The following is a 112,260-nucleotide window of genomic DNA, read 5'->3' as shown; positions in this document are numbered from 1 at the left end:
CGCGCGTCGAGGTACATGTGCTGGGCGCCGAGCTCCTGCATGCGCCGCATGATGCCCTTGGCGACGATGTCGCGCGGGGCGAGCTCGGCGAGCTCGTGCGCGCCGACCATGAAGCGGTGGCCATGGGCGTCGACGAGGTGGGCGCCCTCGCCGCGCACGGCCTCCGACACGAGCGGCTGCTGCCCCTCGGCGTCCGGGCCGAGCCACAGCACGGTGGGGTGGAACTGGACGAACTCCAGGTCGGAGACCTCGGCGCCGGCCCGCAGGGCGAGGGCGACGCCGTCGCCGGTGGAGACGGCCGGGTTCGTGGTCGCGGAGAAGACCTGGCCCATGCCGCCGGTCGCGAGGACGACGGCGCGGGCCCGTACGGCGCCGACGCCGTCGCGCTCGCCCTCGCCCATGACGTGCAGGGTGACGCCGGCGGCCCGGCCCTCCGCGTCCTTGAGGAGGTCGAGGACGAGGGCGTGCTCGATGGTCTCGATGCCCGCCGCGCGGACGGCGTCGACGAGGGCGCGGGAGATCTCGGCGCCGGTCGCGTCACCACCCGCGTGGGCGATGCGGCGGCGGTGGTGACCGCCCTCACGGGTGAGCAGGACGGCGCCGGTCACGGCGTCGGTGTCGAACCGCGCGCCCGTGGCGATGAGCCGGCGCACCGCGTCCGGGCCCTCGGTGACCAGGGTCCGCACGGCCTCGTCGTCGCAGAGGCCCGCGCCGGCGACGAGCGTGTCCTCCAGGTGCTGCTCGGGGGTGTCGCCCTCGCCGAGCGCGGCCGCTATCCCGCCCTGGGCCCAGCGGGTGGAGCCGTCGTCCAGGAGCGCCTTGGTGACGACGGTGACGTGCGCGCCGGCGGCCGCGCAGCGCAGGGCGACGGTGAGCCCGGCGACGCCGGAGCCCACGACGACGACGTCCGCGTCGACGGACCAGCCGGGGCGGGGTGCGTGGAGCCGTATGCCGGTCATCGCTGCGCTCCCGTGGCCGGCCCGACGGTCAGGGGGGCGTTGTCGATCAGGCGGGTGGTGCCGACCTTGGCGGCGACGGCGAGGACGGCTTCGCCCGTGAAGCCGTCGGGGACGTCGGTGAAGTCGGCGGGGTCGACGAGGGCGGCGTAGTCGAGGTGCAGCGGGGGGTCGAGCCGTGCCGCCTCGTCCAGGACGGCGCGGGCGGCGGCCAGGGCGGCCGGCGCCGCGGCCTTCTCCTTCCCGGCCGCGGCCAGGGCGCGGGACAGGGCGAGGGCGGTCCGCCGCTCGTCGGCGGACAGATAGCGGTTGCGGCTGGAGAGGGCGAGGCCGTCGGCCTCCCGTACGGTCGGCACGCCCACGATCTCCGTACGGAAGTTGAGGTCGCGCACCATGCGGCGGATCAGGGCGAGCTGCTGGGCGTCCTTCTGGCCGAAGAACGCCAGGTCGGGGCGGGTGAGGTGGAGCAGCTTGGCCACGACCGTGAGCATGCCGTCGAAGTGCCCGGGGCGGGAGGCGCCTTCCAGGCGCTCGCCCATGGGGCCTGCGGTGAGGCGCACCTGGGGCTCTCCGCCCGGGTACACCTCCTCGGCGGAGGGGGCGAAGACGGCGTCCGCGCCCGACGCCTCGGCGATCTTGAGGTCGGCGTCCAGCGTGCGCGGATAGCGGTCCAGGTCCTCGCCCGCGCCGAACTGCAGGGGGTTGACGAAGACCGTGGCGATCACGAGGCCCTTGCGGCCGACGCGCTCGCGCGCGGCGCGTATGAGCGTGGCGTGGCCCTCGTGGAGCGCGCCCATGGTCATCACGACCGCGGTGCGGCCGGGGACCGCGTGGTGGTCGAGGAGGTGGTCGAGGTCCTCGACTGCGGGTACGAGCTCGAAGGCGGGCTCGCGGTCCCGGTCCTTCAGCCACTCGGCAAGGGTCACGGCCGTCCTCCGTCGGACAGTACGCCGAGCAGGTCCTCGGCCAGTTCGGGCTTGAGCAGGCCGGCCGCGAGGGCGCGGTCGGCGGTCGTACGGGCCATCGCCAGATAGCCGGCGACGGCCTGGGGCGCGTGGGTGCGCAGCTCGGCGACGTGCGCGGCGACCGTGCCGGCGTCGCCGCGGGCCACGGGGCCGGTCAGGGCCGCGTCGCCGCTGCGCAGGACGTTGTCGAGCGCGGCGCCGAGGAGCGGGCCGAGCATGCGGTCGGGAGCCGCGACGCCGGCGGTCCGCAGCAGGTCCATGGCCTGGGCGACCAGGGTGACCAGGTGGTTCGCGCCGAGGGCGAGGGCCGCGTGGTAGAGCGGGCGGGCCTCTTCCGCTATCCACTCGGGCTCGCCGCCCATCTCGATGACCAGGGCCTCCGCGGCGAGCCGCAGCTCCTCGGGCGCGGTGACGCCGAAGGAGCAGCCGGCGAGGCGGTCGACGTCGACCGGGGTGCCGGTGAAGGTCATGGCGGGGTGCAGGGCGAGGGGGAGGGCCCCGGCGCGGCGGGCGGGGTCGAGGACGGCCGTGCCGTGCCGGCCCGAGGTGTGCACGAGGAGCTGGCCCGGGCGCACGGCGCCCGTCTCGGCGAGGCCGCTGACCAGGCCCGGCAGGGCGTCGTCGGGCACGGTGAGCAGGACCAGCTCGGCGCGCGCGAGGACCTCGGCGGGCGGGACGAGCGGGACCTCGGGCAGCAGGGCCGCGGCCCGGCGCACCGAGGCGTCGGAGACTCCGGAGACGGCGACCGGGCGGTGCCCGGCGAGCCGGAGCGCGGCGGCGAGCGCCGGGCCGACGCGGCCCGCGCCGACGACGCCGACGGTGAGCCGGGCGGGGCGGTCCTGGGGGCTCGGGTGCTCCGGGAGGGTGTGTGCGTTCACGCGGCGATGGCCTTCCGTTCCAGTCCGCGGGGGGTACCGGACGATTCATTCGTCATGCTACGTGAGGCGCGAGAGGCCGTCCCCGACCGTCCCCAGCCTTGTGGATAACGCCGGGCACGGGAATAACCCGACCACACGTTCGAGTGATCAGTTGCCGGAAGACCGACGATCGCTGATGGCCGGGTCTAGCCTGAAGACCTCAGGTGGAGGGAGGCGCACCGTGACCGCACTGGACGATCGGCCGCACACGGGTGAGCAAATGCTGACGGAACAGTTCGAGGCCCTCGCCGAGGCGGCCATGCGCGAGGCCGAGGGGCTGCGTATGGAATTCATCGGCGGAAAGATGGGGGTCAAGGCCGTGCCCGATGGGCTCCACGAGACGATCACGATGTGGCTCGTCCGGCAGTGCCTGCAGCACCAGCCCTCCCTGGATCTTCATACCGGACAGGGCCTCAAGATCGAGACCTACCGCAAGGGGCGCGCCCGCCCCGACGGGACCCTCGCCCCCACAGGCCATTTCGTCCAGGCCGGGGAGTGGGCCGAGCCCGACGGCGTGCTTATGACCGTCGAGGTCACTTCGCACGACTACGACACGAACAGGCGCGACCGCGTCGAGAAGCCGCGCGCCTATGCCGAGAGCGGCATCCCCGTGTACTTGCTCGTCGACCGGGACGCCGGCGAGGTCACCGTGTACAGCGAACCCGTAGAGGGCACCTACCAGGAACGCCACACCGCTGCCTTCGGCAAGAGCATCGAGCTGCCCGCGCCGGTGGGGTTCACTCTCGATACCGAGCCCCTCAGGGCGTGGAGCGCTGCCCGGGAGAGCGCCGGGTAGTCCGGTCTGCGGCGCCTCGTCCGGCGCCACCGGTACGGGGGCAACGTCTTCCAGCAGTGGCCGGCGGCGCTCGCGGCCCTGGCCGGGCTGGACCACGAGCTGCCGCGGCTCCCGTCGTACGTGGCACACGCCAAGGTCGTGGCGCGGGCCCTGGAGGACGCCTTCCGCTCCGCCGGTGTGCCGTGGTTCCGGATGAACCCGCCCGTGCCGCACACCCACCAGTTCCAGGTGTGGCTGCCGTATCCGGCCGAGGCGCTGGACGAGGCGTCCGTGTCGTTCGCGGAGGAGACGCGCACCACGGTGTTCGGGGTCTGGACGCCGTCCCCGGTGCCGGGCGTCTCGTTCACCGAGGTCACCGTCGGCGCGTCAGCACTCGGCTGGACGGCCGCAGACGTCCGGGACGCGGCGGGTGGGGTCCTGCGCCGGATACGGGCGGACGGCAGCCGGGCGGAGCGCTGACGGGCGGAGCGCTGACGGGCGCCGCGAGCCGCGGAGCAGGAGGGAGCGGAGCAGTGCCGCCCGGCGGGCGCGGCGAGCCGCGACCCGCTCGTCGACGACGCCCTGGAAGGCGCGCCAGGTGCGGAAGGAGCGGAAGGCCTCCACGTCCCCGGTGCCGGGGGCGGGCGGGGCCGGCTGGTCGAGCTGGGCGGCGCGGTAGAGGTCGAGCATGTGCTGCTGAGCTGCGTTCATGTCCTCAACGGTGCGCCGGTGGGCGCTGACCTGCCGCGTCAATTGACGAGAGCCGTCAAATGACGGCCGGACCCTCGCGGGGGCGGGCACGATGGGCACATGAGCGTGGAGATCAACATCGCCGGGCTGCCGCACGAGCGCATCGTTTTCAACCCGTCGCCGCTGGCGGAGCTCGGTTCGATGCTGCACGTCCTGTCCGAGCCCGGCCACCACCCCGGGCTGCACGGCTGGGCCACGGCGACCGCCTCCGGGCTCCGGCCGGACCTCGCCGACCGGCTCACCGAGGCCGACTTCCTGTGGCGCTCGGCCCGCTCCGACCTGCTGCTGCCCGCCGCGCCCCGGGCCACGCTCGCCGAAGAGCTCGACGACCTCGACCGCATGGACGACGAGAAGTTCGTGGCCGCGGCCTTCGAGGTCACCTGCAGCTCCCAGCCCGTCCCCTCCCCGCTGGTGGACGCCGGGCAGCGGGCGCGGGTGCGCGAGCTGTCCGCCGCCCGGGGCCCGCGGCAGGCGCAGTTCACCGACCGCATGCTGGAGAACCCGGGCGCGCTGCGCGCCTGGCTGCGCAGGCTCCTGGAGGACTGCGAGGAGGCGTTCTTCGCCGACAACTGGCAGCGCGTGCGGGTGCAGCTCGCCGCGGACGCCCGCCACAAGGCGGACCTGCTGCGGCGCAAGGGGCTCGCCGAAGCCATGGCCGCGGTCTCCCCGGCCGTCTCCGTCGGCGCGGACGGCGCCCGGATCGTCTTCGACAAGCTGCAGGACGGGCGGGCGACGGCTTACGCGGACGGTCTGACGTTCATCCCGACCGCCTTCGGGTGGCCGCACCTCATCGTGCTGAACCGGTCCGGCTGGCAGCCGATGGTGCAGTACCCCGTGGCCGCGCCCGAGCTCCCCAAGGGCCCGGCCCTGCAGCTGATGCAGAAGCGGCTGGAAGCGCTCGCGCACCCCGTCCGGATGCGGCTGTGCCGCACGCTGTCCCGCGGCCCGCACACGACCAGCGAGCTGGCCACCGTCTTCGGCCTGACGGCGCCCGAGGTGTCCCGGCACATAGCCGTGCTGAAGAAGGCGGGCCTGCTGTCCACGCGCCGCCGCGGCCGGTACGTCCTCCACCAGCTGGACCTGCCGGTGGTGGCCCGCCTGGGCAGCGACTTCCTGGAAACGGTGCTGAGGTAGGACCTGGGGGTCGCGCACCCCCGTGAGCCCGCGGCGCGGGGCATGGGTGCCCGCACCCATGAACCCGACCGGCTGTGCCGTGGCCGGCTCGGCACCGGCAATGGGCCGGCCAAGGCCGCCGGCCCAGGAATGGGCGCCCGTACCCATGAATCCGCCGCGACGGCGCCCGTCCCCCACGAGCGTGACCGGCGGTGCCGTACGCACGTCAGGCCGGCTCGGCACCGCCGGGCACCTTGCAGGTGGCTGAACGACGCCGCGGCGGAAGAGGGTTGCCGGACCGGCAATGGGCCCCCGCGGCGGAAGTGGCCCCCCGGAGAGGCCCCCGCGGTCAGCGGACCCCGTACACCCGGCCCGTCTGGGCGCCCTCGATCGCGCGGACGTACGCCGTCGCCACCCGGGACGCCGGGACCGCTTCCATGCCGGGGAAGAACGGGGCGTAGCCGGGGAGGGACTCCTCGACCACGGTCGGGCTGACCGCGTTGATCCGCTGCGGCGCGATCTCGATCGCGGCGGCCCGTACGAACGCCTCCACCGCCCCGTTCGCCGCGGAAGCCGCCGCCCCCGCCACGATCGGCTCGTCCGTGAGCACCCCGCTGATCAGCGTGAACGAACCGGTGGCGGCCACGTGCCCCGTCCCCTGCCGCACCAGCTCCACCTGGCTGAGCAGCTTGCCGCGCAGCGTCGCCGCGAAGTCGTCCGCCGTCAGCTCGCCCAGCGGCTTGAAGACCGCGTCACCGGCCGCGACCGCCACCGCGTCGAGCCCTCCCACCTGCCCGTACAGCCGCCCGACCGCCTCCGGGTCGGTGACGTCGCAGATCATGTCCCCGGCGCTGCGCCCCACGCCGATCACCTCGTGGCCCCGCGCGGCCAGCGCCTTCCGCACCGCGCCGCCCAGCGTCCCGCCCGCGCCCACCAGAAGGATCCTCATCGTCCACCGTCCCCACATTGGAATACCGGAATATCCGCAATCGCTTGCGGAACCGACGTTACGGAGCCTCCCCCGCCCCCCGGAAATGCCTTCTGCGCAGCAGCTATGCTTCCCGCGCATGGATGTGGAACTGCGTCACCTCAAGGCTTTGGCCGCCATCGCCGACGAGGGCACCGTCACCGCCGCGGCGGCCCGGCTGCACGTCACGCAGCCCGCCCTCTCCCGGACGCTCGCCCAGCTGGAGGCCCGCGTCGGCGTGCGGCTCGTCGACCGCTCGTCGCGCCACCTGGACCTCACCCCGTCCGGGGTCACCCTGCTCGGGCACGGCCGGGCGATCCTGGCGCACCTCGACGCCGCGCTCGCGGACACCAGGGCCGTCTCCCGCCCCCTCCGCCTGGGCTACACCTGCGCGGTCCTGGGGCAGCAGACCGTTCCCCTGCTGCGCTCGTGGCGCCGCTCGCACCCGCACGTGCCCCTCGAAGTGGTCCGCCAGGACAACCGCACCGCGGGCCTGGCCACCGGCGACTCCGACGTCGCCGTGCTCCGCACCCGCCCCCGTGACCCGCGCATCCGCACCGAGGCCCTCTACACCGAGGACCGCATCGCCGCCCTCCCGGACGACCACCCGCTCGCCGGCCGGCCCCGGGTGCGCCTCGCCGAGCTCACCGAGGGCCCGGACCTGCCCCTCGCGATGTGGCCGGAGACGGGCACCGGCTCGCCGGACCTGTGGCCCCCGGCGCAGCGCCCGTCCCGCACCGTCGAGGTGCACAACGTCGACGAGTGGCTGAACCTCATCGCCACGGGCGACGCGTTCGGCCTCGCGGCGGCGGGCACCGGGGAGAGCCACGGCCACCCCGGCGTCCGCTTCGTCCCGGTCGAAGACGCGCCCGCCGCGACGGTGTACCTCGCGAGCCCCGCGCACCCCACGCACCCCCGCACGGAGGAGTTCCTCGCAGCCGTGCGGGAGGCCGTCAGCGTCTAGGGCCTGCTGCCGTGCCCGGTGCCTACTGCTGCGCCGCCCCGCCCCCGGCCCGTACGAGCCCGCTCTCGTAGGCGAGCACCACGACCTGCACGCGGTCCCGCAGCCCCAGCTTGGTGAGGATGCGTCCCACGTGCGTCTTGACGGTGGCTTCGGACAGCACCAGCCGCGCCGCGATCTCCCCGTTGGACAGGCCCTGCGCGACGAGCAGCATGACCTCGCGCTCGCGCTCGGTGAGCCGCCCCAGCTCCGCGGTGGCCGGTTCGTTGCTCGTGCTGGGCAGCATGGGGGTGAAACGATCCAGCAGCCGCCGCGTCGTGCTCGGCGCGACCACCGCGTCCCCGCTGTGCACGGCCCGGATCGCCCCCAGCAGTTCGGCGGGCGGCACATCCTTGAGCATGAAGCCGCTCGCGCCGACCTTCAGCGCCGAGAACGCGTACTCGTCCAGGTCGAACGTGGTCAGGATGAGCACCTTCGGCGCCCCGTCCTGCGCGCAGATGCGCCGCGTCGCCTCCACGCCGTCCAGCCGGGGCATGCGGACGTCCATGAGGACGACGTCCACGTCCGTGCCGGCCAGCACCTCCAGGGCCTCCGCGCCGTCCCCGGCCTCGGCGACGACCTCCATGTCGGGCTGGGCGGCCAGCACCATGCGGAAGCCGGTGCGCAGCAGCACCTGGTCGTCCACGAGCATCACGCGGATGGACATGCGGATGTCCCTTTCCTCGATACGAGCGATACGAGCGATACGAGCTTTGATACGAGCGACATGAGCATTCCAGCAGCAAGCGTCAACAACATCAGCGTCAGCGGCCGCCCGGCTTCACCGGCAGCAGCACGCTGATCCGGAAGCCGCCGCCCGGCCGCGGCCCCGCGTCCAGCGTGCCCCCGACCATGCCGACGCGCTCGCGCATGCCGATCAGACCGTGGCCCATGCCGTCCGCGCCGCCCGATTCGTACAGCTCGTGCTGCGCGCCCCGGCCGTCGTCCTCGACGAGCAGGCCGAGCCCGTCGTCGAAGTAGGTGAGGCGGACGCTCGCGCCGGCCTCCGGGCCGCCGTGCTTGCGCGTGTTGGTCAGGGCTTCCTGCACGATGCGGTACGCGGTGAGCTCCACACCGCTCGGCAGCGGCCGCGGCGCGCCCTCCACCTCGTACTGCACGGGCAGGCCCGCTCCCCGCACCTGCTCGACCAGGTCGCCGATCTGCTCGACGTCGGGCTGCGGCACGTAGTCCCCGCCCTCGGTCGTGCCCTCCTCGGTGCGCAGGACGCCCAGCAGGCGGCGCATCTCGGCGAGCGCCTGGCGGCCCGTTCCGGAGATCGTCTCCAGGGCCTGCTTGGCCTGCTCGGGCGAGGCGTCGAGGACGTACGCGGCGCCGTCGGCCTGGACGACCATCACCGAGACGTTGTGCGCGACGACGTCGTGCAGCTCGCGGGCGATGCGCGCCCGCTCGGCGGTCACGGCCATCCGGGCCTGCTGCTCGCGGTCCTTCTCCAGGCGGGCCGCGCGCTCCTCCAGCTGGGCCCAGTAGGCGCGGCGAGTGCGCATGGAGTCGCCGAGCACCCAGGCGAGGACGAAGGGGGCGGTGAGGAAGGCGAGGGTGATGAGCGTCTGGCCGGGCCCGTGGCCGACGAGCGGCCAGCGGATCAGGAAGAGCACCGGTGCGGCCAGCCCGCCGGCCAGGGCCACCCTCGACGCCCAGCGGACGTGGCCGGAGGCGACGGTGTAGACGATCGCGAACATCGCGATGTCGGCGACGCTGCCCTGCACGTCGGCCGCGATCTGGGCCAGGCCGCTCGCGATCGCGAGGAACAGCATGGGGACGGGCGCGCGGCGGCGCAGGGCGATCACCAGGCTGAGGGCCACCACCACGCCGACGTGCACGGTCCTCTGGACCGCCGACGTGCCGTGTTCTTCGGCGGCGGCCAGCAGGCTGATCCCGAACAGCAGCAGAGCCCAGAAGCTGTCCACTCCGGTCGGGTGCCTGCGGAGAAAGTCGTAGAGGCGGTGCACGTCACCCAGCGTAGGCATGCCGGGTACGTGCCGGGGTCAGCCCGGCGATCGATCCGGTGACACTCCTTCTACTCCGCAAGGTGGAGGCGGCGTGCCCACGAAGGGCGCATAGCGTGTGCGTATGGCAAGCGGAACGAGAACATGGAGCGCCGCGACCGAGACCGCGCTCTACGGCCCGGGCGGCTTCTACCGGCGCCCCGAGGGCCCCGCCGGGCACTTCCGCACCTCCGTGCACGCCTCGCCGCTGTACGCCGGTGCCGTCGCCGAGCTGCTGTGCCGGGTCGACAAGGCGCTCGGGCACCCGGCCGAGCTCGCGTTCACGGACGTCGGCGCCGGGCGCGGCGAGCTGCTCACCGGCGTCCTCGCGCAGCTGCCGGCGGACGTGGCCGCGCGGCTGCGCCCGTACGCCGTCGAGCGCGCCGCCCGCCCGGCCGGGCTGGACGGGCGCATCACCTGGGTGGGTGACGTCCCGGAAGGCGTCGAGGGCCTGCTGTTCGCCAACGAGTGGCTCGACAACGTGCCCGTGGACGTCGCCGAGACGGACGCGGAGGGCGTCGCGCGCCAGGTGCTCGTCCAGGAGGACGGCGAGGAGCTGCTCGGGGAGCCGGTCGCGGGCGAGGACGCCGCGTGGCTCGCCCGCTGGTGGCCCGTCGAGGGCGCGCCGCCCGGCACCCGCGCCGAGATCGGCCGGCCCCGCGACGCCGCCTGGGCGCGGGCCGTGGGCAGCCTGCGCGCGGGGCTCGCCGTGGCCGTCGACTACGCCCACGAGCGCGCCGGCCGTCCGCCGTTCGGCACGCTGACCGGCTTCCGCGAGGGCCGCGAGGTGCGGCCGGTGCCGGACGGCTCGTGCGACATCACCGCGCACGTCGCCATGGACGCCTGCGCGCGGCCCGGCAGCACCGTGCTGACCCAGCGCGAGGCGCTGCGGGCGCTCGGCGTGGACGGCGGACGCCCGCCGCTGTCGCTCGCGTCGGCCGATCCCGCCGCCTACGTCCGGGCGCTGGGGCGGGCGGGGGAGGCCGCCGAGCTCACCTCGCCGGCCGGGCTCGGGGCCTTCGGCTGGCTGGTGCACCCGGTGGGCGAGGCCTGCCGGGGGCTGCTCCCGGACGCCCCGGAGCGGGCCTGCGGCGGCTCCCCGGACCGGCCCGGCCCGGAAGGCTGACAGACTTGTCCCCATGACCCCCATGACGGAGACGACAGTCGGCATCGGCGGTGCGGCGGAGAGCACCGACATGGTGCTCAACATCGGACCCCAGCACCCGTCCACGCACGGCGTGCTGCGCCTGCGGCTCGTCCTCGACGGCGAGCGGGTCCGGGAGGCCGAGCCGATCGTCGGCTACATGCACCGCGGCGCGGAGAAGCTGTTCGAGGCCCGCGACTACCGGCAGATCATCGTGCTCGCCAACCGCCACGACTGGCTGTCGGCGTTCTCCAACGAGCTGGGCGTCGTCCTGGCCGTGGAGCGGATGCTCGGCATGGAGGTCCCCGAGCGCGCCGTGTGGACCCGCACGCTCCTCGCCGAGCTGAACCGGGTCCTCAACCACCTGATGTTCCTCGGCTCCTACCCCCTGGAGCTCGGCGGCATCACCCCCGTCTTCCACGCCTTCCACGAGCGCGAGGAGCTCCAGACGGTGATGGAGGAGGTCTCCGGCGGCCGGATGCACTACATGTTCAACCGCGTCGGCGGTCTCAAGGAGGACCTGCCGGCCGGCTGGCTCGGCAGGGCCCGGCACGCCGTGGCCCAGGTCCGCTCCCGGATGGACGTCTACGACCGGCTCGTCCTCGGCAACGAGATCTTCCGGGGCCGCACGCGCGGCGTCGGCGTCCTCGCGCCGGAGACGGTGCACGCGTACGGGGTGAGCGGCCCGATCGCCCGCGCGTCCGGCGTCGACTTCGACCTGCGGCGCGACGAGCCGTACCTCGCCTACGGGGAGCTGCAGGACGTGCTCAAGGTCGTCACCCGCGAGGACGGCGACTGCCTGGCCCGCTTCGAGTGCCTGCTGGAGCAGACGCACAACGCGCTGGAGCTCGCGGAGGCCTGCCTCGACCGGATCGCCGACCTGCCGCCGGGGCCGATCAACCAGCGGCTGCCGAAGGTGCTGAAGGCCCCCGAGGGCGCCACGTACGCGTGGACCGAGAACCCGCTCGGCCTCAACGGCTACTACCTGGTCTCGAAGGGCGAGAAGACCCCGTACCGGCTGAAGCTGCGCTCCGCCTCCTTCAACAACATCCAGGCCCTGACCGAGCTGCTGCCGGGGACGCTGGTCGCCGACATGGTGGCGATCCTGGGGTCGCTGTTCTTCGTCGTGGGCGACATCGACAAGTAGGGCACATCGAAAGCAGGGCACGGCGGTACGCAGGCCGTGCAGAAAACGAAACCCCCGGCGGGAACCCCGCCGGGGGTTTCGTTTCTGCAGGCCGGGCCCGCGCGACGCCTAGGACACGGCGGTACGCAGCTCGGCCACGTCTATCTGCTCGGTCTCGTCGTGCGCGGTCAGGTCGATGACGTCGTCCCCGGCCGGCGCGCCGTCCGCTTCCTCCTTGGCCTTCGCCTCGGCCTCCGCTTCGGCCTCGGCGAGCGCCTCCTCGCCGACGACGTCCGCGAGGTCCGTCTCCTCGACGGGGCGCTGCGCCGGGGCGGGGCGCTGGGTGCCGAAGAAGTCGAAGCCGCCCGTGGTGCGGGAGGCGGGGCGCTGGGCGGCCGGGGCCTGCGGCAGGGCGGGCTTCGCGGCGGCGGGGGCCTGCCGGCCCTCGGCGGGCGCGGGCAGGGTGCCGGAGGCTGCCGGGACGGCGGGGGCGCTGGAAGCGGGCCCCTTGACAGCCTTGAGGCCGTCGGCCGCACCGGGCGCGGCACCGTCGGCCTTCTGCCCGCCGGCGGCCCGGCCCGGGGCCTCCGGCCGCGGCCCGGGCACGGCCTTGGGCACCGCCTGAGGCGTCGTCACGGGCTTACGGGGCTCCGCCGCGGCGGCGGGCTCGCCGCCGGCGAGGCCGCGCAGCACCTCCGCGGCCTTGCGGAACGCGGCGGGGTCGACGGCCGGGCCGGGCACCGTGAGCGGGGCACCGGACTCCAGCGCAGGCGCGCCGGCACGGGCGACGCGGCGGCCCTCCAGCGCGCTGGCCCGCCCGGTCTCGGCGGTGGCGTAGCGGCGCAGCAGGTCGGCGTGCTCGGTGCGGAGACGGGCCAGCTCGGCGCGCTTGCCGCGCAGCTTGGACTCCAGCCGGGCCTTGGCCGCCCGGGTGTCCTCCAGATCCGTCTCGAGCTCGGCTATGCGCTCCTCGGTCTTCCACTCGTCGCGCGTGCGGGCGGCGGTGAGCTGGGCGACCTGTTTCCCGGCGGTGCGGTCCCAACGGCGCATCAGCACGGCGCCGACCACCGCGGCGGCGGCAGCCGCCGCGGCGAGGCCCCGGATGACGACCGTTTCACCTACCACCCAAGCACCGGCGGCGCAGGCGACCGATGTCGCGGCGACCGCCGATGGGGGAAGGAGCCTGTGCAGGGATGGCGAATGGCGGTGGCGTCCTCGTGGCATGGCCTGAAACTTACCGTGCGTCGCCTCGGGAGTGTGACTCCACCACGAAACTCTTCCCTTGATCTTACTTGTCCCCTACACCTCTCACTTCGTCAGCAGCCCCTTCTCCTTGAGGTACTGCGCGGCGACATCGGCGGGCTTGAGCCGCTGCGCATCCACCTTCTTGTTGAGTTCGGTGAGGTCTTCCGTGGTCAGCACCCTGGTGAGCTTCGCGAGGGCGTCCGCGACCTTCTGCGAACCCGCCTTCTGTGCATTCACCACGGGCAGGACGTTGTCCGAGTTCTGGAGCTTCTTGTCGTCCTTGAGCAGGACCAGTCCGAACTGTTCGAGCGTGGCGTCCGTGGTCGTGGTCAGGAGCAGCTGGGCCTTGTCGTCCTTGACCGCCTGCTTGGCCTGGACGCTGCCCACCTCCAGCGGGGCGATGCCCGTGACGCGGATGCCGTACGTCTTCTCCAGACCGGGCTGGCAGAAGGGCCGCTGCGGGCATTCGTCACCCGCCGCGAGCTTGACCTCCTGACCCGACTTTCCCAGGTCGGAAAGCGTCTTGAGCTGGTGTTTCCCCGCGAACTCCGCGGTGACCGCGAAGGCGTTCTGATCGACCGCGCGGCCGGGGTCGAGCACCTTCAGTCCACGCGGCTCCGCGAGTTTCCGCAGGGCCTTCACCGTGGCGTCGGCATCGGCGGACGCGACGGCGGGAGCGTCCTTGCCGTTCTGCTTCTTGTTCAGGAATTCGGCGAGCGTCGCCGCATACTCCGGGACGACGTCGATCCGGCCCTTCTCCAGCTCCGGTTCATAGAGCTCGCGAGCCTCGGTGGTCTTGATCGTCGGGGAATATCCGGCGTCCTTCAGCAGGCCCGCGTATATCTCGGCGAGCACTCTGGACTCCGTGAACCCGGCCGAGCCGATGACCAGCGCGTTCTCCCCCGGTTTCGCCGAGCCGCCGCCTCCTCCCCCGGACTTTTCCAGGCTGTCGCCGCCGCACGCGGCGAGACCGGCCGTCAGGACGGCGACGGCGGCCGTCGCCAGCAGGGCGCGGGGGGTCCGTGCCCGGCGCGGGGTGCTGCTCATGGGGAACTCCTTCGGTTCCGGCGGCCGCTCTCCGGCCGCCGTCGGTTCGCTGACCGGCGCCGCGCCTACCCCGGCACCGGCCCCGTACGCCGCCGCACCGGGTCGAACAGCCGCTCCGCCACCATCAGCACGCCCTCGACGAGCAGCGCGAGCGCCGCCACCAGCACGGCGCCGGCCACCACCTGGGCGGTGTCGGTGAGGCGGAAGCCCGCCGTGATGATGCGGCCCAGGCCGCCGCCACCGGGCAGGGCGGCGAGCGTGGTCGTGGCCACGACCTGCACGGCAGCGGTCCGCACGCCCGTCACGATCAGCGGGAACGCCAGCGGGAGCTCCACACGCGCTATGAGCTGACGGCCCGTCATTCCCATGCCGCGGGCCGCCTCGACCACATCGCGGTCCACCTCGCGCATGCCCACGTAGGCGTTGGTCAGCAGCGGGGGTATCGCGAACAGCACCAGCGCGATGACGGTCGGCCAGGAGCCGTGCGTGCCCAGCGGACTGAGCAGCAACAGCACCAGCACCGCGAACGTCGGCACGGCACGGCCCGCGTTGGAGATGTTGACCGCGAGGGCGCCGCCCTTGCCCAGATGGCCCAGCAGCACGGCCACCGGCAGCGCTATCGCGCAGGAGATCGCCAGGCACACCACCGTCAGGAAGAGGTGCTCACCGAGCCGGTGCCACACGCCGTCCGTGCCCGACCAGTGCGCGCCGGTGGCCAGCCACGACCACGTGCGCTCCACGACGCCCATCAGAGTGCCCCCTCGGCCGCCGGCCGCACCGCGGACTTCCCGGCCTTGCGCCGCGCCGTCCTTCCCGCTCGCGTCCACGGCGTCAGCAGCCGCTGGACGAGCAGCAGGAGCAGATCCGCGGCGACGGCCAGCGCGACGCACAGCACCGACGCGGTGAGCACCTGCGCCTTGAAATAGCTGTGCATGCCGTCGTAGACGAGATTGCCCAGGCCGCCGTAGTGCAGGATCGCGCCGACCGTGGTGAGCGAGATCGTGGACACCGTGGTGATCCGCAGACCCGCCATCAGGGCGGGCAGCGCCAGCGGCAGTTCCACGCCGAAGAGCAGGCGCACCGGGCCGTAGCCCATGCCGCGCGCGGCCTCCCTCGCCTCCTCCGGCACCGCCGCGAGCCCCGCGAGGATGTTCCGCACGAGGATCGTCAGCGAATACAGCACGAGGCCCGTGACCACCACCGCCACCGACAGCCCGAAGAACGGCACCAGCAGCGAGAACATCGCCAGCGACGGCACCGTGTAGAGCACGGTGGTCAGGCCGAGGACCGGGCCCGCCGCGGCGCGCCACCTGCGGGCCAGCAGCGCGAGCGGGAAGGCCACGAGCAGCCCTATGGCCACCGACGCGAGCGTGATGCCGACGTGCTGGAGCGTGGCGTCCGTCAACTCCTGGCCCCGGGTCCGCAGATACTCTCCGCAGATCCAGTCATTGCTGATCAGGCAGGACTGCCCCGCCATGCGCGCCCACCTCCCCCTGGCCGTACGACCCACGGTTTGCCGGTCGCCATCGACCCTAACCCGGGGCACTGACATTCGAGCCGGCCGCCACACAAAGGCAACAATGTCCCCAGCGAGTACGGCCGGAAGTACGGCCAGAATGGGGAACCATGATCCGCTTTGAGCACGTCACCAAGCGCTACGCCGACGGCACGACCGCCGTGGACGACCTGTCCTTCGAAGTGGCGGAGGGCGAGCTCATCACGCTCGTGGGGCCCTCGGGCTGCGGCAAGACCACCACGATGAAGATGGTCAACCGGCTCATCGAGCCCACGTCGGGCCGGATCCTCCTCGACGGCGAGGACATCGCCGGTGTCGACCCCGTCGAACTGCGGCGCCGCATCGGCTACGTCATCCAGCAGGTCGGGCTCTTCCCGCACAAGACCGTGCTGGAGAACACGGCGACCGTCCCCCACCTGCTGGGCTGGCAGCGCAAGAAGGCCCGGGACCGGGCCGCCGAGCTCCTCGACCTCGTCGGGCTCGACCCGGCCGTCCACGGCTCCCGCTACCCCCACCAGCTCTCCGGCGGGCAGCGGCAGCGGGTCGGGGTCGCCCGGGCCCTCGCCGCCGACCCGCCCGTCCTGCTCATGGACGAGCCGTTCGGGGCGGTCGACCCCGTGGTGCGGGAGCGGCTCCAGAACGAGTTCCTGCGGCTGCAGTCGCAGGTGCGCAAGACGGTGCTGTTCGTCACGCACGACATGGAGGAAGCCGTGCGGCTCGGCGACCGCATCGCCGTCTACGGGCACGGCCGCATCGAGCAGTTCGACGCGCCCGCCACGGTGCTGGGCGCACCCGCCACGCCGTACGTCGCCGACTTCGTCGGGGCCGACCGGGGTCTCAAGCGGCTCTCCGTCACCCCCATCGAAGAAGGCGACCTCGAACAGCCGCCGGTCGTGCGGCTGGACGACCCGGCCGCCACGGCCGCCGCCGCCCTCGCCGCGGACGGCGCCCGCTGGGCCGTGGTCCTCGGCGACGCCGGGCGGCTGCACGGCTGGGTCTCGGCGGAGGCCCTCGCGAGCGGCGGCACGGTACGGGACCGGGCCCGCCGCATGGACGCGTGGCTCCCCGTCGGCGCCTCCCTCAAGCAGGCCTTCAGCACGATGCTGCAGCACGACGCGGGCTGGATCGCCGTCCTCGACGGCGACGCGACGGACCGTTTCGTCGGCGTCCTGACTCCGGCGAGGCTGCACGAGGCGCTGCGACGCTCGATCGATGCGGATTCGCGGGGCGGGGCCCGCAGTGAGGTGAACCTGGAGAGCATCCCGGGGGCGTAGCCCCGGCGGCGGTGTCCGGCGGTGCCGTACCGGCCTGAGGCGCGCACGGCACCGCCGGGCTCCGCCATCGTGGTCGCGCGCCGCCGCGGCGGATCCAAGGGTGCGGGTGCCCTTTCAACCCCTGGCCGGAGGCCGCGCGGCACCGCCGGGCCGCGCCATCGTGGTTATGCGCCGCCGCGGCGGATCCAAGGGCGCAGGCACCCTTTCACCCCCTGGCCGGAGGCCACAGGGTGCGGGCATCCCTACCCACGGCCGAAGGCCACAGAGGGCGCGGGCGCCCTTTCAATCCCTGGCCGGAGGCCGCACGGCACCGCCGGGCCGCGCCATCGTGGTCGCGCGCCGCCGCGGCGGATCCAAGGGTGCGGAGCCTTGATCTGCTGGGCGCCCCGGTCCGGCGGCCGGTGGCGTCAGCCGCGGACCGTGCCCGTACCGCCCGGGCCGTCGTCCTCGTCCTCCGGGAGTTTGCAGACGCGTTCCAGGAAGAACGCCGCGGCGATCACGGCGATGCCCGCGACGACGGACGCGCCGGCGTAGATCACCTGCTCGCGGCGGGGCTCGACGTCCAGGCCGTCGAGGCCGAGGAAGACGCCGACGCCGCCGTACATGCCGGCGACGAGTGCGGCGACCAGCGCGCTGGCCTGGCCGAAGACGACCGCACGGGCGGCCACCAGCGGATCGACGCCCTTCGCGCCGGGGCGCCGCTCGCGCTGCGCCCGCAGCCGGGCGCGCAGCGAGAGCGCCGTGGCCGCGAGGACGACGGCGATGACCGCCAGCACGATGGGCGCGGCCACCGGCACCCGCGGCAGCGTGCCGACCGAGTCCCACAGCCGGGCGCCCGCCCAGGAGAGGACGCCGGCCACGGCGAACAGCCCGGCCAGCACCCCGATCCGCAGTTGCCTCACCGAGCCGTCGCTCCTCATCTCGATCGCGTTCCCAGGTGGTCCAACGACTACAACCGCCTACAACGATTACTCGGGCAGTCGGAGTTCCAGGTCGACGCGGGGCTGCACGCCCTCCGTGCCGACGGCCGCGAGCAGCTCGACGACCGCGCCCCGGCCCGGGACGACGGCCTCGGGGTCGACGTCGTGCCAGGGGGCGAGGACGAAGGCGCGCTCGTGGGCGCGCGGGTGCGGCAGGGTCAGGACGGGGTCGGCGGAGACGACGTCCTGGTAGGCGACGATGTCGACATCGAGGGTGCGCGGGCCCCACCGCTCGTCCCGGACCCGCTCGAAGGCCTCCTCGATGGCGTGGCCGCGCTCCAGCAGGGAGTCCGGCGGGAGGGTGGTCTTCACGAGGACGACGGCGTTGAAGTACGAGGGCTGGGTGCCGGGCTCGACGCCCCACGGCTCCGTCTCGTAGACGGGGGAGACGGCCTTGACCCGGAGGCCGGGCGTGTCCTCCAGGGCGTCGATCGCGCCCTGCAGGGTCTCCAGGCGGTTGCCGAGGTTGCTGCCCAGGGAGATCACGGCTCGTTTGGGGTTGCTCAGGGTCACGTCCGCCGCGTCCACCTGCTCCACCACGGAGGCGGGCACCGGCTGCACGGTCGGGTCGCTGCTGCTCATACTCGGCTCCGCGTAATAGTGATCGTCACATCATCAAAAGGCACGGTGATGGGGGCGTCCGGCTTGTGGACGGTCACCTCCACCTCGCGCACCGCATCGTGCTTGAGGCAGTCTTGGGCGATTCGCTCGGCCAGGGTCTCGATGAGGTCGACGGGCTCGCCCTGGACGATATTGACCACGTCCTCCGCGACGATGCCGTAGTGCACGGTCTTCGTGAGGTCGTCGGAGGCGGCGGCCGCCCGGGTGTCCAGGCTCAGGACGAGGTCCACGATGAAGGTCTGGCCCTCTTCGCGCTCCCGGGGGAACACGCCGTGGTGCCCACGGGCCTTCAGGCCGCGCAGCGCGACACGATCCACACGAATCACTCCTGCTGGTCGTCGGACGGGGGCACCTGCCGATGCCCGGTACCCACGTCGAATCTACCTGCGAGCACCGACAGCGCTCACACATGGAGGCTAGGGATTTATGCACATATTCACGGATACTTCCGCACGTTCCGGGCTCATTCGGACGCCCGCCCCGCCGGGCCGGTCACGACCTCCGCCGCGCTTACCCGCAGACCCCGTCCCCCACCCCTACCCGGCCGCCGAGCAGCCCGAACGAGTGATGAGGATCCACTGTGCTGACGCCTGGCGGCCCCTCACCGGGCACGGCGCAACGCGAGATACGTCACGCCCCCGGAATGCCGTCCGCCCCGCCGTTCGCACCGTTCGTGCCCTCTTCGTCCTCTTCCTCGTCCCGCCCGGCGAGCACCGGCGAGCCGTGGTGCGACCACACCTTCCACTCCTCGCCGACGCGCCGGAAGGCGTTCGTCGCCACGACCAGCTGGCCGACGAGGGGCCCCAGCTCGCCCTCCTCCTCGGCCGGGCCGCCGCTGAGGATGTTCTCCGTGCAGGTCACGAGGGCCGTGTCACCGGCGACCGCCACCTCGACGTCGGTCAGGAAGAACTGGATGTAGTCCGTACTCGCCATGATCAGCGCATACGAACGGAGCACCTCGCTCCGCCCGCGCAGCACCGGCCACCCCGGGTGGACGCACGACACCTCGGCGTCCGGGTCGTCCAGCCACAGCCGGCCCATCGCGGCCGTGTCGCCGCGCTCCACCGCCTCGTACAGCGCGGTGTTCGCCAGCTCGACCTGCTCGCTGTCCGTACGGGCAGTGCTCACATGCCCCCCTCGGCGCCCGACGCGCCTGCCGCACCCGCCGGCCGAGGCGCCTCCGCGGCCTCGGCGATCTCCTCGGACTCCGCCGCCTCCTGCACCGCCCGCACCACGCGCACCGCGTCCGCGCTGGCCCGCACCTCGTGCACCCGGACGGCCCACGCACCCTCGCGTGCCGCGAGCGCCGAGACCGCGGCCGTCGCGGCGTCCCGCTCCCGGGCCGGCGGCGGTTCGTTCCCGGGGCCGGCGAGCACCCGGCCGAGGAAGCGCTTGCGGGAGGCGGCCACCAGCATCGGCAGCTCCAGCTCCCGGCGCAGCCGCGCCAGGCCGGCGACGAGGGCCAGGTCGTGCTCGGCGTTCTTGGCGAAGCCCAGGCCGGGGTCCACGACGAGCCGGTCCGGGTCGACGCCGCCCTCGATCACGGCGTCCAGCCGCTCCCGGAGCTCGGCGAGGACCTCGCCGACCACGTCCCCGTAGACGGCCCGGCTGTTCATGTCGGCGCTGAAGCCGCGCCAGTGCATCACCACGAAGGGCACCCGGGCCGTGGCCACGACGGGCACCATCGCCGGGTCCGCGAGGCCGCCGCTCACGTCGTTGACCAGCGTCGCCCCGGCCTCCACGGCCGCCTCCGCGACCGAGGCGCGCATGGTGTCCACCGACACCACGGCCCCCTCGGCCACCAGCTCGCGCACGACGGGCACGACCCGGCGCAGCTCCTCGCGCTCGTCGACCCGCGAGGCGCCGGGACGGGTGGACTCGCCGCCCACGTCGACCAGGTCGGCACCGCCCGCGATCAGGTCCAGCCCGCGCTTGACCGCGAGTTCGGTGTCGAACCAGCGCCCGCCGTCGGAGAACGAGTCCGGCGTGACGTTGACGACGCCCATCACCGCACAGCGATTCCACTCCGGCAGACCGACGGGCCCCAGGCGACCGCGCAAGGTACTCATGGGTCCAGCCTAGGGCGTGCCGCAAAGAGGAGTGCCCCCGACCGGAAGCCGGTCGGGGGCACTGCCGCACACGCGTTCAGCGGGATCACCACGGCGCGCTCGCGAGGCGCGCTCACGCCGCGCGGGTCACCTCCGCGGCCGAGACCTGCTCGTCCGCGTCCTCCAGGATGTCCTTCGGCGGGGCGGGGCGGCGGCGCAGCAGGCGCGGCAGCTCCAGGAAGCCCTCCGCCTGCATCATCGCGAAGCCGATGCGGGGCAGGTCGCGGCTGTTCGGGAAGACGATGAAGCGGGGCTCCCAGCGCGGCCGGAACTTCTCGTTGAACTTGTACAGCGACTCGATCTGGAACCAGCGCGAGAGGAAGACCAGCACCGAGCGCTGGATGCGCACGACCGGGCCGGCGCCCAGCTTGCCGCCGCGCTCCAGGGCGGAGCGGAAGAACGCGAAGTTCAGCGACAGGCGCTTGATCTTGAGCTCGGGCGCGGCCTGCAGGAAGGCGACGATCAGGAGCTCGTTCATGCCCGGGTCCGCGCTGCGGTCGCGGCGCATGAGCTCCAGCGAGCTGCCGTCCGGGCCCCACGGCACGTAGTGCTGCATGGCGCGGAGGTCGCCGAACGGGCAGTCCTCGCCCTCCTCCGGGTCCTTGTGGGCGGTGGCGATGATGGCGTCCAGGTCCTTCGGGTCGCCGATGCGGCCCAGGGCCATGGAGAAGCCGCGCTCGTCCTCGGTGTCGCGCCAGGCGTTGGCCGCCTTCTGGACGGCCTCCAGCTCCTCCGGGGAGAGGTCGCCGACGCGGCGCACCTTGGTGCTGTAGCCGTTGCGCTCGATGCGCTTGACCATCTGGCGGACGTTGCGCATGGACCGGCCGGTCAGGGAGAAGTCGGCCACCTCCACGATGGCCTCGTCGCCCATCTCCAGGGCGTCGAGCCCGGTCTCGCGGGTCCACACCTCGCCGCCGGTCTCGCTGCAGCCGGCGACGGCGGGCGTCCAGGAGTGGCGCTTGGCCAGCTCCATGAACTTCTCGATCGCGCCGGGCCAGGCCTCGACGTCACCGATCGGGTCACCGCTCGCGAGCATGACGCCGGAGACGACGCGGTAGGAGACGGCCGCCTTGCCGGAGGGCGAGAAGACCACGCTCTTGTCGCGGCGCAGCGCGAAGTGGCCCAGCGAGTCGCGGGCACCGTGCTTGGCGAGCAGCTCGCGCAGCTTGTCCTCGTCCTCCTCGGTGAGGACGGCGGCCGGGTAGGCCGGCATGAAGGCCAGGTAGGCCGTGGTGGCGACGGTCAGCAGACCGAGGGCGCCCAGGGAGTAGCCGACGGTGTAGTCGACGTGCTCGGTGTAGCGGATCGAGCCCTCGAAGCCGAAGAGGCCCCAGATCACGTGCTCGATCTGCTCGATCACCGGCGGGTCGCCGATCATCTGGTCCGGGTGCGAGCCGACGATCACCCAGCCGAGGCCGAAGCTGAACGCGCCCATCAGCACGAAGTTGGCCGCGACCTTCCAGCGGCTGCGCGGGTCCGGCAGCGCGTAGAAGGAGCTCTTGTGCCACACGAGGTAGATGAAGAGCAGCAGCGACAGGATCGCGCCGATGTAGGAGTGGCGGTAGACGAGCTGGGCGACCGCGCCGACGGGCAGCAGCACCACGGCGGCGAGCCAGGCGCGCTGCTTGGCCCGCTTGAGGCCGTGGGCCAGCATCAGCAGCAGGACGCCGACGATGATCGAACCGGCGGCGGCGAGCTGGGTCACCGAGCCGGGCAGCACCTCGGCGAGGCTGTGGACCTTGCTCCAGCGGAACCGCGGAACCACACCGGCAAGGATGTCGACCAGGCCGATGAGAGCGGCGACCGTTCCCACGACGGCAGGCACGTTCTCGGGCTTGGGCCCTCTGACGATACGCGCAAGCCTCGACAGTCGCTTGGTTCCCTCTGGAACCCCATCGGACTTTTTGCCATCTACCCTGACAGACATCTCTTCCCGTCGTCCTGTCGAGTGGACCTGCGCCATGCGGCGGCAGCGCCCGGACAATGTGCGCCCTGTAGGACGACGGTTTCGGGGTTGAGGTTCCGCGGGGGGCCGAGCCCGGAAAGACGTAACCATTCCGCGACTCGGCGCCGGGTCGCCTCGGCAGAAAGCACCTCATGGGTCTCACCAGCATGGCAGTCCTGATACTTGCCATCGCGGCTGCGATAGTGCTCTTCGCGTTGACCATCTGGCTCTGGCCTCGCCTGGGCAAACGGAGCATCGGCTCCATACTCGGCAGGGTGGGCATGATGCTGGCCACGCAGCTCACCCTGTTCGCAGCGATCGGTCTCTGGGCCAACCAGTCCTTCGGCTTCTACGGCTCCTGGGCCGACCTCTTCGGTCAGGTCAAGGAGGAGGGCGTGGTCGTCGACCACAGCGCCGGCGGCAAGCGGGTGCAGGTCGTGAACACCCAGGCCGTCAAGGTGCCGCGCGGCAACGTCCCGCGCGTCGGCGGAAAGATCGAGAAGATCCAGGTCGCCGGCGTCGAGTCCAAGATCAACGGCCCGGCGTACGTCTACCTGCCGCCGGAGTACTTCCAGCCGGAGTACGCGAACCGCAAGTTTCCCGCCTCCGTCGTCCTGACCGGCTACCCGGGCACCGCCGAGGCGCTCATCAAAGGGCTCGACTACCCCGTCCGCGCACACAAGCTGAGCAAGGACAAGAAGATGCAGCCCACCGTCCTGGTGATGATGCGTCCGTCCATCGTCGGCCAGCGCGACACCGAGTGCATGGACATACCGAACGGCCCGCAGGCCGAGACCTTCTTCACCAAGGACCTGCGCAAGGCCGTCGCCCAGCACTACCGCGTGGGCGACAAGGCCGCGAACTGGGGCATGATCGGCGACTCCACCGGCGGCTACTGCGCGCTGAAGATCGCCATGCGCCACCCGGACGCGTACAGCGCCGCGGCCGCGCTCTCCGGCTACTACAAGGCTCCGCAGGACCCGACGACCGGCTCCCTCTTCGGCGGCAGCAAGCAGCTGGAGAACGAGAACGACCTGCTGTGGCGGCTGAAGAACAAGGAGATGCCGCCCGTCTCGCTGCTGGTGACCACCAGCAAGCAGGGCGAGCACAACTACAAGGACACCCTGAAGTTCATCGACATGATCAAGGCCCCGGCCCGGGTCTCGTCGATCATCCTCGACACGGGCGGTCACAACTTCAACACGTGGCGTCGTGAGCTCAACCCGACGCTGAAGTGGATGGGCAGCCGGCTCTCCGCCTAGCGGCTTGCCGGGTACGTTCCGGTTACGCCCCCGGGCATTCCGCCGAACACCCGCCGTTGCGGCTTCGCGCCGCTGCGGCGGGCATTTTTTTGCGGCAGCAAGCCATCTTGCTGCCGCGTCACCTGCTGTCCGCCGCCGCTGCTGAATCCTTCCGCCGCAACGGCGACCAGCCACGAAGACGCTGCCCGGCGGTGCCGGACCGGCCGCGGCCTCAGCGAGCCATGATCAGGCTCATCGCCTCCGCACGCGTCGCGGGATCCCGCAGCTGACCCCGCACCGCAGACGTCAGCGTCTTCGCGCCCGGCTTGCGGATGCCCCGCATCGACATGCACATGTGCTCGCACTCGATGACCACGACCACGCCCCGCGGCTCCAGGATCTCCATCAGGGAGTCCGCGATCTGCGTGGTGAGCCGCTCCTGGACCTGGGGCCGGCGGGCGAAGACGTCCACGAGGCGGGCGAGCTTCGACAGGCCGGTGATCTTCCCGCTGGTCGACGGGATGTACCCGACGTGCGCCACGCCGTGGAACGGCACCAGATGGTGCTCGCACGTGCTGTAGACCTCGATGTCCCGGACGAGCACCATCTCGTCGTGACCGAGGTCGAACGTCGTGGTCAGCACGTCCTCCGGCTCCTGCCAGAGACCCGCGAATATCTCCTTGTACGCGCGCGCCACCCGTGCCGGCGTCTCCCGCAGGCCCTCCCGGTCCGGGTCCTCTCCCACGGCGAGCAACAGCTCCCGCACCGCGTTCTCGGCGCGCTTCTCGTCGAATGCGCCGACGCTCCGCTCGGCGTCCAGCGTCACCGGGTCGGTCATGGAGTGCCTCGTTCTCTCGTACGTACGTACCAACCGGCACCGCCCGGATAAACGGGATGCCGCGTCCACCAGGCTAAAACCTGGGTGACGCGGCATCCATTCCGGGCCCTGTGGTGCAAGGGCCCATGAGCTTTGCGGAGCGGCTGTGATCAGCTCTCCGGCCGGGTGTCGTCCGGAAGGGCGGACTGCTCGATCGCCTGGCCGCCGTTGCTCGGGGCGAGCTCCTTGGGGGAGAGCACCGGCGGGCGGGTGGAGGGGGTGCGGCGCGAGGAACCGGTCCACGCCGGGCGGGCGGGGCGCCGGACCACGTGCTTGAAGATCTCGGCGATCTCCTCCTTGTTCAGCGTCTCCTTCTCCAGGAGGGCCAGAACCAGGTTGTCGAGGATGTCGCGGTTCTCGACCAGGATCTCCCACGCCTCGTTGTGCGCGGTCTCGATGAGCTTCTTGACCTCTTCGTCGACCAGGGCGGCGACCTCTTCGGAGTAGTCGCGCTGGTGCGACATCTCGCGGCCCAGGAACGGCTCGGAGTTGTCGGAGCCGAACTTGATCGCGCCGAGGCGCTCGGTCATGCCGTACTGCGTGACCATGGCGCGGGCCGTGGCCGTGGCCTTCTCGATGTCGTTGGCGGCACCGGTGGTCGGGTCGTGGAAGACGAGCTCCTCCGCGGCGCGGCCGCCCAGCATGTACGCCAGCTGGTCGAGCATCTCGTTGCGCGTGGTGGAGTACTTGTCCTCGTCGGGCAGGACCATGGTGTAGCCGAGTGCGCGGCCGCGGGACAGGATCGTGATCTTGTGCACCGGGTCGGAGTTCGGGGAAGCCGCCGCGACCAGGGCGTGACCGCCCTCGTGGTACGCGGTGATCTTCTTCTCCTTGTCGCTCATGATCCGGGTCCGCTTCTGCGGGCCGGCCACGACGCGGTCGATCGCCTCGTCCAGCATGTGGTTGTCGATCAGCTTCCGGTCGCTGCGGGCCGTCAGCAGGGCGGCCTCGTTCAGCACGTTGGAGAGATCGGCACCGGTGAAGCCGGGGGTGCGGCGGGCGACGGCCGACAGGTCGACGTCCGGGGCGACCGGCTTGCCCTTCTGGTGGACCTTGAGGATCTCCAGGCGGCCCTGCATGTCCGGGCGGTCGACGGCGATCTGCCGGTCGAAGCGGCCGGGGCGCAGCAGCGCCGGGTCGAGGATGTCGGGCCGGTTGGTGGCGGCGATCAGGATGACGCCGCCCTTCACGTCGAAGCCGTCCATCTCGACGAGGAGCTGGTTCAGGGTCTGCTCGCGCTCGTCGTGACCGCCGCCGAGGCCGGCGCCGCGGTGGCGGCCGACCGCGTCGATCTCGTCGACGAAGACGATGGCCGGGGCGTTGGCCTTGGCCTGCTCGAAGAGGTCACGGACGCGCGAGGCGCCGACACCCACGAACATCTCGACGAAGTCGGAGCCGGAGATCGAGTAGAAGGGCACGCCCGCCTCGCCGGCGACGGCGCGCGCGAGCAGGGTCTTGCCCGTACCGGGCGGGCCGTAGAGCAGCACGCCCTTGGGGATCTTGGCGCCGACGGCCTGGAACTTCGCCGGCTCCTGCAGGAACTCCTTGATCTCGTGGAGCTCCTCGACGGCCTCGTCGGCGCCGGCGACGTCGGCGAAGGTCGTCTTGGGGGTGTCCTTGGTGATCAGCTTGGCCTTGGACTTCCCGAAGTTCATGACCCGGGAGCCGCCGCCCTGCATCTGGTTCATCAGGAACAGGAAGACCACGACGATGAGGACGAACGGCAGCAACGACAGCAGAACGCCGATGAACGGGTTCTGCTTGGACGTCGAGACGTTGTACCCCTCCGGGATCATGTTCTTCTCGGCGTTGGCCTGCAGGGACTTGGCGATGTCAACGCCCTGCTCGCCGATGTAGTTCGCCTGGATCTTGCTGGAGCCCTTGACCTTCTGGCCGTCCTTGAGCTCAACCTTGATCTTGTTCTCGTCACCGGTCGTCAGCTCGGCCGATTTCACCAGGTCCTTGTTGATCGCGTTGACGACCTGGCTGGTGTCCACCGACTTGTAGCCGCCGCCGGAGCCGACGACCTGCATCAACACGACCACGGCGAGGACGGCCAGCACGATCCACATGACCGGCCCACGGAAGTAGCGCTTCACGTCCATCCATACGGGGCGCAAGCGCCCCGTCCCTCCTGCCACAGTGAGGCACGGCCAGCCCCTCGACGGGGTGCCTGTGCGTACGGTGTCCTGCTCGACCTTGAAAGCTTGACTTGAAAGTCTGAAAAAGACTGACCTTCGGACGGTACCCCAGCATTGTCTCCCGACGCCGCTGCAGACGGTCAACCAACCCGCCTTACCCTGCTCCAACGGCGGGAACCGTCATTCGGTTCCCGCGTGCCGGGTGGGGTGGGCCGCACCGAGGGCCCGGAGCTCAGCCGCCGTAGACGTGCGGCGCGAGCGTGCCCACGAAGGGCAGGTTGCGGTACTTCTCGGCGAAGTCGAGACCATAGCCGACGACGAACTCGTTGGGGATGTCGAAGCCGACCCACTTGACGTCGATCGCGACCTTGGCCGCCTCCGGCTTGCGCAGGAGGGTGACGACGTTGAGCGAGGCGGGCTCGCGCGAGCCGAGGTTCGACAGCAGCCACGAAAGGGTCAGGCCGGAGTCGATGATGTCCTCGACGATCAGGACGTCCTTGCCCTTGATGTCGGTGTCGAGGTCCTTGAGGATGCGGACCACGCCGGAGGACTGGGTGCCCGCTCCGTACGAGGACACGGCCATCCAGTCCATCGTGACGGGGTTGGAGAGGGCGCGCGCCAGGTCGGCCATCACCATCACGGCGCCCTTGAGGACACCGACGATCAGCAGGTCCTTGCCCGCGTACTCCGCGTCGATCTTCGCCGCCAGCTCAGCCAGCTTCGCGTCGATCTCTTCCTTGGTGATGAGCACCGACTTGAGGTCGGTGCCCATGTCCTTGTCGTCCACCCGCGCCACTCTCGCTTGTCTACGGATCGTCCGGCATTTCCGCGGCGAGCTGAGGCCCGTTCGTGACGTTCGTGCCCGTTCGAATCAGCCCTGCCGGAGGACCAGTCTGCCACCCTGCCTGCGGACCGCGACCCGCCCGGGCAGATTGATGGCTCCCTGGCCGCGCCATCCGGTGATCAGCCGGTCGACTTCCTCGATGTGCCGGGCGAAGAGCGAACCGGCCGGTGAACCCGCCGAGATGACCGCCCGGCGCAGCACGCGGCGGCGGACCGCGGGCGGCAGGGCGTAGAGCTTGGCGGTCTCCAGGGCGCCGCTGTCGTCCCGGACGGAGGGCTCCACGGCGGCGGCCCAGTCGTCCAGCGCGTCGGCGTCGTCCCGGGAGAGCTGGGCCGTGCGGGCGAGGGCCTCGATGACGCCCTTGCCGAGGGCCTTCTCCAGGACGGGGAGGGCTTCGTGGCGGACCCGGGAGCGGGTGTAGGCCGGGTCGGCGTTGTGCGGGTCGTCCCAGACGGGGAGGGACTGGACCATGCAGGCCTTGCGCGCGGTCTGCCGGTCGAGGCCGAGGAAGGGCCGGCGGTAGCGGCCGCCGACGCCGGAGGTCACGGCCATGCCGGCGAGGGAGCGGGTGCCGGAGCCGCGGGCGAGCCCGAGGAGGACCGTCTCCGCCTGGTCGTCCCGGGTGTGGCCGAGGAGGACGGCCGCGGCGCCGTGCCGCTCGGCGGCGGCGTCGAGGGCGGCGTAGCGCGCGTCGCGGGCGGCGGCCTCGGGTCCGCCGTCCCGGCCGACGTTGACGGTCAGCGCCTCGACGGGGTCGAGGTCGAAGGCGGCGAGGCGGCTCGCCACCTCCGCGGCGCGCAGGTCGGAGCCGTGCTGGAGGCCGTGGTCGACGGTGACTCCGCCGGCCCGGATGCCCAGCCGGGGCGCCTCGAAGGCCAGCGCGGAGGCGAGCGCCATGGAGTCCGCGCCGCCGGAGCAGGCGACGAGGACCAGCGGCTTGTGGCCTGCGGGGGCGGGGGGGACGGATGAGGGTGTGGTGGGGGTGAGGACGTCGTGAAGTACGCGGCGGACCGCCAGGCGTATCGCGGCGACCGCGGGATGTGGACCCATGTCCGTGTGTCCAATCGTTCCATATGGAGATCGTTCGGAGCTGCGCGAGCTTCGAAGCCTCAGTCACGCTGTGTGCGTCGATGGTGACAGAAGCGAGCCATTACCCGAGCATCGCACGCCCACCCCTGGCTCACGGTCCCTCGGACGGGTGATTACGGAGGCGTTCTACCCGGAGGTGGAGCTTCCGGTTCACGGCTCTGTGCGACGGTGCACCCTTGCGACCCAGTCCGCCGGTTTGGCGATCTCCGCCTTGGTGGGCAGGGTGTTCGGGGATGTCCACACCCTGTTGAAACCGTCCATGCCGACCTCGCCGACCACGGCCCGCACGAAGCGCTCACCATCACGGTACTGGCGCAGCTTCGCGTCCAGCCCCAGCAGCCTCCGCAGCGCCGCGTCCAGCCGGCCCGCGCCCTTCGCCCGGCGCTGCTGGAACTTCTCCCGGATCTCCGCCACCGACGGCACGACCTGCGGCCCCACGCCGTCCATCACGTAGTCCGCGTGGCCCTCCAGCAACGACATCACCGCCGTCAGCCGGCCCAGGATCTCCCGCTGCGCGGGCGTCTGCACCAGATCCACGATGCTGCGCCCGCCCTCGTCCGCGCCGTCCTCCTCCGGAGGACGGCCACCCGCCAGCGACTGCGCCGCCTCCCGGATCCGCTCCAGCAGGGTGGCCGGGTCGACGTCCGTCTCCGCCAGGAACGCCTGGATCTCGCCCTCGACGTGGTCGCGCAGCCAGGGCACGGCCGTGAACTGCGTCCGGTGCGTCTCCTCGTGCAGGCACACCCACAGCCGGAAGTCGTGCGGGTTGACGTCCAGCTCGCGCTCGACGTGGACGATGTTCGGCGCCACCAGCAGCAGCCGGCCGCCGCCCGCCGCCGAGCCGGGCAGGTCCCTGCTCGGCGGGGCGAACGTCTCGTACTGGCCGAGGACCCGGGAGGCCAGGAACGACAGCAGCATCCCCAGCTCCACGCCGGTCACCTTGCCGCCGACCGCGCCGAACACCGCCCCGCCGGGGACGTTCGCGCGGCGGTCCTGCATCTTCTCCAGCAGCGGGCCGAGGATCGCGCGGAACCCGGCCACGTTCGCCTTGATCCACCCCGCCCTGTCCACGACGAGGACCGGGGTGTCGCTCCCCGCGCCCCCGTCCTTGCCGGCGCCGCCGGGCCACATCCGGGTGAACTCCCTGACGTGCTCCTCCGACGTCGCCGCATGCCGCCGCAGCTCCGCGACGACCGCCCGCGCCTCCTCCCGGCTGACCTCCGGCCCGGGCCGTACGAACCGGGTCGCGGTCGCCACCGCGAGCTTCCAGTCGACCATCTCCGCACCACCGATGCTCGTCATGGCTTCACCGTACGTGGGCCGCTCCGCGGGGGGTAGCGAAGTGTCTCCGGCGGGGAGCGGGGCCCGCGACGGGCGGGGAGCGGGACCCGGGGCGGGCGGGGAGCGGGACCCGGGGCGGGCGGGCGTTCCGCCGGACCCTCGCGGGGGTGCACCGCCGTCGCGGCGGAGGATTTCCGAGAGGCCCCGCCTCTCGAAACCACCGCAGCGGCGCTCAGCCACCGCGGCGCGGATCGGCGGTGCCGGACCGGCCCCGGCCGCTGCCCGGTCGCCGCCGAGCGCTAGCGACAGCCGCAACCCGCGACCGCCGTCGCGAGGCGGTCCAGCGCCTCCTGCGCGCTCGGCCCCGAGGCGGCCTCCATCGTCATGAAGGCGAAGGACAGCAACCGCCCGTCCGCGTCCACGACCGTGCCGGAGAGCGTGTTCACCCCCGTGAGCGTGCCGGTCTTGGCGCGGACGAGGCCGCGGCCGGCGCCGCCCGCGTCCGCCCCGTACCGCCCGCTGAGCGTCCCGCTGAAGCCCGCGACGGGCAGCCCCGTCAGGACGGGCCGCAGCTCCGGCCGGGCCGGATCCGCCGCCCGGGCGAGGAGCCCGGCCAGGAACGCCGCCGAGACGTGGTCCGCGCGGTCCAGCCCGCTGCCGTCGGCGATCCGGGCCCCCGACAGCGGCAGGCCGAGCTGCTCCAGGCGCGCGGTCACCGCCCTGGCCGCGCCCTCGAAGTCGGCGGGCTGCCCGGACGCCAGCGCGGTCTGCCGGGCCAGCGCCTCGGCGATGTCGTTGTCGCTGTTGGTGAGCGTGCGCTCGACGAGCGCGGACAGCGGTGGCGAGGACACCGAGGCGAGACGTTCCGCCTTGGTGCCCGCCCGCCCCGCGGCCGGGTCGCCGTCGACGTCCACGCCCGCGTCGTGCAGCATCCCGGCGAATTTCCGCGCCGCATCCCCGGCCGGGTCCGTGGCGCGGTCGGCGGGACCGTGGTCGGAGTCGTCCAGCCGGCCCTCGTCCACCATGAGGGCGCTGACCGGCGCGATGTTCTCGTTGGGCCCGATGGGGTGAAGGGCGGGCCCGGAGTAGCGGGAGGCGTCGTAGGCGACCTTCACGCGGCCCTTGCCGCGCTCCTTGAGACCGCGGGCGGTCGCGTCGGCCAGCTCCTTCAGGCTCGCGGCGGCCGGCGCGCCCTCCTTCGCGGGGCGGGCCGTCAGCGTCGGGTCTCCCCCGCCGACCAGCACGACGGTGTCACCTTCGGCGACGGCGGTGGTCTCGATCCGGTGATCCGGGCCCAGCGCGGCGAGCGCCGCCGCGGCCGTGGCCGTCTTGATCGTGGAGGCGGGGGTGTACGGCGTGTCCTGGTCGGCCCCGTAGAGCTGCGCTCCCGTGGCGACGTCCACGACGGCCGCCGACGTCCGCGCGCCCAGCGCCCCGTCCTTCAGCAGGCCCTCCAGCGCCCCCGCGAGGCCGTCCCGGGCCGGGAGGGGCGCCGTGGCCCGCCCGCCGAGGCCGGCGAGCACGGGCGGCGCGGCGGGGCGTACGGGGCCGCCGCGCCCGTCGCGGTCCGTCTCCGGGCCGGCGGCGGCCCGGGCGCGCTCGGCCTTGCGCTGACCGCCCTCCCAGGGACCGGCCGCGCCCACGGCACCCGCCGCCACGACGCATCCGGCCAGCGCGGACACCGCGACGAAGCGGACGGTCCGCGCCCGCGGCGAGCCGCCGCGCAGCGACGGCGGCAGCTGCGGCCGGAGCTGCAGCCGCGGCCGCCACGACCTGGTCTCCGACTCCACGACCAGCCCCTTTCGCCAGCACACACCCACGTGAGAGACACTTAATCACCAGACGTATGTGTTGATCATGGAGGAGCCACCCGTGGAGTTCGACGTCACCATCGAGATCCCGAAGGGTTCGCGGAACAAGTACGAGGTGGACCACGAGACCGGTCGCATCCGCCTGGACCGCCGTCTCTTCACCTCGACCAGCTACCCGGCGGACTACGGCTTCGTCGAGAACACCCTCGGTGAGGACGGCGACCCGCTGGACGCCCTCGTCATCCTGGACGAGCCGACCTTCCCGGGCTGCCTCATCAAGTGCCGCGCCATCGGCATGTTCCGCATGACCGACGAGGCCGGCGGCGACGACAAGCTGCTGTGCGTCCCGGCGAACGACCCGCGCATGGAGCACCTGCGCGACATCCACCACGTGTCGGAGTTCGACCGCCTGGAGATCCAGCACTTCTTCGAGGTCTACAAGGACCTGGAGCCGGGCAAGTCGGTCGAGGGTGCGGACTGGGTCGGCCGCGCGGAGGCCGAGGCGGAGATCGAGGCCTCGTACAAGCGCCTGGAGGCCGCGGGCGGCGCCCACCACTGAGCCTGCGGCTCGCTTGCGCGGGGCCGGTCCTGTACGTCACGTACGGGGCCGGCCCCGCGCCGTTCGCCCACTGCGCGGGGCGGTTTCCGGCCGCCGCCACGGCGATCTGCCACGACGGTGCATCCCGGCGGTGCCGTACGACCCGAGGCGCGCTCGGCACCGCCGGAGACGTCCGCTGTGGCGGGTCGCCGTCGCGGCGGAAGGAAATCCGGGGCGCCCCGAGCCGTACGGCGGCGTGCCCCTCGTCCCGCCCGCGCTAGAAGCCTCGCGTGCGCTTCGCCGCGCGGCGCCCCGCCGCTTCTCCCGGGACCTTGAGGAACATCCGGGCCATCTCGGAGCCGAGGTTCACCCCGATGGCGATCGCCAGAGCCAGCGCAGCGGCCTTCGTGAGGCTGGCGATGCCCGTGTTGAGCTCGTTCTTCGCGAAGTTCAGCAGCGCGAAGTACACCGCGCTACCGGGCAGCAGCGGGCCGATCGCCGCCGTCACGTACGGCAGTGCGGACGCGTACCGGTAGCGCGAGAGCAGTTGCCCGAAGAGGCCGACGAGCCCGGCGGCGATGGCCGTGGCGGGCACGGGGTCCAGCCGCGCGGTGTCGGCGAGCGCGCCGTAGACGACCCAGGCGACGCCGCCGTTGAGCGTGGCGACCCACACAGAGTGACGTTCCTGCTGGAGCAGCACCGCGAAGGCGAACGACAGCAGCATCGCCGCAATGATCTGCACCCCCGGCCGCTCGACGCGTTCCAGCGCCGCCTCCGGGTTGAGCGTGGCCCCGCCGATGTGCACGCCCCCGTAGAGGACGATCAGCACGCCGCAGACGATGCCGGCGATCAGGTAGCCGACCTCCAGCAGGCGGGCCGCGGCGGTGATGTAGTAGCCCGTCAGGCCGTCCTGGACGCCCGCCACGAGCGCCCGCCCGGGGATCAGGGCGAACAGCCCACCGGTGATCACCGCGGACGCCTGGACGTCCACGTAGCCGTGCAGGGCGCTGAGCGCCACGCCCATCGCCGCGGGCGGCAGCGCGGCCGCCACGAACTGGTAGAACTCCGGCAGCCCGCGCCCCGACGCGAGCCACGCCAGCCGGTCGCCCAGCATCGCGCCGGCCGCGGCCGCGAGGAACACCACGAGCCCGCCGCCCACGAGCATGCTCGCCGCGCCGGCGAGCAGCCCGGAGGCCGCGGTCAGCGCCCACCCCGGGTAGGGGTGGCGGTTGCGGCGTATCTCGGCGAGGCGCCGGTACGCCTCCTCCAGCGTCAGCCCCTGCGACGTGACGTCGTGGACGAGCCGGAAGACGGCGTCCAGGCGCGTGTAGTCGGTGCCGCGCCGCCGCACCGTGCGGTTGGCGGTGACGGGGTCGTCGACGAGGGACGGCTGGTAGCTGACGGTCAGCAGCGTGAAGGTGACCGTCGGCTCGCAGCGGTGGAGCCCGTAGGCGTGCGCGACGCCGAACATCGCCGCCTCCACGTCCTCGGCGCCCTCGCCGCCCGCGAGCAGCAGCTCGCCGATGCGGAGGGTGAGGTCGAGGACGCGGGGCACGGGCGGGCCGGGCTCGTCCTGCTTCGCGGCCCGCTCGGGCGCGGGCCGCTCCCCGACCGGCATGCGCAGCATGGTGCGCATCCGGTCCTGCCAGGGCGTGTCCTTGGTCAGGCTGACCTTGGGCGTGCCGTAGGGCGGCGTGTAGCCCGGCAGCGGGGTGCTCAGCGTGGTGCTGGAGTCCGGGGCGACGGTGCCCGCGGGGAGGGTGAAGGCCGAGCCTTCGGGCTCGCCGGGCGGTTCGGGGGCGATGCCCTCGGGGATGGCGAACTCGGAGGTCGGGTGCTCGTCCTCCGGCGGGGCCGGGAGGGGGACGCCCAGCGGCGGCGTGAAGGCGCTGCGCGCCTCGTCGGACTGGGGTTTGCGATCCTCGGGTGTCTCACCGGCCGCCCCACCGCCGCCCCGCTGCCGCTCAGCCACCTCGCGCTCCTCGTAACGCCCTGCCTACCGGTCGTCCGGGCGGCCCTCGCGGGAGGACGGTTCCGCACCGCCGATGCCGGCGTGCACCGCCCGCCGCGACGGCGCACGGCCACGACGGCGGCTGTCGGCGGTGCCGGACCGGCCGTCCCACCGGAACGTCCCGCAGAGCTGTAGCCCTAGGGTCACAATGCCTGATCAGAGGTGCGTGTGCCCAGTGGGGCCGGCTCTATGCGGAAGGGGAATTGCGGCGGCGGGAGAGCACGAGCCCTCAGCGGGGGAAGAGAACGCTAGCTATGAGCCGGGGGAGGGAGGAGAGCCCCAGCCGTCAGCGACGGGCGTGCCGGCCCCGCTGACCCGGCGGGCGGGGGCCGCTCTCCGGGCCCTGGTCCTGCCCTTGGTCCTCGCCGGGGTACGGCACCTGGCCGGGACCCGCGTACGGGCTCTGACCGGGGTACGGGCTCTGCCCCTGGTACGACGGGTCCTGCCCCGGGTACGGGCTCTGGCCCTGACCGCCGTACGGGCTCCGGCCCTCGCCCGGGTACGAACCCTGGCCCGGGTACGGGCCCGGGTTCCGGTCCTGACTGCCGTACGGGCTCCGGCCCGCGCCCGGATACCCGCTCTGGCCCGCACCGGCGTACTGGCCCTGCCCCGCACCGGCGTACTGGCCCTGCCCGGCACCGGGGTGCTGTCCCTGACCCGCACCCGGGTACGGGCTCCGGCCCTCGCCGCCGTACGGGGCCTGCCCCGTGCCCGGGTAACCGCCGCCGTACGGCGACTGCGCCTGCGGTTCAGGCGACGGCGACAGCGACGGCGACGCAGCAGCCTGCGCCGCCGCCTTCTTGTTCTTCGACCGCGCCCGCAGGAACTCGATGATGATCGGCACGACCGAGATCAGCACGATCGCGACCAGCATCAGCTCGATGTTCTTGTTGACGAACTCGATCTTCCCGAGCGCCGCGCCCAGCAGCGTCACGCCGACGCCCCAGAGGACGCCGCCGATGATGTTGAAGATGAGGAACGAGCGGTAGTTCATCCGGCTCACGCCGGCGATGATCGGCGTGAACGTACGGATCACCGGCACGAAGCGGGCCAGAACCAGCGATTTCGGCCCGTACTTCTCGAAGAACTCGTGCGCCTTCTCCACGTTCTCCTGCTTGAAGAGCTTGGAGTCGGGGCGCCGGAACAGCGAGGGGCCGACCTTGCGGCCGAAGAGGTAGCCCGCCTGGTCGCCGAGGATCGCCGCGACCGCCACCAGCGTGCACACGAGCCACAGCGGCTTGCTGATCTGGTTCGTGGTGACGAGCAGGCCCGTGGTGAAGAGCAGCGAGTCGCCGGGGAGGAAGAAGCCGATCAGGAGGCCGGACTCCGCGAAGACGATGGCCAGGACGCCGATCAGACCGAATTGCTCGATCAGATAGTTCGCGTCCAGCCACTGCGGGCCGAGCGCGAGGGTGGTCATGGGGGTCACGGGTGACAGGCTCCTGGGTCGAGGGCGCAGGCTCGTGCGAGGCCCGGGCACAGGCTGGGCGGGGTGATGTGCGGCCCCAAGTTACCAACGCGGCGGGCCTCCCCCGCGTTCCAGTGTGATTACCAGTGTGCGGCAGCGGCCCGCCCCGCGTCCTCCCCGCGGCACGCCCCGCGTCCTCCCCCACGCCCTCCCCGCGCGCGCCTTCGCTTCCTTTCCCCGCCTCGTACCTCCGGTCGGCTCAACCCCTCGGCCCCGGCATGCGTCCTGGTCAGGCACCCGCAAAACTGCACACACGGAGGTGGATGCGATGGGCATCGAGGAGTACGGCGGCGGGCAGTCCCAGTCCGACGTCCTGGTCGTGACCACGAACGACGTTCCGGGTTACAAGGTGGACCGCGTCATCGGCGAGGTCTTCGGTCTCACGGTGCGCTCCCGCCACATCGGCAGCCAGATCGGTGCGGGCCTGAAGTCCCTCGTCGGCGGCGAGCTCAAAGGCCTGACGAAGACCCTGGTGGAGACCCGCAACCAGGCCATGGAGCGGCTGATCGAGCAGGCGCGGGCCCGCGGCGCGAACGCGGTGCTGATGTTCCGCTTCGACGTGACGGAGGCGGCGGACGTGGGCACGGAGGTGTGCGCGTACGGCACGGCGGTCGTGATCTCGCCCCGCCCGTAGGAACGCCGACGGCGGGGCGGCCGGCAGGCGCCGGCCGCCCCACCCTGTCAGGCCTTGCGCGCCGCGTTGGCCCGGATCGCGTCCCGCAGGTACGTGCCCATGCCGGGCCGGATCGCCTCGTAGTGGGCGGCGAACCGCTCGTCTGTGACGTACATCTCGGCGATGCAGGTGTGAATCTCGTACGTGCAGTCGTAGTAGAAGCGCACGATCTGCTGCCGGTGCTCCTCGGCGAGGTCCATGGCCTCCGGGGAGTCGGCGGCCGCACCGGCGCCCATGAGGGCGGCGACGCGCGCGTTGAGGCCGTTCGTCTCGTCCTGGATCCGCTGCCAGTCCTCCTTCGTGTACGAGGCGGTCCGGCGCTGCGACTCGCGGTAGCCCTCCGTGTGGCCCCACCGCTGCTCGACCTCCTCCGTGTGCTCGTCGGGGTCGTAGTCCCCGAACACCTCGAACTTCTCCTCCGGCGTGAGCTTGATGCCCATCCTCTTCGCCTCCATCGCGTGCTCCACTGCGGTGGCCATGCGCTGGAGCTGCTCGATCCGCTCGGTGAGCAGGCCGTGCTGGCGGCGCAGGTGCTCGGCCGGGTCCGCGCCCGGGTCGTCCAGCAGCACCGCCACCTCGTCCAGCGGAAAGCCGAGCTCCCGGTAGAACAGGATCTGCTGCAGCCGGTCGAGGTCGGCGTCGTCGTAGCGCCGGTGACCCGCGTGGCTGCGGCCTCCGGGCGAGAGCAGCCCGATCTCGTCGTAGTGGTGCAGCGTCCGCACGGTCACCCCGGCGAAGGCGGCGACCTGCCCCACGGAATAGCTCATGTCCGCTTCCTTCTTTCGCTTGCGGGGTCCACGGTGCGTCCTCCCGTTACGTGAGGTGCAAGTCCGTATCGTCACGATCATGGCCCTGCACCGAGGTGAGGACGTCCGCGGCGTACACGGCGCACACGACGCACGCGGCGCACACGACGGCCGCTCCGCACGCCGCCACGGCCGCCTGGCGGTGAACCCGTTCCTGTACGGCGAGGCCGACCCGGTCGGCGGGATGGCGGCCGAGCCGCCGCGCCACCGGCTGCCCGACGGGCCGATGGCCCCGCACGCCGCGTACCAGGTCGTCCACGACGAGCTGATGCTCGACGGCAACTCCCGGCTCAACCTGGCGACCTTCGTCACCACCTGGATGGAGCCCCAGGCGGCCGTCCTCATGTCCGAGTGCCGCGACAAGAACATGATCGACAAGGACGAGTACCCGCGCACCGCCGAGCTGGAGCGGCGCTGCGTGGCCGTCCTCGCCGACCTGTGGCACGCCCCGGACCCGTCCGCGGCCGTCGGCTGCTCCACCACCGGGTCGAGCGAGGCGTGCATGCTGGCGGGGCTGGCGCTGAAGCGCCGCTGGGCCGCCCGCAACGCCCACCGCTACCCGGGGGCCGGTGCCCGGCCCAACCTCGTGATGGGCGCCAACGTCCAGGTCTGCTGGGACAAGTTCTGCAACTTCTGGGAGGTCGAGGCCCGCCAGGTGCCGCTGGCCGGCGACCGCTTCCACATCGACCCCGGCGCCGCGGCCGCCCTCTGCGACGAGAACACCATCGGCGTCGTCGCTGTCATGGGCTCGACGTTCGACGGCTCCTACGAGCCCGTCGCCGGCGTCTGCGCGGCCCTCGACGAGCTCCAGCACCGTACGGGCCTGGACGTCCCCGTCCACGTCGACGGCGCGTCCGGCGCGATGGTCGCCCCCTTCCTCGACCCGGAACTGGTCTGGGACTTCCGTCTGCCGCGCGTCGCCTCCATCAACACCTCCGGCCACAAGTACGGGCTCGTCTACCCGGGCGTCGGGTGGGCCCTGTGGCGCGACCGGGCGGCCCTCCCCGAGGAGCTGGTCTTCCGCGTCAACTACCTCGGCGGCGACATGCCCACCTTCGCCCTCAACTTCTCCCGCCCCGGCGCGCAGGTGGCCGCCCAGTACTACACGTTCCTGAGGCTCGGCCGCGACGGCTACCGCGCGGTGCAGCAGAACAGCCGCGACGTGGCCCGCCGCCTCTCCGGCATGATCGAGGAGACGGGCGACTTCCGCCTCCTCACCCGCGGCGACGAGCTCCCCGTCTTCGCCTTCACCGTCGCGGACGGCATCGACGCGTACGACGTCTTCGACGTCTCCCGCCGCCTGCGCGAACGCGGCTGGCTCGTCCCCGCCTACACCTTCCCGCCCGACCGCGAGGACCTCTCCGTCCTCCGCGTCGTCTGCCGCAACGGCTTCTCCCACGATCTGGCCGACCTCTTCATGGACGACCTCCATGCCTTGCTGCCGGAACTCCGTCGCCAGGCGCGTCCGCTGGGGCGGCCGGAGACGGTGTCGACGGCGTTCCATCACTGAGCACGGACACCGCCTTCCGTCCACCTATCCGAGTGCCGTGCCCGCCATCACCGTGAGATGCCACCACGGCGTCGAGGATCCTCCCGTCCATGCACGTGAGAAGCACGGGATTCCTGGACAGCACACGCTTCTGTGACGCCGGGTCAAAGGCGATAGCCGACGCGGCGGCCGAAGCCGCCGGCGGAGCGATAACCGACCGCGACAAGGCAGTGGCGCTCTTCCGGTGGGTGCAGGACGAGATCAAGTACGCGATCCTCCACGACTGGACGCACACCGCGACGGAAACGCTGCGGATGGGCCGCGGATCCTGCTCGAACAAGGCGAACCTGCTGTGCGCCATGCTGCGGGCACAGAACATCCCCGCCGGATTCGGGGTGCTCGTCGTCAACGGAAAGGAATACTTCGGCCAAGGCTGGTTCCCCGCGCTGCGGGAGATGTGCGACGAGACGTCGCGGCACTTCTTCGGCGTCGTCCACCTCGGCGGGAAATGGCTGCGGTGCGACCCGAGCGACGACGGCGCCCTGTCGGCGGGCGCGTCCCACATCAACCGGCCGTCCACACGCGTTCACTTCGACGGCACCAGCCACGCCGACATGCTCTTCGACCCCGCCCACGTCCTCTCCTCGTCCTGGCCCGTGCCGGACATCGACCGGTTCCTCGCCCGGAAGACCACGAAACCGAGGGAGGATTTCGCGTACATGAACTCGTATGTCGAGTTCGTACGTCTCCACGGGGCCCGGTACGCCGGACCGCGGGAGCTGGAGGAAGCGTTCCACGCGTGGCGGCGCGGGACGATCGCCGGAGCGGGCGCGCGAGGCGGGCAGCGCGCGGGCTGAGTACGCGTACTCATGCGTGCCCCGCAAGCGGCCCGGCAAGGTGCGGCTATGACGAGCGCACTCCCCGAACCCTCGCCCCGGCGCAGATGGTGGCCCTGGTCACGCAGGACACCTCTCGGCCGGGACGTCGGCGCCGGCGTTCTGCTGTTCATGGTCGAGGCGGCTGTGTTTCTGGCGGTCTTATTCGACTACGGCATGGAGACGTGGGCCGCGCAGGGGCAGGAAGACCGGATCGAGGCGGCACGGGTCGCGGAGCTCGCCTGGACGCGGCACTTCCTCATCGCCACGCTGGTCCTTGCCGGGCTCGCGCTGCTGTCGCGCGCGCCCTGGACAGTCGTATCGCAGCTCCTGGCCGCCGGCACGGTAGCCGTGCTGCTCACACTCGCGCAGCACGACTACGACCGCCGCCACCCGGCTCCCCCGCCTCCCCCGAACCCGGCCTACACGCCCTGCTACAGCGGCAGCGGAAGGTGCAACTGAGCCACCTGCTTCCGTTTCATTTCCCCCAGGTGCTGCGGGCGTTGACCTCGCGCACTTTGGCCCGGAGCGCTTCGCCGTCGGCGGGGTGCGGTTCGCCTCCGGCGGGGCGCGGCGACTTGGTGGAGCAGGTGCAGGTGAGGAGCTTGCTGCTGGGCGCGATGTCGATGCCGTGGGCGGTGGCCCAGACGTAGACGCCGCAGTGGGGGCGGAGGGGTTCGGGGGTGGGAGCGGGCGCAGGCGCCTCCGGCGGGGGCGGTGTGACGGGCGCGGCGGGGGTTTCGGGCGCCGCGCGATGGCCGAAGAGAGCCCTCGTCCAGGCGAGGAGGCGGCAGATAAGGTCCTTCACGTCATCAGCTCCTGAGGCTGGTGGCCATGCCCCCGGGCCGTTGCGAGCGGTCGCGGGGGTCTTGAGTGCGCCAACCCTAGAGCCCCCTGGAGTGCCCTGTCTACACCTAGCCGTCTAGAGTAGGCTCTATGTTCGGTTGCATACCGCTGTTTACAGTCAGCACGTGATGGAGTACGACCCGACGCGACCGAAGTGGATGCAGATCGCTGACGTGATCCGGGAGCGGATCGCCAGCGGCGAGTACCCGGTGAACCACCTGATCTCCGAGGTGCGAATGGAGCAGGAATTCGATGTCGCGCGGACGACGGTCCGCAAGGTCACGGCGGCCCTCCGTGCCGAGGGCCTGATCGTGACGACGCCCGGCATGGGCTTCTTCGTCGCCGCCCAGCCGCCGAAGAACTAGGACCGAACGGCGGTACATCAGCCCTGGGCAACGCCCGTTCACCGCAAGGTCCGGGCAGCGAACTGAGCAGTGCGCTACGGTGGATGCCGTGTGGTACGGGTACCTGAGGTGCCGGACTGCACGACGAAGCCGCCGGATGCCGCATCCTCCCCCGCTCAGGCGGCCTCGGCGCTCCGGGTGCCGGCTTCCGTCCTGGTGCCGTCCAGCTCCCATCCGCGGAGGGTGCAGAACACGATCAAGGCGCCCCCGCAGAAGACCGCCCAGTCGGCGAGGTTCATCACGCTGAACCCGCGGACGGAGATGAAGTCGACGACCGCGCCCCGCAGGCCGCCGGGCGTGCGGAAGAGCCGGTCCGTCAGGTTGCCGAGCACGCCGCCGAGCAGCAGTCCCAGGGCGATCGCCCAGGGGGTGCTGTAAAGCTTGCGCGCAAGGCGGGCGATCACCACGGCCACGGTCGCGGCGATCAGCGTGAACACGATGGTCGTCGTCTCGCCGATGCTGAACGCCGCACCGGCGTTACGCATCACCCGCAGCTCCAGCCACGTGCCGATCACCTGGACGGCGGGGCGGTTCTCCAGCTCGGCGACCACGACCAGCTTGCTGCACAGGTCGATCAGATAGGAGAGCCCCGCCACGGCGAGAAGCAGCGGGACCCGCCGCCCGGCCTTGGCGGCCGCTCCCCCGCCCTCACCACGTATGCCTGCAGCGCCACCCGGCTCGCTCATGTTCACTCCCCCAGCCTACGGATGGCTCGCCCGGCTCATGCCCGGGAGGGCGTCCGTCGCCAGGGCTGGATCTCCAGCTGGACCGCGTTGCCGCCTTCTTGGAGGCCGGGCGCGAGGCAGTCCGTGGGCAGTTCGCGGGGCGGCCCGGTGACGGTTCGCCGCACGGGATGTCCCTTGCCGCGGCCTTCGATGACCCGGCCCGACTGAACGAGGGCCAGGACACCGGCGGCACGCAGGACGGTGGCGCTGTCGTAGACGATCTGCGACCGGTGACCGTCGTCGTACCGGACGTTTTCCTCTCCTCTCCCGCCGGACAGCGTGAGGCAGGACGCCGCCGGCGAGACCCCGTCGAAGGTGCTGGTGGCCGGGACCGTACGGCCGGGCCCGACGGCGCAGGAGGTGTACGTGACCTCCGCGTGGACACGGGTCGGCCGGGATTCGAGGGTGAGCGTTGGGTCGTAGTGGCTCCGGCTGCTGCCCGTGCAGAGGAAGCCGCCCTCGTGTCTGCCTGTCCAGGCCTGGCCCATGGGTGCCCACGCCAACGACGAGCCCACCAGCAACAGGGAACCCAGCGTCACTGCCGCACCGCGCTTACCGAACACATGCCCTCCAGCACGTCCTGTACCGCCCTCGGCTACCGGCCCTTGGCTACCCCCGGCGCTCATCCGCTGCCCCGGCGCCCCGAAGCGCCCCGCCCGCGCCCGGCCGTCCGGCGCGCGGTCGCGCACGCCTTTCCTCCTGCCGTGTCCGGTCCGGCCGTCCCCGGCGGTATGGGCCCCGGGAGGCGCCGGGTAGGAAGCGCCGGCGGCGAGTTGCCGCCGAGCACGACGCGATCAGGACGCCGGCACCCGATCAAGAGGAGATCTCCCGTGAGCCCTATGTCCGCCGCAGACGCAGCCGCAGCGGTAGCCGCAGCCGCGACCACCGCGAGGGAACGCGTCTTCGCCATGATGGACGCCGACGGGGACGGGGTCATCGCGGCGCACGACTACCTCTCCCGGGTCGACCGGACCGTCCTGGCGACGGAACGCACGGAGGACGATCCGCTCGTCGTCGCCGCCCGTACCGAAGCCCACAAGGCGTGGGGGTCGATGGACGCCGACGGCGACGGGAAGCTGACCTTCGACGAGTACAACGCATGGGTGGGCGCCGACAAGTTCGACAACGTCTGCCGGTTCGCCCTCGGCGCGCTCTTCGACCTCGCCGACGCCGACGAGGACGGCGCCCTCGACAAGGCCGAATTCACGCTCCTGCGCACCGCGCTGAACAATCCGCCCGGAAACGCCGCCGCCGCGTTCGACGCGCTGGACGCCGACGGCGACGGCCGGGTCGGCCGCGACGCGTACCTGGCGTCGATCCGCGCCTACATCGTCGGCGACAGCTCCCCTATGGGCGAGGTCCTGTACTAGACGGACTCGTACGAGACGAACCGCCGCCGCTCAGGACCGCTGCCGCTCAGGACTTGCGTGCGACCGCCGTCTGCGCCATGCCCGGCAGGAAGTCCGTGAACAGCTCGTGGATTTCGAGGACGAGCGGGCGGAGCACCCGGAAGCGGGCCAGGGAGATGCCCCGCGTCGTCAGGCGGGCGCCGCGGTCCGCGAGGCGGCGGGTGCGTTCGCGCTCGGGGGAGCGGTCGAAGACCCAGTAGAGGACGAGGCCCATCTGGGAGAGCCACATCAGCTCGGGGAGGACGTCGCGCAGTTCGGCCGGGACCTTGGCCTTGGCTCCGGCGAGCACCTCGCGGTGGACGTCGATGGCGGCTTCCCGCGCGTGCTCGGACTCGGCGGAGAACGGGCTGAGCGGGGAGTCCGGGTCGGCGGCGTTCTTGAAGAACTGGGCGGCGAACTCGTGGTACGGCGTGGCGACGTCCAGCCAGGCCTGCAGCACGCCGGAGAGCCGGGCCTCGAGGTCGGTCTCCCGGTCCAGCACCGCGCGGGCCGCCGCCTGGTGCTCGGCGGCGATCCGGTCGTAGAAGCCCTGGATCAGGTGTTCCTTGCCGGCGAAGTAGTAGTACGCGTTGCCGACGGAGACCCCGGCCTCCTGGGCGATGGCCCGCATGGTGGTCTTGTCGTAGCCGCGCTCCTGGAAGAGGCGCAGCGCGGTCTCCAGGATCAGGGTGCGGGTCTGCTCGCTCTTCTCGCCCTTGGCAGGCTTCTCGCCCCTGGCAGGCTTCTCACCCTTGGCAAGCTTCTCGCCCCTCGCGGGCTTCTCGCTCCTCACAGGCGTGTCGCCCTTCGCGGGCTCCTCGCTGTTCGCGGGCCGGGGCTCGTTCTCTGCTGCTGGCACGGATCAGAGCCTAAAGGGTCTTCTTGAAGCGGAACTGGGTGGCGGTGTCCCCCGGCGGCTTGATGAACAGGCCGTCACGGGCGCCCTCGCCCGCGATCGACACCTCGTACGTCTCCCCCGCCTCGTTCTCGATCCGGATCCGCTGGTGGCCGAGCTTGGGCTTCTTCTTCAAGGACCAGGTTCCGCGGCCGGTGAACCAGGCGGTGGGCCGCTCGTCGCCAGCGGCGAAGGCCGTGGGGACGCGCACCGCCGTGAGCGTGCCGTCCGCGCGCAGGGTGAGGGCACCGGCCTGGTGGCTGCGCCAGGAGCCGATCACGTCCTCGCGCTCCGCCGAACCGGCGGGCGGGCTCAGCAGGACCACCAGGGCCGTCAGCACGGCCACGGCGCCGAACGCCGCGACGCCGACCAGGGTGCGGCTACGCATGGCGCACGTCGCAGCCGCCGGCCGGCTGGTACGCCCACCCGACCGGCCCGGCCGCGGGCGGCGGCCAGTGCGAGCCGCGGTACTTCGCCGCGGCCAGCACCGCCCCGCGGGCGAAGCGCAGGCCGGAGGGGGTGCTGATCCTGTGCGCGAGCGGGCGGTACGCGGAGAGCGCCCACAGGCAGACGACCCAGGCGGAGGCGCCCCGGTAGACCTGCCCGCCGTCGCCGACGACGGTGATCTCCTCGTAGGCGGCGGCGTGGTCGAGCTCGGGGAAGCGGCGCCGGGCCTCGTCCGACCCGGCCGGCACGAGGTCGAGCGGCACGAGCTGCCGCTGCCGCGCGAGCCAGTTGCGGACGAAGGCGCAGAGGGAGCAGTGCGCGTCGTAGAGGACGGTGAGCCGGCGGACCGGGGTGCTCCGGAGAACGGCGTCCCGGTCGGCGGCGAGAGCGGCGGTCATCGTGCTCAGTGCTCAGTGCCCGGCGGCCGGCGCGGCCGGCGCGCTCCACGGGCCCTGCTGTCCGGCGTAGCCCTGCGGCGCGACCGGCGGTACCTGCTCGCGGTCCATCAGGCCGCGGCGGCGGAAGCGGTTGAGGACGAAGACGTTGCCGAAGTGCATCGCGCCGAGCACGAGGAGGACGACGCCGAGGTTGCGGGAGAGGACCTCGAAGACGCCGCGGGCGTCGGCGATCGTGGTGTCGTCCTGCAGGTACAGGGCGATGAAGCCGAGGTTCACGAGGTAGAAGCCGACCACCAGCAGGTGGTTCACGGCGTCCGCGAGCTTCTCGTTGCCGTGCAGGACGTCGGCGAGGAAGACGCGGCCGTTGCGGCTGAGCGTGCGGGCGACCCAGACCGTGAGGCCGAGGCCGATCACCAGGTAAACGGCGTACGAGACGACAGTGAGATCCACGTCCCCACCCCTTCTTGAACGTGTTCAAAAGCTTTGGTGACCGAGACTGTAGACCTGTTTTTGAACACGTTCAAGCGAGGAGTCGGCTGCCCGGCGGGGTCACTCCTGCGGCACGACCGCCACCGGGCAGTCCGCGTGGTGCAGCGCCGTGTGGCTGACGCGGCCGAGCTGGAGGCCGAAGCCCCGGCGGCGGCGCACGGATCCGACGACCAGCAGATCCGCCGTCGCCGACGCGTCGATGAGCGCCTGGCGGGCGTGCCCCTCGTAGACGGTGCGGTGCACGGTGACGCCGGGGAACTCGCGCTGCGGCTCGCGCAGGGCCTCGATCAGCTCGCGCCCGGCGAGCTCCTCGTGCTCGATGGCGTCGTCGCTGGGCAGCGGATAGTGGTCCGCCGACTGGTGGACGGGATGCCGCCAGGCCCGTACGGCCTCGACGCCGCAGCCGCGCGCGGCGGCCTCGCGGAGGGCGAAGCGGAGGGCCGCCGGAGCCTCCTCGGGGTCGCCGACGCCGACGACGATCCGGCCGTACGCGCCGCGGACGTTCGCCTCGCCGCCCCGTACGACGACCACCGGGCAGTGGGCGCGGGCCGCGACCGAGAGGCTGACCGAGCCGAGGAGCAGACCGGTCAGCGTGCCGCGGCCCGACGGGCCGGTGACGAGCGCGACGGCGTGGCGGGACTCCTCCAGCAGCGCGTTCAGCGGCTCCTCCGGGAGGACGTCCGCCTCGACGGCCAGGGCCGGGTTGCGCCCCTGGGCGCGCAGCGCGGCGACGGCGATGACGCGCTCCTCGGCGACCGCCTCCGGAGAGGGCTCGTCGTCGGGCGGCAGACGGGACTCGTAACGCTCCCAGCGGGAGGCGTAGACCATGCGGAGCCGCACGCCGTGGCGGGTGGCGGCGTCCACGGCCCAGTCCAGGGCCTGCAGGCTGCCGGCGGACCCGTCGACGCCCACGACCAGGGGCGGCTCCATCGTCGTCGTCACCACCCCACCATGGCACCGGCTGTGGCGCAGCTCACCTCAATAGGGCCGTTCGGGGTGCCTGAGCAGCGGCTACGGAAGCCGAAGTGTCAGGATGAGGGCATGACGACCAAGGTTTACTTCGACATCACCATCAACGACGAGCCCGCCGGGCGCATCACCTTCAACCTCTTCGAGGACGTCGTCCCGAAGACGGCCGAGAACTTCCGCGCCCTCTGCACCGGCGAGAAGGGCTTCGGCTACGCCGGCTCCTCCTTCCACCGTGTCATCCCGGCCTTCATGCTGCAGGGCGGCGACTTCACCGCCGGCAACGGCACCGGCGGCAAGAGCATCTACGGCGAGAAGTTCGCCGACGAGAACTTCAAGCTCAAGCACGACCGCCCGGGCCTGCTGTCCATGGCCAACGCGGGCCCGAACACCAACGGTTCCCAGTTCTTCATCACGACCGTCGTGACCGGCTGGCTGGACGGCAAGCACGTCGTCTTCGGCGAGGTCGCCGACGAGGACAGCATGAAGCTCGTCAAGAAGATCGAGTCCTTCGGCTCGCAGAGCGGCACGACCAAGGCGAAGATCACGATCTCCGCGGCCGGCCAGCTCTGAGCACCGGCAGTCCCCTCGGCCCGCCGCCCACCGGAAGGTGAGTGGCGGGCCGGACGACTTTCCGCCGCCTGTCCGTCCGCCTGTCCGCCCGGCCCTCTATCCGTCTATCCGTCCGTCTATCCGTCCATCAGGTTCGTGATGAGCTTCCGCAGCCGTCCCTCGACGACGGTTTCGACGCCGTGGACGAGCTGGGCGCCGTAGACGACGGCCGTCCTGGCGGGCGGCGCGCTGGTCCAGCGGGTGCGGGGGACGTCGTCCAGGGCCGCGAGGTCCTCCGGGCGCCCTTCGTGGGAGATCTCCCGCGCGAAGCGCGTCCCCGGCAGGAAAGCGCTCCCGGGGCCCGCGGTGCGCCCGGTCCACAGGCCCTCGGCGGAGCAGGTGTCGACGTAGAACTGCCCGCCGCGCTCGGCCTCCTGGAGGTGGAAGGCCACGCGCGCGACGCGCTGGGGCCGCGCGTCCGGCGCGCCGACGCCGTGCAGGTGCGCATCGATCCGGTCGCCGGGCCCGAGGTCGTGGTAGTCCCACGGCGTTGCGGCGGCGACGGACGGGAAGACCCTGCGGATCGCGGGCAGGGCACGCTCGATGCCGGCGGCCAGGATCTCCTGGGCGGCCTCCGGCGGGACGAGTCCGTCGGAAGGCCGCTCGGGAACCCAGCCGGTGAGGGCGAGGTGCTCGTCCAGCACCTTGGTCAGCTCGGCGGTCTCGTCGGGGGTGAGGAAGCCCTCGATCGTGTGGACGGCGAGGGTCTCGGTCATGTGGATCACGTTCCGGCTCCTCTCGCGGTGCGGATGCACGTGCATGCGGGGACCACGCTTATGTGGTAGCCACGCGTATGCGGGGGCCACGCGTATGCGGGGGCCACGCGTATGTGCTGTTGCGGTGCGGAGTGTGCTCGGCGCGGGCGGACCGTCGGATCCGTGCCGCCGGACCATCGAACCGGAGCCGGGCACACCTGCCAAGTGCCCCGCCGGACACGGACGGGGCCGGCGAGCCCCCTCTGACCCGCCGGCCCCGCGCCTTCGCGCCCCGTCCCTACCAACTCGACTTCGTCACCCCCGGCAGGTGCCCCGCATGGGCCTCCTTGCGGAGGTTCACGCGGCTCAGGCCGAACGTGCGGAAGTAGCCGCGCGGGCGGCCGTCCCCCGAGTCGCGGTTGCGGACGCGCGTGGCGCTCGCGTCGCGCGGCTGGCGCCGCAGTTCGCGCGAGGCGGCCAGCCGTTCCTCGTCCGGGGTCCGCGGATTGCGGATGACCGCCTTGAGGAGGGCGCGCCGGGCCGCGTACCGGGCGACCGTCAGACGCCGCTGCTCGTTCTTCGCGATCTTGCTCTTCTTCGCCATGGGGCTTCCTGTCTCCTCTCTCCTCGGTCGCCTCAGACCTTCTCGCCGCGCGCCCGGATGCGGGCGACCGCGGCCTCGATGCCGATCGCGTCGACCGTCCGGATGCCCTTCGCGCTGAGCCGCAGCCGTACGTGGCGGCCTTCGCCGGGCAGCCAGTAGCGCTTGGTCTGGATGTTGGGGTCGAAGCGCCGGGACGTGCGGCGGTGGGAGTGGGAGACGGTGTTGCCGAAGCCGGGCTTGCGGCCGGTCAGTTGGCAGTGGGCGGACACGCTCGGAACCTCCTAATGAAAATGGAAACCATTTCTGTATAGTAGCCCCCATGGCCCGCAACGAGCTACGCCCCGTCATCAAGCTCCGGTCCACCGCCGGCACGGGATACACGTACGTCACCCGCAAGAACCGCCGTAACGACCCCGACCGCATGCAGCTGCGGAAGTACGACCCGGTCGCCGGTCGTCACGTCACCTTCCGAGAGGAGCGCTGACCCGTCATGAAGCCCGGAATCCACCCGTCCTACGGCCCCGTCGTCTTCCGCGACCGCGCGGCCGGATTCGCCTTCCTCACCCGGTCCACCGCCACGAGCGACAAGACCGTCGCGTGGGAGGACGGCAGGACGTACCCCGTCGTCGACGTCGAGATCTCCTCGGCGAGCCACCCCTTCTACACCGGCACGGCCCGGGTCCTGGACACGGCCGGACGCGTCGAGCGGTTCGAACGCCGTTACGGCACCCGGGCCGTCGACGGCGAACGCGGAGGCGCGCGGTGACCGCGCCGCGCCCCCTGCCGGTGGCCCTGGTGGGCGGTCTACACGCGGACGCCCGCCGGGCCGCGGTCGAGCACCTCCTGCGCACCGTCCCCGGCAGCGTCGCCCTCCACCACGACCTGTCCACCGCCGCCGACGGCACCGTTCGCCGGACCGTACGGGACCGCACCGGCACCCTCGACGAGGGCGAGACCCCGCTCGTCGACGACTGCGCCTGCTGCGCCCTGCGCGAGGACCTCGTGCCCGAGCTGGAGCGGCTCGCCGCGGCGGGCACCTGCCGGCTCGCGGTCGTCGAGCTGTGGGACTCCGTCGAGCCCAAGGCCATGGCCGAGGTCGTGGCCGCCCACGCGGGCGAGGACCTGCGCCTCACCGGTGTGATCACCGCCGTGGACCCCGCGCTCGTCCTGCCCGCCCTCGGCTGCGGCGACGACCTCGCCGAGGCCGGCCTGGCCGCCGCGGCCCGTGACCAGCGCACCGTGGCCGACACCTTCGCCCGGCAGCTGGAGTACCCGACGGTGCTGGCCGTCGTGGAGGACACCGCCGAAACCGGCGGCACCGCGTTCGGCGACGCCGTCGCCCCCGCCGACGCCGCCGACCACGCCCTCCTCGCCCAACTCGCCCCCGCAGCCCGCCGCATCGCCGCCGGATCCGTCGAGCTCGCGGCCGCCGCGGTCGCCGGGTTCGACGTGGAAGCCGCCGCGGCCCGCCAGCACCCCTCGTGCGCGCTGCTGCCCCAGGAAGCCGACGCGGACGGCGTCGCCACGCTCGTGTGGCGCGCCCGCCGCCCCTTCCACCCGGGCCGGCTGTACGCCGCCCTGGAAGGCCTGTGCTGCGCAGCCGCGCGCAGCCGCGGCCGCTTCTGGCTCGCGGACCGGCCGGACACGCTGCTCGCGTGGGACGCCGCGGGCGGCGCGCTGTGCGTGGAGAGCGCGGGGCCGTGGCTCGCTGCGCTGCCGGACGCCGCCTGGGACCTGGTGCCGCCGGACCGCCGCGTGGCCGCCTCCCTCGACTGGGACCCCGAGCACGGCGACCGCGTCCAGCACCTCACCTTCACCTCGCCCGGGCTCGACGGCGACGGGCTGCGCGAGCTGCTGGCGTCCTGCCTGCTGACCGACGCCGAATACGCGGGCGGGCCCGACGCCTGGCGGCGGCTTCCGGCCGCATTCGACGCACTGCTCGATCCCGTTTCCTGACGCACCCGCAGAACTTGCGATGCGCATCACGTATCGGACGATCAAGAATGCCTGCGAGATGGCACTCATGCCGTACGCGACTACGGGCAAGTAAGCGGCCCATTCATCAAAACACCTGGTCACGATGGTGTAGTCACGCTGAAGAAGTACGGGAACACCGTAAGTGCACGTGCATTCGCTCATGCAGAAGCATGTGAACGCAGCTATGATCCGGGAGTAGTTGTCAACCCCACCATTCGCCGTCGGCGGGCCGGGGTGCCCTGCAATTCTCCGGGAGAGTCCTGTGCCTCACGCGTACAACGGCATGGCTGCAGCGGACCTCGACGGCGTCGTCTGGCGGAAGAGCCGGCACTCCAACTCCCAGGGATCCTGCGTGGAGTTCGCCAAGCTGCCGGGCGGCGGAGTCGCCGTGCGCAATTCCCGTCATCCCGACGGGCCGGCACTCGTCTACACGCCTGCGGAGATCGACGCGATGCTGCGCGGGATCAAGGACGGCGAATTCGACTATCTGGTGACCGACTGACCGGCCGGTTCCCCTTACGCTCAGGTCCTACGGGCCCTACGCGTGCTGCTCCCGCGGCAATCTGAACAGCGCCCACACGACCTTGCCGTGCAGCGCCCCCGCCAGCGGGTGCCACCCCCACGTGTCGCTGAAGGACTCCACGAGGAACAGCCCGCGCCCGCACTCCGCCGACGCGTCCGCCTCGCCCGCCGTCGGGCTCTCCTCGCTCGGGTCCCGCACGGCGCACACGAGCCGCGACGTCCACCGCATGAGGTGCAGCCGGACCGGGGGCTCGTACGCGCCGCCGGATATCGGCTCGGGGGGCAGGGCGTAGCGCAGGGAGTTGGTGACCAGCTCCGAGACGACCAGCGCCACATCGTCGAAGAGTCCGCCCAGGCCCCACCCCTGAAGGGTCGTTCTGGTGAACGTGCGGGCCGTCCGGACCGCTTCGAAGCGGGGCGGGAGCGCGCAGGATGCCGAGTTGGAGACGGCCGATGGGGCGATCGGTGGCAGCCCTCGCCACAGGGGAGAGAGCACAGTCGATCCTTCGGTACCCATCCGAGGCACTCCTGGCAATCGTGGACGTGACACGCACGTGTGCGTTCCCCATCGTTCCCAATGCGCGTGGCGGATGCAAGGGCAGATGCACGTGCACGTGGGGGGTTTGGGGGCGCACGTTCGCGTCCGTCCGCAATTCTTCCTACGCCCTCTTCCGTACGCCCTCCGACCTACTCCCCTCCGGGTAGCCGGATGCACACTCAATGCACACTCAACGCGGCGGGGAGATGGCAGACTTCACCGCCGGGGGTAGCGGGGGCCGCCCCCGGAGAGGGCGAGAGCGGCGGGCAGCGACAAGGCCGGTAGCGGAACCGGAAGAGGAGGAGTCGCAAAGATGGCCACGAGCGAGTCGAGCGGTTCTGTGGTGCGCCGCATACTCCTGGGCTCCCAGCTCAGGCGGCTGCGGGAGTCGCGGGGCATCACCCGCGAGGCGGCCGGTTACTCGATCCGCGCCTCCGAGTCGAAGATCAGCCGTATGGAGCTGGGCCGGGTGAGCTTCAAAGCGCGCGACGTGGAAGACCTCCTGACGCTGTACGGAGTCACCGACGAGCTGGAGCGCGAGGCGCTGCTCGGGCTCGCCCGCGAGGCCAACGTCGCCGGCTGGTGGCACAGCTACGGCGACGTGCTGCCGGGCTGGTTCCAGACATATGTGGGGCTGGAGGGCGCCGCCTCGCACATCGGGATCTACGAGGTGCAGTTCGTGCACGGGCTGCTGCAGACGGAGGGGTACGCCCAGGCCGTCGTCGTGCGCGGTCAGCCCGCGGCCGACGAGGCGGAGGTCGAGCGCCGCGTCTCGCTGCGCATGGAGCGCCAGAAGCTGCTGTTCTCGGAGCGCGCCCCGCACTTCCACGCCGTCCTCGACGAGGCCGCGCTGCACCGCCCGTACGGCGGCGAGACCGTCATGCGCGGCCAGCTGCAGCACCTCATGGACATCTCCGAGCAGGCCAACGTGACGCTGCAGGTGATGCCCTTCGCGCACGGCGGCCACGCGGGCGAGAGCGGCGCCTTCACCATGCTCCGCTTCCCCGAGTCGGACCTGTCGGACGTGGTCTACCTGGAGCAGCTCACGAGCGCGCTCTACCTCGACAAACCCGATGAAGTGGCGCAGTACGGAAGGGTGATGGAGCGGCTGCACGAGGACAGCCTCGCGCCGTCGGCCACCCGCGACCTGCTGAGGCGGCTGCTCCAACTCATGTGACACATCAGTACGATGACGTCCCATCAGGAGCGCGTTCCGGTTCGGGCGCACGCGTGCGCCCCCGTATCTCCAGGCAGGGATGGCACATGTCCTACTTCGAAGAATTGGCCTTCCAGTACATCGACGGCGAGTGGCGGTCCGGCACCGGCTCCTGGGACATCGTCGACTTCAACCCGTACAACGGGGAGAAGCTCGCCTCCATCACCGTCGCCGGCGTCGCCGAGATCGACCAGGCCTACCGGGCCGCCGAGCGCGCCCAGGCCGCGTGGGGCACCACCAATCCGTACACCCGCCGGCTGGTCTTCGAGCGCGCGCTGCGCATCATCGACGACCGGGAGGCGGAGCTTGCCGCCGCGATCACCGCGGAGTGCGGCGGCACGGCGCTGAAGGCCGCGTTCGAGCTGCACCTGGTGCGCGAGTTCCTGCGCGAGGCGCTCCACCTCGCGCTGCGCGCGGAGGGCCGGATCCTGCCGTCGCCGGACGACACCAAGGAGAACCGCCTCTACCGGGTGCCGGTCGGCGTCGTCGGCGTGATCAGCCCGTTCAACTTCCCCTTCCTGCTCTCGGTCAAGTCCGTCGCGCCGGCCCTCGCGCTCGGCAACACGGTCGTCCTCAAGCCGCACCAGAACACGCCGATATGCGGCGGCGGTCTGGTCGCCAAGGTCTTCGAGGAGGCCGGGCTGCCGGCCGGCGTCCTCAACGTCGTCGTCACCGACATCGCCGAGATCGGGGACGCGCTCATCGAGCACCCCGTCCCGAAGGTCATCTCCTTCACGGGCTCCGACAAGGTCGGGCGCCACGTGGCCACGGTCGCCGCCGGCCACTTCAAGCGCACGATTCTGGAGCTCGGCGGCAACAGCGCCCTGATCGTCCTCGACGACGCCGACCTCGACTACGCGGTCGACGCGGCGGTCTTCAGCCGGTTCATCCACCAGGGGCAGGTCTGCATGGCCGCCAACCGCGTGCTCGTGGACCGCTCGGTGGAGCAGGAGTTCACCGAGAAGTTCGTCGCCAAGGTCAAGAGCCTCAAGGTCGGCGACCCGGGCGACCCCGCCACCCACATCGGCCCCCTCATCCACGCCGGGCAGGCCGAGGCCATCGGCGCGCTCGTCGAGCAGGCCGTCGCGGACGGCGCGACCGCGCTCGTACGGGGCGGGGCCGAGGGCACGCTCGTCTCGCCGTCCGTCCTGACCGGCCTGAAGGCCGACGCGGCCATCCTCGGCCAGGAGATCTTCGGCCCGGTCGCGCTGATCATCCCCTTCGACGGGGAGGAGGAGGCGATCCGGCTGGCGAACGCCACTCCGTACGGGCTGAGCGGCGCCGTCCACACGGGGGACGTCGAGCGCGGCGTGCGGGTGGCCAAGCGCATCGACTCCGGGATGATCCACGTCAACGACGGGACCGTCCACGACGAGCCGATCGTGCCGTTCGGCGGGGAGAAGGCGTCGGGGGTCGGGCGGCTGAACGGGGACGCGATGGTGGACGCGTTCACGACGACGAAGTGGATCTCGATCCAGCACGGGCGGACCAAGTTCCCGTTCTGAGGGGTGTTCTAGGACCGGATCTGACCTCATTCGGTCCTAGCCTGAGCTCATCACGACAGACCGGGAAACCACAGAAGACTATGGGGGAACCATGCCCACTCACGTGATCGAGAAGGACGTCGCCGACGAGCGCGGCACGCTGCTGGCCTTCGTGGAGGCCCAGCGGGGCGGCCTGCGCAGGGCGCTGCTCGGCCTGACCGACGAACAGGCGGCGCTGAAGCCGAGCGCGAGCGAGCTGTCCCTCGGCGGGCTCGTCAAGCACGTGGCGCAGGCCGAGCTGAACTGGCTGCGGCTGGCGCAGGGCCGGGGAGCGGAGACCGAGCAGGACCCGTCCTCGTGGGCCGACGGCTTCCGCCTCCTGGAGGGCGAGACGGTCGCCGGGACGCTCGCCCACTGGGAGAAGGTGGCCGCGGAGACGGAGGAGTTCATCCGCTCCGTGCCCAGCCTGGAGGACACGTTCGCGCTGCCGGAAGCCCCGTGGTTCCCGGCGGACAGCCGGGTCTCCATGCGGTGGCTGCTCCTCCACCTGGTCGAGGAGTTCGCGCGGCACGCGGGGCACGCCGACGTCATCCGCGAGTCGCTCGACGGGAAGACGGCGTTCGAACTGGTGGCGGAGGCGGCGCAGGCCTCCGGCGGAGGCCACGGCGCCTGACGTCGGCTCCGGCGGGGGTTGACAAAGCCGGTCCCCTCCGGCTCCGCCTAACCTGAGCATCCGAGCGATGGCGGAGCGAGGGGAACGGAAGGCGAGATGTCGGCGATCCGGCTGCTGGTCCTGGGTGCCGTGCGGCAGCACGGGCGGACGCACGGCTACCAGGTCCGCAGCGACCTGGAGCTGTGGGGCGCGCACGAGTGGTCCAACGCCAAGCCGGGGTCGATCTACCACGCGCTCAAGGCGATGGCGAAGCAAGGCCTGCTCATCGCCCACGACACGGCCCCGAGCGAGGCCGGCGGCCCTCCCCGCACGGAGTACGAACTGACGCCGGACGGCGAGGAGGAGTACTTCCGCCTGCTCCGGCACGCCCTCTCCGCCCACGACGAGAAGACCGACGTCCTCACGGCCGGCGTCGGCTTCCTCACCGACCTCCCGCGCGCGGAGGCCATCGCCCTGCTGCGGCAGCGGATCGCGTCCCTGGAGGAGTGGCGCGAGGAGATCCGCCGCCACTGGACCCCGGCGGAGGGCGAGGACTGGGGCCACATCGCCGAGATCATGGGCCTGTGGATCCACACGGCCGAGACGGGCGGCGAGTGGACCCGCGGCCTCATCGCCCGCCTGGAGGCGGGGGCTTACGAGATGGCCGGCGAGCAGGTCGATATCCCCTCAGCCAAATGATCTAGAGGTGTTAGCCTCTTTCCTAGAGGTCCTAGGGAAGAGGAGCTGCACCCATGTCGCGCGCCGGACTCACCGCCGCCAAAGTCACCGCGGCCGCCGCCGAGATGGCCGACGAGGGCGGGCTCGACAACGTCACCGTCTCCGCGCTCGCGCGGCGGCTCGGCGTGAAGGACGCGAGTCTGTACTCGCACGTGAAGAACCTGCGCGACCTGCGCGTCCGCATCGGACTGCTCGGGTCCGAGGAGATGACCGACCGCATCGGCGCGGCGGTCGCCGGGCGCGCCGGCAAGGACGCGCTCGTCGCCTTCGCCGACGCCTACCGGCAGTACGCCCTCGACCACCCCGGCCGCTACGCCGCGACCCAGATGCGGTTCGAGCCGGAGGAGGTCGCGGGCTCCGTCGGCTTCCGCCGCAGCGTCGAGCTGACCTACGGCATGCTGCGCGCCTACGACCTCGCCGAGCCCGACCTGACCGACGCGGGCCGCCTCCTGCGGAGCACCTTCCACGGCTACATCCACCTCGAACTCGGCGGCGGCTTCGGCCACTCCCGCGACGTCGGGGAGTCCTGGGCACGCTCGCTCGACGCGCTCCACCAGGTGCTGGAGAACTGGCCGTCCCGAGAGACTGGGAGCAAGTGATGAACGAGCCGAAGACCGGCACCCTCGACGTGCCCGGCGCCACCCTCTACTACGAACAGCGCGGCAGCGGCCCGGTCCTCCTGCTGATACCCGGCGCGGGCGCCGACGCCGGCCTGTACAAGGCCGTCACCAGGGCCCTGACGGACCGGTACACCGTGGTCTCCTTCGACCCGCGCAGCATGTCCCGCAGCCTGCTCGACGGCCCCGTCGCCGACCAGCGGGTGGCCGTGTGGAGCGACGACGCGTACCGGCTGCTCGGACTGCTCTCACCGGACGAGCCCGCCGACGTGCTCGGCTGCAGCGCGGGCGCGATCGTCGCGCTCGACCTGCTGGCCCGGCACCCCGGCCGGGTGCGGCGGGTCGTCGCCCACGAACCGCCGCTCGTGGAGCTGCTGGAGGACCCCGCACCGTACCGGGCGCTCTACGCCGAGGTGCGCGACATCTTCCGCAAGGAGGGCGCCGGTGCGGCGATGGCCCGCTTCAGCGAGGGGCTCGGGGGCGACCGGTCGCCGGATCACCAGGCCGAACTGCCGCCCGAGATCCAGGAGATGGCGCCCCGGATGTACGCCAACCTCCCGGTCTTCCTGGAGCACATCCTCTGCCCGTTCACCGGGTGGGCCCCGGACGTCGCCGCCCTCCGCGACGCCGCGCACCAGCTGGTCCCGGCAGCGGGCCGGGAGTCGCGCGAACAGGTGGGGCTGTACGGCCCGGCCGCCCGCCTCGCGGAGCTGACCGGCAGCCCGCTGGCGGAGTTCCCGGGCGGTCACCTGGGCGTCACCGAGCGCCCGGCGGAGTTCGCCGGGCGGCTGCTGACCGCGCTCGCGGGGGAGCCGCGGCCGGCGGCGGTCTGACCCCGGTGGTCTACCCCGGCACCAGCAGCAGCTCGTCCGCGTAGCACCACGCCCACTCCTCGCCCGGTTCGAACGACCGGGCGAGGTCGTGTCCGGGCACGGTGCGCGCGTGGGCGCTCGCGTGCCGGTTCGGGGAGCTGTCGCAGCAGGCGACGTGGCCGCAGACCAGGCACTCGCGCAGGTGCACCCACGTGCCGCCCGTGCGCAGGCAGTCCTCGCAGCCCTCGGTCGTGCTCGGGGTGACCTCGGCGGCCGCCTCGTCCAGGTGGGCGCAGTCCCGCTGTGTCGGGCGGCCCTCCACGTCCGCTCCCACCTTCCAGGTTCCGGTCATGTCCCCAACGTAGCCCGCGGCGACACGGCCCGCGACAGCTCGGCCCGCAACGCCAACCGCGCAGGTCAGCGCGATTGTCAGTGCCTGCTGGCAGGATCTTTCCCGTGAGGCTGGCGGTGGCGGAGACGGGTGACGGGGGTGTCCGTCTCCGCCCCGTCGACCTCATGGGGGAGCCCGCCGGGCCGGTCGAGTCGGCGGGCAGCCTGGCCGAGGCGGTCCGGGCGCGGCCGGGGGTCGAGCGGTGGGTGTGGCGGTCCACCGCGCACCATTACCCGGAGCTGCTCGCGGCGGGCCTGCGCGTCGAGCGGTGTTACGACGTGGAGGCCGCCGAGAGCCTGCTCACCGGCCACGAGGAGGGGCAGTCCGGGCAGCCCCGGTCGCTCGCCGCCGCGTGGGCGCGGCTGCGCGGGCTGCCCGTGCCCGCCGATCCGCCGCCGCGCGCGGCCGGGGGGCAGCCGTCGCTGTTCGAGCCGGGGCCGGTGCCGCTGCCGCCGGGCACGGATCCGCTCGACGCCCTGACCGAGGTCCACGCCGCCCAGCTCGCCCGGGCGCGGGCGACCGAGCACCCCGGCCGGCTCCTGCTGCTCCTCGCCCTGGAGTCCGCGGGCACCCTGGTCGCCGCCGAGCTGAACCGCGCCGGTCTGCCGTGGCGCGCCGACGTCCACCGCGCGCTCCTGGACGAGCTGCTCGGCGAGCACTTCCCCGGCGGTCTGGAGCCCCGGCGGCTGGCGGAGCTGGCGGAGGCCGTCTCCCGAGCCTTCAGCGAGGACGGCGAGGAGGTCCGCGTGCGGCCCGATCTGCCCGCCGACATCGTCCGGGCCTTCGCGCGCCGGGGCATCGCCCTGTCCTCCACGCGCGCGTGGGAGCTCAAGGCCGTCGACCACCCGGCCGTGGAGCCCCTGCTGCAGTACAAGAAGCTGTACCGGCTGCACACCGCCCACGGCCGCTCCTGGCTGCAGACGTGGGTGCGCGACGGCCGCTTCCGCGCCGAGTACGTGCCGAGCGGCTCCGTCTCCGGCCGCTGGACCACCAACGGCGGGGGCGCCCTGCAGATCCCCCGCGTCGTGCGGCGCGCCGTCGTCGCCGACCCGGGCTGGCGGCTGGTGGTCGCCGACGCCGATCAGCTGGAGCCCCGCGTCCTGGCCGCCGTCTCCCGCGACCCGGGCCTGATGGAGGCCGCGAGCGGTGAGCGCGACCTGTACGCGGCGCTGTCCGACCGGGCCTTCGCCGGCGACCGCGAGCGGGCCAAGCTCGCGCTGCTCGGCGCGGTCTACGGCCAGACCTCCGGCGACGGCCTGAAGCACCTCGCCGACCTGCGCCGCCGCTTCCCCGCGGCCGTCGCCCTCGTCGACGACGCGGCGCGCGCGGGCGAGGAGGGCCGCATCGTCCGCACCTGGCTCGGGCGCACGTGCCCGCCGGCTTCGACGGCCCCGCCCGACGAGGCCGGCATCCCCCAGGCCGCGGAGGAGGACGACCGGCCCGGCTACGGCAGCACCCCGGCCGGCCGCGCCCGCGGCCGTTTCACGCGGAACTTCGTCGTGCAGGGCAGCGCCGCGGACTGGGCCCTGGCCCTGCTCGCCGCGCTGCGCCAGGAGCTCGCGGGGCTCCGCGCCGAGCTCGTCTTCTTCCAGCACGACGAGGTCATCGTGCACTGCCCGGACGCCGAGGCGGCCACCGTCACCGAGGCGATCCGCACCGCCTCGGCCCGCGCGGCGCGCGTCGTCTTCGGCGAGACCCCGGTGCTGTTCCCGTTCACGACGGCCGTGGTGGAGTGCTACGGCGACGCGAAGTGACGCGCGGTGGTCCGGGCGGCGCGAAGTGATCCCGGAGGACGCGCAGTGACCCCGTGCCGCGCGAAGTGACCCCGCAGCCCCTGATGGCCCGTCACCCCGCCCTGGTGATCCGCTTCGCCCATGCGGCCCATTCCAGCGCGCACCCCGGCCTCCCACCGCGCACGATGGCCCCAGGGACGCCCGGCGGCAGCGGCCCGACCGAACCCCGACCGCCGTTCAGGGGAGGCCCTGCCATGTTGTCCTTCAGCCTTGAGCAGCTGCGCCGGTGCACCGTCGCCGTGGACCTCGGAGCCGCCCGCACCCGGGTCTACCTCCGTGACAACGGCCTGATCGTGGACGAGCCGAGCATCGCCGCGATCAACACCCGGACCGGCTCGCTGATCGCGGTCGGGCAGCTCGCCGAGGGCATGGCGGGGCGCACTCCCGCGCACATCAGCGTGGTGCGGCCGGTCTCCGGCGGCACCGTCGTCGACATCGAGATGGCCCAGCGGATGCTCCGCAGCCTCGTCAGCGACAAGGTGCGCCGCGCCTGGCGGCGCAAGCCGATGCTGCGCGCCGCGGTGTGCCTCCCGCACGACGCGGACCCGCTCGCCCGCCGCGCCGCCGTCGAGACCCTGATGGGCCTGGGGACGCGGCGCGTGGAGCTCGTCGACACCCTCATCGCCGCCGCGGTGGGCTGCGGGCTGCCCGTCGAGCAGCCCGAGGCGACGATGATCGTGGTGTGCGGGGCGGCGTCCACGCAGGTCGCCGTCCTGTCGCTGGGAGCGATCGTGGCGGCGGAGAAGGTGCTGGTCGGCGGCGACGCCATGGACTACGCGGTCGTGGAGCACCTGCGCAGCCGCCACGAACTGATGCTGCCGACGCAGGGCCTGCACCCGCTGCACCTCGCGCTGGCCGCGGACCCCGTGCAGGAGAGCGCCGAGGTTCGCGGCCGGGACGTGGCGACGGGCCTGTCCCGTACGGTCCTGGTGAACACCAGCGAGGTCCGCGAGGTCATGCACACGCCGCTGACCGCCGTCCTGGACGCGATCGGCCGCGTGCTGCGCGCCTGCCCGCCGGACCTCGTGGCGGACCTGGTCGACCGCGGCGTGATGCTCGCGGGCGGCAGCGCGGTCCTGCCCGGCCTGGACCGGATGATCGAGGACGCCACGGGGATGACCGTACGGATCGCCGCCCATCCCGACGTGTGCGCGGTGCTCGGGCTCGGCGCGATGATGGAGGGCAAGGTGCAGCCGCTGCACCTGGATCCGCTGGCGTCGTAGGACCGGATCCGCCGGCGTCGCAGGACCCGGTCCGCAGGCCTCGTAGGACTCGCCGTACTATTCGACACTTTGTCACTTTGGGAACTTGCGTACCCCTCTCCCCCGTTCTCCCCGTACACCCCCGTTGTTATGTGTATGAGGAGAAACAGCAAATGGCGCTCTGGGACCGGCTCAAGGACTCCGCGACGGCGATGCAGGGCCAGCTGGTGGCGAAGAAGAACGACCTGAAGAGCGGTGCGTTCCGGGACGCGAGCATGGCCATGTGCGCCCTGGTGGCGGCCGCCGACGGTTCGATCGACGCCTCGGAGCGGCAGCGCGTCGCCTCGCTGATCGCCACCAACGAGGTGCTGCAGAACTTCCCGGCGGACGACCTGCAGGCCCGCTTCAACGACTACTGCCAGAAGCTCACGGCCGACTTCGACTTCGGCAAGGTCAGCGTGATGCAGACCATCGGCAAGGTGCAGAAGAAGCCGACCGAGGCCCGTGCGGTCATCCAGATCGGCATCGTCATCGGCGGCGCCGACGGCGACTTCGACAAGACCGAGCAGGCCGTCGTCCGCGAGGCGTGCTTCGCGCTGGGCATCAACCCGGCCGAGTTCGACCTCTGACGGACACGGATCCGGGCCGCCCTCACACGGGCTGCGGCGTCGGACGGCCCGCCGTCGCCCACGTCCCCAGCGAGATCTCCGCGGTGATGCCGGGGCCGAAGCCGGCGATGATGCCCCGGGCGTCCTGCGGCGCCCCGCCGTCCTGCCAGAGGCGCTCCAGGGCGTCGAAGATGACGGCGCTGGCGATGTTGCCCCGCTCGGTGAGCGTGGCCCGGCTGTAGCGGAACCACTCGGGCGCGAGGTCGAGGTACTTGCACAGGTCGTCGAGGATCCTCGGCCCGCCCGCGTGGACGATGTAGAAGCCCAGGCCGGAGACGTCCCAGTCGTGGGGCTCGGCCATGTCGCGCATGGCCGGGGCGAGCATGGCCATCGTGCCGGGCACGCGCTTGTCCAGCAGGAAGTGGAAGCCGGTGTCGCGGACCGCGTAGGAGATCCAGCTCTCGGTGTCGGGCACGAGGTGGGAGCCGTTGCGCTCCAGGCGCACGCCCTCGCCGCCCTCGCCGCGCACCACGGCCGCGGCGAGGGCGTCGCCGAAGAGGCCGTTGGACAGGAGATTGCCGACGCCGAGGTCGGTGGGCTGGTAGAGCAGCGAGCAGAACTCGCAGCACACGATGAGGACGTTGGCGCCGGGGTAGGCGGTGCAGAAGTCGTGCGCGCGGTTGATGGCCGCGCCGCCGGCCGCGCAGCCGAGCTGGGCGATCGGCAGCTGTCTGGTGGTCACCGGGAAGTCCATGTTGTTGATCAGCCAGGCCGTCATGGACGGCATCATGAATCCGGTGCACGAGGCGTAGACGATCAGGTCGATGTCGCGCGAGGTCAGCTGGGCGTTCTCCAAGGCCCGCCGGACGACGCCGGGGACGCGGGCCTTGGCCTCGGTCTCGTAGAGGTTGTTGCGCCAGGTGAAGCCGGGGTGCTTGAGGGTGTCCTCGATGGGCTGGAGGATGTGCCGGGTCTGCACTCCGGTGTTGCCGATCAGGCGCAGCGCCAGCGGCAGCTGCGGGTGGTCGGCATGCAGCGTCCGGGCCAGGTGCAGGGTCTCCTCCATCGTGATGACGTGCTCGGGTACGGCGATGGCCGGTCGGCAGAGCGTAGCCATGACTGCCTCCTTACCAAGGGACTTACCGGTCCAGGGGACTGACCGGGGGACTTACCGGGCGACGGGGCGTCGCCCTCGTGCGGGCGGCGGACCGGGCTCCCCCGTCGGGGAGCGCCGGCCCGTCGCGCTACCAGGCCACGGGGAGGGCGAGCGGGAAACGCCAGATGGAGCCGGTGTTCCAGCGCACTTCCTCCGCCGGGACGGCCAGGCGCAGTGCGGGAAAGCGGGCGAGCAGCGTGCCGACGGCGACCTGGAGCTCCATGCGCGCCAGCCGGGCGCCGAGGCAGTGGTGCGTGCCGTGGCCGAAGGTGAGGTGGGCGGGGGCGCCCTGCCGTTCGAGGTCCAGTTCGTCGGGGCGGTCGTAGACGCGTTCGTCGCGGTTGGCGGCGAGGTACGAGACGTGGACGGTCTCGCCCGCGCGGATGGTGACGCCGCCGAGCTCCACGTCCTCCGTGGCCCGGCGGGGGATGCCCACGCCCTGCCGGTAGGGGATGAAGCGCAGGAGCTCCTCGACGGCGGCCGGCAGCAGCTCGGGACGAGCCCGCAGGCGGGCCAGCTGCTCCGGGTGGGTGAGCAGGGTGTAGACGATGTTGCTGATCTGGTGGGCGCTGGTGTCGTGGCCGGTGACGAGCAGGAGCATGCCCATCACCGCGACCTCGCGGGCGTCCAGGAGCTCGCCGTCCTCGCGGACCGCGGCCAGGGCGCTGAGCAGGTCGCTCCCGGGGTGCCGGCGGCGCGCGGCGGTCAACTCGGCGAAATACGCGCGGAGTCCGGCCTTTCCCTCGGCGGCCGCGGCGCAGTCTGGGGTGCCCGGGGACATCATCGCCGTCGCCCAGCGGCGCAGCGGGGCGCGGTCCGGGCCGGGGACGTCGAGCAGGTCGAAGACGGTGTTGAGCGGGAGGGGGGCGGCCAGCCAGTCGGAGACGTCGGCGGGGGAGCCGTGGTCGGCCATGGCATCGAGCAGGGCGTCGACCGTGCGCCGGGTGCGCGGGCGCAGCTCCTCGACCTGGCGGTCGCCGAGCGCCGCGGCCACCAGGCCGCGCAGGCGGCTGTGGGCCGGCGGATCCATGAGGTTGATCGATTCGGCGTGGTCGACGAGGTCGGGCGTGACGTGCGGGAGGTCGCTGCCGATCAGGGCGGCGCGGCTGAAGCGGGGGTCGGAGGTGACGGCGCGGACGTGCTCGTGCCGGGTCACGAGCCAGGCGGCGCCGGCGGCCGGGGCACGGGAGCTCCCCGGGGTGGCGGGGCCCGACGCGCCGCGCGCGCCCGGAGCCGCCGCGCCGCCGGGACCGGAGCCTCCGAGGCCCGCGAGGCCGGCTTCTCCGGCCCCTTCGGGGCATCCGCGGCCTTCCGGGCCGCCGGCGCCGGGCGCCACGGAATCCCCCGCGCCGTCCCCGCGGGGCATCGGGATGCGGGTGATCGGCGGCTCGCTCCGCAGCCGGGCCAGGAAGGGGTCGAACTCCAGGGCCTCATCGTGGCGGAACGGACAGGTCCACACCGACTCGGAGGTGGTCATCGAAGACTCCCATCCCAAGGGCCCCGCCCCGGTGGCGTGCCAGCTTATTTTCAGACCATGCCGCACCAGTCACCCCGCCACACCCCAGCCTTCGCAGTTCACCCGAATGGTGGAAATTTCGGAGAATCACCCGTCGCATCCCCCACTTTTCCCTTCTTTCTCACCACTCCCCCAGGCTCCGCCCCGGTCCCCTCCCGCGCGCCCCTGATTTCCCCCTGAAAGCCCCCGGCCCCTCCTTCGCGCCCGGTTGAGTCCCTGTCCCCCGGCCGAACCCCGTTCCCCGGGTGACCGGCGTGTCATGGGCCGGACTTCACGGAGAGCATGCTTAGCCTCATTTGTCCGACATCACCGATTAAGTGATGAGAATTCAACCTGCATCTCCTCAAGGAGGCGCCGCACATGCTCACCCAAGAAACCCTCCGACCCCTCGCGTCACCGGCCGGGCCGGATGCGATCGGTTCCCTGATGGTGGAGCCGGAAGCAGCCGTCAGCGGGGCTCCGCTGCCCGCGCCGGAGGCCGCGGGCTTCCTGCTCGCACTCCTCCTGCTGTCGCCCAAGGAGCCGAAGGAGCCGAAGGGCAAGTGAGTTCCCGTGCGGCCTACGCCGCGGCGGCCGACGAACTGGCCTCCCGCGTCCTCCGCGCCCTCCGGGGCACGGAGGACGCGGGGGGCGCGGCCCTCGTCGCCCCGCACCTCGACAGCGCCCCCGGCGCCTCCGGCGCCCCGGACTTCCCCGACTCCCTCGACTCACCCGGCTCCCTCGCGGCCCTGGCCGCCGTACGGGTGATCGGCGCCGACACCTTCACCCCGCACGTCCTCACCGGCGCCCCCTTCCACGCCTCCGACGCGGCCGCCGTGGCGCGCGCCTTCGAGGCGTTCCCCGTCCCCGGCCACGGCCCCTCCGCACCCCCCGACGAACGCACCGCCGCCTGGCGCGACTGGGCGACCGCCCAGCTCCTGGCCCGTACGCGCGGCTACGCGGGCAACCCGGTGCCCGCCACGCTGCCCGAAACGCGCGACGACCTCACGGACACCACCGACTGGCAGCGTTGGTCCGTCCGCATGGCACAGCTTGCGCCGCTCGCCACCCCCGTCCTGGAAGGCCCCGTACGGGACGCCGCCCGCGACGCCGCCCTCCCGCTGAGCCGCGGGCTGACCCGCTCCGTGCTGCGCCGCGACTTCCCCACGGCCGTGCGCCTGCTGCGCTGGCTCGCCCTGCTCCGCCACGACGGCATCGCCCTGCCCCTGGAGCCCGAACCCGTCCTCGACCACATCCGGCTGCTCGGCGGCGCGGGCCCGCGAACCGCGCTCGACCTGGCGGTCGCCGCCCACCTGCTGACGGGCCGGACCGAAGACGCACGCACCGAGCCCACGGAGGCGCCGGCATGACCCCTTCCGCTCCCGCCTCCGCCCCCTCCGCGATCCCCGCGCCCGTGGCCGCGGCCGCCCGCGTCATGGCCGACCGCGCACTGTCCTGGCTGCACGCCCACCGCGCGCTCGGCGCGCTCCCGCCCGGCACCACCGAGGAGCTCACCGACCCCGACGGCGTCTACAAGCCCCTGGGCGAGACCACCCTCGCCGCGTCCGTCATCCTGCGCGACGGCATGGCCGGCCCCGGCCAACTCGCCGCCGCGCAGAACCTGATGGACTTCACCTGGCTGCAGCTGCGCAAGGGCGACATGCTCTACGAACGCCAGCTGCGCCACACCCTGATGACCGACCCGCTGGAGATGTACGCGCACTTCGTGCGCTGCGGCTACCGCCACGCGGCCATGGACCGGCTGCTGGCCCACCGCGTCCGGCTGCGCTCGGTGCACAGCGTCGAGCTGCTGCCCAACCGCCGCCTCGCCGTGGCCAACGCCGCCCGCATCGCCGGCCTCGACCACGGCGAGGACTTCGAGGCCCTCGCCCGCGCCACGTGGCTGGGCGCCACCCCCGAGCCCTGGGCGATCAACTGGATCACCGCCTACGCGATGACCCACACCGTCTTCCACCTCACCGACTGGGGCGGCCGCCCCGAGGGCCTCCCCGCCGACCTCACCGCGTACGTCCGCACCTGGCTGCCCGTGTGGATCGACATCTGGCGCGAGGTGCGGCAGTGGGACCTCGTGGCGGAACTCCTCATCGTGGGCGCCTCCTTGTCCGAGCCCTACTGCAGGCCGGAGGACTGGGAGGCCATGGCCGCCCTGCAGCACGAGGACGGCCTGATGCCCGCCGACGGCGATCCCGTCGACGACGACCCCGCCCGCAGGTTCAAGGAACACCAGCACACCACCGTCGTGACCGCCGTGGCGGGCTCCATCGCCCTGGCCCGGGCGGCACGATCACGGTGACGAATCCCCTGGAGACGCCCGCGCTGACCGCCGCGGCGGCGGAGGCGACGGCAGCGGCGGAAGCCGCGGCCGAAGGCCTCACCGCGCCGCCGCTGAACGCCCTGCTGCTGCCCCTGCCCGACGCGGCCCGGGGCGCGAGCGCCGTCGCGGTCGCCGCCGTGCGCGGCGACGAGCACATCGTCGTCTGCCGCGGCGCCGCCGAGGAGGACACCCGCTTCGAGACCGGGTCGCTCACCAAGACGTTCACCGCGCTGCTGCTCGCGGAACTGGCCGCCCGCGGCGAGGTCCGCTACGACGACCCCCTCGACCGCTACCTCCCGGCCGGCGCCCGGCGCATCCCCGGCCCGCCCGTCACCCTCCTCCACCTCGCCACGCACACCGCCGGCCTGCCCCGGCTGCCCCCGGGGCTCCTGGCCCGCTCCGTCCGCACGGGATGGTTCCGCAACCCGTACGCCGCCTTCACCACGGACGACGTGCTGGTGGCCCTGCCCCGGACGCGGCTGCACCACCGCCCGGGCACCCACGTGCGCTACTCCAACTACGGCGTGGGCCTGCTCGGCCTCGCCCTGGCGCGCGCGGCCGGCGGCGGGCCCGGCGACTACCCGGCGCTGCTCGGCGAGCGCGTCCTGGACCCGCTCGGCCTGGCCGACACCGACTGCGACCCCACCCGGCCGCAGGTCGTGGGCCACTGGCACGGCCGGCCCCGGCCGCCCTGGCTCGTCCCCGGGCTGCCCGGGGCGGGCGCCCTGCGCTCCAGCGCGCGGGACCTGCTGCGCTGCCTGACGGCGCTGCTCGCGCCCGAAGCCGCGGCCCCGCCGAGCCTGCGCGTCGCCCTCACGGAGGTGCAGCGGCCCCGGCTGGCGCTGCGGCGCTCCGGTCGCCGCCTGTGCCTCGTCTGGAACCTGCGCGTGCGCCCCGGCGGGCCGCTGCTGCACCACTCCGGGGGCACCCGCGGCTGCACGGCCTTCGCCGGCTTCCTGCCCGGCTCGCGCACCGGCCTGGTGGCCCTGGCCGACACCGCGCCGACCCCCTCCGGGGCTTTCATCCAGGCGGCGTACGGGACGCTGTGCGGGCTGGGAGACGGGCGGGGTACGTAACCCTTCCGCCGGACCCTCGCCGCGGGGGCGGCCACCGCTGCGGCGGGGATCAGGCGGCGCCACCACCCGCCACGTACCGCGTGACCGCCGCCGCGAACTCCCGTGCCGCGGGGGACAGGGCCGACCACTGGCGGGCGGCCCAGCCCACCTCCAGGGGCGGGATGCCCGTGACCGGTATCAGCCGGACCGCGCCCGACGGGCCCACGAGACCCGGCATGGCGGGTATCAGGGCGTGCCCGAGGCCCAGTTCGGCCAGGAGCAGGGCCGTGTCCCAGTCCGTGGCCCGGGTCGTCGCGCGCGAGGAGAGGGCGACCGCGCCGAGCACGTCCTCGACCTGCCGGCCGGAGCTCGTCCCGGCGGGCGGGCGGATGAGGCGCGTACGGGCGAGGTCGGCCGCGCCGAGCGCGCTCTCGGCGGCGAGCGGGTCGCCGGGGTGGACGGCCAGCACCCACTCGAGGCTGATGACCGGCCGCAGCTCGACGCCCTGCGTGCCGGAGGCGCCGTGCGGTCCGGAACCGCCGTGCGCGTCGGGGGCGACGGACACCCAGGCGAGGTCGACGGCCCCCGAGCGCAGGGCGTCGATGCAGCGGTGGCTGGAGCGCTCGGTGTGGAACTCCAGGCCGACGTCCGGGTACTGCCTGCTGTACTCCTCGATGGCCGCGCCCATCAGGTGCCGGATGGTGGTGGCGCCGGTGGCGATGACGACGCCGCCGCCCCGGCCGGTGCGCAGCTCCTCCAGCGTGCGCAGGCCCTCGCCGAGGGCGGTGAGCCCGTCGGACGCGGCCCGCTGGAGGATCCGCCCGGCCTCCGTGGGCACCACCCCGCGAGGCTGACGCTCCATCAGCGGCAGTCCGACCTCCTTCTCCAGGCGCCGGACGTGCTGGCTGACGGCGGACTGACTGCAGTTCATCTCGCGGGCCACGGCACTGAGGTTGCGGGCCTCGCACACCATGACGAACACCTTCAGGTCATCTAGCGTCACGCGCCCACGATACAAGCTCCAGCTTGGATGGATCACGTCAAGTCATAGGATTGACTTGGTAGATGGGGAGCCGCCATGATCTACGTGAAAAGCGGCGGCAACCTGTCCGTGGCTTCACACAGCAGCACAGAGCGTTCCGCTGTTGCGCATGCACAGCAGCGGACCGGGGCGTCGCTGCGGACAGGTGCCGACCAGGCCCCGCGGGGCCGCTTCCCGTGCTCACGGCAGGAGCGGTACGGCGTCCAGGAGCTGCCGCGTGTACGGGTGCTCGGGCGCCTCCCACACCCGCTCGACCGGCCCCCGCTCCACCACGCTGCCCTCGCGCATCACCAGCACCTCGTCGCACAGGTAGCGCACGACGCCCAGGTCGTGGGTGACGATGCACAGCGCCATGTCGCGCTCGGCGGTGACCCTGCTCAGGACGTCGAGGACCTGGGCCCGCACGGACACGTCCAGGGCGCTGACCGGCTCGTCGGCGAGGAGGACGGACGGACGGGGGGCCAGGGCCCGCGCGATGGCGATGCGCTGCCGCTGCCCGCCGGAGAACTGGTGCGGGTAGCGCCCGGCCGCCTCCGCCGGCAGGCCCACGTCGGCGAGGAGCTCCGCGACGCGGTCCGCCGCCGCGGGCGAGCGGCGGTCCGGGAGCGGCTCGGCGACGATGTCCCGTACGCGCATCCGGGGGTCGAGGGAGCCCATGGGGTCCTGGAAGACCACCTGGAGGCCGCTGCCCGGCGCGCTGTCGCGCAGGCCGTCACCGGCCGCGTTCTCGACCGTCCCGGACGTGGGCCGGTCCAGACCGGACAGCAGCCGCAGGAGCGTGGTCTTCCCCGATCCCGACTCGCCGACCACCCCGACCCGGGCGCCCGCGCGCAGCTCCAGGTCCAGGCCCTCCAGCGCCGTGAAGTGCGTCCGCGGGCCGAGGAGCCCGCGGCGCGGGAGGGCGTGGCGGCGGGTGAGGCCGCGGGCCCGGAGCAGCGTCCTCGGCTCGGCGGGGGCGGGGGGCCGCGGGGCCGGGACCGACAGGTCGGAGGCGCTCAGCAGGGCCTTGGTGTACGGGTGCTCGGGCCGCCGCAGCACCTGCTCCACCGGCCCGCTCTCGACGATCCGCCCGTCGTGCATGACGAGGACGCGGTGGCAGACGGAGGCGACGAGCGCGAGGTCGTGGCTGATGTAGAGGACCGCCGTGCCGCGCTCGTCGGAGACGCCCGTGATCAGGTCGACGATCTCCTTCTGGACGGTGACGTCCAGGGCGGTGGTCGGCTCGTCGCAGATCAGCAGGGCGGGGTCGTTGGCGAGGGCCCCGGCGAGGACGGCGCGCTGGCGCTGGCCGCCGGAGAGCTGGTGGGGGTAGGCGCGGGCGGCGCGGGCCGGGTCGGGCAGCCGCAGCCTGCCGAGGAGCTCGACCGCGGTGGCGCGGGCGGCGTCCCGGCCGGGCCGCTCGCTCCGGGGTCCGTGCAGCCGCAGCGCCTCGGCGACCTGGGCGCCGGTCCTCATCACGGGGTTGAGGGCCGTCATCGGTTCCTGGAAGACCATGCCCGCGAGCCGGCCCCGTACGGTCGACAGCTCGCGGTCAGTGGCGCCCAGCAGGTCGAACGGGGCCCCGGCGAGGCGGGCGCTGCCGCCGGCCCGCAGGCCCTCGCCGAGGAGGCCCAGCAGGGCGAGCGCGGTGAGGGTCTTGCCGGAGCCGGACTCGCCGATGATGCCGACGCGCTCGCCCCGGCCGACGGTAAAGCCGACGCCCCGCACGAGCGGCGTGCCGCCCGCCGCGACGGTGAGGCCCTCGACCTCCAGCAGCGCGCTGCTCCCAGGGCTCACCGGACACCTTCCAGCGTGGGGTCGAAGCGGTCCCGCAGGCCGTCGCCGAGCAGGTTGAGGCCGAGGACGGCGGCGGCGACCGCGAGGCCGGGCCACAGGCACAGCTCGGGCCGCGAGAACAGCAGTTCCTGGGAGTCGAGCAGCATGCGGCCCCAGGACGGGGTGGGCGGCGGCGTGCCGAGGCCGAGGTACGACAGGGCGGCCTCGGCGAGCACGGCGGTCGCGAAGGCCACCGACGCCTGCACGATGACCACGTCGCGGATGTTCGGCAGGACGTGCCGCACGGCGATGGCCGCGCGGGTGCGCCGGGCCAGCCGCGCGGCGTCGATGTACTCGGCGGCCATGACGCGCAGCGTCGCGGCGCGGGCCACGCGGGCGAAGCCCGGGGCGGAGGCGATGCCGATGGCCACCATGGCGGTGAGCGTGCTCGTGCCGTAGACCGCCGCCAGCATGATGGCGAGCAGCAGGGCGGGGAAGGCCAGCAGGAAATCGCTCACTCTCATCAGCAGCGCGCTGAGCGGCCCGCCGGACATGCCCGCGGCGAGTCCCATGGGCACGCCGATGACGACGGCGAAGCCGACGGCCACGACGCCGACGAAGACGGTCGTCCGGGCGCCGGTCATCAGCCGGCTGGCGACGTCCCGGCCGAACTGGTCGGTGCCCAGCACGTGTCCGCTGCCGGGCGGCAGCAGGCGCTGTGCCGCGTCCACGTGCGTGGGGTCGTAGGGCGTCCACAGGAGGGACAGCAGGGCGAGCGCAAGGACGAGAGTGACGAGAATTCCGCCGGCGGTGAGGGCGGGGCGGCGGGCGAGTGTGCGGGCTGAGGGCATCAACGGCTCCGCAGGCGCGGGTCGAGCAGGTGGTAGAGCAGGTCGGTGACCACGTTGACGACGAGGACGGCCACCACCAGGACGATCACCACGCCCTGGACGACCAGCAGGTCGCGGTCGGCCACGGACTGCAGCAGCAGGTCGCCGAGGCCGGGGATGACGAAGACCCGCTCGACGACCACCGCGCCGACGAGCACGGTGGACAACTGCAGCCCCAGGACGGTCAGCACGGGCACCGCGGCGTTGGGCAGCCCGTGCCGCCACAGGGCAGGCCAGTGCCGGCGGCCCTTGGCGCGGGCCGTGCGCAGGAAGTCCTGGTGGAGCACGGTGAGGACGGCGGAGCGCACGTAGCGCGTGAGGACCGCACCCTGGACGAGGCCCAGGGACAGGCACGGCAGCACGAGATGCCGCGCCCAGGCCGCGGGGTCCTCGGCGAGCGGGATGTAGCCGCCCGCGGGCAGCGCACCCGCCCGGACCGCGAAGACGTAGACGAGCAGGATGCCGGCGAGGAACGCCGGGATCGCGATCCCCGCCTGGCTGACGGCCGACAGCAGGGCGCCCGCGGGCCTGCGGTGCCACGCGGCCGCGAGCACCCCCGCGGGCAGCGCGAAGAGGACGGCGACGGCCATGCCGCCGAGCGCCAGCCAGCAGGTGACGCCGAGCCGGTCGCCGATCCGCGGGCCGATGGGGTCGTGGCTGATGTACGAGACGCCGAAGTCGCCGTGCAGCAGGCCCTGCGCCCAGTCGGCGTACTGCACGACGAGCGGCCGGTCGGTGCCGAAGGAGTGGCGCAGCGCGGCCAGCTCCTGCGTGCCGGCGTTGGTCCCGAGGACGACCTCGGCCGGGTCGCCGGGCAGGACGGACAGGAACGCGAACACGACGAAGCTGGCGATCACGGCGCTGACCAGCAGCGACGCCGCCCTGCGCAGGAACACCCGCATCCCGGGACCGCTCCTACTTCTTCTTCGTCCAGTGGACGCCCGTGAGGTCGAAGCCCTCGCCGACCTGGTTGACCGGCAGGCCGGCGACGCCCTTGTCGGCCACCATCAGGTTGGGCATGAGGTAGAGCCAGTCGGCCGCGGCGTCGTCGGAGAGCAGGCGGGCGGCGTCGCGGTAGCGGGCGGTCTCGTCCTCGGGCCTGCCGGAGTCGCCCTCCTTGAGGAGCTTCGCGTACTCCGGGTTGTCGTAGCGGAAGTAGTAGCCGGGGTCGGCGAACGTCCACAGGTCGCGCGGTTCGGTGTGGGCGATGACGGAGAGGTCGTAGTCGGCCTTGTTGTAGACCTCGGACAGCCAGCGCGCGGGGAATTCCAGGGGCTCGATCTCCGTCTTCAGCCCGACCTGGTCGAGCTGGGACTTCACGACCTGGGCCGCCGACATCGCGTACGGCATGTTGGGCACCCGGAACTTCACGGTCCGGCCCTCGGCGCCCGCGTCCTTCAGCAGCTGCCTGGCCTTGTCCGGGTCGTACGGATAGCGGCCGGTGAGGTCCTCGTACCAGGGGTCGGTGGGGCTGGCCATGGTGCCGATGAGCTTGCCGTGACCGGCGCGGGAGGTCGCGACGAGCGCCTTGTGATCGATGGCGTACCGCACGGCCCGGCGGACGCGCTTGTCCTTGAACGGCTCGCGGGAATTGTTCATCGACAGGACGACCTCGCCGGTGGAGGAGCCCTCGATGACCTGGAAGCGGTTGGTGTCGGAGAAGCGGGAGAGCGACTCGGGGGCCTGCACCGTGCCGACGACGTCGATGCCCCCGGTGAGCATGGCGTTGTTCATCGCCCCGGCGTCCTTGAAGTACTTCAGGGTGACCTTGGACAGGGCGGGCGCGGTGCCCCAGTAGGAGGCGTTGCGGTCGAGGACGATGCGATCGCCGCGGCGGCGTTCGGCCAGCTTGAAGGGGCCGGTGCCGACGGGGTGGGCGGCGAGGTCGCTCACGCCCGTGCGGCTGAACATGGCGCCGATGCGGGTGGTCATGGCGTAGAGCCAGCCGTTGCTCGGGCGGTTCAGGGTGACCTTGACCGTGTGGTCGTCGGTCTTCTCGGCCTTGCCGACCACGTCCATCTGGCGGGCCGTCTTCAGCTTCCAGTCCTTCTTCACCCGGTCGATGGAGAACACCGCGTCGTCGGCGGTGAACTCGGCGCCGTTGGTGAACTTCACGCCCTTGCGGAGGTGGAAGGTGTACGTCCGGCCGTCGTCGGAGCGCTCGTAGCGCTCGGCGAGCAGGGGCTGGACCTTCCCCTGCTGGTCGACGCGGACCAGGCCCTCGTAGATGCTGCCCAGGGTGGCCTGGGGGACGGCAGCGCCGTCGGTGGTGGTGAAGTCGAGGCTCGCGGGCTCGGCGATGAGACCCACGGAGAGGGAGTCGGTGGAGGCGGAGCCGGAGGCGGAGGACCCGCCGCCGGAGCCGCACGCGGCCGCGAGGGTCCCGGCTAAGAGGGCGCAGCCGGCCGCCCGGACGGAACGTCGCAGCGCTGACCCTGACCTGGCGGTTGACTTGGCCACTGTGTCTCCGTGTCTCTGCGTCTGCCCGTGCGTCTATCCGTGCTGTATCCGTGCGTGTGTCGCTGCGCGTCCCGGTGTCGCCGTGTCCTCCCGGAAACTAACCACCGGCGCGCGTTCCACACCATGGAAGCGGGAGCGAAGGTGATCGAGTTCACGCACAATCACGACACACCGCCTCTGCCGTCGCTCCACCACCAACTCCATTGACCGTGAGCGGACTTCGAATCATGATCGATGTGCCGCGCAACTGCCGCATGCTCAGCGAATCCCGAGTGGAGTCCGTATGCCTGCACCGACCGCCGACGCCGTCCTCACCGAGCCCGTCACCGGGCCGTCCGCATGGACGGCCGCCGACTTCACCGGCGAAAGCGACTGGGTGGTCACCCTCACGCCCGAGGAAATCGGCGACCTGGAAACAGCACTCGCGGCGGCGAAAGCGCGCGGAATCCCGCTCGAACAGCTCACCGTCGCGGACTTTCCGCTGCCCGTCCTCGGCAAGACCTTCGAAGCCGCCGTCCAGGAGCTGGAGTTCGGGCGCGGATTCACGCTCCTGCGCGGCCTCCCGGTGGAGCGGTGGACGCTGGAGGAGGCCCGCCTGGCGTACTGGGGCATCGCGCTGCACCTCGGCACGCCCGTCTCCCAGAACGCCGCCGGGGAGCTGATCGCCCACGTCAAGGACTACGGCGAGGGCGAGGTCACCGAGTCCGCCACCCGCGCCTACCGGACCCGCTCCGAGCTGCCCTTCCACACCGACAGCTCCGACATCGTGGGCCTGCTCTGCCTGCGCCAGGCGGGCGAGGGCGGCGTCAGCACCCTCGCCAGCTCCATGACCGTCCACAACCACCTCCTCGCCCACCACCGCGAGCTGCTCGGCCTGTACTACCGGGGATTCGTGTACGACCGGCGACTGGAAGAGGGATCGGACGAGCTCCCGTACTACCGGAACGCGGTGTACGGGCACTTCCACGGCCAGTTGAGCTGCCGCTTCTACATGACGCACTACATCGACTCGGCCGTGCCGAAGTCCGGAATCCCGCTGAGCGGAATCGAGCGGCACGCGCTGCGGCTCTTCCAGGACATCGCGGGAATGGACGAGCACCGCATCGAGATGACCCTGCGCGCGGGCGACCTCCAGCTGCTGAACAACAACGTCGTCGTCCACGGCCGATCCGCCTTCCGTGACGAGCCGGGCCGCCGCCGCGACCTGCTGCGGCTGTGGCTCAACACCCGGTACGCCCGCGAGCTGCCGGAGGACTTCGCCGCGTTCAGGCGGGGGATGCCGCGGACCCGCTGACGGGTGCTGCCGGCCCGCCGGCCGGTGGCCCGCCCCGGGGGCCCGGGGCGGGGGCAGGAACAGGGCCCGGGGCAGGAGTGACGGCTTGAGCGGGAACGACGGCCTGGGCGGGAACGGCGGCGGGGAGGGCGATGGCCGTGAGCACGAAGCCGCCGCCCACGGCCCACCGGCCGGTGAACCCGTCCAGGTGGACGCCGCCCACGACCGGCCCGGGCACCAGCAGCCGGGCGGAGAACGTCCCGGCACCGGGGTCGACGTCCAGCTCCGCCTCCTCGAAGTCCAGCTCCTGCCCGGTCAGCGGATACCAGGTCTTGAAGACGCTCTCCTTGGCGCTGAACAGGAGGCGGTCCCAGTGCACGTCGGGGCGGAGCGCGGTCAGCGAGCGGATCCGGGCGCGCTCCCCGGGCAGCGACACGACGTCGAGGACGCCGTCCGGGAGCGGCCCGTTCGGCTCGGCGTCGATGCCGACCGAGGCGAGGGCGCCGGAGCGGGCCACGACGGCCGCCCGGTAGCCGTCGCAGTGCGTCATGCTGCCGACGACCCCCGCGGGCCACTGCGGGGCCCCGCGGCGGTTGGGCACCAGGGGGACGGGCGGGAACCCCAGCCGTCCCAGAGCCCTGCGCGCACAGGCCCGTACGGCCGCGAACTCTTCCTTCCGCTTGGGGACGGCGCGGGCGACGACCGCGGCCTCCTCGGGATGGAGGAAGTCCCCGGCCACTGCCGGCGGGCTGCCGGTGCTCTCTTCCGCGACGGCCTCCGCGGGCAGGATCCGCTCGATCACGAGGCCCGCCCCTCCGCGCGCTCGCCGGCCGGGCGCGGCAGGATCCGCCGCAGCGGCTCGCGCGGCGGCCGGGGCTGCCACTCGCGCGGATAGCCCACGGAGACCTCCTCGAACCGCACCCCGTCGTGCCAGGTGACGCGGGGGATGTGCAGGTGGCCGTAGACCGCGGCGGCCGCGCGGAAGCGGGTGTGCCAGTCGGCGGTCAGCTCCGTGCCGCACCACTGCGCGAAGTCGGGGTACCGCAGGATCCTGGTGGGCTCGCGGACCAGCGGGAAGTGGTTGACCAGGACGGTCCGGTGCGCGGGGTCGACGGCGGCCAGGCGGCGCTCGGTGTACTCCACGCGGGCGTGGCACCACGCGTCGCGGCCCGGGTACGGGTCGGGGTGCAGGAAGTGCTCGTCCGCGCAGACGATCCCGGCGTCGTAGGCGCGGCGCAGCGACTCCTCCTTGGTGTGCGCGCCGGGCACGCGGAAGGTGTAGTCGTAGAGCACGAAGAGCGGGGCCACGGCGACCGGACCGCCCTCGCCGTGCCACACGGGGTACGGGTCCTCGGGGGTGGCGACGCCGAGGCTGCGGCACAGCTCCACGAGGTGCAGGTAGCGCTTTTCGCCGCGCAGGTCGACCGGGTCGTGGGGATGGGTCCACAGCTCGTGGTTCCCGGGCGACCAGATCACCTTGGCGAATCGCTCGGCGAGCAGGCGCAGCGTCCATTCGATGTCCGCGTACTGCTCGCCGACATCGCCGGCCACGATGAGCCAGTCGGCGTCGCTCCGCGGCCGCAGCGTTTCCACGAGCGCGCGATTCTCTTTGTACGCGACGTGCAGATCGCTGACGGCCAGCAGATTTCCGCCGGTTGCCGTGCCGGTCGCTGTGTTGGGCACTGTGTGTCCTTCTCGCCGATTCCCCTGGAATTCCCCGGGCTCCCCCGGAATTCCCCGTCCAAACCGGAACAGCCGTGTGTTCCAGCGCACTTCGAGCCGGCACCACGCATGTCTGCACCCTACAAAGGAACCTAATACGCGCGGGGCGCCGGAAGGAACCCCCGGCTGCGCCGGACCCCTCCGACGTATGCTGCCCAGAACCCGAATGGCGTCAACTCCGGTGCCGGCTCAGCGGCCCGGAGCCCGAAGCCTGAAGTCCGAAGCCCGAAGCCCGAAGGGAACCCGGCACGATGGACGACAAGAAGTGGATCCGACGATTCCATCCGGCGGACGAGGCGCCGGTCCGGCTGGCCTGCCTGCCGCACGCCGGAGGGTCGGCGAGCTACTTCTTCCCGGTGTCGAAGGCGCTCTCCCCCGCGGTCGACGTCCTCGCGGTCCAGTACCCCGGCCGCCAGGACCGGACCGCGGACCCCTGCATCGAGGACCTCGCCGAACTCGCCGACCGCACCGCCGAGGCCCTGGCCCGCGCGGCCGACCGCCCCCTGGCCCTCTTCGGCCACAGCATGGGCGCGGCCCTCGCCTACGAGGTCGCCCTGCGCCTGGAGGAGCGGGGCACGACCCCCCTCGCCCTCTTCGTCTCCGGCCGCCGCGCCCCCTCGCGGCACCGCGAGGGGGAGGAGGCCGTGCACCGGCGCAGCGACGAGGGCCTCGTCGAGGAGCTCCGCAGGCTGAGCGGCACGGACGCCCGGATGCTGGAGGACCCGGACGTCCTCCGGCTGGTCCTGCCGCCCCTCCGCGCCGACTACCGCGCCATCGAGACCTACCGCGCCCGCCCCGGCCTCCGGGTGACCTGCCCCGTCCACGCCCTGACCGGCGACGCGGACCCCAGGGCCACCCCCGACGAGGTCCAGGACTGGCGGCACCACACCACCGGCGCCTTCACGATCAACGTCTTCCCCGGTGGCCACTTCTACCTCAACGACCACCAGCCGGAGATCGCCAAGATCATCTCGTCTGCGCTCGTGTACGGAGCACCCCTCGGGAGTGTGTAGACTTGGCCGCGCTGCTGAAGCCGGTCAGGCAAAAGGCAGCACTGCCGCCTTAGCTCAGTTGGCCAGAGCAACGCACTCGTAATGCGTAGGTCTCGGGTTCGAATCCCGAAGGCGGCTCCGATGAGGCCCAGGTCAGACACTGTCTGACCTGGGCCTTTTGGGTTTCCGGTCGCAGTCCTGGGCCCAGCCTCGGTCCCGGTCCCAGTCCCGGTCTCAGTCCCGGTCTCAGTTGGAGCAGCGCTGGCCGGCCGGGGGCGGGGTCGAGGTCAGCAGGTACGTGTTGACGGCCCTGTCGACGCAGGCGTTCCCGCGGGTGTAGGCGGTGTGGCCGTCGCCCTCGTAGGTGAGGAGGCGACCCGAGGAGAGCTGCGAGGCCAGGGAGCGGGCCCAGCCGTAGGGGGTGGCCGGGTCGCGGGTGGTGCCGACGACGAGGATGGGCGCGGCGCCCGCGGCGGGGATGCGGTGCGGGGTGCCGGTGGCCGGGACGGACCAGTATCCGCAGGTCAGAGCCGCCCAGGCGAGGGCGGTGCCGAAGACCGGGGAGGCCTTCCGGAAGGCGGGGATCGCCTCCCGGACCTCGCTCGGGGAGCGGAAGGCCGGGGGCAGGTCCAGGCAGTTCACGGCCGCGTTGGCGTACATCAGGTTCTGGTAGGAGCCGTGGCCGTCGCGCTCGTAGTAGGCGTCGGACAGCTTCAGCAGGGGTCCGCCGTCACCCAGCAGCCCCGCCTTCAGGGCGTTGCGCAGCAGCCCCCACGCCGCCTCGTCGTACATGGCGGAGATCACACCCGTGGTCGCGAGACTCTCGGTGAGCTTGCGGGACTTGCCGGTGGCGAGGGGCTTCGCGTCCGTCTTCTCGAAGAACTCGGAGAGCCGGTCGCCCGCCCGGTCGGGGGACGGGCCGAGCGGGCAGTCCTTGCGCCGGGCGCAGTCCTCGGCGAAGGACGCGAAGGCCGTCTGGAAACCGGCCGTCTGGTCGCGGTTGACCTGCTCCGAGCCGAGGGCGGGGTCGAGGGCGCCGTCGAGGACGAGGCGGCCGACGCGGGAGGGGAAGAGGCCGGCGTAGGTGGCGCCGAGGAAGGTGCCGTACGAGGCGCCCACGTACGTCAGCTTGTCGTCGTCCAGGGCCGCGCGCAGGACGTCCATGTCGCGGGCGGCCTCGATCGTGGAGACGTGCCCCAGGAGCTTGCCGGAGCGGGCGGCGCAGCCGTCGGCGAACTTGGTGAACTCGTCGACGAGTTCCGCGGTCTCGGCGGCGTCGTCGGGGGTCTGGTCGACTTCGGTGTAGCGGTCCATCTCGGTGTCGGAGAGGCACGTGACCGGTTCGCTGCCGGCGACGCCGCGGGGGTCCATGGCGACCATGTCGTAGTGGGCACGGACGGCCGCGGGATAGCCGAGGCCCGCGTAGTGCTGGAGGTAGCCGACCGCCGAGCCGCCCGGCCCGCCCGGGTTGACCATGAGGGAGCCGAGGCGCTTGGCGTGGTCGGCGCCGGTGGCCTTCTTGCGGGAGACGGCGAGCTTGAGGTCGTCCGCCCCGCGGGGGTGGTCGTAGTCCAGCGGGGCCATGAGGGTGGCGCACTCGAAGCCGCTGGTGCCGCAGGAGTGCCAGCTGAGCTTCTGGGCGTAGTAGCGGCGCAGGGCCGGGGGGAGGGCCGTCGGGAGGGGGCTGAGCGTGGGGGTGTCCCCCCTGCGGTACGGGCCCCCGGTGGATCCGTCCACCGCGCCCGGTACCCCGGCCGCGCCCGCGCCGAAGTTCTCGAAGCCGGGGAAGCCGCTGCTCCTGCCGTCGCCCGCGTCGTACGCTCTCGCCGCCGCCGTCGCCCGCGGCGAGCTGTTCCCGAGCGCACAGCCCGAGATCAGCAGCGCGGCGGTCGCGATGGCGGTGCCGGACGTACGGAACAGGCGGCTGGAATCCATCGGCGGTCCCTCTGCGTGAAGGCGTGGAGCTGCGCGAATGCGGGGTGAGGTGCAGGGCAGCAAAGAGCCGGGCATTACGCAGCGTTACGAACGGTCGCGGTGCCCCGACGGAGGGTATCGGCAGCTCCGCAGGCTGCCGCCAGTCGCCGGGCCCAGGAGGCCTCATATGAGTGAGAGTGCGTAACCGCACGCGTGCTCACCCTTCGCGCGCCCGCGCCGTTCAGCCGGTTCAGCCGGTTCAGCCGGCGCGCAGGGCCATCGTCATCGCCTCGACCGCCAGCAGCGGGGCCACGTTCCGGTCCAGGGCGCGGCGGCAGTCGATGATCGCCTCGATGCGGCGCAGCGTCCGCTCCGGACCCGAGGCACGGGCGACGCGCTCCAGCGCGTCCTGCATGTCCGCGTTGGCGACCTCGACGCGCGAGCCGAGCTGCATCGCCAGGACGTCGCGGTAGAAGCCCGTCAGGTCCACCAGGGCCAGGTCCAGGCTGTCGCGCTGGGTACGGGTGCTGCGGCGCTTCTGGCGGTCCTGCAGCTCCTTCATGGCACCCGCCGTGCCGCGCGGGAGACGGCTGCCCGTGCCCGCCGCGGCGCCGAGCGCCGCCCGCAGCTCCTCGGTCTCCTTGGTGTCGACCTCCTCGGCGACCTGCTTGGCGTCCTCGGCGGCGGCGTCGATGAGCTCCTGGGCCGCCTTCAGGCAACCGCCGACGTCGTCCACGCGCAGCGGCAGCTTGAGCACGGCCGCGCGGCGGGCGCGGGCCCGCTCGTCGGTGGCCAGGCGGCGCGCCCGGCCGATGTGGCCCTGCGTGGCGCGGGCCACGCGCGCGGCCAGCTCGGGCTCGATGCCGTCGCGGCGGGCGAGGATGTCGGCCACGGCCGCCACCGGCGGCGTGCGCAGGGTGAGCAGGCGGCAGCGGGAGCGGATGGTCGGCAGCACGTCCTCCAGGGACGGCGCGCACAGGAGCCAGACCGTACGGGGCGCGGGCTCCTCGACGGCCTTCAGCAGGACGTTGCCCGCGCCCTCGGTCAGCCGGTCCGCGTCCTCCAGGACGATCACCTGCCAGCGGCCTCCGGCCGGGGAGAGCTGGGCGCGGCGGACCAGGTCACGGGTCTCCTTGACGCCGATCGACAGCTGGTCGGTGCGGACGATCTCCACGTCCGCGTGCGTGCCCACGAGCGTGGTGTGACAGCCCTCGCAGAAGCCGCAGCCGGGGGTCCCGCCGACGGCCCGGTCCGGGCTCACGCACTGCAGGGCGGCCGCGAAGGCACGGGCGGCGGTGGCCCGCCCGGAGCCGGGGGGACCGGTGAAGAGCCAGGCGTGCGTCATCGACCCGCCGCTCGGGGGCGCCTCCCCGGGCTCCGACGCCACGGCGGTGACGAACGCGTCCGCATCCCGCGCGGCCGCGGAGAGCTGCTCCGTCACCCGGTCCTGCCCGACCAGGTCGTCCCACACCGCCATGGCTGCCCTCCGCGTCATTCGCCCTGCGACCACCCATTGTGGGCCACGGCACTGACAGGTGACGCCGGGCGGAGAAGGCACCGGGGGTGCCGCCTGTCCGGCACGGCCGGGCTCCGCCGTTGTGACGGGGTCCCTCCATGTTCGCCACAGCCGGCTGTGCCGCTGCGGCGGGGACGCCCGGCCACAACGCCGCGGTCCAGCGGTGCCGGACGGGCAGTGCGGCAGCGGCAGCGGCAGCGGCAGCGGCAGCGGCACGGTGCCCGGCTACCCGCGTCCAGCACCGTCGGCCGACAGCAGCCCGGACGGAGCGGAGAGGCCCCGCCTCTCCTTGCCGCCGCAACGGCGCTCAGCCACAACGGCGCGGTCCGGCGGTACGGACGGGCAGGGAGCACAGCCGCAGCAGCGGCAGCAGCAGCGCACAGCGCCCGGCTACCCGCCTCCGGCACCGTCCGCCGACAGCAAGTTCAGACGGAGCAAAGAGACCCCGCCGCTCCAATCCGCCGCAACGGCGCTCAGCCACAACGACGCGGTCCGGCGGTGCCGGAACACGCGCGCCCGGAGAGGCCCCGCCTCAGCGACCGCGCCCGCGACCACGACCGTCCTCGTCGCCCCCGCCGCCGTCCTTACGGCCGCCCCGCCGCGGTCGCGGGCCCAGGAGCTCGTCCGCCAGGGTCGGGCGGTCGTCCTCCGAGTCGGAGCCGGAGGCCTCCTCCGCCCAGCCGGGACGGCGGCGGCCCTTCGCCGCGCCGCCCTGCGTGCCCTCGTCGGTCACCCGCGGCATCTCCCGCGTCAGCTCGGCGTCCGGGTCCGCGGCCGCGCCCGTCCGATCCTCCGGCCGGAACATCCAGTCCGGCACCCGGTCCACGGGGTCTTCGGAACGCTCCTCCGGCCGTACGGGAGGCACCGGAGGCAGAACCTCCGTCACAGCGGTGTCGGCATCCGCAACCGGCGGCTGCGGCAGGACGGCCGTCTCCTCGGACTCTCGCGAGGACTCCCGCGAGGACTCCCGAGACGGCTCCCGCGGTGACTCCTGAGGCGCCTCCTGAACCGGCTCCCGAGACGGCTTCTGCGATGCCTCCTCAGCGGGCTCCGACGGCGTCTCCACACCCCACGTCACCCGCTGCGGCGCCGCAGGAGGAGGCGAGACGGGCCACACCGCCGGCAGTACCTCCGTCTCATCCGACGCCCGCACGTCGACGCGAGGCCGCTCCACCGTGGGCGTCGTGTCGGGGCTGATCCCGGTGGTGAGGTCCACGTTCCGCGGGTCCGGCCGGTGGACGGACGGCGTCTGCACCGTCTGCGTCTCGTCGGAGCTCCCCGCCGGAACCGCGGTCTCCCGCTCCTCACGCCCGGCCTCCGACCGCTCCTTACGGAGCGAGGGCCGCTCGACCGTCGGCGCCTCGGAAGCGGAAGCGGAAGCGCCATCCGTCACCGCACCCGCACCGGAGGAGTCCGGCGCAGCCGAAACCGCAGCCGCAGCCGCGGCCGCGGCCTCCGCCGCCACCCGCGCCTGCTCCGCCTTCAGCAGCGCCTCCTCCGCCTTGCGCTGCTTCTCCAGGCGGCGCTCCTCCGCCTCGGCCCGCAGCCGGGCCTCTTCCTCGGCCTGCTTGCGAAGCCGCTCCTGCTCGGCGGCGCGGGTCCGCTCCTCCGCCTCGCGGCGCTTGCGCTCCTCCTCCGCCTGCCGGCGGGCCTCCTCGGCACGCTGCCGCGCCTCTTCGGCGAGGCGCGCCTCCTCGCGGATGCGGGCCTCCTCGGCCTCGCGCCGCTTGCGCTCCTCCTCCTCGGCCCTGAGCTTGGCGAGCTGCTCCTGGCGCTCGCGCTCCAGCCGGGCCTCCTCCGCCTTGCGCGCGGCCTCTTCCTCGGCCTTGCGGCGGGCCTCCTCCTCGGCGGCCTTGCGGGCCTGCTCGCGGGCCTCGATCTCGGTCGCGGAGAGCGGCAGGACCTGGTCGAGGCGGTGGCGCACGACGGTGGTGATGTCCTCGGGCGCCTGCCCGGCGTCCACGACGAGGTAGCGCGAGGGGTCGGCGGAGGCCAGGGTGAGGAACCCGGTGCGGACGCGGTCGTGGAACTCCATGGGCTCGGACTCGAGCCGGTCGGGCGCCTCGGTGAAACGTTCTCGCGCGGTCTCCGGGGAGACGTCGAGCAGCACGGTCAGGTGGGGGACGAGCCCGCCCGTGGCCCACCGGTTGATGCGGGCGATCTCGGTCGGCGAGAGGTCGCGCCCGGCGCCCTGGTAGGCGACGGACGAGTCGATGTAGCGGTCGGAGATGACGACGGCACCGCGCGCGAGAGCGGGCTGGACGACGGAGTCCACGTGCTCGGCGCGGTCGGCCGCGTAGAGGAGCGCCTCGGCGCGGTCCGAGAGGCCGGCCGAGGAGACGTCCAGCAGGATCGCGCGCAGCCGCTGCCCGATCGGCGTGGCGCCGGGCTCGCGGGTGACCACGACCTCGTGGCCCTTGGAGCGGATCCATTCGGCGACGGCCCGCACCTGGGTGGACTTGCCGGCGCCGTCGCCGCCCTCGAAGGCGATGAAGAAGCCCGTGGCGGCGGGCGCCTGCTCGGGGTCGCCGCCGCGCAGAACGTCCATCAGGTCGCGCCGGAACGGTACGCCGTGGCGGTCGTCGGTCTTGCCGAGCACGATGGCGCCCACGGGCAGCAGCAGCGCGCCGACGAGCATCAGCGTGAAGGCCGCGCCGCCGTGCGCGAAGACGAAGCCGCCGCTCTCCAGGCGGTGCGGCCCGATGCCGGCGGCGAGCAGCGGTGCGGCGACCGCGCCCAGGGCCGCGGTGACGCGCACGACGGCGTGCAGGTGGTCGGTCGTACGGGGCCGGCGGGCCTCCTCCGTCTCCTGGTCCAGGAGGGAGTGGCCGGTGTTGGCGGCGATGCCCGCGCAGACGCCGGCGAGCAGCACGAGCAGGAGGACCGTCGTGGGGTCGGGCACGAGGCCTGCCGCGAGCAGCGCCAGGCCGGTCAGCGCGATGGACAGGGCGAGCAGCCTGCGCCGGGAGAAGCCGGGGAGCACCTTGACGGCGCTGCGGATGCCGATGACGGGGCCGCCGCTGAGCGCGAGCACGAGCAGCCCGAAGGCCACGGGCCCGCCGCCGAGGTCGACGGCCTGCAGGGCGGCGACGCCGACGGCCGCGGCGATCGCCCCGGCGACGGCGGCGCAGGCCAGGACGAGCACCGGGATGGCGCCCGTGCGGCCGGTGTCCGGGCCCTCGGCGCTGCGGGGCCGGCGCAGGCCCTCCAGCGGGGAGCGCACGCGGGGCGACTTCGCGCCGGGCAGCTCCAGGAACCAGAGGACGGTGGCCGAGCCGGCGAACAGCGCGGCCGCCAGGAACGAGCCGAGCGCCGCCTGGTGCTGGTGGAACCAGTCGATGCCGGCTCCGAGCAGATTGCCGATCAGCGTGACGGCGAGGAACGCGGCCGCGGCGAAGGGCAGCGACACGAAGCTCGTCCGCAGCGAGAGGCGCCGCAGCGCGTCGTAGTGGTCGGGCAGCGGCCGTACGGCGGAGCCCTCCACGGCGGGCGCGGGCAGGAGCGCGGGGGCCGCACTGTCCTTGACGACGGTCCACACGCGCTCGGCGGCGCCGATCACGAAGGCCGTGATCAGCAGGAAGGCGGGCGCACGGCTCCCCGTCCAGCCGAGCCACAGGGGCGCGACGACCAGCAGGGCGGCCCGGACTCCGTCCGCGCCGATCATGGTCCACCGGCGGTCGAGGGGACCGGCCGGGGCGATGAGCGAGGAGAGCGGCCCGAGCAGGACCGCGCCGAAGAGAAGGGTCGCCAGCAGCCGGGCCGCGAGGACCGCGGCGACGGCGAGGGCCGCGCCCCGGTAGCCACCGCCGAAGGAGCCCTCCGCGACGGCGGCCTGCAGCGACAGCAGCAGGAGCACGAGGAGGGCGAGGGAGTCTCCGACACCGCCGGCGAACTGGGCGTTCCACAGCCGCCGCAGCGGGGGGAAACGCAGCAGGGACCGGACGGCACGCTCGCGGGAGTCCGCGGCTAGGGCGCCGGAGGTGGAGGTCACCACGGTTGGCTGCTCGGCTCGCGTCATCCTGCCAGCCTATCCGGCTGTGCAGGGCTTCCGCCTTTTTGCCCGAACGTACGCCCGAACGAATGGATGCCCCACGGGGGCTGACGGAACCGCCGACCCCGGTTCCCCGGCACGTGCCGGGGAACCGGAGAGGCGGTCAGGTCACTCGGCGGCGGCCTCGGCGGCCGCGGCCACCTTCTTCGCCGTCGTCTTCTTCGCCGCGGTCGTCTTCTTGGCGGCCGTGGTCTTCTTCGCGGTCGTCGTCTTCTTCGCCGCGGTCTTCTTGGCCGCCGTCTTCTTGGCGGCGGTCTTCTTCGCCGGCGCCTTCTTGGCCGCGGCCTTCTTCGCGGTCTTCTTCGCCGGGCCCTTGGCACGCTTCTCCGCCAGGAGCTCGTAGCCGCGCTCCGGCGTGATCGTCTCGACGTCGTCGTCGCGGCGCAGCGTCGCGTTGGTCTCGCCGTCCGTCACGTACGGGCCGAAGCGGCCGTCCTTGACCACGACGGGGCGCTCGCTGACCGGATCGGTGCCCAGCTCCTTCAGCGGCGGCTTGGCCGCGGCGCGCCCGCGCTGCTTGGGCTGGGCGTAGATCGCGAGGGCCTCGTCCAGCGTGATCGAGAAGAGCTGCTCCTCGGTCTCCAGGGAGCGCGAGTCGGTGCCCTTCTTCAGGTACGGGCCGTAGCGGCCGTTCTGGGCGGTGATCTCGGTGCCCTCGGCGTCCTTGCCGACGATGCGCGGCAGCTCCATGAGCTTGAGCGCGTCCTCCAGCGTGACCGTGTCCAGGGACATGGACTTGAAGAGCGAGGCCGTGCGCGGCTTGACCGCGTTCTTGCCGGTCTTCGGGGTGCCCTCGGGGAGGACCTCGGTGACGTACGGGCCGTAGCGGCCGTCGCGGGCGACGATCTGGTGACCGGTGCCCGGGTCGGTGCCCAGCTCGAAGTCGCCGCTCGGCTTGGCGAGCAGCTCCTCCGCGTACTCCACGGTCAGCTCGTCCGGGGCGAGGTCCGTCGGCACGTCGGCGCGCTGGTGGCCCTCGGAGTCCTTCTCGCCGCGCTCGACGTACGGGCCGTAGCGGCCGACGCGCAGCACGATGCCCTCGCCGACGGGGAAGGAGGACACCTCGCGGGCGTCGATCGCGCCCAGGTCGGTGACGAGCTCCTTGAGGCCGCCGAGGTGGTCACCGTCGCCGTTGCCGGCCTCGGCGGCGCCGCCCGCGGCGCCTTCGGTGCCCTCGCCGAAGTAGAAGCGGCGCAGCCACGGCACGGCCTGGGCCTCGCCGCGGGCGATGCGGTCGAGGTCCTCCTCCATGGAGGCGGTGAAGTCGTAGTCGACGAGCCGGCCGAAGTGCTTCTCCAGCAGGTTGACGACGGCGAAGCTCAGGAAGGACGGGACGAGCGCCGTGCCCTTCTTGAAGACGTAGCCGCGGTCGAGGATGGTGCCGATGATCGACGCGTACGTCGACGGGCGGCCGATCTCCCGCTCCTCCAGCTCCTTGACCAGCGAGGCCTCGGTGTAGCGGGCGGGGGGCTTGGTGGCGTGACCGTCGGCCGTGATCTCCCGGGCGGCCAGCGGGTCGCCCTCGGTGACCTGCGGCAGGCGGCGCTCGCGGTCGTCGAGCTCGGCGTTCGGGTCGTCCGCGCCCTCCACGTAGGCCTTCATGAAGCCGTGGAAGGTGATGGTCTTGCCGGAGGCGCTGAACTCGGCGTCCCGGCCGTCGCTCGCCCGGCCGCCGATCCGGACGGTGACGGAGTTACCCGTCGCGTCCTTCATCTGGGAGGCGACGGTCCGCTTCCAGATCAGCTCGTAGAGCCGGAACTGGTCGCCGGACAGGCCGGTCTCGGCGGGCGTGCGGAAACGATCACCCGAAGGCCGGATCGCCTCGTGCGCCTCCTGGGCGTTCTTGACCTTGCCGGCGTACGTGCGCGGCTTCTCCGGCAGGTAGTCGGCGCCGTAGAGCTGCGTGACCTGCGCGCGGGCCGCGTTCACCGCGGTGTCCGACAGCGTCGTGGAGTCCGTACGCATATAGGTGATGAAGCCGTTCTCGTACAGCTTCTGGGCCACCTGCATGGTGGCCTTCGCGCCGAAGCCGAGCTTGCGCGAGGCCTCCTGCTGCAGCGTGGTCGTACGGAACGGGGCGTACGGCGAGCGGCGGTACGGCTTGGACTCGACCGAGCGCACGGCGAACGACGCGTCCGCCAGGGCGGCGGCCAGCGCGCGGGCGTTGGCCTCGTCCAGGTGGAGGACCTGGGCGGAGTCCTTCAGCCGACCGGTCGAACCGAAGTCGCGGCCCTGGGCGACGCGCTTGCCGTCGACTGAGGCCAGGCGGGCGGTCAGGGTCGACGGGTCGCTGTTGTCGCCGGGGCGGCCCGTGTCGAAGACGCCGGTGAGGTCCCAGTACTCGGCGGAGCGGAAGGCGATGCGCTCGCGCTCCCGCTCGACGACGAGGCGGGTGGCCACCGACTGCACCCGGCCGGCCGACAGCCGCGGCATGACCTTCTTCCACAGGACCGGCGAGACCTCGTAGCCGTAGAGGCGGTCGAGGATGCGGCGGGTCTCCTGGGCGTCGACGAGCTTCTTGTTCAGCTCGCGCGGGCTGGCGACGGCGGCCTGGATCGCGTCCTTGGTGATCTCGTGGAAGACCATCCGGCGGACGGGGACCTTGGGCTTGAGGACCTCCTGCAGGTGCCAGGCGATGGCCTCGCCCTCGCGGTCCTCATCGGTGGCGAGGAAGAGCTCGTCGGACTCGGCCAGCAGCTCCTTGAGCTTCTTGACCTGGTCCTTCTTGTCGTGGTTCACGACGTAGATCGGCTGGAAGTCCTTCTCGACGTTGACGCCGAGGCGGGCCCAGGACTCGCCCTTGTACTTCGCCGGGACCTCCGCGGCCCCGTTCGGCAGGTCACGGATGTGCCCGACGCTCGCCTCGACGACGTATCCGGGGCCGAGGTAGCCCTTGATCGTCTTCGCCTTGGCAGGCGACTCGACGATGACGAGTCGGCGGCCGCCCTTTGCGGTCTCGCTGGTCGGGGACAACTTCGCTCTTCTTCCGGTCGGCACTCGGTGTGGGCGCTGCGGTGACGCTGCGGAGTGTGACGGTACATCCCGCCCCCGTGTCAAACGGAAAAAGTCCGCAACGCCACTCGAACGGTAACCCGATGTACGTTCTAACCAGCACGGTATCCAACATCACACTCTTAGGGTCGTAATGAAGGCTACGTCCACTCCGCCCCCGGCGCCGCGCTTCGCCGGACCCCGGCCGCCCTGGCCAAGGGTCTGACAACGGAGGGGCGGACGGCGGGCCGCGCGCCGCGGGAGCGCGGGCTTGGACCCGAAAGAGTCACCGAACCCCGGGACGATCCTTGACATGGCCCTGCCCTACCCGTCCGCCGTATAAGCGTCCGGCCGGGCCGTGGGCAGCAGGTTGTCCTGAAAACGATGTCCGGAATTGCGGTCCGTAAACACGCGCGGGAAGTGGGAGCCGTCACGTGATCGGCGCGGCGTTGTCAGTGGTGGGCACTTCAATGGACGCGTGATCGCCGACGACGACAACGGTGCCGGGCTCGCGACCGTCCACGACCTCATACCGAGGCTGCCCGGCCCGCAGGCACTGCTGGCGCACTGCAGGGCCCTGGCCGTGCTGGACGCCGTCCTCGACCGTGATCCGCGGTACCGGACGCACGCCTTCGCCCCCAGCTGGGGCGACGGCGTGGCGCTGGCTTCCATGGACAACGGCTCGGGCGACCTCTACGCGGTCGCCTTCGGCCCGGAGGGGGTCTTCCTGTACGGCTTCGACCACGAGTCCGACGCCACACCGTGGCGCGAGGAGCCGCGCGCCCACTGGCCCGGGCTGCTCGACGGGCTGCCCGCCGCGCTCGCCGCGTACCCGGCCGAGGAGGCGTTCCTGTTCGACGGTTTCTTCGACGCCACGCTGTGCGCCTGGCACGTCGGCGGGCCGGAGGGGTGGCAGTGCGGCCCGGTCGAGTTCGAAGACGGCGAAACGGACGGGGCCTGGCTCTTCGAGCTGCTGAGGGACGGCAGCGTCGAGGCACGCGCAGAGGCCTACGCTGCGCACACCGCGGACTACTTGGAACGTCCGGTGGACCGCGCCGCAGTGGCGTCCGTCCTCACGGGCGAGCCCCTCACCGCCTCGGTCGTCGCCGCGCTCAACCCCTCGGCCGGGTTCGCCGCCGTAGCGGCGGAGGCCGCTGCACTGGGCTTTCCGGTCGCCCAGTGCAGCCCGTAGGGCCTACTCCCCCGCCGGGGTCAGGAAGCCCTGCTCGACGAGCATCCTGATCGACTCCGGCGTCCGGTCCCGCAGCAGCACCGGGTCCTCGCCGACCAGCTGGGCGATCGCGTCGAGGATCCGCCCGGCGGTGAGGGAGCCGTCGCACACGCCCGCGAAGCCCGCCCCGACGGTGTCCACCTTGGTGGCCCGCCGCATGCCGCGGTTCTGGCGCAGCACCACGTGCTCGGGGTCCTCCGCGCCCGGCAGGCCGACCTGCTCCTGCACGACCTCGCCGGCCAGGACGAAACGCGAGGCGAGCAGCGCGGCGTCGTCGTGCGTGCGCAGGAAGTCCTGCCGGTCGAAGTGGGCGCTGACGGTGGGGCCGAGCGGCTGCTCGACGGGGTGCGGCCACTCCTCGGCCACCACGGACGGCCGGTCGGCGCCCGACTTGCGCAGCGTGATCCAGCCAAATCCGATGCCCTTGGTCCTGCGGGCCTCGAACTCGTCCAGCCACGCGTCATAGCGGGCCGCGTACTCGGCCGGATCGGCGCGGTGGTCGCCCGCGTCGCGCAGCCACAGCTCGGCGTACTGGGCGACGTCCTGCACCTCGCGCTGGACGATCCAGGCGTCGCAGCCGCGCGGCACCCAGGAGGACAGCCGCTCGCGCCAGTCCTCGCCCTCGACGTGCTGCCAGTTGGCGAGCAGCTGGCAGTAGCCGCCGTCGTTCAGCCGGTCGGCCGACTGCTGGACGAGGGTGCGGCACAGGTCGTCGCCGCCCATGCCGCCGTCGCGGTACGTCAGGCGGGCGCCGGGCGAGATGACGAACGGCGGGTTGGAGACGATCAGGTCGAAGGTGTCGCCGGCGACGGGCTCGAAGAGCGAGCCCTCGCGCAGGTCCGCCTCCGCGACGCCGGACAGCTCCAGCGTGAGCCGCGCGATGTGCAGGGCGCGCGGGTTGAGGTCGGTGGCGGTGACGCGCGTGGCGTGCTGGGTGGCGTGCAGGGCCTGGATGCCGGAGCCGGTGCCCAGGTCGAGGGCGCTCGTGACGGGCGTGCGGACGGTGATGCCCGCGAGGGTGGTCGAGGCGCCGCCGACGCCGAGGACGAGCTGCGCGCGGTCGACCCCGGAGGGGCCGGTCCCGCCCCCGGCGATGCCGCCGGCACCGCCGACCGCGCAGCCCAGGTCGGAGACGATCCACCAGTCCTGCCCGTCGGGACCGCCGTAGGGGCGCACGTCCACGGTGGCGCGGACGGCGTCCCCGTCGCGGACGAGCCAGCCGCCGGCGAGGCAGTCGTCGACGGGCAGCGCGGCCGCGGCCCGTGCGTACGGGGCCGGCATCTGCAGCAGGAAGAGGCGGACCAGCGTCTCCAGCGGGCCGTCGCCGCGGGTGGCGCGCAGGGCCGGGACGGTCTCGCTGCGGGCGAGGGCGGCGTAGGCGGGGGCGCCCAGCAGGTCGAGGAGGCCGTCGGCGGTGAAGGCGGCGGCGAGCAGGGCGTCGCGCAGCCGGGAGCTGCGCGCGCCGTCGGCGGCGGGAAGGAGCGTACTCACGGGACCATTGTCGGGGGCGGCACCGGCAAACGCCGAAAGCGGCGGGGTGCGGCGCCGCGCACCGGGTGACCGGCCGCGCCGTGCCCCGCCGCGCGCCCGGGCCCGCCGGCGCCGGACGGCGGCTCCAGCGGCGCCGGGGTAGCCCTTCGGCGGCGTGGGGGCCGGCCCTTCGGCAGCGCCGGGGTCAGCCCTTCGACGGCGCCGGCGAGAGCGAGTTCTTCTGGCAGCCCGGCTGCTTGGCCATGGCCTTGCCGACGTCGCCCTCCTGCAGCTTCTTGAGCGCCTCGGAGCTCTGGCCGCTGAGCTTGGCGATGTCCCCGCCGATGCTCCTGAGCCCCTCGCCGAACTTGTTCTTGTCACCGGTGTCGAGCGCGTCGCTCCGCTTCTTCAGGTTCGCGTACGCCGTGGAGAGGTCGTTGAGCGCCTTGACGGCGTTCTTCTGGCTGGTCTCGCCGTCCTTGACCGGCGGAGCGCCCGCGTCCTGCACCGCGTTGGCGAGGGCCTTGTACGCGTCGACGCTGACCTGGAAGCCCGCGGAATCGGTCTGCTGGACTTTCTTGGAGTCCTCCTCGGTCTGGACGCTCGCGATCGACTTGTTGGCGTCCAGGATCTTCTTCACCTGGGGCTGCATCTGGTCGCAGACCTTCTTGGCCCAGTCGTCCAGCTTCTTCTTGCTCTGGTCGTCGTCGCCGCCGCAGCCGGTCAGCGCCAGCAGGAGCGCCGTACCGCCGGACAGTGCGGCCGCAAGCTTCTTGTTCACCGGATCGGTCCCTTCGATGGCTCTCGGCCCGGAACTTACACGTCCGAGCGGGACCGCCCCGGAGGCGAGCACCTTGTATGCCCCCTTTTAGGACCATTTGCACCAAGCACAGCGTGTCATTCACCGCACCTGTTTCCCGGGCCGGTGGCGGCGGACCGCGTGCCGCCGCCACCGGCCCGGCCCGACGTGCCGGGGTGTCAGTTCCTTACGACGCCGCCACCGGTTCTCACGACACCACCGCCGGATCGGCGGACTTCGCCGCCCGTTCGGCGTTCCCGTCGTCCCCCACCGCGACGCCTCGCCGCTTCGAGACGTACACCGCACCGACGATGACGACGATCGCCAGCACCGCGACCCCGATCCGCAGGCCCTTGTTGGCGTCGACGCCGTAGGAGAACTTGACCACCGCGGGGGCGATCAGCAGCGCCACCAGGTTCATGACCTTCAGCAGCGGGTTGATGGCCGGTCCGGCGGTGTCCTTGAAGGGGTCGCCGACCGTGTCGCCGATGACCGTCGCGGCGTGCGCCTCGCTGCCCTTGCCGCCGTGCTTCCCGTCCTCCACCAGCTTCTTGGCGTTGTCCCAGGCACCACCGGAGTTGGCGAGGAAGACGGCCATCAGGGTGCCGGTGCCGATGGCGCCCGCGAGGTACGAGCCGAGCGCGCCGACGCCGAGCGAGAAACCGACCGCGATGGGCGCCATGACGGCCAGCAGGCCGGGTGTGGCGAGTTCGCGCAGCGCGTCCTTGGTGCAGATGTCCACCACGCGCCCGTACTCCGGCTTCTCGCTGTAATCCATGATCCCCGGGTGCTCGCGGAACTGCCGCCGCACCTCGTAGACCACCGCGCCCGCCGACCGGGACACGGCGTTGATCGCCAGCCCGGAGAAGAGGAAGACGACCGCGGCCCCGAGGACCAGCCCCACGAGGTTGTTGGGCTGCGAGATGTCCAGACTCAGGCCCAGCTCCCCGGACTTCGCGTGCACGTCCTGCACGGCGGTCGCGATCGCGTCGCGGTACGAGCCGAAGAGCGCCGACGCCGCCAGGACGGCCGTGGCGATGGCGATGCCCTTGGTGATGGCCTTGGTGGTGTTGCCGACGGCGTCGAGGTCGGTGAGCACCTGCGCCCCGGCGCCCTCGACGTCGCCGGACATCTCGGCGATGCCCTGGGCGTTGTCGGAGACCGGGCCGAAGGTGTCCATGGCGACGATGACGCCGACGGTGGTCAGCAAGCCGGTGCCGGCGAGCGCCACCGCGAACAGGGCCAGCATGATGGACGTGCCGCCGAGCAGGAACGCCCCGTAGACGCCCAGCGCGATGAGCACCGCCGAGTAGACGGCGGACTCCAGGCCGATGGAGATGCCGGCGAGGACCACCGTCGCCGGGCCGGTCAGGGACGTCTTGCCGATGTCGCGCACCGGCCGCCGGCTGGTCTCCGTGAAGTACCCCGTCAGCTGCTGGATGAGCGCGGCGAGAACGATGCCGATGGCCACGGCCACGAGGGCCAGCACCCTGGGGTCACCGGAGTGGGCGCGGATGGCGTCGTCCCCGATGCCCTTCAGATCGGCGTAGCTGGAGGGCAGGTACGCGAACACCGCGGCGGCCACCAGGGCCAGCGAGATGACGGCCGAGATGAAGAACCCGCGGTTGATCGCGCTCATCCCGCTGCGGTCGGCGCGGCGCGGCGCGACCGCGAAGATGCCGACCATCGCGGTGAGCACGCCGATCGCGGGGACGAGCAGGGGGAAGGCGAGACCCGCGTCGCCGAACGCCGCCTTGCCGAGGATCAGCGCGGCCACCAGCGTCACGGCGTACGACTCGAAGAGGTCGGCCGCCATGCCCGCGCAGTCGCCCACGTTGTCGCCCACGTTGTCCGCGATGGTGGCGGCGTTGCGCGGGTCGTCCTCGGGGATGCCCTGTTCGACCTTGCCGACGAGGTCGGCACCGACGTCGGCCGCCTTGGTGAAGATGCCGCCGCCGACCCTCATGAACATGGCCAGCAGCGCCGCGCCGAAGCCGAATCCCTCCAGCACCTTGGGCGCGTCGGCCGCGTAGACGAGGACGACGCAGGAGGCGCCGAGCAGGCCGAGGCCGACGGTGAACATCCCGACGACGCCACCCGTCCGAAACGCAATCTTCATGGCCTTGTGGGACACGGCCGTCAGATCCTTCTCGGGCTCGCCCGGGGCCGGAGTGGCCTCGCGCGCCGCCGCGGCGACCCGCACATTGCTGCGCACCGCGAGCCACATGCCGATATAGCCGGTGGCCGCCGAGAACAGCGCTCCGATCAGGAAGAAGACCGAACGCCCGATGCGCTGCGACCAGTTGTCGGCCGGCAGGAGCATCAGGAGGAAGAACACCGCCACGGCGAATACGCCGAGCGTGCGCAACTGCCGGGCGAGATAGGCGTTGGCGCCTTCCTGCACCGCCGCCGCGATCTTTCTCATGCTGTCGGTGCCCTCGCCGGCCGCGAGGACCTGCCGCACCAGGGCGACGGCGACCACGAGCGCCGCGAGCGCGACGGCCGCGATCACGATCACCATGGTGCGGTTGCCCTGGGTGAGTTCGGCTGCGAGATGCTGAGTGAAGTCCACCTGTGAAGGGGTGAGGGGCCCCGCCATTCGTCCTCCCTAGACGTTTGGCACATGGGCGCGCAGCTCCTCCGCGCCATTGGTCCACGCGCACGGAACAGCAGCCACGCTCAGGCGTCCTGAGCTCAAGATGGACGGATTGTAGGGAGCGCGGCGAGATCAAAACAGAGCGCGGCAAAGGGAATTGGCCTGTGCAAGTGAAGATCGAGTGAATGATCCGCCGGATAAACGATCTCGGACGGAGATCGGCAGGAGAGATCGAAATGCGGATCGGATGGAGATCGGCAGGGGATCGGCAGGAGATCCATTACGGCGCGGGGAAACGATCAGTGAAAAAACGGCGAAAAGATCGCGGAATTACCGCTGATCAATTCGCGGAAGATGCGGACGGAGGCCGGCGAAGACGGGCGAGGGCAGACCCGTGCAGGCGGGCAGCGGCAGAGGCCGGTGAACGTTTGTGAAGGCAGCGGCAAAAGAACGCCGGCGAGGGCGTCGTCGTGACGCGATCCCGGTACAGCCCGGAGTTACGCCCGTCCGAGGAGGACGGCCTACGGCAATGCGCCCGGTCGGGCTACGGCGCCACGGCCGCGGGGGCGATCGGCCAGCTCATGCGGATCAGTCCGCCGCGCTCGTCCGCGGTCACCTCGACGTCGTCGACCAGGCCGCTGATGACGGCGAGGCCCATGTCGTCCTCGCTGTCGGCGCCGGCGTCCTCGTGCCCGGGTGCGGGGCGCTCCGAACCGTTCGCAGAGGCGAGGTCGAGCGGCGCGGGGCGGGGGGCGTCGTCCCCCACCTCGATGGAGAACTTCTTCTCCTCCTCGATCAGCGTCACCCGCACGGGGGTGGCCACCTCATGGGTGATGTGCAGGCCGACCGCGCGCGAGCAGGCCTCGCCCACGGCGAGCCGGACCTCGTCCAGCACGGCCTCGTCCACGCCGGCACGGCGCGCCACCGCGGCCGCCACCAGCCGGGCGGTCCGGACATGCTCGGGAAGGGCACTGAAGAGCAGTTCGACGGTGGCCATGCCATCCCCCTCGGTCGTACGTGCCCTCTCCCTCTCAACCGGAAAAGGGCGGACTCACGAGGGGGCCGGGCCCGGAGCCCGGGTTCCCCCCGCGTGACAGTCTTCCCCGGCGACCTCAGTCGGTCGCCTGCACCGCATCCTCCACCGAGGTGTGGATCGGGAACACCTTGGTGAGACCGGTGATACGGAAAATCTTGAGAATGCGCTCCTGGTTGCAGACCAGGCGCAGCGAGCCCTCATGGGCACGCACCCGCTTCAGTCCGCCGACCAGGACGCCGAGCCCGGTGGAGTCGAGGAAGTCGACGCCCTCCATGTCCACGACGAGGTGATAGCTGCCGTCGTTGACAAGCTCGACCAGCTGCTCACGCAGCTTGGGCGCGGTGTACACATCAATCTCGCCACCGACCCGGACAACCGTACGGTCGCCTACGGTCTCGGTCGACAGGGACAGGTCCACGGATCCTCCAGCACCTTGCATCGAGCGGTCGCCCCCCATGGATCGGCAGCCGCGATGGCATTCAATCACTTACCGGCAGGCGCGCACGACGCCTTGACGCCATTGTCCGTCACGCCAGTGACACACTCGGTGCCGATGGCCAACGATCAACTCCCGCCGGAGGCGGGCGTACATCCCGTTCCCCGGACAGTCCTCGACCGACTGACCGCCGGGGCCGACCGGGCTGCACGCATCACTCATACGGAGCACTTGCCCCCGCGTCCGGGACGTCATGCCCCCTGGCCTGAGCAGATCCGGCCGGAAGTGGTCGAGGCCGTCCGGGCCGCCGGCATCGAGCGGCCCTGGGCCCACCAGGCGCTCACCGCCGGGCACGCGCTGCGCGGCGAGTCGGTGGTCGTGGCCACCGGCACCGCCTCCGGGAAGTCCCTCGCCTACCTGGCGCCGGTCCTCAGCGCCTTGCTGGACGGCTCGGAGGCCCCGAACGGCCGCGGCGCGACCGCCCTGTACCTCGCCCCCACCAAGGCCCTGGCCGCCGACCAGCGGCGCGCCGTGCGGTCCCTCGCCGAGCCCCTGGGCAAGGGCGTCCGGCCCGCCGTGTACGACGGGGACACGCCGGTCGAGGAGCGGGAGTGGGTGCGCCAGTACGCCAATTACGCGCTCACCAACCCCGACATGCTCCACCGCTCCATCCTGCCCGCCCACCCCAAGTGGTCCTCCTTCCTGCGCGCCCTGCGCTACGTCGTCATCGACGAGTGCCACACCTACCGGGGCGTCTTCGGCTCGCACGTCGCCCAGGTGCTGCGCCGCCTCCGGCGCGTCTGCGCCCGCTACGGGTCCGACCCGGTCTTCCTCCTCGCCTCGGCCACCGCCTCCGACCCGGCCACCGCGGCGACCCGGCTCACGGGCGTCCCCGTGGTGGAGATCACCGACGACGCATCCCCGCGCGGCGAACTCGTCTTCGCCCTGTGGGAGCCCCCGCTCACCGAGCTCCACGGCGAGCGCGGGGCCCCCGTGCGCCGCACCGCCACCGCCGAGAGCGCCGACCTCCTCACCGACCTGGTCGTCCAGGGCGTCCGCACGGTCGCCTTCGTGCGCTCACGGCGCGGCGCCGAACTCATCGCCCTGATCGCCCAGGAACGGCTCGCCGCCGTGGACCGCTCGCTCCCCGGGCGTGTCGCCGCCTACCGCGGCGGCTACCTCCCCGAGGAGCGCCGCGCCATCGAGCGCGCCCTGCACACCGGCGAACTGCTCGGCCTGGCCGCCACGACCGCCCTGGAGCTCGGCGTCGACGTCGCCGGCCTCGACGCCGTCCTCCTGACCGGCTACCCGGGCACCCGGGCCTCCCTGTGGCAGCAGGCCGGCCGCGCGGGCCGTACGGGCCGGGGCGCCCTGGCCGTCCTGGTCGCCCGCGACGACCCCCTGGACACCTATCTCGTCCACCACCCGGAGGCGCTCTTCCGGCAGCCCGTGGAATCCACGGTGCTCGATCCCGACAACCCCTACGTCCTCGCCCCCCATCTGTGCGCCGCGGCCGCCGAGCTGCCGCTCACCGAGGCCGACCTGTCCCTCTTCGGGCCCGCGGCCCCGGGCGTGCTCACCCAGCTCGAAGGCCGCAAGCTGCTCCGCCGCCGCGGCGCCGCCTGGCACTGGACCCGCCGCGAGCGGGCCGCCGACCTGACCGACATCCGGGGCGGCGGCGGCCGGCCCGTCCAGGTCGTGGAGGAAGGCACCGGACGCCTGCTGGGCACCGTGGACGCCGCCGCGGCCCACGCCTCCGTCCACGAGGGCGCGGTCCACCTCCACCAGGGCCGCACCTACCTCGTCCGCCGCCTCGACCTCGAGGACTCCGTCGCCCTCGTCGAGCAGGCCGACCCGCCGTACTCGACCACCGCCCGCGACACGACCTCCATCTCCGTCCTGGAGACCGCCGCCGAGATCCCCTGGGGGGAGGCGCGGCTGTGCTTCGGCTCGGTCGAGGTCACCAACCAGGTCGTCTCCTTCCTGCGCCGCCGGCTGATCACCGGCGAGATCCTGGGCGAGTCCAAACTGGACCTGCCGCCCCGTACGCTGCGCACCCGCGCCGTGTGGTGGACCGTCACCGAGGACCAGCTCGACGAGGCCCGCATCGACCCCGAGGCCCTCGGCGGCGCCCTGCACGCCGCGGAACACGCCTCCATCGGCATGCTCCCCCTCTTCGCCACCTGCGACCGCTGGGACATCGGCGGCGTCTCCGTCCCCCTGCACCCCGACACGCTCCTGCCGACCGTGTTCGTCTACGACGGCCACCCCGGCGGCGCCGGCTTCGCCGAGCGGGCCTTCCACACCGCCGCCCGCTGGCTGACCGCCACCCGCGAGGCGATTGCCGCCTGCGAGTGCGACACGGGCTGCCCTTCCTGCGTGCAATCCCCCAAGTGCGGCAACGGCAACGACCCCCTCGACAAGCGGGCCGCGATCCGCCTCCTCACCCGGCTCCTCAGGGACGCCCCGGAAGACCGGGGCCTCGAAGGTCAGAGCCCCGGAGTTCAGAGCCCCGAAGATCAGGGCCTCGGAGATCAGGGCCCCGAAGATCAGGGCCTCGGAGATCAGGGCCCAGGAGATCAGGGCCTGTGAGGAAAGCTGCCGCCGATACGGCCACAGGGGTGAACCCCACCGCCTCCGGGGGCCCCGCCCGCGACCGCACCCGGACGGCATACGGACCCGCCCCGGCCTCGGCCGCGACCTCGGCGATCTCACCGCTCACGGCGCAGCGCACCACTGTCGCCCCCTGAGCGGCGGCCACCCGCCGAGCGAGGCCGCACGCGGCCTCCTGGCCGTCGAGGGCGTGGTCCGCCGCGGCCAGCGCCGCCAGGTCCGCCGCGCCGCCCGCCCGGTGGCGGGCCACCACGGCCTGCCCCATGGCCAGCAGCGCCGCGAACACCGCGCAGAGCGCCGTGACCGCCACCGCCACCCACACTGTGGCCATCCCCCGGTCACCGCACCGTCTCCTCCGCAAGGGCCACCGCCTCTCCGCCCAGCCGCACGGCGAGCGGCCCCGCCGCGCGGGCCTCGACCCGTACCCGTACGAGGTCTCCCTCCCGCGCGACGGCGATCCTGGCCCCCTGCGGCGCGGCGGACCGGGCCGCCGCGACCGCCACCGTCTCCGGATCCGACCGGGCGGCCGCCCGGGCACCTGCCCGAGCGGCGTCCACGCACTGGATCTGCGCGGCCGCGGCCATCAGCCCCCAGATCAGGGCCATGCCGAACAGAATCAGCGCCGGGAGCACCATCGCCGCCTCGGCGGTCACATAGCCGCCGTCGCAGCGCCGGGGGCGACCCCGGTGGCCGCCCGACGCCGGGACAGCCGGAGGGTGCCGGTCCGGTCCGCGGGCGGGTCCGGCGAGGACGACCTCGCCGGACCCTCCGTCAGAACCCCTGCCCGCGAAGGTGCGCAGCCCTAGCCGTCCGCCCCCGGGCGGCCGACCGGGCGGATTACCGGACGACCCGTCAGAACGGCGCATTGAGCGCCCTCCCGATGAGCCCTTGCAGAGCCGCGCTGACCGCCCCGCTCGTGACCACCTTGTAGAGCACGGCGGCGAGCGCACAGGCGGCTACGGTGCCGACGGCGTACTCGGCCGTCGACATGCCCGCATCGCCGGCCGCGAGGACCCAAGGCCTGCCTGTCCGCCACGGCACCGGCCACCGCCAGGGCCTGTCCCAGCCGCCGGGCCACCACCGGCTCCGCCCTCCGCCCGGCGACCGGTACCTCGACCGGACCGGCAGTCCCCCGTGCGCCCCGCACCAGCCCCGGCGCACGGGCGCCCTCCGCACCGTCATCGTCTTCCCCACCATCGTCTTCCCCACCGTCATCGCTGCCACGACCTGCACCCCACTCACCGTCAATGTCCTTTCGTCAGACCACTCGCCAGACCGATCACCACGGGCACCACCCCGACCGTCAGGAACGCGGGCAGGAAGCACAGCCCGAGCGGAGCCGTCGCCAGGACGCCCGCGCGCCGGGCCCGTATGCCCGCCGCCCTGCCGCGCTCGGCCCGCAAGCGGCCGGCGAGACGCGACATGGGCTCCACGGCAGGCACTCCCGTCGCCTGCGCCCTCTCCAGACAGCGGGCGAGCCCCTGAGCGCCCGGAAGGCTGCCCAAGCGACCCCAGGCCGTGGCCGGGTCGCCGCCGAGCCGGACTTCCGCCGCGGCCCGGGCGAGCCGTTCGCCCACTGGCCCGCCCAGCGACAGGCCGACCGCTTCGGCCGCCTCCCTGGGCCCGGCGCCGGCCGCCAGGCATGCGGCCATGAGATCGACGGCCAGCGGAAGTTGTCTCCCGGCCTCCCCCGGCCGGGCTTGCCCCAGACCGTCGGTCGTCGTGCCGGCTCTCTTCCGGCACCGCCGCCACCGCCACATGCCGTACGCGGCGGCGAGTCCCACCACGCACCCGGGCGCTCCGCCGAGGAGGATGATCCCGGCAGCTCCGGCCCCCGCCGTGGGAAGCCAGTCCCGGGCACCCGGCAGCCGGCCGGCACAGGCCCGAAGCCCCTGCACCCTTGCGGCCGTGACGGGTTCACGCCCGAACAGAGCAGCCGCCCGCTGACGCGCCACCGCCCTCCTGCGGATCCGGACCGCCATGCTCACCGCACCGGCGGACGCGACGCCCACAAGAACCATCATCCACAGGCTGTGGATAACATTTGCACTCACGAGATTCCCCCCGCCGCCGAGGTGCCGGGCCTGCCCCGCTCACCGGCGCGCCGCCCGTCCGGTTCACCTGCCGCCGCCCGCACGATCCGCCCGGTCCAGGCGATGCCGGCGCTCTCCAGGAGTCCGCCGAGGAGCAGACAGCCGAGCCCGGCCGGGGTGTGCAGCAGCACTCTCAGCGGCGCGGCTCCCAGCGCACTGCCCATCAGCAGGGCGAGCACGGGCAGCAGCGCCAGCATCACGGCGGTGGACCGCGCGCCCGCCAATTGCGACCGCAGCTCCTCCCGTTGGTCCCGCTCGGCGCTCAGCGCGGCCGCTACCCGTTCGAGCCCGGATGCGAGCCCCGCACCCCCGTCCACGGCCACACGCCAGCAGGCCGCCACTCCGTGCAGCCCCTCGGCCCCGGGGCACACGGCCACAGCCCGCAGGGCCTCAGGCACATCGCCGCCGAACCTCGCCGCCGCCGCAACGGCGGCCCACTGCGGGCCCAAGTCCCCCGCGGGCACGCCGGCCAGCGCCTGGCCTGGCTGTCTGCCCGCCCTCAGGTCGCCCGCGACCGTGCCGCACAGCTCGATCACTGCCGCCTCGCGCCGCTCCCGTTCGCCCTGCTCACGCCGAGCGGCCAGCCACCTCCGTACGAGAGGGACAGCTACCAGCGCGGCCGCCAGCGGCAGTAGCGACGCCCCCAACAGGGCCACACCACCACCGACCGGAAGGCACGTCAGCTCCTGCCTGTCCCGCGCCCACCGGCGCAGCCGGCCGCCCCACGCCCTCGCCCAGGCGGGCGGCCACGAGTCGGCGGGCGCGGCCGGTCCGCTGCCCGCGAACAGCAGCCGGGCACGGCGCAACTCCCGGCCGGGGCCGGCCGGAGGCCAGGCCGTGAACAGCGCACTCAGCGTGGCGGCGCTCTCGAGCGCGACCGGCGGCATCGTCCCGGCGGCGGTCACGGCATCGCTCCGCCCCGCTCGCACAGCCCGGCCAGCCGGGCCCACCCGTGCGCCCGCCGAAAGCCTTCGGCGCTCCAGACGACGGCCGGCACGGTGGTGACGAACCCGGCGGGGTCCCGGTCGAGCACATGCACCTCGGCGACGCGCCGCCGCCCGCCCCGCTCCCGCACGAGATGGATCACGACCGCCAGGCCGGCCGCCAATTGGCTGTGCAGCGCGGCCCGGTCGAGGCCGGCGGCCGAGCCCAGGGCTTCGAGCCGGGCGGGCACGTCGGCCGCGGCGTTCGCGTGGACCGTGCCGCAACCTCCCTCGTGCCCCGTGTTGAGAGCGGCCAGCAGGTCCGTGACCTCCGCTCCGCGGACCTCGCCCACCACCAGCCGGTCCGGCCTCATGCGCAGGGCCTGCCGGACCAAATCCCGCAAGGTGACCAGGCCCATGCCCTCCTGGTTCGCCGGCCGGGTCTCCAGCCGGACCACGTGCGGGTGATCGGGGCGCAGTTCGGCGGAGTCCTCGGCGAGGACGATCCGCTCGTCCGGCGCCACCAATCCGAGCAAGGTGGTCAGCAGCGTCGTCTTGCCGCTGCCCGTTCCGCCGCTGATCACGAACGAGAGCCTGGCTTCGAGCACCGCCCGCAGCAGCCTGTCCCCGCCCGGCGGCACCGTTCCGGCGGCCACCAGGTCGTCCAAGGTGAAGGCGCGGGGGCGCACGACGCGCAGCGAGAGGCAGGTGGAGCCGACGGCGATCGGGGGCAGCACCGCATGCAGCCGCGTGCCGTCGGGCAGCCGGGCGTCGACCCAGGGGCGGGCGTCGTCCAGCCGCCGCCCGGCGATGGCCGCGAGCCGCTGGGCGAGCCTGCGCACGGCCGCGGCATCAGGGAAGACGACGTCCGTGCGCTGCAGGCCGGCGCCCCGGTCGACCCAGACCTGGTCGGGGGCCGTGACGAGGACGTCGGTGACGTCGGGCTCGGCCAGCAACCGTTCCAGCGGACCGGCGCCGATCAGCTCGGAGCGCAGCCGGGCCGCGACGCCGAGGATCTCGGCGTCTCCCAGCAGCCGCCCTTCCTGGCGCAGCGCCTCCGCGACCCTGGCGGGCGTGGGTTCGGCGCCGCTCTCGGCCAGCCGCAGCCGCACGGCCTCCAGCAGTCCGGTGCTCATGACGACGCCCGCTGGAGGGCCTCGAAGCAGGCCCAGAAGTCGGTGCAGAACCGGGCCAGCGGGCCGCGCTCGCCGCCCGGCGGCCGGCCCGCCGCGAGCGCGGCCGCCAGGCCCGTCTCCGGAGGGAGCTCGCCGGCGAGGGGCAGACCGAGGAGGCGGGAGACCTGCTCACCGTCGAGGCCGGGGGTGCGCGGAGCGCGGACGACCACCCGCAGGTCGCCGACGACCGCCCCGACGGTGGCGGCGACGCGGTGCGCCGCGGCCACGGCCCGCAGCTCCGCAGGCACCACCAGAAGGCCCGCGTCGAGCTGTTCGACGGCTTCGAGAGCCGCTTCGTCGAGCCGGCGCGGCAGATCGACGACCACCGCCCCTCCGCGGCGCCGCGCCGCGGCCAGCACGGCCTTCACCGCGTCGGGCGGCACGGCTGTGCAGGGGCTCCGGTCCCAGCTGAGCAGGCGCATCGAGTGGAGCTCGGGCAGGGCCTCCTCCAGCGCCCGGCACGCCACGCGGCCCCGGGAGTCGGCGAAGGCCGGCCAGCGCAGCCCTCCCGCTCTTTCGCCGCCGAGCAGGACGTCGAGGCCACCGCCCAGTGGATCGCCGTCGATGAGCATGGTGCGCCGGCCGTCGGCGGCGGCCCTGACGGCGAGGGCGCACGCCAGCGTGCTCGCACCCGCGCCACCGCACCCGCCGATCACTCCGAGAGTGAGGGCGGGCCGCCCGGCGCCTTCGACGGCGTCGGCGATCCGCTCGACGAGCCGGCCCTCGCAGCCCGGCAACAGCGCCACATCCCGCGCGCCGATCTCCACGGCAAGCTGCCACACCCCGGCGTCGCCGCGGTCCCGGCCGACGAGCAGGACCGCATCCCCGTGGGCCGCGAGGCGCGAGCCGCGCAGGCGGCGCGCGCTGTCCTCCCCGACCAGGATCAGCGGTGGATCGAGGCCGGCACCGCGGCGCGCGGGGGCGCCGGCTGCCACTTCGGGCACGGCGCCGGCCGCCGCGCACAGGCGCAGCAGGTCGTCGAGCAGCTCTTCGTCCTCGGCGATGATCAGTGGTCCGCGCTGCCTCCCACCGGCGGCTGGCGGCCATTCGGATGTGCTGGATCCGGCCACGGTGTCCTCCCCGTCTCAACTGCGCGCTCTCGCATCCGCGGACATCGCGGAAGAGCGCGGGGAATCACCGTGCAGCGAACTGGAAAACAATGTGGATCTTGGTCAAAAACTGTGGACAACTCAGCCACTGTGAATATCCCGGTCACCTATACCGGTGACTTCCGCAGAGCAGCCCGCCGATTACGCTGCGTAGCGTGTATGAAGGGAGGGAGGCAGCCGCCGGACGGGCGGCGCGGGAGGGAGGAATGCCGGGTGAGGACCCGCAAAATGCATCCGGACATGCGACGACCCCCGCCGGGGGGGAGAGCGGGGGTCGTCCCCACGGCCGACTCGGGGGGGGGAGGAGTCGGACCGGGTTAGACACGGTCGCGAACGATCCGTGACTTCCATGGTGTACCCGAGAGCCTTCTCAGGCAAACCCACACGCCTCAGCTTACGCCGAATGGAGGGCGCCTATGCTCGGCATCGTGGAAAACCACTCGTTGCCCCGGACAGCCGCGTTCTTTGATCTGGACAAGACGGTCATTGCGAAGTCGAGCACGCTCACCTTCAGCAAGTCGTTCTACCAAGGTGGCTTGATCAACCGGCGTGCCGTGCTGCGCACGGCGTACGCACAGTTCGTCTTCCTCGCCGGCGGAGCCGATCACGATCAGATGGAGCGGATGCGCGAGTATCTCTCGGCGCTCTGCAGGGGCTGGAATGTCCAGCAGGTCCGCGAGATCGTCGCCGAGACCCTGCACGAACTCATCGACCCGATCATTTACGACGAAGCCGCCTCCCTCATCGAAGCACACCACACCGCCGGGCGCGACGTGGTGATTGTCAGCACCTCGGGCGCCGAGGTCGTCGAGCCCATCGGCGAACTGCTGGGTGCGGACCGCGTGGTGGCCACCCGCATGGTCGTGGAGGACGGCGCCTTCACCGGCGAAGTCGAGTACTACGCCTACGGACCCACCAAGGCCGAAGCCATCAAGGAGCTCGCCGAGTCGGAGGGGTACGACCTCTCCCGGTGCTACGCCTACAGCGACTCCGTCACCGACATCCCCATGCTCGAAACCGTCGGCCACCCGCACGCGGTCAACCCCGACCGGGCGCTGCGCCGGGAGGCGGCCGCGCGCGACTGGCCGGTCCTCTCCTTCAACCGCCCCGTCCGGCTCAAACAGCGGGTGCCCGCCCTGTCGATGCCCTCGCGCCCCCCCCTCGCCGCGGCGGCGGGGGGCGGGGCGGCCGCGGCGACCGCGGGTCTGGTCTGGCTGGCCGGGCGGCGCCGGGAGCCGGGCAGCCGCATTGCCCCGCTTTAGCGCTGAATGCAAAGAACTGCGGCTCAACCTTCCGCTTGAGCGGCGACAGGAGTAGAAAGGACTTAACGGCCCGCGAGACCAGGGACATCCGGGAGGACGCCCTTTCACGCACCATGGCCCCACGGACCGACGCATGAACGCCGGGCACCCACGCGACGCCGACCCGTCGATTACGGGCCAGCCGCACCAGGTGACGGGCAAAGTCCCCGGCCTGATGGGCAAATATCGTGCACGCATGGTAACCCGGCGAACATGCCAGCGGCGGTACCGGAGTTGACCGGTATCGCCGCAACCCTGTGCGGCACTTGATCCGCTCCGGGCAGCCTCCCGCAGCGGTCAGCGCCGCGGCCGGAAGCCCCGTGGACTCAGGCGGCTCCGCGCTGGAGCGCCTCGCACACCGCGGTGCTCTCCCGTACGCCCAGCTCGACCGCGCGGCCGCAGTGTGCGATCCAGGCCCCGACCCCCTCCGGCGTGCCCGACGCATAGCCGTCGAGCGCGGCCAGATAGGCCTCCGCACCCAGCTCGGCGTGGCCGACCTCGGCCGGGCAGATCGACTTGGGGTCGAGCCCGCTGCCCACCAGCACGATCCGCTCCGCGGCCCGCGCGACCAGGCCGTTGCAGGAGCCGAAGGGGCGCAGGGCGAGCAGTTCGCCGTGCACCACGGCCGCCGTCACCAGCGCGGGCGCCTCCGTCCCCGCGAGGAGCAGCCCCGCCAGGCCCTCGAGCCGTCCGGCCACCTCCGACGCGCTGGGCACCGCCAGCCGGACGAGCGGCTCGTCGACGGGCTCCCCCTCCAGCCGGGGCCGGCCGACCGTCTCGTCCGGCCGCGTCCCGCCCGCGGCCACCAGGTGGAGCCTGGCCAGCACGCGCAACGGCGACTGCCGCCACACGCTGAGCAGCTGCCCCGCCTCGGCGGTCAGCCGCAGGGCGGCACCCACCGCCCGCGCCTCCGTCTCGACGCCGAAGTCGGTGCGGCGGCGCACCTCTTCGAGCGCCCAGTCGGCGCCGGACAGCGCGGCCGAGCCGCGCGCGCCGCGCAGTGCGGCCTCGGAAGTGATCTCGTTGCTGCGGCGGCGCATCACCCGGTGCCCGTAGACGCGGTCCACCGCCTTGCGCACGGAGTCCACGGAGTCGGCCACGCCAGGGAGAGAGGCCAGGGCGGCGAGCGGGTCGGCAGTCGTACTCATGCGTAAGACAGTACGCACTTCGGGTCTACACCCCTCGAACGAGTGGTCTTCTTCACGCACTGCTCTCACTCCGTGCACCCTCCCACCTACGCTTGGTGAACATGAAGATCGCTTTCGTAGGGAAGGGCGGCAGCGGGAAGACCACGCTGTCCTCGCTGTTCATCCGCCACATCGCCGCGGACCGCGCCCCCGTCGTCGCGGTGGACGCCGACATCAACCAGCACCTCGGCGCGGCGCTCGGGCTGGACGAGGAGGAGACCTCCGCACTGCCCGCGATGGGCGCTCAGCTCCCCCTGATCAAGAACTACCTGCGCGGCAGCAACCCTCGGATCACCTCCGCCGAGACGATGATCAAGACGACGCCGCCGGGCGAGGGCTCGCGCCTGCTGCGGATCGCCGAGGACAACCCGGTCTACGCCGCCTGCGCCCGCCCGGTCGAGCTCGACGGCGGGCCCGTCCGGCTGATGGTCACGGGCCCGTTCACCGAGTCCGACCTCGGCGTCGCCTGCTACCACTCCAAGGTCGGGGCCGTCGAGCTGTGCCTCAACCACCTGGTGGACGGCCCCGGGGAGTACGTCGTCGTCGACATGACGGCCGGCAGCGACTCCTTCGCCTCGGGCATGTTCACCCGGTTCGACATGACGTTCCTGGTGGCCGAGCCCACCCGCAAGGGCGTGTCCGTCTACCGCCAGTACAAGGAGTACGCCCGAGACTTCGGCGTCTGCCTCAAGGTCGTGGGCAACAAGGTCCAGGGCCAGGACGACATCGACTTCCTGCGCGACGAGGTCGGCGAGGACCTGCTGGTGACCTTCGGCCACTCCGACTGGGTACGGGCGATGGAGAAGGGCCGGCCACCGCGCTTCGGCCTGCTCGAGGAGCACAACCACCGGGCGCTGCGCACCCTGCGCGAGACGGCGGACGGCTCGTACGAGCTGCGGGACTGGCAGCGCTACACCCGCCAGATGGTGCACTTCCACCTGAAGAACGCGGAGAGCTGGGGCAACGCCAAGACGGGCGCCGATCTGGCGGCCCAGGTCGACCCCTCCTTCGTGCTGGACGAGAGCTGGGCCTCTACCCCGCAGCCCGCTTGACGCGCCGGGCGGCGGGGAAGCGCTCCCAGCCGCCCTTGGGGGCCTGCCCGACGTCGAGCCCGCGCAGTGCCGACAGGAGCCTGTCGTCCTGCGCGTCGAGCCAGTCGGCCAGTTGCTTGAAGGACACGCAGCGCACCTCCTCCTTGGTACAGACGGTTTTGATGACGCTCTCGACCGCCCGCATGTAGGTGCCGCCGTTCCAGGACTCGAAGTGGTCGCCGATGAAGAAGGGGGCCCGGTTGCCGCGGTAGGCGCGGCGGAATCCGGCGAGGAGGCCGTCGCGCATCTGCTTGCCCCAGGCGCGGTGCAGGGCGCGGCTGCCCCGGGTCGTGCCGGACTGGTTGGCGAGGAAGTTGTAGTCCATCGACAGGGTTTCGAAGTCCCGGCCGGGTACCGGGATGTCCTGCAGGGGGAAGTCCCAGAGCCCGTTGAGTTTGCGGGGCCACACCTGCCGGCCGCCGATGGAGCTCGCGTCGTAGCGGAAGCCCATGGTCTTGGCGGCCCGCACGAGGTTGCGCTGGCCTTCGAGGCAGGGGGCGCGGCCGCCGACGAGCTCCTTGCCGTAGTCGAACGGAAGCGGATCCTCTTCCTTCAGGCCGGCATTGGTCTTCCAGTTCCTCACCAGGGACCGCACCTGCCGGATCTCGCTCTTCCACTCCTTGGGCGACCAGGTGCCGACCCCCCGGTCGGGGCCGCAGAAGTGCCCGTTGAAGTGCGTTCCGATCTCGTTCCCGTCGAGCCAGGCACCGCGGAGCTGTTCCACGGTGTCCCTGACGCCCTTGACCGTGTTGAAGCCGATGTCCGAGGCGCCGGGCCGGTGCCGGGGCGGCTTGTAGAGGCGCCGCTTGCCCGCGGGGAGCATGTACACGCCGCTGAGGAAGTAGGTCATCGTCGCGTGGTGCTTCCTGCCGACGGCGCGGAAGCGGGAGAACAGGTGCTGGCCGTCCTCGCCCGAGCCGTCCCAGGAGAAGACGACGAACTGCGGCGGCCTGTGCCCGGGCTGGAGCCGGTCGGGGGTGGGCTGCCCGGGCTGGGGACCCGTATCGGCGGTGGAACCGTCACCGATGAGGCGGACGGGACGGCGTCCGGCCTCGGGGTCGGCGGTGCCGCGCGGCGCGCCGGGATCCGCATCGCCCGAGCAGCCCGCCGAACCCGTCGCCAGCGCAAGGGCCGTGAGGCCGCCCAGCGCCACTTTCCATCCAGCGGCCATCAGCCACCTCTGCCTTCGCTGCCTGCCCGATCCGGCACCTCAACGTCGCACGCCCGACCCTCCATATCGGTATGACAGACAGATAAAATGACAAATTCACTCAATCGATGGAACCGTGCCTTTATTCGACCTTCCACTCTTCCCGGGATCTTTACTCTCCATTACGATCCGTTTACCGAGAGTTGAGTTAACCCCCGCCACCGCAGCCGCTTCCGCCGCTGCGCGCCGTGACCACGGCCGCCTCTTCAGCGCGTCCGCGCCGCCCCGACGAAGACGGGAACGCCCATGCAGCCTCAGTCGCCATCGACGCACCACCCACGGGCAGCCGCCGACGTGCCGGGCCCCTCCGGCCGGTCCACCTGGCGCCGGGATCTCGCCGCGTCCTTCGTCATCTTCCTCATCGCCGTGCCGCTCTCCCTGGGCATCGCGCTGGCCACCGGAGCGCCGCTCCAGGCCGGGCTGGTGGCGGCTGCGGTCGGCGGAATCGTGGCGGGGCTGCTGGGCGGAGCGCCGTTCCAGGTCAGCGGTGCCGCCACGGGCCTGGTCGTGGTGACGGCCGAGCTGGTCCAGCAGTACGGCTGGCGGGCCACCTGCGCGATCACCGCGCTCGCCGGCCTGACCCAACTCGCCCTGGGCACGGCCCGGGTCGCCCGCGGGGCCCTGGCCGTCAGCCCGGCGATCGTGCACGGCGTCCTCGCCGGCATCGGCGTCACGATCGCCCTCGGCCAGCTCCACGTCGTCCTGGGCGACACCCCGAACAGCTCCGCTCTGGAGAATCTGGCCGCCCTCCCCTCGGAGCTGAGCCATCCGCATCCTTCGGCCCTGCTGGTCGGAGCCGTCACGGCGGCCGTCCTGGTGGGCTGGCCCCGGCTGCCGGGCCGGGCCGGGCAGTGGCTGCGCACGGTCCCCGCCCCGCTGGCCGCCGTGGCCCTGGCCACCGGCGTCAGCACCGGCATGACCGTGCCCCGCGTCTCCCTCCCCCAGTGGCAGCTGCAGGCGCTGCCCGCCCTGCCGGACGGGCCGGTGCTGGGCGTCTTCGCCGCGGTGCTGACGGTCACACTCGTGGCGAGCATGGAGTCGCTGCTGTCCGCGGTGGCCGTGGACCGGCTGCGTGCCGAGCGCGCGGGCCTTCAGCACGAGCCGGCCGGGCTCGACCGCGAGCTGGCCGGCCAGGGGGCGGCCAATGTGGTGTCCGGGCTCCTCGGCGGCCTGCCCATCGCCGGTGGCGCGATCCGCGGGTCGGCGAACGTGGCGGCGGGGGCCGCCTCCCGCAAGTCCACCGTGCTGCACGGGCTGTGGGTGCTTCTCTGCGCCGGCCTGCTCACGACGGTCCTGGAGCTGATCCCGCTGGCGGCCCTGGCCGCACTGGTGATGGTGGTCGGAGTGAAGATGGTGAGCTTCGCGCACATCAAGCACGTACAGCGGCACCGCGAGTTCCCCATGTACGCGTCCACGCTCGGTGCCGTGGTGCTGTTCGGCGTTCTGCAAGGCGTCGCCGTCGGCATCGTGGTCACGGCGTTCCTCTCTCTGCGGCGCCTCGCCCACACCCGCATCACCGTGGACAAGGAGGACGGCAGCCACCTGGTCCGCGTCAGCGGCCAGTTGACGTTCCTGGCGGTCCCCAAGCTGAGCCGGGTGCTGGCCCAGGTGCCGCCGGAGGCGGCCGCGGTCGTGGAGCTGGGCGGCTCGTTCATGGACCACACCGCGTACGACACCCTCCAGTCGTGGACGAACGCCCATCGCGCGCGGGGTGGCTGGGTCACCCTGCGGGGCCGTGGCGGACGGCCGATCGCCGAGCCGGCCAGCACACACGCCTGCCGCCCCTGGACGCCCTGGCGCAACCACCACTGCACCCGGCCCGCCGCACCGGCCGACACCCTCGCCCCACAGGGCGGACAGCAACTTCTCGGCGGCGTCAGCGCGTTCCAGCGCAACACGGCCCCGCTCGTCCGGGCCGAGCTGGCGCGGCTCGCCCGCGAGGGCCAGTGCCCGACGCAGCTCTTCCTGACCTGCGCCGACTCCCGGCTCGTCACCAGCATGATCACCTCCAGCGGCCCGGGCGACCTCTTCACCGTGCGGAACGTCGGCAACCTCATCCCGCCGCCCGCCACGGACGGCTCGTGCGACTCCGTCGGTGCCGCCGTGGAGTACGCCGTGGAGGTGCTGAAGGTCGGCAGCATCACCGTGTGCGGGCACTCGGGATGCGGGGCGATGCAGGCACTGCTCGACTCCGAGGCCGGGGAGCCCGGCTCGCCGCAGACCACGCTCACCCGCTGGCTGCGCCACGGCCGCCCGAGCCTGGCCCGGACGCAGCGGATCGGGCGGCTCGGCCGCGGCGAGGTGGCGATGGCCGACCGGCCCGTCGCCGACGCCCTCGAACGGCTCGCGCTCGTCAACGTGATGCAGCAGCTCGACCACCTTATGGCCCACGCGTGTGTCGCCCGCCGCGTGGCCGAGGGATCGCTCCAGCTGCACGGCATGTACTTCCACGTGGGCGAGGCGCAGGCCTACGTCCTGGACCCGCCCTCGCGCACCTTCACGGCCGTACGCCCCGAGGTCCTCGACGCCGTCTGAACCCTCTTCTACAGGTCTAAACCATTTTTTATCAACAGCCCTTGTCAGGGCGTGCCCCGGGCTGGTGAGCTATGCCCCGGGACACTACGGGCACCCACGGGCACAGCACGGTCACCCAACGGGCACCCTGAGAAAGGGAGATGTCGTGAGCAACGAGAGCCTGGCCAACCTTCTGAAGGAGGAGCGCCGCTTCGCACCGCCTGCCGCCCTGGCCGCGAGCGCCAATGTCACCGCGGAGGCGTACGAGCAGGCGAAGGCTGACCGGCTGGGCTTCTGGGCCGCGCAGGCCCGCCGCCTGAGCTGGGAGACCGAGCCCACCGAGGTCCTCGACTGGTCGAACCCGCCGTTCGCCAAGTGGTTCGCCGACGGCCGGCTCAACGTCGCGTACAACTGCGTCGACCGCCACGTGGAGAACGGCCTGGGCGACCGCGTCGCCCTGCACTTCGAGAGCGAGCCCGGCGACACCCGCACCATCACCTACGCCGAGCTGCAGCGCGAGGTCTCCAAGGCGGCCCACGCCCTCACCGAGCTGGGCGTGCAGGCGGGCGACCGCGTCGCCATCTACCTGCCGATGATCCCCGAGGCCGTCGTCTCGATGCTCGCCTGCGCCCGGATCGGCGCACCGCACTCGCTGGTCTTCGGCGGCTTCTCCGCCGACGCCCTCGCCACGCGCATCAACGACGCCGACGCCCGCGTCGTCATCACCGCCGACGGCGGCTACCGCCGCGGCAAGCCCTCCGCCCTGAAGCCCGCCGTGGACGAGGCCCTCACCCGCCCCGGCACGGAGAACGTGCGCAGCGTCCTCGTCGTCCGGCGCACGGGCCAGGAGGGCATCGGCTGGACCGAGGGCCGTGACGTGTGGTGGCACGAGCTCGTCGAGCGCCAGCCCGAGGAGCACACGCCGCAGGCCTTCGACGCCGAGCACCCGCTCTTCATCCTCTACACCTCGGGCACCACGGGGAAGCCGAAGGGCATCCTGCACACCACGGGCGGCTATCTGACCCAGGTGTCCTACACCCACCACGCCGTCTTCGACCTCAAGCCCGAGTCGGACGTGTTCTGGTGCACCGCCGACGTCGGCTGGGTGACCGGCCACTCGTACATCGTCTACGGGCCCTTGAGCAACGGCGCCACCGAAGTGCTCTACGAGGGCACGCCCGACAGCCCCCACCAGGGCCGCTGGTGGGAGATCGTGCAGAAGTACGGCGTCACGATCCTCTACACCGCGCCGACCGCGATCCGCGCCGCGATGAAGTGGGGCGACGACATCCCGGCCAAGTTCGACCTGAGCAGCCTGCGCGTCCTCGGCTCGGTCGGCGAGCCCATCAACCCCGAGGCCTGGGTCTGGTACCGCAAGCACATCGGCGGCGACCGCACCCCGGTGGTCGACACCTGGTGGCAGACCGAGACGGGCGGCATCATGATCAGCCCGCTGCCCGGGGTCACCGAGACCAAGCCCGGCTCGGCCCAGGTCCCGCTCCCCGGCATCGCGGCCACGGTCGTGGACGACGAGGCTCGCGAGGTGCCCGACGGCTCCGGCGGCTACCTCGTCCTCACCGAGCCGTGGCCGTCGATGCTCCGCACCATCTGGGGCGACGACCAGCGCTACCTCGACACCTACTGGTCCCGCTTCGAGGGCAAGTACTTCGCGGGCGACGGCGCCAAGAAGGACGAGGACGGCGACATCTGGCTGCTCGGCCGGGTGGACGACGTCATGCTCGTCTCCGGCCACAACATCTCCACCACCGAGGTCGAGTCCGCGCTGGTCTCGCACCCCAAGGTCGCCGAGGCGGCGGTCGTCGGCGCGACCGACCCGCAGACCACCCAGGCGATCTGCGCCTTCGTCATCCTGCGCGGCGGCGCCGACGCCGAGGAGGAGGGCCTGGTCGAGGAGTTGCGGGCGCACGTCGCCAAGCAGCTCGGCCCGATCGCCAAGCCCAAGCGGATCCTCCCGGTGGCCGAGCTGCCCAAGACCCGCTCCGGAAAGATCATGCGCCGCCTCCTGCGCGATGTCGCCGAGCACCGCACCCTCGGCGACGTCACCACCCTGACCGACTCTTCGGTCATGGACCTCATCCAGTCCCAGCTCCCCGCCGCCACCAGCGAGGACTGACCGGAGGACCTCGGCCCAGGAAGGGGGCCCCGCGGGGGGCGGGGGGGCCGGCCCCCGGGGCGCGGCCCCCGCGGCGG

Annotated in this window: 105 protein-coding genes, 1 tRNA gene and 2 pseudogenes (1 of these 108 cut by a window edge); 42 read left to right on the top strand and 66 right to left on the bottom strand. The window is 72.7% G+C overall.

Going from position 1 to position 112,260, the window contains the following annotated elements; all coding sequences use genetic code 11:
* The 3 genes in view from ACOTKD_RS09250 to ACOTKD_RS09240 are tightly spaced (each overlapping or abutting the next) and all read right to left on the bottom strand, a layout consistent with a single transcriptional unit that may run on beyond the window.
* Positions 1–959 carry the 5' portion of an L-aspartate oxidase gene (locus ACOTKD_RS09250; RefSeq protein WP_424888359.1) on the bottom strand. Its footprint begins 757 nt before the window's first position, so only the first 959 of its 1,716 coding nucleotides appear in the window; the start codon lies at positions 957–959; the stop codon falls past the left edge of the window.
* A complete protein-coding gene (gene panC, locus ACOTKD_RS09245) occupies positions 956–1,882 on the bottom strand; it encodes a pantoate--beta-alanine ligase (RefSeq protein ID WP_424888358.1) in 927 nt (308 codons plus the stop codon). The genes ACOTKD_RS09250 and panC overlap by 4 nt, the downstream gene beginning before the upstream one ends.
* The gene (locus ACOTKD_RS09240) at positions 1,879–2,799 is read right to left on the bottom strand and encodes a Rossmann-like and DUF2520 domain-containing protein (protein WP_424888357.1); all 921 of its coding nucleotides are present in this window, start codon (positions 2,797–2,799) and stop codon (positions 1,879–1,881) included. The genes panC and ACOTKD_RS09240 overlap by 4 nt, the downstream gene beginning before the upstream one ends.
* 259 nt (positions 2,800–3,058) lie before the next feature.
* Here ACOTKD_RS09240 and ACOTKD_RS09235 point away from each other — a divergent pair, with 259 nt between their 5' ends.
* The gene (locus ACOTKD_RS09235) at positions 3,059–3,634 is read left to right on the top strand and encodes a Uma2 family endonuclease (protein ID WP_424888356.1); all 576 of its coding nucleotides are present in this window, start codon (positions 3,059–3,061) and stop codon (positions 3,632–3,634) included.
* A 24-nt stretch (positions 3,635–3,658) separates the two neighbouring features.
* Positions 3,659–4,093 (top strand): annotated as a pseudogene (locus ACOTKD_RS09230) (threonine aldolase); the annotation flags it as partial.
* Here the strand turns inward: ACOTKD_RS09230 and ACOTKD_RS09225 are convergent.
* Positions 4,001–4,324, bottom strand: a complete 324-nt coding sequence (locus ACOTKD_RS09225) for a hypothetical protein (protein WP_424888355.1) — start codon at positions 4,322–4,324, stop codon at positions 4,001–4,003. The pseudogene ACOTKD_RS09230 and the gene ACOTKD_RS09225 overlap by 93 nt on opposite strands.
* Before the next feature lie 99 nt (positions 4,325–4,423).
* On the opposite strand from ACOTKD_RS09225, the gene ACOTKD_RS09220 reads away from it, so the two are divergent.
* A complete protein-coding gene (locus ACOTKD_RS09220) occupies positions 4,424–5,497 on the top strand; it encodes a DUF5937 family protein (RefSeq protein ID WP_424888354.1) in 1,074 nt (357 codons plus the stop codon).
* A gap of 328 nt (positions 5,498–5,825) precedes the next feature.
* Here ACOTKD_RS09220 and ACOTKD_RS09215 read toward each other — a convergent pair whose 3' ends face one another.
* Positions 5,826–6,425, bottom strand: a complete 600-nt coding sequence (locus ACOTKD_RS09215) for a short chain dehydrogenase (RefSeq protein ID WP_424888353.1) — start codon at positions 6,423–6,425, stop codon at positions 5,826–5,828.
* 118 nt (positions 6,426–6,543) lie between these two features.
* Here ACOTKD_RS09215 and ACOTKD_RS09210 point away from each other — a divergent pair, with 118 nt between their 5' ends.
* Positions 6,544–7,407, top strand: coding sequence for a LysR family transcriptional regulator (locus tag ACOTKD_RS09210; RefSeq protein WP_424888352.1), 864 nt, complete (start codon positions 6,544–6,546; stop codon positions 7,405–7,407).
* Between the two features lie 22 nt (positions 7,408–7,429).
* On the opposite strand, the gene ACOTKD_RS09205 is transcribed toward ACOTKD_RS09210, so the two are convergent.
* Positions 7,430–8,110, bottom strand: a complete 681-nt coding sequence (locus ACOTKD_RS09205) for a response regulator (RefSeq protein ID WP_424888351.1) — start codon at positions 8,108–8,110, stop codon at positions 7,430–7,432.
* A 97-nt stretch (positions 8,111–8,207) separates the two neighbouring features.
* On the bottom strand, positions 8,208–9,413 hold the full coding sequence (locus ACOTKD_RS09200) for a DUF7134 domain-containing protein (protein WP_424888412.1): 1,206 nt from the start codon (positions 9,411–9,413) through the stop codon (positions 8,208–8,210).
* A 121-nt stretch (positions 9,414–9,534) separates the two neighbouring features.
* On the opposite strand from ACOTKD_RS09200, the gene ACOTKD_RS09195 reads away from it, so the two are divergent.
* Positions 9,535–10,575: an SAM-dependent methyltransferase gene (locus ACOTKD_RS09195; protein WP_424888350.1), complete on the top strand. Its 1,041-nt coding sequence runs from the start codon at positions 9,535–9,537 to the stop codon at positions 10,573–10,575.
* Positions 10,576–10,597: 22 nt separating this feature from the next.
* Positions 10,598–11,740 carry an NADH-quinone oxidoreductase subunit D gene (locus tag ACOTKD_RS09190; protein WP_424888411.1) on the top strand — a complete coding sequence of 381 codons (1,143 nt, stop codon included), beginning with the start codon at positions 10,598–10,600 and terminating at the stop codon, positions 11,738–11,740.
* A 108-nt stretch (positions 11,741–11,848) separates the two neighbouring features.
* On the opposite strand, the gene ACOTKD_RS09185 is transcribed toward ACOTKD_RS09190, so the two are convergent.
* The 4 genes from ACOTKD_RS09185 to ACOTKD_RS09170 form a co-directional block, all read right to left on the bottom strand.
* Positions 11,849–12,844: a hypothetical protein gene (locus ACOTKD_RS09185; RefSeq protein WP_424888349.1), complete on the bottom strand. Its 996-nt coding sequence runs from the start codon at positions 12,842–12,844 to the stop codon at positions 11,849–11,851.
* 183 nt (positions 12,845–13,027) lie between these two features.
* Positions 13,028–14,011: an ABC transporter substrate-binding protein gene (locus ACOTKD_RS09180; protein WP_424888348.1), complete on the bottom strand. Its 984-nt coding sequence runs from the start codon at positions 14,009–14,011 to the stop codon at positions 13,028–13,030.
* Between the two features lie 65 nt (positions 14,012–14,076).
* Positions 14,077–14,760, bottom strand: a complete 684-nt coding sequence (locus tag ACOTKD_RS09175) for an ABC transporter permease (protein ID WP_424888347.1) — start codon at positions 14,758–14,760, stop codon at positions 14,077–14,079.
* Complete coding sequence (locus ACOTKD_RS09170; protein WP_424888346.1) at positions 14,760–15,488, bottom strand: ABC transporter permease; 729 nt, start codon at positions 15,486–15,488, stop codon at positions 14,760–14,762. Before ACOTKD_RS09170 ends, ACOTKD_RS09175 begins: the two co-directional genes overlap by 1 nt.
* A 149-nt stretch (positions 15,489–15,637) precedes the next feature.
* Here ACOTKD_RS09170 and ACOTKD_RS09165 point away from each other — a divergent pair, with 149 nt between their 5' ends.
* Positions 15,638–16,801: an ABC transporter ATP-binding protein gene (locus ACOTKD_RS09165; RefSeq protein WP_424888345.1), complete on the top strand. Its 1,164-nt coding sequence runs from the start codon at positions 15,638–15,640 to the stop codon at positions 16,799–16,801.
* 407 nt (positions 16,802–17,208) lie between these two features.
* Here the strand turns inward: ACOTKD_RS09165 and ACOTKD_RS09160 are convergent, their stop codons facing one another.
* The 6 genes from ACOTKD_RS09160 to ACOTKD_RS09135 form a co-directional block, all read right to left on the bottom strand.
* Positions 17,209–17,703 (bottom strand): DUF3180 domain-containing protein, encoded by a 495-nt coding sequence (locus ACOTKD_RS09160; protein ID WP_424888344.1) that lies wholly within the window; start codon positions 17,701–17,703, stop codon positions 17,209–17,211.
* Positions 17,704–17,769: 66 nt separating this feature from the next.
* A complete protein-coding gene (folK, locus tag ACOTKD_RS09155) occupies positions 17,770–18,363 on the bottom strand; it encodes a 2-amino-4-hydroxy-6-hydroxymethyldihydropteridine diphosphokinase (RefSeq protein ID WP_106681264.1) in 594 nt (197 codons plus the stop codon).
* Positions 18,360–18,719: a dihydroneopterin aldolase gene (gene folB / locus ACOTKD_RS09150; RefSeq protein ID WP_424888343.1), complete on the bottom strand. Its 360-nt coding sequence runs from the start codon at positions 18,717–18,719 to the stop codon at positions 18,360–18,362. Before folB ends, folK begins: the two co-directional genes overlap by 4 nt.
* Positions 18,720–19,032: 313 nt before the next feature.
* Positions 19,033–19,530, bottom strand: coding sequence for a nuclear transport factor 2 family protein (locus tag ACOTKD_RS09145; protein WP_424888342.1), 498 nt, complete (start codon positions 19,528–19,530; stop codon positions 19,033–19,035).
* Complete coding sequence (gene folP, locus ACOTKD_RS09140) at positions 19,527–20,471, bottom strand: dihydropteroate synthase (protein ID WP_424888341.1); 945 nt, start codon at positions 20,469–20,471, stop codon at positions 19,527–19,529. The genes ACOTKD_RS09145 and folP overlap by 4 nt, the downstream gene beginning before the upstream one ends.
* Positions 20,472–20,583: 112 nt before the next feature.
* The gene (locus ACOTKD_RS09135; RefSeq protein WP_424888340.1) at positions 20,584–22,437 is read right to left on the bottom strand and encodes a phosphatidylglycerol lysyltransferase domain-containing protein; all 1,854 of its coding nucleotides are present in this window, start codon (positions 22,435–22,437) and stop codon (positions 20,584–20,586) included.
* A gap of 170 nt (positions 22,438–22,607) precedes the next feature.
* Here ACOTKD_RS09135 and ACOTKD_RS09130 point away from each other — a divergent pair, with 170 nt between their 5' ends.
* Positions 22,608–23,717 carry an alpha/beta hydrolase gene (locus tag ACOTKD_RS09130; RefSeq protein WP_424888339.1) on the top strand — a complete coding sequence of 370 codons (1,110 nt, stop codon included), beginning with the start codon at positions 22,608–22,610 and terminating at the stop codon, positions 23,715–23,717.
* Between the two features lie 211 nt (positions 23,718–23,928).
* Here the strand turns inward: ACOTKD_RS09130 and folE are convergent, their stop codons facing one another.
* The 6 genes from folE to dacB all read right to left on the bottom strand — a co-directional run bounded on the left by folE (position 23,929) and on the right by dacB (position 31,718).
* Positions 23,929–24,534, bottom strand: a complete 606-nt coding sequence (gene folE, locus ACOTKD_RS09125) for a GTP cyclohydrolase I FolE (RefSeq protein ID WP_106681258.1) — start codon at positions 24,532–24,534, stop codon at positions 23,929–23,931.
* Positions 24,535–24,683: 149 nt separating this feature from the next.
* On the bottom strand, positions 24,684–26,678 hold the full coding sequence (gene ftsH / locus ACOTKD_RS09120; protein ID WP_424888410.1) for an ATP-dependent zinc metalloprotease FtsH: 1,995 nt from the start codon (positions 26,676–26,678) through the stop codon (positions 24,684–24,686).
* A gap of 268 nt (positions 26,679–26,946) precedes the next feature.
* Positions 26,947–27,486: a hypoxanthine phosphoribosyltransferase gene (hpt, locus tag ACOTKD_RS09115; protein ID WP_058047052.1), complete on the bottom strand. Its 540-nt coding sequence runs from the start codon at positions 27,484–27,486 to the stop codon at positions 26,947–26,949.
* Positions 27,487–27,585: 99 nt separating this feature from the next.
* Entirely contained in the window at positions 27,586–28,608 is a 1,023-nt protein-coding gene (gene tilS, locus ACOTKD_RS09110; protein ID WP_106681256.1) for a tRNA lysidine(34) synthetase TilS, read from the bottom strand.
* 189 nt (positions 28,609–28,797) lie between these two features.
* Entirely contained in the window at positions 28,798–29,949 is a 1,152-nt protein-coding gene (locus tag ACOTKD_RS09105; RefSeq protein ID WP_424888338.1) for a zinc-dependent metalloprotease, read from the bottom strand.
* 278 nt (positions 29,950–30,227) lie between these two features.
* Entirely contained in the window at positions 30,228–31,718 is a 1,491-nt protein-coding gene (dacB, locus tag ACOTKD_RS09100) for a D-alanyl-D-alanine carboxypeptidase/D-alanyl-D-alanine endopeptidase (protein WP_424888337.1), read from the bottom strand.
* An 82-nt stretch (positions 31,719–31,800) separates the two neighbouring features.
* Between dacB and ACOTKD_RS09095 the strand changes: the two genes are divergently transcribed.
* Positions 31,801–32,298 carry an inorganic diphosphatase gene (locus tag ACOTKD_RS09095; RefSeq protein WP_030367366.1) on the top strand — a complete coding sequence of 166 codons (498 nt, stop codon included), beginning with the start codon at positions 31,801–31,803 and terminating at the stop codon, positions 32,296–32,298.
* A gap of 256 nt (positions 32,299–32,554) precedes the next feature.
* Here ACOTKD_RS09095 and ACOTKD_RS09090 read toward each other — a convergent pair whose 3' ends face one another.
* Both ACOTKD_RS09090 and ACOTKD_RS09085 read right to left on the bottom strand, forming a co-directional pair.
* A complete protein-coding gene (locus ACOTKD_RS09090) occupies positions 32,555–34,249 on the bottom strand; it encodes a threonine/serine ThrE exporter family protein (protein WP_424888336.1) in 1,695 nt (564 codons plus the stop codon).
* A 325-nt stretch (positions 34,250–34,574) separates the two neighbouring features.
* On the bottom strand, positions 34,575–35,708 hold the full coding sequence (locus tag ACOTKD_RS09085; RefSeq protein ID WP_424888409.1) for a VTT domain-containing protein: 1,134 nt from the start codon (positions 35,706–35,708) through the stop codon (positions 34,575–34,577).
* A 316-nt stretch (positions 35,709–36,024) separates the two neighbouring features.
* Between ACOTKD_RS09085 and ACOTKD_RS09080 the strand changes: the two genes are divergently transcribed.
* Positions 36,025–36,390 (top strand): YbjQ family protein, encoded by a 366-nt coding sequence (locus tag ACOTKD_RS09080; RefSeq protein WP_106674457.1) that lies wholly within the window; start codon positions 36,025–36,027, stop codon positions 36,388–36,390.
* 47 nt (positions 36,391–36,437) lie between these two features.
* Here the strand turns inward: ACOTKD_RS09080 and ACOTKD_RS09075 are convergent, their stop codons facing one another.
* A complete protein-coding gene (locus tag ACOTKD_RS09075; RefSeq protein ID WP_424888335.1) occupies positions 36,438–37,196 on the bottom strand; it encodes a MerR family transcriptional regulator in 759 nt (252 codons plus the stop codon).
* Positions 37,197–37,275: 79 nt separating this feature from the next.
* Here ACOTKD_RS09075 and ACOTKD_RS09070 point away from each other — a divergent pair, with 79 nt between their 5' ends.
* From ACOTKD_RS09070 to ACOTKD_RS09060, 3 genes are all read left to right on the top strand, one after another.
* Positions 37,276–38,745 (top strand): glutamate decarboxylase, encoded by a 1,470-nt coding sequence (locus tag ACOTKD_RS09070; protein WP_424888334.1) that lies wholly within the window; start codon positions 37,276–37,278, stop codon positions 38,743–38,745.
* 89 nt (positions 38,746–38,834) lie between these two features.
* Complete coding sequence (locus ACOTKD_RS09065) at positions 38,835–39,581, top strand: transglutaminase-like domain-containing protein (RefSeq protein WP_424888333.1); 747 nt, start codon at positions 38,835–38,837, stop codon at positions 39,579–39,581.
* A gap of 48 nt (positions 39,582–39,629) precedes the next feature.
* Positions 39,630–40,061: a DUF6234 family protein gene (locus tag ACOTKD_RS09060; RefSeq protein WP_424888332.1), complete on the top strand. Its 432-nt coding sequence runs from the start codon at positions 39,630–39,632 to the stop codon at positions 40,059–40,061.
* 16 nt (positions 40,062–40,077) lie between these two features.
* On the opposite strand, the gene ACOTKD_RS09055 is transcribed toward ACOTKD_RS09060, so the two are convergent.
* On the bottom strand, positions 40,078–40,407 hold the full coding sequence (locus tag ACOTKD_RS09055; RefSeq protein ID WP_424888331.1) for a hypothetical protein: 330 nt from the start codon (positions 40,405–40,407) through the stop codon (positions 40,078–40,080).
* Positions 40,408–40,573: 166 nt separating this feature from the next.
* On the opposite strand from ACOTKD_RS09055, the gene ACOTKD_RS09050 reads away from it, so the two are divergent.
* Positions 40,574–40,810, top strand: coding sequence for a GntR family transcriptional regulator (locus ACOTKD_RS09050; RefSeq protein ID WP_424888408.1), 237 nt, complete (start codon positions 40,574–40,576; stop codon positions 40,808–40,810).
* A 155-nt stretch (positions 40,811–40,965) separates the two neighbouring features.
* On the opposite strand, the gene ACOTKD_RS09045 is transcribed toward ACOTKD_RS09050, so the two are convergent.
* Positions 40,966–41,535: a signal peptidase II gene (locus ACOTKD_RS09045; RefSeq protein ID WP_424888330.1), complete on the bottom strand. Its 570-nt coding sequence runs from the start codon at positions 41,533–41,535 to the stop codon at positions 40,966–40,968.
* Positions 41,536–41,570: 35 nt separating this feature from the next.
* Complete coding sequence (locus tag ACOTKD_RS09040) at positions 41,571–42,113, bottom strand: hypothetical protein (RefSeq protein ID WP_424888329.1); 543 nt, start codon at positions 42,111–42,113, stop codon at positions 41,571–41,573.
* A gap of 300 nt (positions 42,114–42,413) precedes the next feature.
* Between ACOTKD_RS09040 and ACOTKD_RS09035 the strand changes: the two genes are divergently transcribed.
* The gene (locus ACOTKD_RS09035) at positions 42,414–42,944 is read left to right on the top strand and encodes an EF-hand domain-containing protein (RefSeq protein ID WP_424888328.1); all 531 of its coding nucleotides are present in this window, start codon (positions 42,414–42,416) and stop codon (positions 42,942–42,944) included.
* Between the two features lie 46 nt (positions 42,945–42,990).
* Here ACOTKD_RS09035 and ACOTKD_RS09030 read toward each other — a convergent pair whose 3' ends face one another.
* From ACOTKD_RS09030 to ACOTKD_RS09010, 5 genes are all read right to left on the bottom strand, one after another.
* A complete protein-coding gene (locus ACOTKD_RS09030; protein WP_424888407.1) occupies positions 42,991–43,650 on the bottom strand; it encodes a TetR family transcriptional regulator in 660 nt (219 codons plus the stop codon).
* A 181-nt stretch (positions 43,651–43,831) separates the two neighbouring features.
* On the bottom strand, positions 43,832–44,245 hold the full coding sequence (locus ACOTKD_RS09025) for a hypothetical protein (RefSeq protein WP_424888327.1): 414 nt from the start codon (positions 44,243–44,245) through the stop codon (positions 43,832–43,834).
* On the bottom strand, positions 44,238–44,702 hold the full coding sequence (locus tag ACOTKD_RS09020) for a thiol-disulfide oxidoreductase DCC family protein (RefSeq protein WP_424888326.1): 465 nt from the start codon (positions 44,700–44,702) through the stop codon (positions 44,238–44,240). The genes ACOTKD_RS09025 and ACOTKD_RS09020 overlap by 8 nt, the downstream gene beginning before the upstream one ends.
* A gap of 12 nt (positions 44,703–44,714) precedes the next feature.
* Complete coding sequence (locus ACOTKD_RS09015) at positions 44,715–45,152, bottom strand: hypothetical protein (RefSeq protein WP_424888325.1); 438 nt, start codon at positions 45,150–45,152, stop codon at positions 44,715–44,717.
* 99 nt (positions 45,153–45,251) lie between these two features.
* Positions 45,252–46,133 (bottom strand): universal stress protein, encoded by an 882-nt coding sequence (locus ACOTKD_RS09010; RefSeq protein ID WP_424888324.1) that lies wholly within the window; start codon positions 46,131–46,133, stop codon positions 45,252–45,254.
* 99 nt (positions 46,134–46,232) lie between these two features.
* Here ACOTKD_RS09010 and ACOTKD_RS09005 point away from each other — a divergent pair, with 99 nt between their 5' ends.
* On the top strand, positions 46,233–46,730 hold the full coding sequence (locus tag ACOTKD_RS09005; protein WP_424888323.1) for a peptidylprolyl isomerase: 498 nt from the start codon (positions 46,233–46,235) through the stop codon (positions 46,728–46,730).
* A gap of 116 nt (positions 46,731–46,846) precedes the next feature.
* On the opposite strand, the gene ACOTKD_RS09000 is transcribed toward ACOTKD_RS09005, so the two are convergent.
* From ACOTKD_RS09000 to rpmB, 3 genes are all read right to left on the bottom strand, one after another.
* Positions 46,847–47,494, bottom strand: coding sequence for a hypothetical protein (locus ACOTKD_RS09000; protein WP_424888322.1), 648 nt, complete (start codon positions 47,492–47,494; stop codon positions 46,847–46,849).
* A gap of 268 nt (positions 47,495–47,762) precedes the next feature.
* A complete protein-coding gene (gene rpsN, locus ACOTKD_RS08995) occupies positions 47,763–48,068 on the bottom strand; it encodes a 30S ribosomal protein S14 (RefSeq protein WP_424888321.1) in 306 nt (101 codons plus the stop codon).
* 32 nt (positions 48,069–48,100) lie between these two features.
* Complete coding sequence (rpmB, locus tag ACOTKD_RS08990; protein WP_424888320.1) at positions 48,101–48,337, bottom strand: 50S ribosomal protein L28; 237 nt, start codon at positions 48,335–48,337, stop codon at positions 48,101–48,103.
* A gap of 50 nt (positions 48,338–48,387) precedes the next feature.
* Here rpmB and rpmG point away from each other — a divergent pair, with 50 nt between their 5' ends.
* The 4 genes from rpmG (at position 48,388) to ACOTKD_RS08970 (ending at position 50,547) form a co-directional block, all read left to right on the top strand.
* Positions 48,388–48,552, top strand: a complete 165-nt coding sequence (rpmG, locus tag ACOTKD_RS08985) for a 50S ribosomal protein L33 (RefSeq protein WP_030367340.1) — start codon at positions 48,388–48,390, stop codon at positions 48,550–48,552.
* Between the two features lie 6 nt (positions 48,553–48,558).
* Positions 48,559–48,834, top strand: coding sequence for a type B 50S ribosomal protein L31 (locus tag ACOTKD_RS08980; protein WP_424888319.1), 276 nt, complete (start codon positions 48,559–48,561; stop codon positions 48,832–48,834).
* On the top strand, positions 48,831–50,024 hold the full coding sequence (locus ACOTKD_RS08975; protein WP_424888318.1) for a GTP-binding protein: 1,194 nt from the start codon (positions 48,831–48,833) through the stop codon (positions 50,022–50,024). Before ACOTKD_RS08980 ends, ACOTKD_RS08975 begins: the two co-directional genes overlap by 4 nt.
* A 283-nt stretch (positions 50,025–50,307) precedes the next feature.
* A complete protein-coding gene (locus tag ACOTKD_RS08970) occupies positions 50,308–50,547 on the top strand; it encodes a DUF397 domain-containing protein (protein ID WP_106674436.1) in 240 nt (79 codons plus the stop codon).
* Between the two features lie 36 nt (positions 50,548–50,583).
* Here ACOTKD_RS08970 and ACOTKD_RS08965 read toward each other — a convergent pair whose 3' ends face one another.
* Positions 50,584–51,084: an ATP-binding protein gene (locus ACOTKD_RS08965; protein WP_235481594.1), complete on the bottom strand. Its 501-nt coding sequence runs from the start codon at positions 51,082–51,084 to the stop codon at positions 50,584–50,586.
* A 334-nt stretch (positions 51,085–51,418) separates the two neighbouring features.
* Between ACOTKD_RS08965 and ACOTKD_RS08960 the strand changes: the two genes are divergently transcribed.
* The 6 genes from ACOTKD_RS08960 (at position 51,419) to ACOTKD_RS08935 (ending at position 56,645) form a co-directional block, all read left to right on the top strand.
* Complete coding sequence (locus tag ACOTKD_RS08960) at positions 51,419–52,282, top strand: helix-turn-helix domain-containing protein (RefSeq protein WP_424888317.1); 864 nt, start codon at positions 51,419–51,421, stop codon at positions 52,280–52,282.
* Between the two features lie 86 nt (positions 52,283–52,368).
* Positions 52,369–53,826, top strand: a complete 1,458-nt coding sequence (locus ACOTKD_RS08955; protein ID WP_424888316.1) for an aldehyde dehydrogenase family protein — start codon at positions 52,369–52,371, stop codon at positions 53,824–53,826.
* Between the two features lie 91 nt (positions 53,827–53,917).
* Complete coding sequence (locus tag ACOTKD_RS08950; RefSeq protein WP_424888315.1) at positions 53,918–54,478, top strand: DinB family protein; 561 nt, start codon at positions 53,918–53,920, stop codon at positions 54,476–54,478.
* Positions 54,479–54,574: 96 nt separating this feature from the next.
* Entirely contained in the window at positions 54,575–55,156 is a 582-nt protein-coding gene (locus ACOTKD_RS08945) for a PadR family transcriptional regulator (RefSeq protein ID WP_424888314.1), read from the top strand.
* A gap of 53 nt (positions 55,157–55,209) precedes the next feature.
* The gene (locus ACOTKD_RS08940; protein ID WP_424888313.1) at positions 55,210–55,794 is read left to right on the top strand and encodes a WHG domain-containing protein; all 585 of its coding nucleotides are present in this window, start codon (positions 55,210–55,212) and stop codon (positions 55,792–55,794) included.
* A complete protein-coding gene (locus ACOTKD_RS08935; RefSeq protein WP_424888312.1) occupies positions 55,794–56,645 on the top strand; it encodes an alpha/beta fold hydrolase in 852 nt (283 codons plus the stop codon). Before ACOTKD_RS08940 ends, ACOTKD_RS08935 begins: the two co-directional genes overlap by 1 nt.
* A 10-nt stretch (positions 56,646–56,655) precedes the next feature.
* Here the strand turns inward: ACOTKD_RS08935 and ACOTKD_RS08930 are convergent, their stop codons facing one another.
* The gene (locus ACOTKD_RS08930; RefSeq protein WP_424888311.1) at positions 56,656–56,976 is read right to left on the bottom strand and encodes a UBP-type zinc finger domain-containing protein; all 321 of its coding nucleotides are present in this window, start codon (positions 56,974–56,976) and stop codon (positions 56,656–56,658) included.
* Positions 56,977–57,140: 164 nt separating this feature from the next.
* On the opposite strand from ACOTKD_RS08930, the gene ACOTKD_RS08925 reads away from it, so the two are divergent.
* From ACOTKD_RS08925 to ACOTKD_RS08915, 3 genes are all read left to right on the top strand, one after another.
* Entirely contained in the window at positions 57,141–58,769 is a 1,629-nt protein-coding gene (locus ACOTKD_RS08925) for a bifunctional 3'-5' exonuclease/DNA polymerase (RefSeq protein ID WP_424888406.1), read from the top strand.
* Positions 58,770–59,005: 236 nt separating this feature from the next.
* Positions 59,006–60,031 carry a rod shape-determining protein gene (locus tag ACOTKD_RS08920; RefSeq protein ID WP_424888405.1) on the top strand — a complete coding sequence of 342 codons (1,026 nt, stop codon included), beginning with the start codon at positions 59,006–59,008 and terminating at the stop codon, positions 60,029–60,031.
* 152 nt (positions 60,032–60,183) lie between these two features.
* Positions 60,184–60,639 carry a tellurite resistance TerB family protein gene (locus tag ACOTKD_RS08915; RefSeq protein WP_030367324.1) on the top strand — a complete coding sequence of 152 codons (456 nt, stop codon included), beginning with the start codon at positions 60,184–60,186 and terminating at the stop codon, positions 60,637–60,639.
* Between the two features lie 22 nt (positions 60,640–60,661).
* Here ACOTKD_RS08915 and ACOTKD_RS08910 read toward each other — a convergent pair whose 3' ends face one another.
* Together ACOTKD_RS08910 and ACOTKD_RS08905 are read right to left on the bottom strand one after the other, a co-directional pair.
* Complete coding sequence (locus tag ACOTKD_RS08910) at positions 60,662–61,735, bottom strand: type III polyketide synthase (RefSeq protein WP_424888310.1); 1,074 nt, start codon at positions 61,733–61,735, stop codon at positions 60,662–60,664.
* Positions 61,736–61,862: 127 nt separating this feature from the next.
* Positions 61,863–63,251, bottom strand: a complete 1,389-nt coding sequence (locus ACOTKD_RS08905) for a cytochrome P450 (RefSeq protein WP_424888309.1) — start codon at positions 63,249–63,251, stop codon at positions 61,863–61,865.
* A 399-nt stretch (positions 63,252–63,650) separates the two neighbouring features.
* Between ACOTKD_RS08905 and ACOTKD_RS08900 the strand changes: the two genes are divergently transcribed.
* From ACOTKD_RS08900 to ACOTKD_RS08885, 4 genes are all read left to right on the top strand, one after another.
* Positions 63,651–63,836 (top strand): hypothetical protein, encoded by a 186-nt coding sequence (locus ACOTKD_RS08900; RefSeq protein ID WP_030367321.1) that lies wholly within the window; start codon positions 63,651–63,653, stop codon positions 63,834–63,836.
* Positions 63,833–64,639 carry a hypothetical protein gene (locus tag ACOTKD_RS08895; protein ID WP_424888308.1) on the top strand — a complete coding sequence of 269 codons (807 nt, stop codon included), beginning with the start codon at positions 63,833–63,835 and terminating at the stop codon, positions 64,637–64,639. Before ACOTKD_RS08900 ends, ACOTKD_RS08895 begins: the two co-directional genes overlap by 4 nt.
* On the top strand, positions 64,636–65,583 hold the full coding sequence (locus ACOTKD_RS08890) for a DUF6895 family protein (protein WP_424888307.1): 948 nt from the start codon (positions 64,636–64,638) through the stop codon (positions 65,581–65,583). The genes ACOTKD_RS08895 and ACOTKD_RS08890 overlap by 4 nt, the downstream gene beginning before the upstream one ends.
* Positions 65,584–65,696: 113 nt before the next feature.
* Positions 65,697–66,680, top strand: a complete 984-nt coding sequence (locus tag ACOTKD_RS08885; RefSeq protein WP_424888404.1) for a serine hydrolase domain-containing protein — start codon at positions 65,697–65,699, stop codon at positions 66,678–66,680.
* Between the two features lie 49 nt (positions 66,681–66,729).
* On the opposite strand, the gene ACOTKD_RS08880 is transcribed toward ACOTKD_RS08885, so the two are convergent.
* From ACOTKD_RS08880 to ACOTKD_RS08860, 5 genes are all read right to left on the bottom strand, one after another.
* Positions 66,730–67,662 (bottom strand): LysR family transcriptional regulator, encoded by a 933-nt coding sequence (locus ACOTKD_RS08880; protein ID WP_424888306.1) that lies wholly within the window; start codon positions 67,660–67,662, stop codon positions 66,730–66,732.
* Positions 67,663–67,881: 219 nt separating this feature from the next.
* On the bottom strand, positions 67,882–69,477 hold the full coding sequence (locus ACOTKD_RS08875; protein WP_424888305.1) for a dipeptide ABC transporter ATP-binding protein: 1,596 nt from the start codon (positions 69,475–69,477) through the stop codon (positions 67,882–67,884).
* Complete coding sequence (locus ACOTKD_RS08870) at positions 69,474–70,307, bottom strand: ABC transporter permease (RefSeq protein ID WP_424888304.1); 834 nt, start codon at positions 70,305–70,307, stop codon at positions 69,474–69,476. Before ACOTKD_RS08870 ends, ACOTKD_RS08875 begins: the two co-directional genes overlap by 4 nt.
* Positions 70,307–71,248, bottom strand: a complete 942-nt coding sequence (locus ACOTKD_RS08865; RefSeq protein ID WP_424888303.1) for an ABC transporter permease — start codon at positions 71,246–71,248, stop codon at positions 70,307–70,309. Before ACOTKD_RS08865 ends, ACOTKD_RS08870 begins: the two co-directional genes overlap by 1 nt.
* A gap of 13 nt (positions 71,249–71,261) precedes the next feature.
* Positions 71,262–72,806, bottom strand: coding sequence for an ABC transporter substrate-binding protein (locus tag ACOTKD_RS08860; RefSeq protein ID WP_424888302.1), 1,545 nt, complete (start codon positions 72,804–72,806; stop codon positions 71,262–71,264).
* Between the two features lie 283 nt (positions 72,807–73,089).
* Between ACOTKD_RS08860 and ACOTKD_RS08855 the strand changes: the two genes are divergently transcribed.
* On the top strand, positions 73,090–74,100 hold the full coding sequence (locus ACOTKD_RS08855; protein ID WP_424888301.1) for a TauD/TfdA family dioxygenase: 1,011 nt from the start codon (positions 73,090–73,092) through the stop codon (positions 74,098–74,100).
* Here ACOTKD_RS08855 and ACOTKD_RS08850 read toward each other — a convergent pair.
* Positions 74,072–74,881, bottom strand: a complete 810-nt coding sequence (locus tag ACOTKD_RS08850; protein WP_424888300.1) for a 4'-phosphopantetheinyl transferase family protein — start codon at positions 74,879–74,881, stop codon at positions 74,072–74,074. The genes ACOTKD_RS08855 and ACOTKD_RS08850 overlap by 29 nt on opposite strands.
* Complete coding sequence (locus tag ACOTKD_RS08845) at positions 74,878–75,762, bottom strand: metallophosphoesterase family protein (RefSeq protein WP_424888299.1); 885 nt, start codon at positions 75,760–75,762, stop codon at positions 74,878–74,880. The genes ACOTKD_RS08850 and ACOTKD_RS08845 overlap by 4 nt, the downstream gene beginning before the upstream one ends.
* Before the next feature lie 290 nt (positions 75,763–76,052).
* Here ACOTKD_RS08845 and ACOTKD_RS08840 point away from each other — a divergent pair, with 290 nt between their 5' ends.
* Both ACOTKD_RS08840 and ACOTKD_RS08835 read left to right on the top strand, forming a co-directional pair.
* Positions 76,053–76,814, top strand: coding sequence for a thioesterase II family protein (locus ACOTKD_RS08840; RefSeq protein ID WP_424888298.1), 762 nt, complete (start codon positions 76,053–76,055; stop codon positions 76,812–76,814).
* A gap of 43 nt (positions 76,815–76,857) precedes the next feature.
* Positions 76,858–76,931 (top strand) — tRNA-Thr (locus ACOTKD_RS08835).
* 108 nt (positions 76,932–77,039) lie between these two features.
* Here the strand turns inward: ACOTKD_RS08835 and ACOTKD_RS08830 are convergent.
* The 4 genes from ACOTKD_RS08830 to topA all read right to left on the bottom strand — a co-directional run bounded on the left by ACOTKD_RS08830 (position 77,040) and on the right by topA (position 87,247).
* Positions 77,040–78,728, bottom strand: a complete 1,689-nt coding sequence (locus ACOTKD_RS08830; RefSeq protein ID WP_424888297.1) for an alpha/beta hydrolase — start codon at positions 78,726–78,728, stop codon at positions 77,040–77,042.
* 238 nt (positions 78,729–78,966) lie between these two features.
* A complete protein-coding gene (locus ACOTKD_RS08825; protein ID WP_424888296.1) occupies positions 78,967–80,184 on the bottom strand; it encodes a DNA polymerase III subunit delta' in 1,218 nt (405 codons plus the stop codon).
* A 571-nt stretch (positions 80,185–80,755) separates the two neighbouring features.
* Positions 80,756–84,241 carry a dTMP kinase gene (gene tmk / locus ACOTKD_RS08820; RefSeq protein ID WP_424888295.1) on the bottom strand — a complete coding sequence of 1,162 codons (3,486 nt, stop codon included), beginning with the start codon at positions 84,239–84,241 and terminating at the stop codon, positions 80,756–80,758.
* A gap of 141 nt (positions 84,242–84,382) precedes the next feature.
* Positions 84,383–87,247, bottom strand: a complete 2,865-nt coding sequence (gene topA / locus ACOTKD_RS08815; RefSeq protein ID WP_424888294.1) for a type I DNA topoisomerase — start codon at positions 87,245–87,247, stop codon at positions 84,383–84,385.
* A 496-nt stretch (positions 87,248–87,743) separates the two neighbouring features.
* Between topA and ACOTKD_RS08810 the strand changes: the two genes are divergently transcribed.
* A complete protein-coding gene (locus ACOTKD_RS08810; protein WP_424888293.1) occupies positions 87,744–88,457 on the top strand; it encodes a hypothetical protein in 714 nt (237 codons plus the stop codon).
* A 3-nt stretch (positions 88,458–88,460) separates the two neighbouring features.
* On the opposite strand, the gene ACOTKD_RS08805 is transcribed toward ACOTKD_RS08810, so the two are convergent.
* The 5 genes from ACOTKD_RS08805 to bldG all read right to left on the bottom strand — a co-directional run bounded on the left by ACOTKD_RS08805 (position 88,461) and on the right by bldG (position 94,815).
* Complete coding sequence (locus ACOTKD_RS08805; protein ID WP_424888292.1) at positions 88,461–89,987, bottom strand: DUF7059 domain-containing protein; 1,527 nt, start codon at positions 89,985–89,987, stop codon at positions 88,461–88,463.
* 184 nt (positions 89,988–90,171) lie between these two features.
* Complete coding sequence (locus ACOTKD_RS08800; RefSeq protein WP_424888291.1) at positions 90,172–90,747, bottom strand: small secreted protein; 576 nt, start codon at positions 90,745–90,747, stop codon at positions 90,172–90,174.
* Positions 90,748–90,973: 226 nt separating this feature from the next.
* Positions 90,974–93,364 carry a sodium-translocating pyrophosphatase gene (locus ACOTKD_RS08795; RefSeq protein ID WP_424888290.1) on the bottom strand — a complete coding sequence of 797 codons (2,391 nt, stop codon included), beginning with the start codon at positions 93,362–93,364 and terminating at the stop codon, positions 90,974–90,976.
* Between the two features lie 541 nt (positions 93,365–93,905).
* Entirely contained in the window at positions 93,906–94,358 is a 453-nt protein-coding gene (locus ACOTKD_RS08790; RefSeq protein WP_424888289.1) for an ATP-binding protein, read from the bottom strand.
* A 115-nt stretch (positions 94,359–94,473) separates the two neighbouring features.
* Positions 94,474–94,815 carry an anti-sigma factor antagonist BldG gene (bldG, locus tag ACOTKD_RS08785; RefSeq protein ID WP_030367299.1) on the bottom strand — a complete coding sequence of 114 codons (342 nt, stop codon included), beginning with the start codon at positions 94,813–94,815 and terminating at the stop codon, positions 94,474–94,476.
* Between the two features lie 54 nt (positions 94,816–94,869).
* Between bldG and ACOTKD_RS08780 the strand changes: the two genes are divergently transcribed.
* Complete coding sequence (locus ACOTKD_RS08780; protein WP_424888288.1) at positions 94,870–97,425, top strand: DEAD/DEAH box helicase; 2,556 nt, start codon at positions 94,870–94,872, stop codon at positions 97,423–97,425.
* A 40-nt stretch (positions 97,426–97,465) separates the two neighbouring features.
* Here ACOTKD_RS08780 and ACOTKD_RS08775 read toward each other — a convergent pair.
* The 7 genes and pseudogenes from ACOTKD_RS08775 to ssd form a co-directional block, all read right to left on the bottom strand.
* Positions 97,466–97,777 (bottom strand): annotated as a pseudogene (locus ACOTKD_RS08775) (Rv3654c family TadE-like protein); the annotation flags it as partial.
* A gap of 7 nt (positions 97,778–97,784) precedes the next feature.
* The gene (locus ACOTKD_RS08770) at positions 97,785–98,099 is read right to left on the bottom strand and encodes a TadE family type IV pilus minor pilin (RefSeq protein WP_359104081.1); all 315 of its coding nucleotides are present in this window, start codon (positions 98,097–98,099) and stop codon (positions 97,785–97,787) included.
* Between the two features lie 199 nt (positions 98,100–98,298).
* Positions 98,299–98,436 (bottom strand): DUF4244 domain-containing protein, encoded by a 138-nt coding sequence (locus tag ACOTKD_RS08765; RefSeq protein WP_107043061.1) that lies wholly within the window; start codon positions 98,434–98,436, stop codon positions 98,299–98,301.
* Between the two features lie 254 nt (positions 98,437–98,690).
* A complete protein-coding gene (locus ACOTKD_RS08760; RefSeq protein WP_424888287.1) occupies positions 98,691–99,098 on the bottom strand; it encodes a type II secretion system F family protein in 408 nt (135 codons plus the stop codon).
* Positions 99,099–99,496: 398 nt separating this feature from the next.
* Entirely contained in the window at positions 99,497–100,426 is a 930-nt protein-coding gene (locus ACOTKD_RS08755) for a type II secretion system F family protein (protein WP_424888403.1), read from the bottom strand.
* Between the two features lie 14 nt (positions 100,427–100,440).
* Positions 100,441–101,598 (bottom strand): TadA family conjugal transfer-associated ATPase, encoded by a 1,158-nt coding sequence (locus ACOTKD_RS08750; RefSeq protein ID WP_424888286.1) that lies wholly within the window; start codon positions 101,596–101,598, stop codon positions 100,441–100,443.
* A complete protein-coding gene (gene ssd / locus ACOTKD_RS08745) occupies positions 101,595–102,707 on the bottom strand; it encodes a septum site-determining protein Ssd (protein ID WP_424888285.1) in 1,113 nt (370 codons plus the stop codon). Before ssd ends, ACOTKD_RS08750 begins: the two co-directional genes overlap by 4 nt.
* Before the next feature lie 455 nt (positions 102,708–103,162).
* On the opposite strand from ssd, the gene ACOTKD_RS08740 reads away from it, so the two are divergent.
* Positions 103,163–104,008: an HAD family hydrolase gene (locus ACOTKD_RS08740; protein ID WP_424888284.1), complete on the top strand. Its 846-nt coding sequence runs from the start codon at positions 103,163–103,165 to the stop codon at positions 104,006–104,008.
* 365 nt (positions 104,009–104,373) lie between these two features.
* On the opposite strand, the gene ACOTKD_RS08735 is transcribed toward ACOTKD_RS08740, so the two are convergent.
* The gene (locus ACOTKD_RS08735) at positions 104,374–105,195 is read right to left on the bottom strand and encodes an oxidoreductase (RefSeq protein WP_424888283.1); all 822 of its coding nucleotides are present in this window, start codon (positions 105,193–105,195) and stop codon (positions 104,374–104,376) included.
* Positions 105,196–105,296: 101 nt separating this feature from the next.
* On the opposite strand from ACOTKD_RS08735, the gene ACOTKD_RS08730 reads away from it, so the two are divergent.
* The gene (locus tag ACOTKD_RS08730; protein ID WP_424888282.1) at positions 105,297–106,286 is read left to right on the top strand and encodes an ATP-binding protein; all 990 of its coding nucleotides are present in this window, start codon (positions 105,297–105,299) and stop codon (positions 106,284–106,286) included.
* On the opposite strand, the gene ACOTKD_RS08725 is transcribed toward ACOTKD_RS08730, so the two are convergent.
* Entirely contained in the window at positions 106,267–107,496 is a 1,230-nt protein-coding gene (locus tag ACOTKD_RS08725) for a hypothetical protein (protein ID WP_424888281.1), read from the bottom strand. The genes ACOTKD_RS08730 and ACOTKD_RS08725 overlap by 20 nt on opposite strands.
* A gap of 285 nt (positions 107,497–107,781) precedes the next feature.
* Here ACOTKD_RS08725 and ACOTKD_RS08720 point away from each other — a divergent pair, with 285 nt between their 5' ends.
* Positions 107,782–110,070: a SulP family inorganic anion transporter gene (locus ACOTKD_RS08720; RefSeq protein ID WP_424888280.1), complete on the top strand. Its 2,289-nt coding sequence runs from the start codon at positions 107,782–107,784 to the stop codon at positions 110,068–110,070.
* Positions 110,071–110,215: 145 nt separating this feature from the next.
* A complete protein-coding gene (acs, locus tag ACOTKD_RS08715) occupies positions 110,216–112,183 on the top strand; it encodes an acetate--CoA ligase (RefSeq protein ID WP_424888279.1) in 1,968 nt (655 codons plus the stop codon).
* Positions 112,184–112,260: the final 77 nt, after the last annotated feature.

The sequence above is a fragment of the Streptomyces sp. XH2 genome (assembly GCF_049725035.1).
In the GTDB taxonomy this organism is placed as follows: domain Bacteria; phylum Actinomycetota; class Actinomycetes; order Streptomycetales; family Streptomycetaceae; genus Streptomyces; species Streptomyces roseoverticillatus.
The sequence above is the reverse complement of the archived record's forward strand: the minus strand, read 5'-3'. Positions and strand labels throughout refer to the sequence as shown.

Bases quoted from the DNA above. Each gene is read 5' to 3' on its own strand.
- ACOTKD_RS09225 (WP_424888355.1), bottom strand. From the start codon at position 4,324: ATGAACGCAGCTCAGCAGCACATGCTCGACCTCTACCGCGCCGCCCAG.
- ACOTKD_RS08870 (WP_424888304.1), bottom strand. From the start codon at position 70,307: ATGCCCTCAGCCCGCACACTCGCCCGCCGCCCCGCCCTCACCGCCGGC.
- tilS (WP_106681256.1), bottom strand. From the start codon at position 28,608: ATGGGTCCACATCCCGCGGTCGCCGCGATACGCCTGGCGGTCCGCCGC.
- ACOTKD_RS09205 (WP_424888351.1), bottom strand. From the start codon at position 8,110: ATGTCCATCCGCGTGATGCTCGTGGACGACCAGGTGCTGCTGCGCACC.
- ftsH (WP_424888410.1), bottom strand. From the start codon at position 26,678: ATGGACGTGAAGCGCTACTTCCGTGGGCCGGTCATGTGGATCGTGCTG.
- ACOTKD_RS08735 (WP_424888283.1), bottom strand. From the start codon at position 105,195: ATGAGTACGACTGCCGACCCGCTCGCCGCCCTGGCCTCTCTCCCTGGC.
- rpsN (WP_424888321.1), bottom strand. From the start codon at position 48,068: ATGGCGAAGAAGAGCAAGATCGCGAAGAACGAGCAGCGGCGTCTGACG.
- ACOTKD_RS09045 (WP_424888330.1), bottom strand. From the start codon at position 41,535: ATGAGCGAGCCGGGTGGCGCTGCAGGCATACGTGGTGAGGGCGGGGGA.
- ACOTKD_RS08750 (WP_424888286.1), bottom strand. From the start codon at position 101,598: ATGAGCACCGGACTGCTGGAGGCCGTGCGGCTGCGGCTGGCCGAGAGC.
- rpmG (WP_030367340.1), top strand. From the start codon at position 48,388: ATGGCCCGCAACGAGCTACGCCCCGTCATCAAGCTCCGGTCCACCGCC.
- ACOTKD_RS09175 (WP_424888347.1), bottom strand. From the start codon at position 14,760: ATGGGCGTCGTGGAGCGCACGTGGTCGTGGCTGGCCACCGGCGCGCAC.
- ACOTKD_RS08900 (WP_030367321.1), top strand. From the start codon at position 63,651: ATGCTCACCCAAGAAACCCTCCGACCCCTCGCGTCACCGGCCGGGCCG.
- ACOTKD_RS08725 (WP_424888281.1), bottom strand. From the start codon at position 107,496: ATGGCCGCTGGATGGAAAGTGGCGCTGGGCGGCCTCACGGCCCTTGCG.
- ACOTKD_RS09215 (WP_424888353.1), bottom strand. From the start codon at position 6,425: ATGAGGATCCTTCTGGTGGGCGCGGGCGGGACGCTGGGCGGCGCGGTG.
- ACOTKD_RS09135 (WP_424888340.1), bottom strand. From the start codon at position 22,437: ATGTCTGTCAGGGTAGATGGCAAAAAGTCCGATGGGGTTCCAGAGGGA.
- ACOTKD_RS09180 (WP_424888348.1), bottom strand. From the start codon at position 14,011: ATGAGCAGCACCCCGCGCCGGGCACGGACCCCCCGCGCCCTGCTGGCG.
- folP (WP_424888341.1), bottom strand. From the start codon at position 20,471: ATGAGTACCTTGCGCGGTCGCCTGGGGCCCGTCGGTCTGCCGGAGTGG.
- ACOTKD_RS08755 (WP_424888403.1), bottom strand. From the start codon at position 100,426: ATGCCGCCGGTCGCGCTCGAGAGCGCCGCCACGCTGAGTGCGCTGTTC.
- ACOTKD_RS08965 (WP_235481594.1), bottom strand. From the start codon at position 51,084: ATGGGTACCGAAGGATCGACTGTGCTCTCTCCCCTGTGGCGAGGGCTG.
- ACOTKD_RS08730 (WP_424888282.1), top strand. From the start codon at position 105,297: ATGAAGATCGCTTTCGTAGGGAAGGGCGGCAGCGGGAAGACCACGCTG.
- ACOTKD_RS08905 (WP_424888309.1), bottom strand. From the start codon at position 63,251: ATGACCACCTCCGAGTCGGTGTGGACCTGTCCGTTCCGCCACGATGAG.
- ACOTKD_RS08720 (WP_424888280.1), top strand. From the start codon at position 107,782: ATGCAGCCTCAGTCGCCATCGACGCACCACCCACGGGCAGCCGCCGAC.
- ACOTKD_RS08855 (WP_424888301.1), top strand. From the start codon at position 73,090: ATGCCTGCACCGACCGCCGACGCCGTCCTCACCGAGCCCGTCACCGGG.
- hpt (WP_058047052.1), bottom strand. From the start codon at position 27,486: ATGGGCACCGACCTCAAGTCGGTGCTCATCACCAAGGAAGAGATCGAC.
- ACOTKD_RS09220 (WP_424888354.1), top strand. From the start codon at position 4,424: ATGAGCGTGGAGATCAACATCGCCGGGCTGCCGCACGAGCGCATCGTT.
- ACOTKD_RS09165 (WP_424888345.1), top strand. From the start codon at position 15,638: ATGATCCGCTTTGAGCACGTCACCAAGCGCTACGCCGACGGCACGACC.
- ACOTKD_RS09085 (WP_424888409.1), bottom strand. From the start codon at position 35,708: ATGACCACCCTCGCGCTCGGCCCGCAGTGGCTGGACGCGAACTATCTG.
- ACOTKD_RS08865 (WP_424888303.1), bottom strand. From the start codon at position 71,248: ATGCGGGTGTTCCTGCGCAGGGCGGCGTCGCTGCTGGTCAGCGCCGTG.
- ACOTKD_RS09025 (WP_424888327.1), bottom strand. From the start codon at position 44,245: ATGCGTAGCCGCACCCTGGTCGGCGTCGCGGCGTTCGGCGCCGTGGCC.
- ACOTKD_RS08760 (WP_424888287.1), bottom strand. From the start codon at position 99,098: ATGGCCGCATGCCTGGCGGCCGGCGCCGGGCCCAGGGAGGCGGCCGAA.
- ACOTKD_RS08950 (WP_424888315.1), top strand. From the start codon at position 53,918: ATGCCCACTCACGTGATCGAGAAGGACGTCGCCGACGAGCGCGGCACG.
- ACOTKD_RS08795 (WP_424888290.1), bottom strand. From the start codon at position 93,364: ATGGCGGGGCCCCTCACCCCTTCACAGGTGGACTTCACTCAGCATCTC.
- ACOTKD_RS08955 (WP_424888316.1), top strand. From the start codon at position 52,369: ATGTCCTACTTCGAAGAATTGGCCTTCCAGTACATCGACGGCGAGTGG.
- ACOTKD_RS09170 (WP_424888346.1), bottom strand. From the start codon at position 15,488: ATGGCGGGGCAGTCCTGCCTGATCAGCAATGACTGGATCTGCGGAGAG.
- ACOTKD_RS08915 (WP_030367324.1), top strand. From the start codon at position 60,184: ATGGCGCTCTGGGACCGGCTCAAGGACTCCGCGACGGCGATGCAGGGC.
- ACOTKD_RS08825 (WP_424888296.1), bottom strand. From the start codon at position 80,184: ATGGCGGTGTGGGACGACCTGGTCGGGCAGGACCGGGTGACGGAGCAG.
- ACOTKD_RS09060 (WP_424888332.1), top strand. From the start codon at position 39,630: ATGACGAGCGCACTCCCCGAACCCTCGCCCCGGCGCAGATGGTGGCCC.
- ACOTKD_RS09210 (WP_424888352.1), top strand. From the start codon at position 6,544: ATGGATGTGGAACTGCGTCACCTCAAGGCTTTGGCCGCCATCGCCGAC.
- ACOTKD_RS08890 (WP_424888307.1), top strand. From the start codon at position 64,636: ATGACCCCTTCCGCTCCCGCCTCCGCCCCCTCCGCGATCCCCGCGCCC.
- ACOTKD_RS08925 (WP_424888406.1), top strand. From the start codon at position 57,141: ATGGGGGAGCCCGCCGGGCCGGTCGAGTCGGCGGGCAGCCTGGCCGAG.
- ACOTKD_RS09080 (WP_106674457.1), top strand. From the start codon at position 36,025: ATGGGCATCGAGGAGTACGGCGGCGGGCAGTCCCAGTCCGACGTCCTG.
- ACOTKD_RS08960 (WP_424888317.1), top strand. From the start codon at position 51,419: ATGGCCACGAGCGAGTCGAGCGGTTCTGTGGTGCGCCGCATACTCCTG.
- ACOTKD_RS09065 (WP_424888333.1), top strand. From the start codon at position 38,835: ATGCACGTGAGAAGCACGGGATTCCTGGACAGCACACGCTTCTGTGAC.
- ACOTKD_RS08940 (WP_424888313.1), top strand. From the start codon at position 55,210: ATGTCGCGCGCCGGACTCACCGCCGCCAAAGTCACCGCGGCCGCCGCC.
- ACOTKD_RS08935 (WP_424888312.1), top strand. From the start codon at position 55,794: ATGAACGAGCCGAAGACCGGCACCCTCGACGTGCCCGGCGCCACCCTC.
- ACOTKD_RS08910 (WP_424888310.1), bottom strand. From the start codon at position 61,735: ATGGCTACGCTCTGCCGACCGGCCATCGCCGTACCCGAGCACGTCATC.
- ACOTKD_RS08765 (WP_107043061.1), bottom strand. From the start codon at position 98,436: ATGTCGACGGCCGAGTACGCCGTCGGCACCGTAGCCGCCTGTGCGCTC.
- ACOTKD_RS08840 (WP_424888298.1), top strand. From the start codon at position 76,053: ATGGACGACAAGAAGTGGATCCGACGATTCCATCCGGCGGACGAGGCG.
- folK (WP_106681264.1), bottom strand. From the start codon at position 18,363: ATGAGCAGCAGCGACCCGACCGTGCAGCCGGTGCCCGCCTCCGTGGTG.
- ACOTKD_RS09235 (WP_424888356.1), top strand. From the start codon at position 3,059: ATGCTGACGGAACAGTTCGAGGCCCTCGCCGAGGCGGCCATGCGCGAG.
- ACOTKD_RS08930 (WP_424888311.1), bottom strand. From the start codon at position 56,976: ATGACCGGAACCTGGAAGGTGGGAGCGGACGTGGAGGGCCGCCCGACA.
- ACOTKD_RS09075 (WP_424888335.1), bottom strand. From the start codon at position 37,196: ATGAGCTATTCCGTGGGGCAGGTCGCCGCCTTCGCCGGGGTGACCGTG.
- folE (WP_106681258.1), bottom strand. From the start codon at position 24,534: ATGACCGACCCGGTGACGCTGGACGCCGAGCGGAGCGTCGGCGCATTC.
- ACOTKD_RS08945 (WP_424888314.1), top strand. From the start codon at position 54,575: ATGTCGGCGATCCGGCTGCTGGTCCTGGGTGCCGTGCGGCAGCACGGG.
- tmk (WP_424888295.1), bottom strand. From the start codon at position 84,241: ATGACGCGAGCCGAGCAGCCAACCGTGGTGACCTCCACCTCCGGCGCC.
- ACOTKD_RS08780 (WP_424888288.1), top strand. From the start codon at position 94,870: ATGGCATTCAATCACTTACCGGCAGGCGCGCACGACGCCTTGACGCCA.
- ACOTKD_RS09020 (WP_424888326.1), bottom strand. From the start codon at position 44,702: ATGACCGCCGCTCTCGCCGCCGACCGGGACGCCGTTCTCCGGAGCACC.
- ACOTKD_RS09005 (WP_424888323.1), top strand. From the start codon at position 46,233: ATGACGACCAAGGTTTACTTCGACATCACCATCAACGACGAGCCCGCC.
- ACOTKD_RS08980 (WP_424888319.1), top strand. From the start codon at position 48,559: ATGAAGCCCGGAATCCACCCGTCCTACGGCCCCGTCGTCTTCCGCGAC.
- ACOTKD_RS09070 (WP_424888334.1), top strand. From the start codon at position 37,276: ATGGCCCTGCACCGAGGTGAGGACGTCCGCGGCGTACACGGCGCACAC.
- ACOTKD_RS09050 (WP_424888408.1), top strand. From the start codon at position 40,574: ATGGAGTACGACCCGACGCGACCGAAGTGGATGCAGATCGCTGACGTG.
- ACOTKD_RS08830 (WP_424888297.1), bottom strand. From the start codon at position 78,728: ATGGATTCCAGCCGCCTGTTCCGTACGTCCGGCACCGCCATCGCGACC.
- ACOTKD_RS09035 (WP_424888328.1), top strand. From the start codon at position 42,414: ATGTCCGCCGCAGACGCAGCCGCAGCGGTAGCCGCAGCCGCGACCACC.
- ACOTKD_RS09190 (WP_424888411.1), top strand. From the start codon at position 10,598: ATGACGGAGACGACAGTCGGCATCGGCGGTGCGGCGGAGAGCACCGAC.
- ACOTKD_RS08740 (WP_424888284.1), top strand. From the start codon at position 103,163: ATGCTCGGCATCGTGGAAAACCACTCGTTGCCCCGGACAGCCGCGTTC.
- ACOTKD_RS09195 (WP_424888350.1), top strand. From the start codon at position 9,535: ATGGCAAGCGGAACGAGAACATGGAGCGCCGCGACCGAGACCGCGCTC.
- ACOTKD_RS08790 (WP_424888289.1), bottom strand. From the start codon at position 94,358: ATGGCCACCGTCGAACTGCTCTTCAGTGCCCTTCCCGAGCATGTCCGG.
- ACOTKD_RS09130 (WP_424888339.1), top strand. From the start codon at position 22,608: ATGGGTCTCACCAGCATGGCAGTCCTGATACTTGCCATCGCGGCTGCG.
- ACOTKD_RS09105 (WP_424888338.1), bottom strand. From the start codon at position 29,949: ATGACGAGCATCGGTGGTGCGGAGATGGTCGACTGGAAGCTCGCGGTG.